The organism is Pseudomonas sp. PvP025, from assembly GCF_017832155.1.
In the GTDB taxonomy this organism is placed as follows: domain Bacteria; phylum Pseudomonadota; class Gammaproteobacteria; order Pseudomonadales; family Pseudomonadaceae; genus Aquipseudomonas.
Genome location: NZ_JAFIBJ010000001.1, coordinates 4,419,737 through 4,535,079, shown reverse-complemented (window position 1 = coordinate 4,535,079; position 115,343 = coordinate 4,419,737). Strand labels below are relative to the sequence as shown.

Below are 115,343 nucleotides of genomic sequence, written 5' to 3'. Positions count from 1 at the left end.
GCCATCACCACGCCAAGGGCGTCAATGGTGTAGCCCGCTGCCGTGACCTTCAACTGAATGAGCAAGTCTTCCAGGGGGATCAGCGGGTCGAAGCCACCGACCTCCTCCAGCACATGCCGGCGAATCAGCATGGTCGGCGCCGGCGGGAACGGCTTGCGATCCATGAACATGTCATCGAAATCCAGGCTGCGAAACGGTACGTCGCGGCGCTGTTTTTTCTCCGGGTGCAGGTTGCCGTCGCCATCGATCAGCTCGATATTGCCGGCGCAGATGCCCACCTTCGGTTTGTCTTCCATATACGCCACCTGGGTGGCAATACGGTCCGCCAGCATAATGTCGTCGGAGCCGAACGGTGCAATCAGGCTGCCCTTGGCCCGCGCAATCGCCCCGTTTAGGGTCGCGGTGAGACCCTGGTTCTGCTGCACCTGGAAGTCAAAGCCATGCTCGGCCTGCAGACGCCGGATGCGCTCGACGCTGTCATCCTTAGAGCCGTCGTCCACCACCAGCAGTTCGATATTCGGGTACGTCTGACCGAGCACGCTGAGGATGCTCTGCTCGATGTACCGGCCGTGGTTGTAGGACGCGATAATCACCGAGACCAGGGGTTGTTGCGTTGTCATGCTCTACCTACTTGTTTCAAACCGGTGTCGATAAGGTCCAGGTACTTCTGCTGGAATTCTGCCAGGGCGTGATGCTCTTCGAGATAGCGAAACACCTGCTCGCCCTTGGCGCGCAGCTGTTCGTCACTCATGGCCAGGTAAGTGTCCAGGGCCGCGCTGAGTTGCTCGACATTGCCCGGCTCGTGGAACAGGCCACCCGCCCCTTCCACCAGCGGCAGCATGGCCGGGACGTTGGAGGCGATCACCGGCAGGTGCCCGCTCATGCCTTCGAGCAACGCCAGGCCGAGGCCTTCCTGCAGCGACGGCATGGTCCAGATATCGAAGGCGCGCACGTACTGGAGACCGTCCTCGCGAAAGCCCAGCAGGTGCGCGCGGCCGGTGAGCCCAAGGCGTTCGATGTCGGCGCGCAGGTCAGCTTCCGCGCGACCGGAGCCAATGATGCCGAGCTGCGCGTGGGGGTATTTGTCCTTGAGCCGTGCGAACGCCTGCAACAGGTGCGTATGACCCTTGATCGGCACCAGTCGCCCCAACGCGCCAATGATCCGCGCGTCGGGCGCCAGCCCGAGCGCCTGGCGCGCCTGCTCGCGCGGCAACTGCAGGGCTTCGGCCTGCGGAATGTCGATGGCATTGGTGACGAAGGTGGTGTTCTCGCGGGTAAAGCCGCAGCCCAGGCCCACCAGATAATCACGCACTGCCGCCGAAACCCCGACAAACCGCCACGCCGGGCTGACCAGACGGCGCGTCTGGCGCCGGCGATAAGCACGCTCATATTCGCCAAAGCCATGGGAAATGCCGATGCACAACGGGATCTTCAGCCAGCGATTGAGCGACAGCATCATGTTCACCGACTTGAAGCGGTTGCAGATGACCACGTCGAACTGCTGCTCACGGCAATACTTGTAGATTTCCCACATCGCGCCCAGACGAATGCCCTTCAGGGCTTTCTCGGGAAATTGAAAATACTTGGAGTGATCGGCGACGCTCAACGGCTGGCCCGGTTGCGGGTGCCCGCTGAGGAATGCCGAGGTAACCTCGAAACGCTCAGGCGGCAACGACTTGACGATTTGCTCACCGAGGTCGGCAAAATCGTTGAGCTTGACGTTGTAGTCCGGCTGTAATTGCAAAACCTTGAAACGAGGCTTCATAACACTCCATGGGGCAATCGGGCCGCTGCAAGCCGCCCGACGATAAAGTCAATTTCAGTCCTGCTTCAGCACCCAAAGCAGTTCGTGACGGCGCACGGCCTTGCGGAAAAACTCGTTCTCGCCGTAGGGCGATGGACCACGATCCGCCAGCAGTTGTTGCAACAGGCGTCGGACGCGGCGCTTGAACGGCGCGCTCGGTTGCAGGTCATGCATCATGCCCAGCGCCATGGCCTTGTCCACTTGCTGGCTGTGGCTGAGCACGCGGCAATACGGCTGCAGCACCCGGTCGGCATCGAACTGCGGCGGCAACGCCACACCGGCGCCCGAATCGCCCATGGGCCAGCGGTCGTTATCGTGCAAATGGTTGGCGTAGCCCAGCAATGTGCTCGGCTGCCACTCAAGGCCCTGCAAAGCCTCGATGACGGCGTTGTAGGCACAGATGTGATCCGGGTGCGGATCGAGCAGCGGCGTCGGCAACACGATCACCTCGGGACGTGCCTTGAGCAACAGCGCGCGCAGGTCGGCGAGCAGGTTGTGCCAGGTCGGCAAACCGTCCGCATCGCTGGGCAACGCAAGCCTGTTGAACTGGCGAAACAGCCGCGTATCGGCGCATTGCGCCTCGCGCGAAGCCTGGGGCTGATCCGGCGCGGCCTGCATGGCCGGCAGTTGCAGGCAGAAGTAGCCCAGTTGCACGCACTGCGCCTCGGGCACCCCGGCCCAGCGCGGCACGGCAATGCTGTCCCAGGCGCGCAGGCGCCCTTTCAGACGCGCGGCATCGGCCTGCGGCAGGCCCATCTGTTGATAATATTCGGCTTCGATCTCACCGGCGGTGAGGGTCACGATCCAGCTTTCATCCGCCTGGGCATACAGGCCGAACGCAGCCAGCTCGGCATCGTCGGCATGGGGCGCGATCACCATCACGCGTTGGCGCGCCGGGTCCGGCTGGCGGAACACCCAAAGCGTCGGCTGACCGACAATGCGACAGAATCGCCCACGCACGCGAACCTCACCCGCAGCCAGGGCCGCCGCTGCACCGGTGAGGTTGAGGTAACGCGTGCCAGCAACACCGCGCTCGAAGGCCTGGCGATCACCCGCCAGCTCAACCGCAGGGTCCAGGAAACGTCCGAGCCAGCTGCTTTCAAGCTGCACCTGGACGATCAGGGTTTCATCACCCGCAAGTTCCAGCGGTGTGTCCGAGAGCAAACGCCCAGCCTCCAGGCGCAGGTCGCCGTGACGGCTGTGCGGGGCAAAGCGGTACTGGTAGTCATCCTTGGGCGAGTAGAACAGATGGTCGGCAAACCAGGCTTCGTGGGCCACCCACAGCAGCACTGCGAGGATCAACGGCAGCCACCAGGCCACCAGCACACCCACCGCGATCAACAGCAACAAGCCCACCAGCAAGGCGATGCGTTTGTTGCGCCGATGGCGCTTGAGCAGTTGCTGTTTGCGGCTCATAGGCTGAACACCGGCACCGGGTTGCACCAGCGCTCTTTATATTCGCGGTCGGCGCGCCCAAAAGAGAAACGCAGTGGCTTGTTGAGCGTGCGAGCCTGCTCCCAGGCACTTTGGGTGTTGAGAAAGCTCAACACGCTGCCGGGGCTGAACGCACGGGTTTCGGGGTCGACGCCGCCGTTGACGTATTCGATGCTGACCCATTCGGGCGCCTCGACGCGGTACACCAACTGCACGGCAATTGGCGCATCGTTGAGAAACAGCACCGAACCCACCAGAAACTCCTGGAGCAATGCCAGCACTTCGGCCAGGCGTTCGGCGCCGGTGGCGGCAAAGCCCCAGCGACGCTGGAACAGGTCGCGATAAATCGCCGCCAGCTCCGCACTGGAAAACTCACTCACCGCCCGCACCACGCCGCCCGCCTCTTCCAGCAGGCGCAGTTCGCGGCGCTGGTTGTAGCGAAACTTCTTTGACAGGTCTTCCGGGGTGCGCGCCATGGCCAGTTGCTCGGCCTGGGGCTTGAGGGTACTCACGCGCCCTTCGTTCAAGGCCGACAGGTAGCGCCCGCGATGGCGCACCGGCAACTGCGCATCGGCGGCAATCGGCAGGATGATCTCGGCATTACCGAGGTCAAACAGGCCCTTCTTGCCGTGGCGCTTGAGCACGTCCTTGGACAGCGCCAGGTCGCGCCCCCAGGTGGCAATTGCGCCCTTGAGTTCGCCGTCCTGCTCCCAGCCCAGGTAACGCACCGGAATCTGCGCCAGGCCGGCCAAACGCTCGACGACCCGAGGATGGGTCGCCACGCTGCCACCAAATCGCTGCCAGGCTTGAGCGTAAGCCTCGGCCTCGACAGGCACCCAGCCTCGCTCACGCCAACCCTGGAAGCGGTTCAGCATTTAGACCACGGCGTCATAAGGGTCCACACCGTCCTTGACCACGAGGATGTCTTCCATGATCAGGTACTGCAGGTCGGAGCCGAAGAACATGTCCAGCGCGTCCTTGGGCGAGCAGATCATCGCTTCGCCACGGCGGTTGAGCGAGGTGTTCAGGGACACGCCATTGCCCGTCAGCACTTCGAGCTCTTTCATCATGTCGTAGTAGCGCGGGTTGTATTCGCGCTTGAGCACCTGGGCGCGGGAGGTGCCGTCTTCGTGCACCACTTCCGGTACGCGGGTTTTCCATTCTTCCGACACTTCAAAGGTGAAGGTCATGAACGGCGCCGGGTGGTCGACCTTGATCATCTGCGGGGCCACGGTGTCGAGCATCGACGGGCAGAAAGGCCTCCAGCGCTCGCGGAACTTGATCTGGTGGTTGATGCGGTCGGCCACGCCGGTTGCACTTGGGCAACCGATGATCGAACGACCGCCCAACGCACGCGGGCCAAACTCCATACGGCCCTGGAACCAGGCCACCGGGTTGCCGTCGACCATGATCTTGGCGATGCGCTTGGGCATGTTTTCGATCTTGCGCCACACCGGCTTGCTCTCGTGTTTGGCGCAGGCAGCGATCACGTCTTCGTTGCTGTAGGACGGGCCGAGGTAGACGTGTTCCATCTTCTCCACCGGCACGCCACGGGCGTGGGACACGTAAGCAGCAGCACCAACGGCAGTGCCGGCATCACCGGAGGCCGGCTGTACGAACAGCTCTTTCACGTCGTCACGGGCGATGATCTTCTGGTTCAGCTTGACGTTCAGCGCGCAACCGCCCGCGAAGGCCAGCTTGCCAGTGTCCTTGAGGATGTCGCCCAGGTAATGGTCGATCATCTGCAAGGCCAGCTTCTCGAACAACGCCTGCATGCTGGCCGCGTAGTGAATGTAAGGCTCGTCGGCAATATCGCCTTCGCGCTTTGGCCCCAGCCACTCGATCAGTTTTGGCGAGAAGTAGAAGCCTTTGCCCTTCTCCTTGTAGCGGCGCAGGCCGATGACGTTGGCGTAGTCGGTGTTGATCACCAGCTCGCCGTTTTCAAAGGAGGCCAGGCGCGAGAAATCGTACTTGCTGGCATCGCCGTATGGCGCCATGCCCATGACCTTGAACTCACCGTCGAGCATCTCGAAACCGAGGAACTCGGTGATCGCGCCATACAGGCCGCCGAGGGAGTCAGGGTCGTAGAATTCCTTGATCTTGTGGATCTTGCCGTTCTCGCCATAGCCAAAGAACGTGGTGGCGTACTCGCCCTTGCCGTCGATGCCGAGGATTGCGGTTTTTTCCTGGAAGCCCGAGCAGTGGTAGGCGCTGGAGGCGTGGGCCAGGTGGTGTTCAACCGGCTCGATCCTGATTTTCTTCGGATCGAAGCCCAGTTGCTCCAGGCACCAGACGATCTTGTTGCGATAACGCTTGTAGCGACGGTTGCCCATCAGGATCGCATCGAGGGCGCGGTCCGGGGCGTACCAGTAACGCTTGGCATAGTGCCAGCGCGCCTCGCCGAACAGGCTGATCGGCGCGAACGGGATCGCCACCACATCAACGTCGCAAGGCTTGATGCCAGCCTGTTCCAGGCAGAACTTCGCCGACTCGTAGGGCATGCGGTTCTTTGCATGTTTGTCGCGTACGAAGCGCTCTTCTTCGGCGGCCGCGATCAGCTTGCCGTCGATATACAGGGCTGCGGAAGGATCATGGCTAAGGGCGCCGGACAGGCCAAGAATCGTCAATGCCACAGGGGTCTAGCCTCTTTTAGTCTGCATGCAGGCGGGTTGCGCCTGAAAAAAGTGTGCTTCCCGCCTGGGCAGGAAACAGCTAAAGGGCGGGATTATAGCTTAAAAGCAGTGGGGAGCTGTTAGCGGCAAGCGGCAAGGCAAAAGCGGGCGGTGTAGAGCCCATCACTGGGGCCTACCTGAGTTCGATACTGCCGTCGGTGCTTTGCCGGTAGACCGTGTAGGGCAGGACGAGGGTATCCAACACGCCGGAGGCCACTACATCGATGAAAATCAGCGGCACGAAATTCACCCACACACCGGTGGTGGCCGACGGGGGAGCGTGCAGTTGACACAGGTCATAGGCGACCCCGCTGTAGACGCGGGAGATGGACTGGCAATAGGTTTTCTGCTTTTTGAGCGCCTGCACGGCGACGTGGTCTTCGCGCATGACTGTGTTGACGGTGCCGCAGCCGAGCAGGCTGAGTGCTGATGCCGCCAACAGAATTTTGAGTGCAGTGTTCATTCGGTGACCTCCGGTAGGTCACGCACGCTAGCATTACGGCCCTGTGCGATATAGACGGAATAAGGGCATGCAAGCGTGGGAATTTTCCGATGCCGATGCGGTGCTGAGCGTGTTTGGTTGTGTACATATCCATTGTTTCGGTAACGGCTGCTTGGGGTTCCGCTCTTACAGCGGCTCACTTTTGAAAAGCGCAAAAGTAAGCAAAACGCTCTTGCCCCACCCGGCAAAAGCAGTGTGATACCCATCAAACAAATGGGGACCCAAATGTGGGCATCAGGCTCGCTCGACCAGCCGCCGGCTGGCAAAACTGAACGTCAACACCACAAAAATCAACACCCCCGTCGCCACCTGCTGCCAATAAAAATTCCAGCCAATCAACAACAACCCATTGGCAATCACGTTGATAAACAGCACCCCCAGCAACGTCCCACACACATTCGCCCGGCCCTGTCGACTCAACGTCGTGCCCATAAACACCGCCCCAATCGCATTCAGCAAAAACGCATTCCCCGACAACGGCACATACGCGCTCACCGTCGCCGCGAGTAGCACCCCGGCTACCCCGCACGCCAAGGCCGTGGCCAGCGCCACCACGGTCACGATCCGTCGCACCGACAACCCCGAGTAATACGCCAGCAACGGCTGCGAGCCCTGCGCCAGCAATTCCCGCCCCAGGCGCCCTCGCGCCAGTAAAAGACCGTAAAACAACGCCAATCCCAGCACGATCAGCAACGGCGTGAGTCCCGCCACCCCCGGTTTCAATCCCTGGGCTATGTAGATCGGCTGCCCTCCGTCCGAGAGCAGCTGCTGCGCACTGGTGCCGATAAACAAGGTGCCGAGGGTGGCCAGGAACGGGCTGATGCGCAGCCCGCCAATCAGCACAGCATTCACCAGCCCCACCAGTAATGCCGCGGCCAATGCGCCCGCAGTCGCCACGGCCCAGCCATGCCCGCCGTTGAGCAGCACCACACAGCTGAAACTGGCGAAGTCCAGCGCCGTCCCCACCGACAGGTCGATGCCGCCCGCCGCCACTGCGTAGGTCATGCCGATGGACACAATCGCCAGCAGCACAAAATTGTTCAGCACCAGGCTTTTGAGGTTGCCGGCGCTGAGGAACCCCGGCGCCTGCACGGCAAACACCAGCACAATCACCACGAATACCAGCGGCAAGGTCAGTGGCAACAAGGCACGCAGCTTCATGGGCGGCTCCCTCGACTCAACGCGCTGGACGCGGCCACCACCAGCAGGATCAACACTCCCTGCACGCCGTTGACCCAGAAACTCGATACGTTGAGCAGTTGAAAACCATTGATCAGAAAGCCGATCAACAACGCCGCGAACAGCGTGCCGGGGATACTTGCCACCAGCCGCCGCGAAAACACCACGCCCAGAAACGCAATCGCCACCACCGACAGCAGCATGTCGCCGGACCCGGTGGTGCTGCCGCTGAAAAACGCCGCCGAACACAACGCAGCAACAGCGGCGCACAGCCCCGCCAGCAGATAACTCGACAACATATAGCGCGCATTGCGCAGCCCCGCGGCCTCGGCGGCCTGCGGGTATTCGCCCACTGCATGCAAACGCAGCCCGTAGGGCGAGTGCTGGATCAGCAAGGTCAGCAGCCCCGCTGTCACCAGCAATACCCAGGCCAGCGCCGGCACCCCCAGCCAGGCGCCGCCGCTGAGCAGGTCCAGCAGCGGCGAGTCGGTAGACACCACGGTATTTTCGGTCAGCACCAGCTCGAGTCCGGCCAGCACATTCATGCTCGCCAGGGTCGCCAGCAGCGGCGGCAGGCGCAATAGCACCACCGCCAGGCCATTGACCAGGCCGACCACAACGCCGCACGCCAGGGTCAGCGACACCGTCAGCCAAAGCTCCAGCCCGGCGTTGTTGAGGCGGCTGAACCCCGCCGCACACAGCCCCAGGTTGGCCGCCAATGACAGGTCCAGCCCACCGGCGAGCACATTCGAGCCGCCGCCGATGATCACGCAGGTCAGCCCGAACGCCAGCACGCCGAGGATCGCCGACTGACTGAACACATTGGCCAGATTGCCCACCGAGAGAAAATTCGGCGCGGCCACGGCAAACCCCAGCAGGATCGCCAGGAACACGCCGACCGAACCGCGTCGCAGCAGCGCCTCAAGCATGCTCGACCTCCCGCGTCCGCAACGCTGCGGCGGGCACCGCTCCGGTGGCACACGCCAGCAACCGATCGCTGTCGGCCTCGCCGGCACGAAACTCACCGGCGATTTCACCGCGATGCAGTACCAGAATGCGGTCGCTGATCCCCAGCAGTTCGGGTAAATCCGATGACAGCACCAGCACCGCCGCGCCCTCCTGCACCAAGCGCCCGATCAAGCGATAGATCTCGACCTTGGCGCCCACGTCCACCCCCACGCACGGCTCGTCGAGCAGGTACACGGCCGAGCGGCGGCTCAGCCATTTGCCCAGTGCAACCTTCTGCTGGTTGCCACCACTGAGCTGGCTGACCGCCGCGTGAGGCCCCGGCGCCTTGATCGCCAGCTCATCGATCAGCCGCGCCGTTTCCGCCTGCTCCCTGGCGCGGCTCAACAGGCCCCAGCGACTGAACCTGCCCAGCCCGGCCAGCGTCAGGTTTTCCAGCACCGACAATACCGGCGCAATGCCCTGGCTGCGCCGCTCTTCCGGCACCAGCGCGATCCCGGCAGCAATCGCCTGGCCCGGTGAACGCAGGCGCAGCAGGCGACCTTGCAGATGAATACTGCCGCTGTCGGCCTGCTCGATGCCAAACAGCGTCTTGAACAATTCCTTGGCCCCGGACCCTACCAACCCGGTGAGGCCGACGATTTCTCCGCGCCGCACCTGCAAGTCGATGTGACGATAACGCCGCGCCAGGCTCAGCGACTTCACCTGCAGCAACGGCTCGCCCACTGCCACACGGACTTTGGGGTACATCTCCTGCACCTCCCGATTGACCATCAGCCGCGCGATCTCGGCACTCGAGGTATGCCGAGGCTCGACCACCGCTACATCGCGCCCATTGCGCAGCACCGTGACCTCATCGCACAGGCTGTCGATTTCCTGCAGGTAATGGGAGATGTACAGAATCGACAGCCCCTGATCGCGCAGGCGCCTGACGATGTGCAACAGCTGGTCGACCTCGCGCTTGACCAGCGCCACGCTGGGCTCGTCGAACACCAGAATCTTCGGCTGGCGAATCAGCGCACGGGTGATCTGCAACACCTGGCGCTCGGCGCTGTTCAGCTCGCTCACCAAGGCGCCAGCCGGCAATTGCAGGTCGAAATAGTCCGCCAGCAAACGCTGCGCCTCTCGTTGCTGGCGGCGCCGATCCACAAACGGCCCACGGCGCAGCTCATGCCCGAAAAACAGCGCCTCGCCCACAGTGAAACTGGCCGGCAAGAGCCGCTCCTGATGGATGAACTGCACGCCCAGCGCGTCCACCTGACGCGGCGACAGCCTGTCGTACGACTGCCCGTCGATGCTCACCTGCCCTGCGTCGGCGGTGTGGATACCGGCCAGGATCTTGATCAGGGTCGACTTGCCCGCGCCGTTCTCGCCTACCAGCCCGTGGACCGTACCGCGCTCGACCTTGAGGCTCGCGCCATCCAGCGCCAGGGTGGCGCCAAAGCGTTTGTGCATATGCTGCAGGTGTAGGGCCGGCATCAGTCACCTCGCAATTGTTGGACCTGTGGCAGGTTTGCGGCGGTGGTCAGCAGCGTCGCCACATGGGTCTCCCTGGGCAAGTCACGCTGCCCGGCGAGGTAGCGCGCCACGTTCTGCACGGCGGTCTTGCCGATCAGCGCCGGCTGCTGCGCCACCACCGCGCCCACTGGCGAATGGTCCTGGCCGAGCAGCGCCAGCACTTCCGGTGTCCCATCGACGCCGTAGGTCTTGATCTCGGTGCGCCCGGCGTCGATCAATGCCTTGCTGGCGCCCAACTGCGGAATATCCCACGCCGACCAGATCGCCGAGAGGCTGCCCTTGGGGTATTTGTTGAGCAGCGCAGACACTTGGGAATAGGCGTCCTGCACGGTGTTGGGAATCACATCGCGCAACTCGGGCTGGATGATTTCCAGCTGTGGATAATCCTTGAGTGCCAGCTTCAACTGGTCATAACGAATCGCGCACACCGGCACGCCGTAGAAGCCGTTGAACACCAGAATTTTGCCCTTGCCGCCGGCGTCCTTGATCAACTGATCGGCCAGGGCCTTGCCGGTGGCGACGTTATCGGAGGTGGTGTTGTTGAGGCTGTACTGCGACGGCGCATCAATGGTGAACAGCGGGATGCCGGCCTTGCTGATGCGCTTGAGCCAGGGGTCGATCACGCTGAGGGTGCCCAGGGTCTGGATCACCGCATCGGGCTTCTGGGTGACCACGGTTTGCAGCTGGGTCACCAGGTTCCTGTCATTGCGCCCGGCGTCCAGGGTGATCGGCGTACCGCCCAGGCGCTTGATCTCATCGACCTGTGCCTGGAATGCCTTGATATCGAAATAATGACTTGTGCCGGTCATGCTCACGGCGATGCGCTTGCCGGCAAGCGACGGCACCTCATCATCGGCGTGAGCCGTGCACACCTGGCCCAGCAACAGCGCAGCGCCAAGGCAGATCAAACGGGAAAGCGAGGAAAGGCTGGTGGGCATACAGGGCTCCGCTGAGGCGACCGGTGAATGGGTTCACCGATTGGCATTGCAGAGTGCGTGCCAGGATTTTTATCTATCTAAATCAATGAAATAAAGGAAAAAAGCAAACGCCGACTGTTCTTGCGCAACACCAACTGCCCCATTGCTGTTGCCCAGGCAACATATAAATGGATCCATCTGACATGAATCATTCCAGTCAAGGAGCCTGCTAAAAATCTTCGACTTGGTGCTGCCGCGCAGCAAACCGCAGCCTCTGTGGCGAGCGGGCTTGCCCCGCGTTGGGGTGCGAAGCGCCCCCAATCGAGCAAAACGCGGTGTACCTGATACGGCTCAGCGCCTGGCTTTGGGGCTGCTGCGCAGCCCAACGCAGGACAAGCCTGCTCGCCACAGGGAATCTGCGCTTAACTGAACGGCATTAGGGCAAGCCCGTTCGCCACAGGAATGTGCTTGCCTGGAACTTCAGGCTTTAAATTACACGTTGTCTTTGTGCTTAATAAAAAGGGGCCTCGCTCCCGATAGCGGCGGGCAGTCAACTCAGGTACCGACTGACACATCCTCATCGGGAGCAAGCCACCTCTCACCCTGGATCTCATGCGACCGTGCGAGTGGGTAAGCGCTGATCAATCAGTTGATGCAAGGCACTTTCCGCCGGCCAGTTGCGCATGAACCGCGCGCGGTCCCTGGCAAACGCCGGCGCAAAGCTGGCATCGGAGGCGTGTTGGCACATCGCATCCAGGTCGATCAGCGACCACCGATCCCCGGCCCAGAACAGGTTGTGGCCTTTGAAATCCCCATGGCTGATGCGCTCGCGGATCAGTTCGGCAAACAGTTGGTCCAGCGCCTGCAACTCGGCTTCGGGGGCGTCGCCCTTTTCCACGTAAGGCGCAAAGCGCTCGATGATGTCCGGGCCTGGCAGGTACTCCGTCACAAGATACGCTCGGCTGCGCAGCCAGAAAAAGCGTTTTTCCAATACCGCCAACGGCTTGGGCGTGGCGATGCCGAGGAATGCCAGGCGGTTGCCCTCGCGCCAGGAATGCCAGGCGCGGCTCGGGCGCCAGAAGCGCTTGAGCCAATGGGCGAAGCCCTTGATGTTGTAGCGCTTGATCACCAGCGGCCGGCCGGCCACTTCGACCCTGGCCACGCTGGCCGCGCCGCCGGTCTTGTACAGGTGGCCCCCGTCCAGCAGTGCATCGGCCTGCTCCAACACGGGCAACATTGCCGCTTCTTCTTCGCGACGAATCGCGCGCAAGCCAAAGGCGCCGCGTTGCACGCTGAACAGCGTGCACTCGCGGCCCACTTTGCCGAGGAAGTCCTTCAGGCGCCAGGCGCTGACCTTGCGCACCTGCTTTTCCAGCGCCTGCAGCGGCAATGCGTGCTCGCCGTTGCTCAGCAGGTAATACACCAGCAACTCTTCGGTAAACGGCTCGAGGTTCTTCGGCAGTTGGGCAAAAAACACCCCGAGGTTCTCCAGCACGCGGTTGCGCGACAACGGCTTGCCCGCCTCTTCAACCCGCACACCGGCACCGTCGATCAGGTACAGCGTGTCACCCTGGCGCAGCAGATTGTCCAGGTGCAGGTCTTGCTGCCACACGCCTTTGGCGTGCATCTGCGCAATCGCGCCCAGGGCTTGGGCCAGCACCGCCGTCTGCTCGTCGGCCAACGGCGGCAAGCCTTCGACCGCGCGCCAGGCGTCGGCCAGGCTTTGGGCGCCCTCGATAAATTCGAACAACAGCCAGCCGCCCTCGCCTTCCTGCAAGCCATCGGCGAGCAGCAGCGGCGTGGTCAGCCCTTGCTCGGCCAGCAGGCGCACACCGCTCAACTCACGCTGAAAGTGCCGCGCGGCCTTGCTGCCCACCAGCAACTTGGCCAGCACCGGGCGCCCGCGCCAGACTGCCGCGCCCACGTAGCGCTCGCCCGGCAACACGCGTAACAGGCTCAGCAGTTGCAACTGGCCGGTGCCGGCCGCATCCGCCAGTTCGATGGTCAGCGGCAGGCTTGGGCGGCGCCCGGCCTGTTTGAGTTCGGACAAACGCATCAGCGGTTCTCCTTATGGCTGCGCCGCGCAGTGAGGCGCTGGTACCAGGTGTCGACCAGCGCGCTGTCCTGCGGCTGCTCGAGATACGCCGCCAGCAGTTGCCGCACCTGGGCCTGCGACCACTGCGGTGCGCGGCGCAACAGCGGTTCCAGATCCTTGACCCGGTCACGCCAGCCGAACAGCAACGGCCTGGTTTTCTCCAGGTCGATCAACTGCGCGGCGTAGCCGTCGCCGGTCGCCTGCAAAAAAATATGCTTGGGGTAAAAGCAGCCGTGTACCTGGCCCACGCTGTGCAGCTGACGCGCCAGCAGGCCGCAGGCCAGCAGGATCGCGTGGTGCTGGGCGTCGCTCAGTGACGACCATTGCTCCAGCAACGAATCCAGGTCGTTCCAGCCATCCAGCGCGCGGGTCAGCAGCATCGCACGGCGTTCGCCCGCGACCTTGCGCTCACCAAAAAACGCCGCTTGCAGTGCCGGAATGCCCAGCGTTCGATAGCGGCTGATATTGCGAAACTCGCGGGCAAAGCTCGGCTCGCCCAGCGGGCTGTGCAGAGTGCGCGTCAGGTAATTGCTCTGGCGCTTGAGGTAGTAACCGTGGCCGTCGAGCTCCAGGCGAAACACGCTGCTCCAGCCGCCACGGCTGGTGTTCGGCTCATCCACCGCGTCCAATTGCTTGGCCCACAGGGCGTCGAAAGTGGCCAGGCCATTGCGCTCAAGCAGAGCGCGGTCCTCGGCCGCCAGGAAGTCACTCATTCGCGTCCCTCGAAAAACTTCACCACGTGGCGAATCCGCAGTTTGTCCGACACCGTCAGGTGCGTGCGTTGGCGATATTGCATGTAAAAGCGCAGGCGTTGGGTGGCCGACAGGTGATACTTGGCCACTTTGTCAAGGCATGCCAGGTCCTTGGTGATGCGGTACTTGAGCCAGAAGCCGCGCCAGAAATCACCATTGGGGCAGTCGATCAGGTACAGCGTGGCCTGGTCGTCCACCAGCAGGTTGCGCCACTTCAAATCGTTATGGGTAAACCGGTGCTCGTGCATCGTCCGCGTGTATTCGGCGAGCTGGCGGCTGACCGCATTGACCCAGCGGGGGTCCTTGAGGCGCGCGTCCTTGTGCTCGGCCAGCGCCGACAGGTCTTCGGTCCTGGGCAGCTCACGGGTGATCATCGCCCCACGGTCGTAGGCAAGGCCGTTACGCTCCAGGCCCCAGGCAACCACGTCGGCGGTGGGAATGCCCCACTTGGCGAAACGCTTGAGGTTCTGCCACTCGGACTTCACCCGGGGCTTGCCCAGGTAGCGACGCAAGCCCTTACCGGCACCCACGTAGCGCTTGACGTAGTAATTGACCCCACCGCGCTCCACACGGATTACTTCCGACAGCGGGTCGCGGGTCAGCCGTTCGCCCTGCAAGTCGAACACCGCCTCCAGGCTGCCGAAGTCCTCCGCGAGGTTGGCGTACGCAGGTTCCAGGTTCCAACCCGCCATCAGAGCGCATCCCCGTAGCGCTGCTTGCGGGCATACAACTTGTCGGCCTTGCCCTGCAGCCACTGCAGCAGGGCGCTTTCTTCGGCCAGGATGCGGCGCAGCGGCTGCTGGAAGTAGCCCTTGAGGAAGCGCAATTTGTCGCGGCGGGTAAGGCCGATGTCCAGCGCCGAGAAGTACAGCGCGGCCAGGTCCTTGTTGCGCCAGCGATGGCTGATTCTGGCGCGGGTCTGCGCGCGGTGCAGGTCGATCACCGACAGCTTGAAATGCTCGGCGGTCACCGGCGTGTCGGTGTGCAGCAGGAAGTGGCAGATGTAGCAATCGCGATGGTTGACGCCGCCGCGATGCATCATGCCGGTCATGCGCGCCACTTCGGCGATCAGTGCGCGCTTCAGACGCGGCTCGGGCGGCTGCCTGACCCAGTCGATGCTGAAATCTTCAAGGCTGATGGTCGGCGCCAGTTCCTCGGTGATGATGAACGAGTGCTGGTCGGCAGGGTTGCTGCCACGCTCGCCGTAGGCGACGGCGGTCATGGTTGGCACGCCGACTTCCTGCAGGCGCTGGATCGCCAGCCACTCCTGGCCCGCGCCGAGCACCGGCAGCTTGACGGTGACAAGGTTCTTGACGATCTCGCCCCAGCCGATGCCCCGGTGAATCTTCACGAAATAACCACGCCCCGCGACCTCGGTGCGCAGCGTGCGACGAGCTTCGAGTTCGCGGTACACCTCGCCCTCCAGACGCTCCACTTCGGCGAACGCATCGCGCCCGGCCCAGAGGGTCTTGAACGGTTCGGCAAGCATCAACTTCATGGTTTTGGCTCCGCCAGAATCACATCCGCCGCGTGCTGCGGCATGCTGTAGAGGTCGGCCGTCTCGGCGTAGGCCAGCCCATTGCGGCCCCAGGCCGCGCGCTGTGCAGAGTCGGTCAACATGCGAGCCAGGTACGCGTTGAGCTGGATTTGTTCAAACGGCTCATCGAGCACCAGGCCGCTGTCGGCCTCGGCAATGTAATGGGCGTAGCCACACACCGCCGACACCAGCACCGGCAGACCGGCCACCAGTGCCTCAAGCAATACGGTACCGGTGTTTTCGTTGTACGCCGGGTGGATCAACAGGTCGGCGCCCAGCAGGAAACGCGGGATATCGCTGCGCCCCTTGAGAAACTGCACATTGTCGCCCAGGCCCAGGGTGGCGCTCTGCAATTGGAATACTTTGGGGTCGTCCTGGCCGATTACAAACAGGCGCGTGCGTTTTTTCAGTTCGGCGGGCAATGCGGCCACAGCCTTGAGGCTGCGGTCGACACCCTTGGTCTTGAAGCCCGAACCAATCTGCACCAGCAGCAGGTCGTCATCGCCGAGGTTGAATTCCCGGCGAAACCCCTCGCGAATCTCGGCCGCGTTCGGCGGTGCCCGGCGGTCCTGGGCAATGCCCGGCGGCAGCAGGTGGAAACGCTCAAGCGGGGTGTCGTAGTGTTTGATGAACAGCGGCTGCTGAACTTCGGAGATCATCAGCACTTCGGTCCTGGCGTCCCTGGCGAACACGGCGCGCTCATAGTCGGCAAAGTGCTTGTAGCGCCCGAAATAGCGGTACAGCGAATGACGCAGGTTTTGCGCCTTGTCTTCAAAGCAGCCGTCGGCGGCGTAGTACACGTCCAGGCCGGGCATCTTGTTGAAGCCGATCAAGCGGTCCACCGGACGTTTGGCCAGATCGGCTTCCATCCAGGCGCTGAGCTTTTCATTGCGCCGATGGTTGAGGAACGCCTTGACCGGCGCCACCAGCACTTCGAAGCCCGGCGGGATATCGCCCTCCCAGATCAGCGTGTAGACCCGAATCCGATGGCCGCGCTGCTGGCACTCCAGGGCGATGCGCATGAAGTCGCGCTGCAGGCCACCGAAGGGGAAATATTTGTACAGAACAAATGCCAGTTGCATCAGTGCAGCTCCTCAGCCAGTAACAACGTGCTCAGTCGGCTTGCCACACGCTCAGGGTTCAGGCGCGTGAAGCACAGGGGCGACTCGCGCTGGAGGTCGAACCGACGCAGGTCGTCGGCCGTCGGTTGATAGGTACAGTGTTTTTGCAGGCAGGGCGCGCACGGCCAGTCGCTGGCCAGGTGAATCTGGCCCTTGCCGTAGGCACCGGTCAGGCCCGGGTTGGTGGGCCCGAACAGGGAAATGGTCGGCACATCCAGCGCGGCGGCGAGGTGACCGAGGCCGGTGTCGACCGCCACGCACGCGCGGGCGCCGGCCAATACGCGGGCGACGCCGGCCAGATTGAGTTTGGGCAGCACCTGGGCGTTGCTCAAGCCTTGGGCCAGGCGTTCGGCGCGGGCCTTTTCGTCGGCATTGCCCCACGGCAGTTTCACGTCGACGCCGAGGCGACCCATGCGCTCGGCCAGCTCGCGCCAATAGGCTTCGGGCCAGTGCTTGGTGTCCCAGGTGGTGCCGTGCAGCAGCAGCACAAAGGGCTTTTCCGGCGGCAGGCCAAGCAGTTTTTCCACACTCAGGCCGTAATCGCCCAGGCCTTTGGGCAGGTCATAGCCCAGGGCCACGGCGAACAGCTGGCGCAGCCGCTCCACCGCATGCTGCCCACGGGCCACGGCCAGGCGCCGCGAATAGAAACGCGCCGCCATGGGTTCGCGGGCCGAGCTTTTGTCGAACCCGGCTACGGGCGCACGCACGTAGCGGGTCAGCCAGGCGCTTTTGAGCAGGCCCTGGGCGTCGATCACCAGATCGTATTTGGTCGACTGGATGCTCTGCTTGAAGCGCCGCCACTCGCCACTCTTGATAGTTTGCCAGATATTCTTGCGCCAGCGGCGAATAGCCACTGCAATCACCTTGTCGACCGCCGGGTGCCAGGTGGGGATTTCGGCAAAGCCTTCTTCCACCACCCAATCGAACCGGATGCCGGGGATGGCCCGCGCCGCATCGGTGAGTGCCGGCAACGCATGGATCACGTCGCCCAGGGATGAGGTCTTGATCACCAGTACCCGCAACTCAGTGAACCTCGACCGTGTCGCCCTGCAACCGCTGCAACGCATCGGTCACCGGCTGCGGCAGCAATTGGCGCAGGCAATTGTAGTGGCCGAACCGGCAGGTGCGCTCAAAACACGGGCTGCACTCCAGCCCCAGGCGCACCACTTCGACCTGGTCGGCCAACGGTGGCGTAAAGCCCGGCGAGGTAGAGCCGTACACCGCCACCAGCGGACGGTTCAGCGCGGCGGCCACGTGCATCAGGCCGGAATCGTTGGACACCACCGAATCGGCGCAGGAGAGCAGGTCGATCGCCTCGGCCAGCGAGGTCTCGCCACTCAGGTTCACCGCTTCTTCACGCAGGCCGGGAATCAGGCGCTGGCGAATGTCTTCGCCTACCGAATGATCGTTTTTCGAACCGAACAGCCACACCTGCCAGCCTTCGCGAATCTTCGTTTCGGCGACCTTGGCGTAATGCTCCGACGGCCAGCGCTTGGACTCGCCAAACTCCGCGCCTGGGCACAGCGCCAGCACCGGCCGATCCAACTGCAGGCCAAACTTGCTCAGCGCGGCATCGCGGGTCAACGGGTCGATTTGCAGGCTCGGCCGTGGATACCGCGTGGGCAGCTCGGCACCCGGCGCATAGGCCAGGGCCATGAAGCGCTCGATCATCAGCGGGTAGCGCGCCTTGTCGAGGGTGCGCACGTCGTTGAGCAGCACGTAGCGAAACTCGCCGCGCCAGCCGGTGCGCTTGGGGATGCCGGCAAAATAGGGCACCAGCGCCGACTTGAGCGAGTTGGGCAGCAGGATCGCCTGGTCGTACTGGCCGGCCAGCGACTTGCCGATGCGCCGGCGCGTCGCAAGCTCAAGCGCGCCGTGGCCAAGCGGGAAGCTCAAGGCCTGGCGCACTTCGGGCATACGCTCAAGGATCGGCCGGCTCCACTCGGGGGCGAGCACGTCGATCTGGCAGTCTGGATGGCGCTGGCGCAGGCACTGGAACAGTGTCTGTGCCATCACCATGTCACCGACCCAACTGGGCCCAACGATCAGAATATTCATGTAGTTTCCACAAACGATGCGGGGAGGCTTATGCCTCCCCGCATCGACAATTACCCTAGGTTGCGGTAGCCACGGAACCGCTTTGTGTGGGAGCGGGCTTGCTCGCGAAAGCATCACCGCTGTCCGCCAGACAGATCGCAGCGCCTGCTTCGCGAGCAAGCCCGCTCCCACATAAAGCCGGTTTCCACATTAAATTGGCATCGCTCAATTAATCGAGTATCAGCTTAAACCCAGCTCACGCCAGATTCGCATCACCTGCCGCCGCTCGTCGGCAAACTGCTCCCCGCTCACGGTGCCGGCCTCGTTCTGCAAGGCCTGGCGATGTGCCGCAGAACGGTAGGCCTTGTACACCTCGCGCAGCAAATGGGCATCGGCGGCGGGCATCAGCCCGACCTGCTCCAGGCCCTCCAGAATGCGGATATTGTCGGTAAAGCGCAGCAACGCAGGATGTTGCGCAGACCACGCCAAAGCCGCGTATTGCACCATAAATTCAATATCGACGATACCTCCGGCGTCCTGCTTGAGGTCGAACACGGCCGTGGCCTCGAAGGCATTGGCAGCGGTCCCGGCTGTCGTGGCCCTGGTGCCCAGGTTGTCACGCATCTTGGCGCGCATCTCACTGACCTCCTGGCGCAGCTTCGCCAGGTCGCGTTCACGCCCCAGCACCTTGGCCCGGACCTGCTCGAATGCCTGCCCCACATCCTGGCTGCCCACCAGCACGCGCGCGCGGATCAGGGCCTGATGCTCCCAGGTCCATGCTTCATTTTGTTGATAGCGGTCGAATGCCCCCAGCGAACTGACCAATAGCCCGGACGCGCCGGAAGGTCGCAGGCGCATGTCCACTTCGTACAACTGACCGGAGTTGGTCTGGGTGGTCAGCAGGTGAATGATGCGCTGGCCCAGGCGGGTAAAGAACTGCGCGCCGTCGATCGGCTTGGCGCCGTCGGTTTCGGCATGGGGGTCGCCATCGTGGATAAACACCAGGTCCAGGTCCGAGCCATGGCCCAGTTCGATACCGCCGACCTTGCCGTACCCGACGATGATGAACCCCGGATTGCACAGGCTGCCGTCCAGCCGCTGCGGCGAGCCGTGACGCGCGACGGTCTGGCGCCAGGCCAGGGCCAGCACTTGTTCGAGAATGGCTTCGGCGAGCCAGGTGAGGTAGTCGCTGACTTTCATTAACGGCAGGCTGCCGACGATTTCCGAGGCAGCCACACGCAGGCGGTGAGCCAGTTTGAAGTGGCGCAGGGCTTCCATCTGCTGTTCGAGGTCGTCCTCGGGGATACGCGTGAGGCGCTCGCGCAGCTCGGCGGCCAATTCCGGCGCCAATGGCGGCTTGAACAGGCGGCCTTCGTTGAGCAACTCATCCAGCAGCAGCGGGAAGCGCGTGATTTGCTCGGCGATCCACGGACTGGCGGCGCACAGGGTCAGCAGGCGGCGCAGGGCGTCGGGGTTTTCGGTGAGCAGCACCAGGTAGGCCGAACGGCGGGCGACGGCTTCCACCAGCGGCAATACCCGCTCCATCACCAGGTCCGGGTTGGCGTGCTCTACGGCCTGCGCCAGCAGGCGCGGAATAAACGCATCCAGGCGCTCACGCCCCAGACGCTGCATGGCCCGCAATTGCGGGCTGCTGCGCAGGCCGGCCAGGGCCTTGAGCGCCTTGGGCGCATCGGTGAAACCGCCTTCGGCCAGTTGGCGGCAGGCCGCGTCGTCATCCTGGGACTCTTCCCACAATGGCAGCCACTCACCGCCCACGACCAACTCGCTTTCTTCACCCTCCTCCTCATCCGGATCGGCAATCACCTGGCGGAAGTGCCAGTCCACGCGGCCACGCCAGTGCATCAGGCGCTCATGGAACGCCGTCCAGTCGGCAAACCCGAGCATAAAGGCAATGCGCGCCTGGTCTTCCGGGCTGTCGGGGAGCATCTGCGTCTGGCGGTCGGCAATCGCCTGGATCGCGTGTTCGGTGTAGCGCAGGAATTCGTAACCATTGCGCAACTCGGCGATTACCGCCGACGGCAGGTAGCCCTGGCCTTCGAGGGTGCCCAGCACGTTGAGCAGCGGCCGTTGTTGCAGGCTCAGGTCGCGGCCACCGTGGATGAGCTGGAACGCCTGGGCGATAAATTCCACTTCGCGAATGCCGCCCGAGCCCAGTTTGATGTTTTCGGCCATGCCCTTGCGCCGCACTTCCTGCTGGATCAACTGCTTCATGGTGCGCAGCGCTTCGATGGCCGAAAAATCCAGGTAACGGCGGTAGACGAACGGTCGCAGCATATCCAGCAGCACCGTGCCGGCCACCTGATCGCCCGCCACCACCCGCGCCTTGATCATCGCGTAGCGTTCCCAGTCGCGGCCCTGATCCTGGTAATACTGCTCCAGCGCGTTGAAGCTGAGCACCAGCGCGCCGGCAGAACCATAGGGGCGCAGGCGCATGTCGACGCGAAAGACAAAACCATCGACGGTCATCGGGTCCAGCGCCTTGATCAACTTCTGACCCAGGCGAATGAAAAATTCCTGATTGTCCAGGGAGCGCTTCACCCCCACCGTCTCGCCGCCTTCGGGGTAGGCGAAGATCAGGTCGATATCCGACGAAAGGTTGAGCTCCACCGCACCAAGCTTGCCCATGCCGAGGATGACCATGTGCTGGGCTTCGCCGCTGCGCCGACCGGTGGGCGTGCCGAACTGCACGCAGTGGCGCTGGTACAGCCATTGATAGGCCTGGTCGATGCAGGCGTCGGCCATGTCGGAGAGGTCGCGGCAGGTTTGCACCAGGTCGGCCTGGCGGGTCAGGTCGCGCCAGATGATGCGCACTTGCTGGCGCGTGCGCTGGCGCCGCAAGAGACGACCCAGTTCATCTTCCGTTTGCGCCTGTTGCACGGCACCGGCGATCTGGCTGCACAGCTCGCCCGGTGCAAAGCCGCGATCCAGCTCGCCCCAGGCCACCAGCTCAAGCAACATCAAAGGGTCACGAACGCTTTGTTCAATGACAAAATCACTGGCGGCGCATACACGGGTAAACTCTGCCCACCGTTGCGGCGTCCAGGCACACAGTCCATTATCGTCGTCCAGCGCGGCGACGGCGTCACGAAATGACTGCTCGGCCCGCTGGGCAAATGGCAAGAGAATGGCAGGCAGTTCGGCCAGCGTTGGAAGGCTCATGGTCTATCCTTGATCGGCGTGTAAATGGCCTGTAGAGGTGAACGCGAGAACCGCGCTCGGTGAAGAACTGTCGAACAAAAGTTAGAAATAGCTGAAATTAAATTAATCTTGGCAGGTAACATCAAACTTGAACCTTTTCTTGTTCGCAAAAGATCAACATTAACGATTATGCTCACCAGCCAGACCGAGCCATACGCTCGGTCTTGTGTAGTTTTACTACTCGTATATACATTCGAAAGGCTGAAATGGCCGACGATTTGTAGTAAAACTACAGGACGCCGAAGCAACCTTCGGCCATCCAAGAATTTATGTCGTCTGCCCACAAGGCCAGTCGCAAACTTCAGGCAACCGATTCTGGTAGCCTTTCCGCCCTGGAGCAAGCCATGCAAGACCTCGATCCCGTCGAAACCCAGGAATGGCTGGACGCCCTGGAATCGGTTCTCGACAAAGAAGGCGAAGACCGTGCTCATTACCTGATGACCCGTATGGGCGAACTCGCGACCCGCAGCGGCTCGCAGTTGCCTTACGCCATCACCACGCCATACCGCAACACCATCCCCGTTACCCACGAAGCACGCATGCCTGGCGACCTGTTCATGGAACGCCGCATTCGCTCGCTGGTACGTTGGAACGCCATGGCGATGGTAATGCGCACGAACTTGAAAGATTCGGACCTGGGCGGTCACATCTCCAGCTTCGCTTCCAGCGCAACCCTGTATGACATCGGCTTCAACTACTTCTTCCAGGCCCCGACCGACGAACACGGCGGCGACCTGATCTACTTCCAGGGCCACACCTCCCCAGGCGTTTACGCCCGTGCGTTCATGGAAGGCCGCATCAGCGAAGAACAAATGAACAACTTCCGCCAGGAAGTCGACGGTCAGGGCCTGTCGTCCTACCCGCACCCTTGGCTGATGCCCGATTTCTGGCAGTTCCCAACCGTTTCCATGGGTCTGGGCCCGATCCAGGCGATCTACCAGGCACGCTTCATGAAGTACCTGGAAGCCCGTGGTTTCATCCCGGAAGGCAAGCAGAAAGTCTGGTGCTTCCTGGGCGACGGCGAGTGCGACGAGCCGGAATCCCTGGGCGCCATCTCCCTGGCCGGCCGCGAAAAGCTCGACAACCTGATCTTCGTCATCAACTGCAACCTGCAGCGCCTCGACGGCCCGGTTCGCGGCAACGCCAAGATCATCCAGGAACTCGAAGGCGTGTTCCGTGGCGCTCACTGGAACGTCACCAAGGTCATCTGGGGCCGTTTCTGGGACCCGCTGCTGGCCAAGGACGTCGACGGTATCCTGCAACGTCGCATGGACGAAGTCATCGACGGCGAGTACCAGAACTACAAGGCCAAAGACGGCGCGTTCGTGCGTGAACATTTCTTCAACACGCCTGAGCTCAAGGCGATGGTTGCAGACCTGTCCGACGACGAGATCTGGAAACTCAACCGTGGCGGCCACGACCCGTACAAGGTCTACGCGGCGTACCACCAGGCGGTCAACCACAAAGAGCAGCCGACCGTTATCCTGGCCAAGACCATCAAGGGTTATGGCACCGGTGCCGGCGAAGCGAAGAACACCGCGCACAACACCAAGAAAGTCGACGTCGACAGCCTGAAGCTGTTCCGCGACCGTTTCGACATTCCGGTCAAGGACGAAGAGCTGGAGAACCTGCCGTTCTTCAAGCCAGAGCCAAACAGCGCCGAAGCCCGCTACCTCAGCGAGCGTCGCACCGCACTGGGCGGTTTCGTACCGCAGCGCCGCGCCAAGTCGTTCGATATTCCTACGCCGCCACTCGATACCCTCAAGGCGATCCTGGACGGTTCGGGCGACCGTGAAATTTCCACCACCATGGCCTTCGTGCGCATCCTCGCGCAACTGGTCAAGGACAAGGAAATCGGTTCGCGCATTGTGCCGATCATCCCGGACGAAGCGCGTACCTTCGGTATGGAAGGCATGTTCCGTCAGTTGGGCATCTACTCCTCGGTCGGCCAGCTCTACGAGCCAGTCGATAAAGACCAGGTGATGTTCTACAAGGAAGACAAGAAAGGCCAGATCCTCGAAGAAGGCATCAACGAAGCGGGCGCCATGAGCTCCTTCATCGCTGCCGGCACCTCGTACTCCAGCCACAACCAGCCAATGCTGCCGTTCTACATCTTCTACTCGATGTTCGGCTTCCAGCGTATCGGCGACCTGGCGTGGGCAGCGGGCGACAGCCGTACCCGTGGCTTCCTGATCGGCGGCACCGCCGGCCGCACCACGCTGAACGGCGAAGGCCTGCAACACGAAGACGGTCACAGCCACATCCTGGCGGCCACCATCCCGAACTGCCGCACCTTTGATCCAACCTACGGCTACGAGCTGGCGGTGATCATCCAGGACGGCATGAAGAAGATGACCGAGCAGCAGCAGGACGTTTTCTACTACATCACCGTGATGAACGAGTCCTACCAACAGCCAGCCATGCCGGCCGGTGTCGAGGAAGGCATCATCAAGGGCATGTACCTGCTCGAAGAAGACACCAAGGAAGCAGCGCACCACGTGCAACTGATGGGCTCCGGCACCATCCTGCGCGAAGTGCGTGAAGCGGCGAAGATCCTGCGTGACGAATTCAACGTCGGCGCCGACGTGTGGAGCGTTACCAGCTTCAACGAACTGCGTCGCGACGGCCTGGCCGTGGAACGCAACAACCGCCTGCACCCAGGCCAGAAGCCGCAACTGAGCTATGTCGAAGAATGCCTGAACGGCCGTAAAGGTCCGGTCATTGCTTCCACCGACTACATGAAGCTGTTTGCTGAACAGATTCGCCAGTGGGTCCCGTCCAAGGAATTCAAAGTCCTGGGCACCGACGGTTTCGGCCGCAGTGACAGCCGCAAGAAGCTGCGTCACTTCTTCGAAGTTGACCGTCACTTCGTGGTGTTGGCAGCCCTGGAAGCCTTGGCTGACCGTGGTGAGATCGAACCCAAGGTGGTGGCTGACGCCATCGTCAAGTTCGGGATCAACCCGGAAAAACGCAACCCACTGGACTGCTGAGGAGATTTTTTGTGAGCGAACTCATTCGCGTACCTGACATCGGCAGCGGTGAAGGTGAAGTAATCGAGCTGTTTGTGAAGGTCGGCGACACCGTCGAAGCCGACCAGAGCATCCTGACCCTCGAGTCGGACAAGGCGAGCATGGAAATCCCTGCGCCCAAGGCCGGTGTGGTCAAGAGCCTGAAAGTGAAGCTGGGCGATCGCCTGAAAGAAGGCGACGAACTGCTGGAGCTGGAAATCGAAGGTGCTGCCGATGCAGCCCCTGCCGCCAAGGCTGAATCGGCCGCCGCCCCCGCGCCGGCCGCTGAAAAACCTGCCGCTGCCGAGGCCCCTGCGGCCCCGGCTGCTGCACCCGCAGAAGCCACGGTCCAGGACATTCACGTCCCGGACATCGGTTCGTCGGGCAAGGCCAAGATCATCGAGCTGCTGGTCAAGGTGGGCGACACCGTCGAAGCCGACCAGTCGCTGATCACCCTGGAGTCCGACAAGGCCTCCATGGAAATCCCGTCGCCGGCTGCCGGCGTAGTGGAAAGCATCGCGGTCAAGCTGGAAGACGAAGTCGGCACTGGCGACTTCATCCTCAAGCTGAAAGTACAAGGCGCTGCACCGGCTGCCGCTCCAGCACCCGCCGCCGCTCCGGCTGCTGCAAAGGCTGAAGCTGCTCCGGCCGCTGCCGCCCCGGCACCGGCTGCAAAAGCCGAGGCCGCACCGGCCCCGGCTGCTGCCGCACCTGCGCCAAGCGGTGCCAAGGTTCACGCCGGTCCTGCGGTTCGCCAACTGGCCCGTGAATTCGGTGTCGAGCTGAACGCTGTGTCGGCCACTGGCCCGCATGGTCGCGTGCTGAAGGAAGACGTGCAGGTTTACGTCAAATCCATGATGCAGAAGGCCAAGGAAGCTCCGGCTGCCGGCGCTGCCACCGGTGGTTCGGGCATTCCGCCGATCCCGGTCGTGGATTTCAGCCGTTTCGGCGAGACCGAAGAAGTGCCGATGACTCGCCTGATGCAAATCGGCGCGTCAAGCCTGCACCGCAGTTGGCTGAACATCCCGCACGTGACCCAGTTCGACCAGGCCGATATCACCGACCTCGAAGCTTTCCGCGTTGCGCAGAAAGCCGTGGCCGAGAAGGCCGGCGTCAAGCTGACCGTGCTGCCACTGCTGCTCAAGGCCTGCGCGCACCTGCTCAAGGAGCTGCCGGACTTCAACAGTTCGCTGGCGCCAAGCGGCAAGGCGATCATTCGCAAGAAGTATGTAAACGTCGGTTTTGCGGTTGATACCCCGGACGGCCTGCTGGTGCCTGTGATCAAGAACGTTGATCAGAAGAGCCTGCTGCAACTGGCTGCCGAAGCGGCTGCACTGGCTGCCAAGGCCCGTGACAAGAAGCTCACCGCCGACGACATGCAAGGCGCCTGCTTCACCATTTCCAGCCTCGGTCACATTGGCGGCACTGGCTTCACGCCAATCGTCAACGCGCCGGAAGTGGCGATCCTGGGTGTATCCAAGGCGACTATCCAACCAGTGTGGGACGGTAAAGCGTTCCAGCCGAAACTGATGCTGCCGCTGTCGCTGTCCTACGATCACCGCGTGATCAATGGTGCCGCGGCTGCGCGCTTCACCCAGCGTCTGAGCCAGTTGCTGAACGACATCCGCACCATCCTGCTGTAAGCATCACCCGGCCTCTCCCTCATCGGGGAGGCCGGGATTGCACCGATTTTCGAGCGCCACGCTCGTACCTCAACCCCGCCACATGGCGGGGCTTTTTTTGCGCGTACGCCGCACAGGCAATGGCTTTGCGAACAGGTTTGTACACCTTTGATCAACCCGACTGCAGAAATCCCCCAGCCGGCCGATAACAGCCTTATAGCACTTAGCCTTCATCCTCTCTTGTCAGCCTGTGCTGCATGATGCAACCTTGCCACAAGCAACAGTCAAGAGGGCGTGAGCCCGGCGCCAAGTGCGTTATTTCAAGTGAGCTTCCCCATGAAAAGCCAGCCCGATGCCGCCCGTATGGCGGCCGAGGTAGTGACGCAATTACCCGTGCCTTCGCGCCTGGGTATGCTGCGTTTCGAGCGGCTGAATGAGGCAAGCTGGGCCCTGCTGTACCTGGACCCCAATTGCGAACGCCAATTCGGCCTGTCGGCGGTGGAACTGTGTGCCCTGCTCGGCACGCCCTACGCCAGCCTGATGGAGCCACAGGCGCGCTATCAACTGCACGATGCCATCCAGCAACAGCTGAGCCAGAGCCCTCACTACCTGGTGCGCTATACCCTGCACACCAACGACGGCCCGCTGAATCTGCTGGAAATGGGCGAGGCCTACAAACAGCACAACCGCCACCTGCTGCGCGGCTACCTGATGGTCGTGGACGGCCTGCTCAACGAGCTGCCCTCCACCGCCCCGACTGTCGACCTGGAAAGCCAGAACAGCCGCCTGCAGATCGCCCTGGAACTCAACCAGCGCGCGCAACAGGAACAGCTGCAACATCTTGAGCGGGTGCGCGCCCAGCAGGAGCTGATCCTGCTGCTGGCCCGTCAGCGCTACACCACCCCCAATTCGCTGCAGGAAGCCGCCGAGCTGATCACCCGCAGCGCCTGCGATATCTACCAGATCGATTTCGCCAGTATCTGGAACCTCGAAGGCCAGCGCCTGGTGCCGATCTCGGCGTACAACCATGCCGAAGGGCGCCACCACCTGCCCGATCCAATTGACGCCAGCGGCTTCCCCGACTACCTGGAGGCCCTGCATACCAGTCGCGCCATCGACGCCAACAACGCCATGCGCGACCCGCGCACCCGGGAAATGGCCGAGACCCTGCGCGCCAATGACACCTACGCCATGCTCGACGCGAGCATTCGCGTGGACGGCCAGGTGGTCGGCGTGCTGTGCCTGGAACAGGGCGGCAGCCCGCGCGCCTGGCAGTCCGATGAAATCGCGTTTGCCGGCGAGCTGGCGGACCAGTTCGCCCAGGTCATCAACAACCACAACCGGCGCACCGCCACCAGCGCGCTGCACCTGTTCCAGCGTGCGGTGGAGCAAAGCGCGAATGCCTTCCTGCTGGTCAATTGCGACGGCGTGGTGGAGTACGTCAACCCCAGTTTTACCGCGATCACCCAGTACAGCACCGAAGAGGTCCACGGCCACCGCCTGGCGCAGTTGCCGGCCCTGGAAAACCTCAGTGAGCTGCTGTTCGACGCGCCCTCGGCCCTGGCCAAGAGCAACAGCTGGCAGGGCGAGTTCAAGAGCCGGCGCAAGAACCTGGAACCCTACTGGGGCCAGCTGTCGATTTCCAAGGTGTACGGCGACAACCGTGAGCTGACCCATTACATCGGCATCTACGAAGACATCACCCAGACCAAGCTGGCCCAGCAGCGTATCGAGCGCCTGGCGTACACCGACAACCTGACCAACCTGGGCAACCGTCCGGCGTTCATCCGCAACCTCGATGAGCGCTTTGCCCGCGACAGCGACAGCCCGATCAGCCTGCTGCTGGTGGACATCGACAACTTCAAGCGCATCAACGACAGCCTCGGCCACCAGACCGGCGACAAGCTGCTGATCAGCCTCGCCCGGCGCCTGCGCAACAGCCTGAGCAGCAGCGGCAGCCTGGCGCGCTTTGCCAGTAACGAATTTGCGGTGCTGCTCGACGACACCGACCTCGAGAGCGGCCAGCAGGTCGCCAGCCAACTGCTGGCCACGCTCGACAAGCCGATGTTCGTCGACAACCAGTTGATCAGCGTCACCGGCTCCGTGGGCCTGGCCTGCGCGCCGTTGCATGGCCGCGACCCGCAGACGCTGATGCGCAACGCAGGCCTGGCCTTGCACAAGGCCAAGGCCAACGGTAAACATCAGGTACAGGTGTTCACCGAGGCGTTGAATGCCGAGGCCAGCTACAAGCTGTTCGTGGAAAACAACCTGCGCCGCGCGCTGACGCAAAACGAGCTGGACGTGTTCTATCAGCCCAAGCTGTGCCTGCGCAGCGGCCGCCTGCTGGGCATGGAAGCGCTGCTGCGCTGGAACCACCCGGAAAAGGGCATGATCCGCCCCGACCAGTTCATCAGCGTGGCCGAAGAAACCGGCTTGATCATCCCTATCGGCAAATGGATCGCGCGCCAGGCCTGCCGCATGAGCAAGCGACTGAGCGCCGCCGGCATGGGCAACCTGCAGGTGGCGATCAACCTGTCGCCCAAGCAGTTCTCCGACCCGGACCTGGTGGCCTCCATCGCCAGCATCCTCAAGGAAGAAGAACTGCCGGCCAATCTGCTGGAGCTGGAACTCACCGAAGGCCTGCTGCTGGAGGCCACCGAAGACACGCGCCAGCAACTGGACCAGTTGAAAAGCTTCGGCCTGACCCTGGCCATGGACGACTTCGGCACCGGTTATTCGTCGCTGAGCTACCTGAAAAAATTCCCCATCGACATCATCAAGATCGACCGCAGCTTTATCCATGAAATCCCGGACAACCAGGACGACATGGAAATCACCTCGGCGGTGATCGCCATGGCCCACAACCTGAAACTCAAGGTGGTGGCCGAAGGCATCGAGACCGCCGAGCAGTTGGCGTTCCTGCGCCGGCATCGTTGCGATGTGGGGCAGGGCTACCTGTTCGACCGGCCGATCCCGGGCTCCGAGCTGCTCGAAAAGCTCAAGCGCTACCCACGCGGGCCAATCGCCTGACAGCGCTGTAACACTCGGGCACACTGGCGGTCCGATTCTTACCCAACTCAATCTGACTGAGAGGACTGATCATGGTCTTGCGCTCGGAAATTCTGGTGAACAAAAACGTGCTGCCGACTCAAGAACAAGCATTGCCTGGCCGTGAAACGCCAATGACCCTGCCGGAAACGCACTTCGTCAACGGCAACCCGCTGCTGGGCCCGTTCGTCGACGACGTTGGTTTTGCGATCTTCGGCCTCGGTTGTTTCTGGGGCGCAGAGCGCAAGTTCTGGGAACGCGACGGCGTGGTCAGCACCGTGGTGGGTTACGCCGGCGGCTACACGCCCAACCCGACCTACGAAGAAGTGTGCTCGGGCCTCACCGGCCACAGCGAAGTGGTGCTGGTGGTGTATGACCAGGCCAAAGTGACCTACGAAGATTTGCTGAAGATGTTCTGGGAATTGCACAACCCGACCCAGGGCATGCGCCAGGGCAACGACATCGGCACCCAGTATCGCTCGGTCATCTACGCCACCACACCGGAACAACTGGCGGCGGCGCACGCCAGTGCGCAGGCGTATCAGCAGGAACTGACCAAGGCCGGGCTGGGCGAGATCACCACGGAAATTGCAGAGGCGCCGACGGTGTATTTCGCCGAGACGTATCACCAGCAGTATCTGGCGAAGAATCCGCAGGGCTATTGCGGCATCGGCGGCACTGGCGTGACTTGCCCGATCTAAGACGTGCGCAACTCAAATGTAGGAGCGGGCTTGACCACGAATGCGGTGTATCAGTCGACCTATCCGTTAACTGACACCCTGCTTTCGCGAGCAAGCCCGCGCTTATCAAACACAAAATAACTTTTCGATTTAAAAACTGAAATTTCAGGAAGCCACAGTCCTGTGGCGAGCAGGCTTGTCCTGCGTTGGGCTGCGCAGCAGCCCCAAAACCTTGCTCCGGGCAGTGTCAGGTACACCGCATTTCCCTTGACCGGGGGCGCTGCGCGCGCCAACGCGGGGCAAGCCCGCTTGCCGTTCAGTTAAGCCAACGTGATGCTCGAAGCAACGAGCGGTGCGACTTTTCGGTGTACCTATCCGTTTCTGCGGTAACGACGACTTAGGGTTCCGCCCTTACGGCGGCTCACTTTTGAAAAGCGCAAAAGTAAGCAAAACGCTCTTGCCCCAACACTCGGCACCTCGCCTGGGCTCGGTGTGCCCTCACGCAGGCTTTGGAGCGTGGGCCGCCGCGATGGGCCATCCTTGGCCCAGCGCGGCTAACCCGGCGTCCTGCCGGGTTACCCACGCTCCAAAACCTGCGTTCGGCCAGCGTGTTTGACGGGGCGCTCCAGATCAAAAGCAAAAGCAAAAGCGTGGCGGCCTGAGAGCCGACCGAAATGGTCTACCGAACGCTGTACAAAATGTGGGAGGGGGCTTGCTCCCGATGGCGTCGGCCCAGCAAACATTGACGTTGACTGACCCACCGCTTTCGCGGGCAAGTCGAATCGTCGCACCGCAGCTCCCACAGGGGAGCTGCGCTTAACTGACTGGCATTAGGGCAAGCCCGCTTGCCACAGAGCCTCCAGTTTGCTGCGCGACAGCGCTAAGTCGAAGACTGGGCAGAGCCGCACATTTGGTTTGGTGCCTGGCTTGAGCGCCAATTATTCAGCGATGAGCCAATCCATCTGCCAGCCACCCTGGGTCTGGCCGAGCTTTTTGGACAGCCACGGCAGCAGCTCACGCAACTCCTCTTCCAAACCCCACGGCGGGTTGGCAATCGCCAGGCCCGAGCCGGTCAGGGTGTTGGGCGTGTCCAGCGGATGCACCAGCAATTCCACGCGCAGCAACTTCGGCGCGCCGGTGCCGGCCAGGTCCTGATAGAAGCGGCGCAACATGCGCTGATCCTTCACCGGGTACCAGATCGCCGCGACCGTCTGGCGCATGCGACCGATTGCTTCCTTGAGGGATGCGGCGCAACGCTGCATTTCATCGAGCTGTTCAAACGGCGGATCGATCAGCATCAACGCACGTTTTTCCGGTACCGGCAGCAGGGCACGCGGCACATGCCAGCCTTCGCCCAGGTGCACTTTGACCCGGCGATCGCCCTTCATGTTGTCCTTGAGCAACACCCCGTCTTCCGGGTGTTTTTCGTTGAGCAGTACGCGGTCCTGCGCTCGCGTGAGGCGGCGGGCCAGCTCGGGCGAGCCCGGGTAGTAACGCAACTGGCCATCGGGGTTCATCTCATGCAGCACGCGCATGTAGTCGGCGGTCAGTGGTGGCAGGTCGCTGGCGCCCCACAAGCGGGCGATGCCTTCGAGGTACTCACCCGTGCGGTTGGCCTGATCACCTTGCAGGTCGTACAGGCCGATGCCGGCATGGGTGTCGAGGTAGGCGAACGGCTGCTCCTTGCGCGACATCAGGGCGATGAGGCGGGTCAGAGTCAGGTGTTTGAAGACATCGGCGTGGTTGCCGGCGTGAAAGGCGTGACGATAATTCATGGTTGCTCCTGCGCAGGGGGCGAAGTTTACCTTCTGCGCGGGCAAAGGTGCAGGGCCGTGTGCCGGGCGGTGCTCAGGGCGTCAGTTCCGTACTGAGGTAGTCGATCAGTGCCGCAACGTCCAACTGCGGCCCGCGCACGAAGTACGACAGCTTGTGTTGCAGGGTCGTCGGGGTAAATGCGCCGTACAGGTCCGGGCGCTGTTCTTCCAGCCATTGCAGCAGGTTGTCGATCAGGGTCTGGGGTGACTGCGCGGCCAGATGCTCAAGCAGCGCCGGCGGTAGCTGCCACCAGGGACTGGTTTTGGCGGCGGTCACCGCACCCGTCATCACCGTAAGCGGGCAGCCATTGATCAGGTAACTCTTAAACACCGGCAATACCTTCGCGGCGCCATCGCCCAGGTGTTGCAGCAGCGGCAGAAACCGGGCGCCGTCCCAGTAGCGCAGAAACACAGCCTGCCCCTCGGGCAGCAGCACCTTGGTCAGGCCCTGCAAATGGGCGATCACGGCGTCCAGCGGGCTGCACGACACCGCCAGCCATCCCCAATCCGTCGATTCGCTGGCGGCGATCCAATCGAGAAAGGCGCTGCCCGGCTCGACAATAGCCACGTAAGGCATGACCTCACCCCACTGCGCGTAGGCCGTCCCTGCCCATACCGCATGAGGCGCAGGCCCGGCAGCCCTGGCTTGCCAGACGGCAAGCGGCCTGGCCTCGCTGGCATTGCCCAGCACCGCATAGAGGGTTTCACCAGCCTGCAAAGGCCACTGCGCCAGCCAGGCACTGGGCGTCAAAGGGATAGGCATCAGGGGAGTTTCCTGTCGACGTTGGCATGTTCGGCGATGTCACACTGCCCGTTTTTGCAGCGCTCGCACTCTTCACAAAACGGCGCGCTGCGCTTCAGGCTCGCCACTTGCACGGGGCTTAGCGGTAACAGCATGACGGCCTGCAGTTTTTCCTTTAAGCCAGGCAGTAACGGTGCCGCACCTGGCGCAGGTCCACCACCGATCTGAATCGGCACACTGCTGAAAATCCCGGCGGCAGACAGCGTGATCGACTGACCTGCGGCCTGAATCGTGACCGTGGCACCGGCATCGATGACCACGCTTTGCCCTGCGCCAATGCGGATGGTGACCCCAGCCTGCATCTGCTGCGAACCGCCGACCACCAGGTGATCATCCTGCTTGAGTTCGGTGAGCCGGTTGCCGTGGGTGATGCGTTGTTCTTCGCCCTGCAACTCGTGGTGCGACTCGCCGCCCACCTTCACCCGCCGATGATTGTCGACCTGCACCTGCTGGTCATTGAGCACATGCTGGGTCCAGTCACGCTGGGCACGCAGGTAGATTTCCTCGGCGCCCTTGCGGTCCTCGATGCGCAGTTCGTTGTAACCACCGCCCCCGGGGCTGCTCTGGCTGCGGAAAATGCTGCGGGTCTTGTCGGCCGGCAGGTCGAGGGGCACGGGTGTGGCGGCATTGGGCAGGCAGCCCATGACGACCGGCATATCACTATCGCCATTGACGAAGCCCACCAGCACTTCCATGCCAACCCGAGGAATCAGCACCGCCCCATAACGATCATGGGCCCAGCCGCTGGCAACCCTCAGCCAGCAACTGGAATGCTCGTTATGCTGGCCATCGCGATCCCAGGCCATCTGCACCTTGACCCGGCCGTATTCATCGCAATGAATCTCGCTGTCGACGGGCCCGGTGACCACTGCATTCTGGAAGCCGGATATGTGCGGCCGCGGCATAATCAGCGGTGTTCGAAACATCACCTCCCACGGTGTTACAACGAAGTCGTTACGGTAACCCTGAGAGGATTCGTCGCCATAGTCATCAGGCGCAGCCTCCTCCAGCACTTGCGGCTGATGCCCTTCATGGTGCAACTGGGTGATCAGCCACAGATCATTCCATTCCTCACGCGGATGCCCGGCCATCTTCAGGAACTGCCCGCAGACCAAGGCCGGCTGGTCGCTCAACCCCCTGGCCTGGCGATAATCACTGCGATGACGCTCCAACAGGCGTCGCGCCAGATAGTTGCCGTGATCGCGATCCATAAAATGCCCAGGATAGGCCTGCTCGTTCAGGTCGGGGCGCTGCTCTCCCGAAGCTGCGCTTTCCAGTACCAGGCTCGGCTTCCGGAAATCGTAGTCCCGCAGGTTCACACCCGTGGTGCGCGTCTCCATCTGCAGGATGAAGCGCTTGATTGCAGGCGTGTCGGCCACCATTCCGGAACCCGGCGAGTACGGGGTGGTTTGATCCGGCTGGGCGAACACGCTTTGATCATCGCCAAACACCAACAAATGGCGCTCGGGGCTGTGCTGAAAGTGATAGTGGATACCCGACTCGACGCACAAGCGCTGGATGAACTGCAGGTCGGTTTCATCGAACTGAACACAGTACTCACGCTCGGGATACTTCCCGCTCAGCTGGAATACGAAGTTATCAGCCTGGATGGCCTGGGCCTCCAGCACCAGCGCAATGATCTGCGGCACGGTTTTTTTGTGGAACATACGCTGGTGGGTGCTGTGCTCCAGATAAGCCAACTGCGGCACCAGGGTTATCTGATAGCGGGTCATACGCCTGCCCGAATCACCTTGTGCCACTCGATATACCTGGCCGTGAACGCCTCGGCCCTGGGGGTCAAACGCCAGGAAGGCCTGCCGGTGCAGCAGGCTTTCAATGTCCAGATCAGGTTGTTCGCAGACCAGTTCGAGGTCGAAGCGAAAAGGCAGGCTGATAAATTCATCTCCCGAAAACCCCTGAACCTTGAGTTCACTGGGCTCTCCGTCGAGGGTCAGGGTAAATGCACTTTGATTGGCGAGAGCGAACATCCGGTGTTTCTCTGCGAGGGAGTAGGCGAGCGATTCTGCACCACTGCCCTGCCCCACCGAACACGTGCCAGGCAAATCAGTAAAAGCCTACGTGGGCACGTATGAATTTTCGCCAACCCCAGGTAAACCGCACATAAAAAAGCCCGCCATCCAGAGGATGCGGGCCTTTGTGCTAACTCAACGGACGCTTAACGCCCGGCGAATTACTTGTTGAGATTGTAGTCTTTTTCCGCAGCATCAAAACGCTCGACCATCGCAGCGGTCGGCGCGCCCATCTTGCTCACGAAGTAGATCGCCAGGCTGGCGAAAATAAAGCCTGGGATGATTTCGTACAGCCCCAGCAACTCGAAGTGCTTCCACACGATCACGGTGATCGCGCCCACCAGGATACCGGCCAGTGCGCCGTTGCGGGTCATGCCTTTCCAGATCACCGAGATCAGCACCACCGGGCCGAACGCAGCACCGAAACCGGCCCAGGCGTAGCTCACCAGCCCGAGTACACGGTTTTCCGGGTTGGCGGCCATGGCGATGGCGATCAACGCCACCACCAGCACCATGATCCGGCCGACCCACACCAGCTCAAGCTGGGAAGCGCCCTTGCGCAGGAACGCTTTGTAGAAGTCTTCGGTCAGGGCGCTGGAACACACCAGCAGCTGGCAGCTCAGGGTGCTCATCACCGCGGCTAGGATGGCCGACAGCAGGACACCGGCGATCCACGGGTTGAACAGCAGCTTGGCCAGCTCGATGAACACACGCTCAGGGTTTTCGGTCACGGGAGCGGCCACTTCCGGATGCGCCGAGAAATAGGCAATGCCGAAGAAGCCCACCGCCACAGTGCCGCCCAGGCACAGGATCATCCAGGTCATGGAGATGCGACGTGCGTTGGCGATCGACTTCACCGAATCCGCCGCCATGAAGCGCGCCAGGATATGCGGTTGGCCGAAGTAACCCAGGCCCCAGCCCATCAGCGAGATGATGCCGATGAAGGTGGTGTTTTTGAGCATGTCGAAGTTGGTCGGGTCCTGGGCTTCAATCGCCAGGAATGTAGTGTCGACACCGCCGGTGGCCAGCAGCACGATGATCGGTGTGAGGATCAACGCGAAGATCATCAGAGTGGCCTGCACGGTATCGGTCCAGCTCACCGCCAGGAAACCACCGATAAAGGTGTAGGCAATCGTCGCCGCCGCACCGGCCCACAACGCCGTCTCGTAGGACATGCCGAAGGTGCTTTCGAACAGGCGGGCACCGGCCACGATGCCGGAGGCGCAGTAAATGGTGAAGAACACCAGGATCACCACCGCAGAGATGATGCGCAGCAGGCCGCTGTTGTCTTCGAAGCGGCTGGAGAAGTAGTCCGGCAGGGTCAGGGCATCGCCGTTGTGCTCGGTCTGAACCCGCAGGCGACCGGCCACGAACAGCCAGTTGAGGTAGGCACCGACGATCAGGCCGATGGCGATCCAGCTTTCCGACAGGCCGGACATGTAGATCGCGCCCGGCAGGCCCATCAACAACCAGCCGCTCATATCGGAAGCACCGGCCGACAAGGCGGTTACCACGCTACCGAGGCTGCGGCCGCCAAGGATGTAATCGGAAAGGTTGTTGGTGGAGCGATAGGCCATCAGGCCGATCAGCACCATTGCTGCGATGTAGATCACGAACGTGATCAGGGTAGGATTGCTAACGCTCATAAGAGTGACGCCCTGGCATTGTTTTTATGTAGCGACGGTTTCGCACGCTACCCACTGTGTAGCGGATAGACGAACCTGCGTGCCGCGCATTTATGACTGGCGTTTCCCCAGGAAAGCCGCCAGCCGATGAACCGAACCTCGAAGGTGGTTGCACCTTGGCCGCGAATGCTATTCAACAAAGTAAATAAGGTGCAACCAGTTTCTTGAGAATAAGTTGCACCTCGATGTGTTTCAGCTGCAAAGCCGGTTTTTTTGCTCCTTTTCGGAGCAAGCAATGCGTACCTCAGAAGCAAAATGCACCAGCAAGAAACACCGGCGACCCTTTCAGATGAACCGTCGAATGTTTCATGCATAAAAAGGGTTGCACCCGGTTGCACCTTCGCCTGCGCTAACGCTAATCTTGCCGCCAGCAGATGCCACTCGGTTAGTGGCACCCATGAGGATAAGAAAATGGCTACGACCACCCTTGGGGTCAAACTCGACGACCCGACCCGCGAACGCCTCAAGGCTGCCGCGACCTCCATTGATCGGACCCCGCACTGGCTGATCAAGCAGGCGATTTTCAATTACCTGGAGAAACTGGAGGGTGGTGCAACCCTGACCGAACTCAACGGTTTGAGCAGTAAGGACGCCGATGAAGCGGGCGAGGTCCAGGCCGACCACGCGCACCAGTGCTTCCTCGAGTTCGCCGAAAGCATCCTGCCACAGTCCGTGCTGCGCGCCTCGATCACCGCTGCTTACCGCCGCCCGGAGCCGGAAGTGGTGCCGATGCTGATCGAACAGGCACGCCTGCCGGCGTCGATGGCCGAGGCCACCAATAAGCTGGCCGCTTCGATTGCCGAGAAGCTGCGCAATCAGAAAAGCGCCGGCGGTCGTGCCGGGATTGTTCAGGGACTGCTGCAGGAGTTTTCCCTGTCGTCTCAGGAAGGCGTGGCGCTGATGTGCCTGGCCGAAGCGTTGTTGCGCATCCCGGACAAGGGCACCCGCGACGCGCTGATCCGCGACAAGATCAGCACCGGAAACTGGCACCCGCACCTGGGCAACAGCCCGTCGCTGTTCGTCAATGCTGCCACCTGGGGCCTGCTGCTGACCGGTAAGCTGGTCGCCACCCATAACGAAGCGGGTTTGACCTCGTCCCTGAGCCGCATCATCGGCAAGAGCGGCGAGCCGATGATCCGCAAGGGCGTCGACATGGCCATGCGCCTGATGGGCGAACAGTTCGTCACCGGCGAAACCATCGCCGAAGCCCTGGCCAATGCCAGCAAGTTCGAAGCCAAGGGCTTCCGCTATTCCTACGACATGCTCGGTGAAGCCGCACTCACCGAACACGATGCGCAGAAGTACCTCGCGTCGTACGAGCAAGCCATTCACTCCATCGGCAAAGCGTCCCACGGCCGTGGGATTTATGAAGGCCCGGGCATCTCCATCAAGCTCTCCGCCCTGCACCCGCGCTACAGCCGTGCGCAGTACGAGCGCGTGATGGACGAGTTGTACCCGCGCCTGCTCTCGCTGACGCTGCTGGCCAAGCAGTACGACATCGGCCTGAACATCGACGCCGAAGAAGCCGACCGTCTGGAGCTGTCCCTGGACCTGCTCGAACGCCTGTGCTTCGAGCCGCAACTGACCGGCTGGAACGGCATCGGCTTTGTGATCCAGGCCTATCAGAAGCGTTGCCCGTACGTGATCGACTACGTCATCGACCTGGCGCGCCGCAGCCGCCATCGCCTGATGATCCGCCTGGTCAAAGGTGCGTACTGGGACAGCGAGATCAAGCGCGCCCAGGTCGAAGGCCTCGAAGGCTACCCGGTGTATACCCGCAAGGTGTACACCGACGTGTCCTACATTGCCTGCGCCCGCAAACTGCTGTCGGTACCGGAAGCCATCTACCCGCAGTTCGCCACGCACAACGCCCACACCCTGTCGGCCATCTACCATATCGCCGGTCAGAACTATTACCCCGGCCAGTACGAGTTCCAGTGCCTGCACGGCATGGGCGAGCCTTTGTACGAGCAAGTGGTGGGCAAGGTTTCCGAGGGCAAGCTGAACCGTCCGTGCCGCGTGTACGCCCCGGTCGGCACCCACGAAACGTTGCTGGCCTACCTGGTGCGCCGCCTGCTGGAAAACGGCGCCAACACCTCGTTCGTCAACCGCATTGCCGACCAGTCCATCTCCATTCAGGAGCTGGTGGCCGACCCGGTGGCCAGCATCGAGCAAATGGCCACGCTGGAAGGCGGCTTCGGCCTGCCGCACCCGCGTATCCCGTTGCCGCGCGACCTGTACGGCAGCGATCGCGCCAACTCGGCCGGTATCGACCTGGCCAACGAACACCGGCTGGCGTCGCTGTCCTGCGCCCTGCTCGCCACGGCCCACAACGACTGGAAAGCCGCGCCGATGCTCGGTTGCGCCTCCAGCGATCAGGCGGCGGCGCCGGTGCTCAACCCGTCCGACCTGCGTGACATCGTCGGCCATGTGCAGGAAGCCACCGTCGAAGACGTCGACAATGCAATCCAGTGCGCCATCAGCGCCGGCCCGATCTGGCAGGCTACCCCGCCCGCCGAACGTGCTGCGATCCTGGAACGCGCCGCCGACCTGATGGAAGGCGAAATCCAGCCGCTGATGGGGCTGCTGGCCCGCGAAGCCGGCAAGACCTTCGCCAATGCCATCGCCGAAGTGCGCGAAGCCGTGGACTTCCTGCGTTATTACGCGGTGCAGGCGCGCAACGATTTCACCAACGACGCCCATCGCCCCCTTGGCCCGGTGGTGTGCATCAGCCCGTGGAACTTCCCGCTGGCGATCTTCAGCGGTCAAGTCGCTGCCGCACTGGCCGCCGGCAACCCGGTATTGGCCAAGCCAGCCGAGCAGACGCCGCTGGTCGCCGCCCAAGCCGTGCGCATCCTGCTCGAAGCCGGCATACCTGAAGGCGTGCTGCAACTGCTGCCGGGCCAGGGCGAAAGCGTGGGTGCCCGTCTGGTGGGCGATGAGCGCGTCAAAGGGGTGATGTTCACCGGTTCCACCGAGGTCGCACGCTTGCTGCAACGCAATGTCGCCGGTCGCCTCGATGCCCAGGGCCGCCCGATCCCGCTGATCGCCGAAACCGGCGGCCAGAACGCGATGATCGTTGACTCTTCGGCGCTCACCGAACAAGTGGTGATCGACGTGGTGTCCTCGGCCTTCGACAGCGCCGGCCAGCGTTGCTCGGCCCTGCGTGTGCTGTGCCTGCAGGAAGATTCGGCAGACCGTGTCATCGAAATGCTCAAGGGCGCCATGGCTGAATGCCGCCTGGGCAACCCGGAACGCCTGTCGGTGGACATCGGCCCGGTGATCGACGCCGAAGCCAAGGCCGGCATCGAGGAACACATCCAGGCCATGCGTGACAAAGGCCGCAACGTGTATCAGGTGGCGATTGCCGACGGCGAAGAGATCAAGCGCGGCACCTTCGTGATGCCCACCCTGATCGAGCTGGAAAGCTTCGACGAACTGCAACGGGAGATCTTCGGCCCGGTGCTGCACGTGGTGCGCTACAAACGCAAAGAGATCGACCAGCTCATCGGCCAGATCAATGCGTCCGGCTATGGCCTGACCCTGGGCGTGCACACCCGCATCGACGAGACCATCGCCAAGGTGATCGACAACGTCAATGCCGGTAACGTCTACGTCAACCGCAACATTGTGGGTGCCGTGGTCGGCGTGCAGCCGTTCGGCGGCGAAGGCTTGTCGGGCACTGGTCCGAAAGCCGGTGGACCGCTGTACCTGTACCGCCTGCTGTCGACCCGTCCTACGGATGCCATCGAGCAATCCTTCGTGCGCGGCGACAACCTGGCCGCCCCGGACGTGCGTCTGCGCGATGCCATGAGCCAGCCACTGAACGCCCTGAAAAGCTGGGCCGACAGCCACACCTTCAGCGAACTGAGCGCTCTGTGCACCCAGTTCGCCGCGCAATCGCAAAGCGGTATCACCCGCCAACTGGCTGGCCCGACCGGCGAACGCAACAGCTACGCCATCCTGCCCCGCGAGCACGTGCTGTGCCTGGCGCAAATAGAGGGCGACCTGTTGACCCAACTGGCGGCGGTATTGGCGGTAGGCGGCTCGGCGGTATGGCCGGAAACCGACCTGACCAAGGCCTTGTTCCCACGCCTGCCGAAGGAGATTCAGGCAAAGATCAAGCGCGTGGCCGACTGGACCAAAGACGAGGTGGTGTTCGACGCGGTCCTGCACCATGGCGACTCCGACCAACTGCGCGCGGTGTGCCAGCAAGTGGCGCAGCGTGGCGGGGCGATTGTCGGAGTGCATGGTTTGTCACAGGGCGAAACGTCGATTGCCCTGGAACGCCTGGTCATCGAGCGCGCGTTGAGCGTGAACACCGCCGCGGCAGGCGGTAACGCCAGCCTGATGACCATCGGCTAACTGACGAAAGGCGCTAAAAATGTGGGAGGGGGCTTGCTCCCGATGGCAGCGTGTCAGTCACCCTTATGAGACTGACACGCCGCCATCGGGAGCAAGCCCCCTCCCACATTGGGTCTCGCTTCATATTTAAATCTAAATTGGCAAAGGAAAATTAGCTGCACAATAAAATGCTATGGACAGTGCAACGGGAATTAGAATGACTGCCCTTATTGCCTGAGGAATTGTGTGCCGCTTGATTTTCTCAAAGCCTATAATCAGCAACCGTGCGGCTCCCACTACAACTAGGCCCCAACAAAAAACATTAAAGAACTCTTCAAATGAAAAACCATCCATAAAGCCTCTCAAGCCAATACGAAACATCAGGTAATTAATAAAAGTTTCAGCTCGCGCCATGACCGCGAAGGGTCACTCACCTGCCAATATCAGGCGGCGCTGTTTGGACCAGTAAATCTAGTGACATACCCTCCAGCTAGCCCTGCGTAAAGGCTGCTCATAGCAACGCCTAAAGACTGGGCTGTCGTGGTCGGCGTATAAAAACCTGCGACTGCACCCGTTGTCATTGCCGCAATAGCACCACTCAAATTCGCAGACTGGCCGGCACCAGCCTGGCTTCCTACATATGCCAGCCCTCCCGCTACAGCTCCTGCAGCGCCCCCCCACGGCCCAACCGCTCCTGTGACTTTTTCAATTTCATCAGATGTCAATTTACGCATTCGCTTACCCCATAAAAATTAGAAGCCTCATGCTGGCTCGGCCTGAGTGAGACCGACCGCACGCAATGGCTTGAGTTATCTGCCACTATCGTCTGATTTAGCGTGCAAAGATCGTTAGTATTTACCGTCGCACGATAGCAAAGAATAAAGTTCTGCATGCACCGCTGACACCCTACAGTTGCAGGGGGCAGGGAACTATCACCGCAGGAAAATGCCGGTTTGTTGGCGAGCCAATTCAAGTGCGGGTTACACAGCCAATACGGTATAAGCCTGCTCGCCACAAAATTCGCTCGCCTCGAAAGCTCATTGACGCTCAAGACCTGAACGTGAAATGTTAATCCTTAAAAATCAGAAGTTGTTTCGATAATTGACGAGAGCTGGAGTGATCTCAACTACCCTGTGGCGTTCTGCCCCTCTATCACCCAAATCAATCTTGCTATCCAGCCTCTATTTACGCACTTAGACTCGGCCTATTCCCACACAGGTAAGCCGCCATGTCCGAGACGCTGCTCAGTTCCCGCAATCTGGCTTTCGAGCTGTATGAAGTCCTCGATGCCGAGGGCCTGACCCAGCGCGAGCGGTTTGCCGAGCACAACCGCGAAACCTTCGACGCGGCCATCAGCACCGCGCGCTCCATCGCCGAAAAGTACTTCGCGCCGCACAACCGCAAAAACGACGAAAACGAACCGCGCTACGAAGACGGCAAGGCCATCCTGATTCCGGAAGTGAAACCGGCGGTGGATGCGTTCCTCGAAGCCGGCTTTCTCAACGCAGCACGCAGTTTCGAAGCGGGCGGCATGCAACTGCCCACCCTGCTGTCGCAAGCCTGTTTCGCGCATTTCCAGTCGGCCAACGCTGCGTCCACCTCCTACCCGTTCCTGACCATGGGCGCCGCCAACCTGATCGAGAGTTTCGGCACTGAGGAGCAGAAGCAGCGCTTCCTGCAGCCGATGATCGACGGGCGTTTCTTCGGCACCATGGCCCTCACCGAACCCCACGCCGGTTCGTCCCTGTCGGATCTTCGTACGCGCGCCGAGCCTGCGGCTGACGGCAGCTACCGCCTCAAGGGCAACAAGATCTTCATCTCCGGCGGCGACCACCCGCTGTCGGAAAACATCGTGCACATGGTGCTGGCCAAGCTGCCGGATGCGCCGGCCGGGGTGAAGGGCATTTCGCTGTTTATCGTGCCCAAATTCCTGGTCAACGACGACGGCAGCCTGGGCGAGCGCAACGATGTGCTGCTGGCCGGGCTGTTTCACAAGATGGGCTGGCGCGGCACTACATCAACCGCGCTCAACTTCGGCGATAACGGGAACTGCGTCGGTTATCTGGTGGGCAAACCGCACCAGGGCCTGAGCTGTATGTTTCAGATGATGAACGAAGCGCGGATCGGCGTGGGCATGGGCGCCGTGATGCTCGGTTACGCCGGTTATCTGTATTCCCTGGACTACGCGCGCGAGCGCCCGCAAGGTCGTCTGCCGGACAGCAAAGACCCGGGCACCGCGCCGGTGTCGATCATCCAGCACGCCGATATCAAGCGCATGCTGCTCACCCAGAAAGCCTACGTCGAAGGCGCCTTCGACCTGGGCCTGTATGCTGCGCGGCTGTTCGATGACACCACCACGCTGGCCACCGACACCGAGCGCAAACAGGCCCATGAGCTGCTGGACCTGCTCACCCCCATCGTCAAATCCTGGCCGTCGGAGTTTTGCCTCAAGGCCAACGAACTGGCGATCCAGATCCTCGGCGGCCACGGTTATACCCGCGAATACCCGGTGGAGCAGTACTACCGCGACAACCGCCTGAACCCGATCCACGAGGGCACCCACGGTATTCAGTCGCTGGACTTGCTGGGGCGCAAGCTCGCGCAGAATGGCGGCGCAGGCCTCAAGCAGCTGATTCGATTGATCGCCGAGACGGGCGCACGGGCCCAGGAACATTCGTCACTGACCGCGCTGCGTGAACCGCTGGAACAGTTGGTCACCCGTCTGCAAGGCGTAACGCTTGGACTGCTCACCGACCTCGGCCAGGGCAAGGTCAACAGCAGCCTGGCGAACTCGGCGCTGTACCTGAAAGTGTTCGGGCACACGGTGATCGGCTGGCGCTGGCTGGAACAGGCGATTCGCGCCGAGGAAGGGCTGGCCAAAGGCAATGCCGCGGACGCAGCCTTCTATAAAGGCAAGCTTCAGGCCGCCCGGTATTTCCTGACCTGGGAAGTACCGGGTTGCCATCACGAACTGGACATTCTGGAGGCGCGCGATGACACGTGCCTGGGGATGCAGGATGAGTGGTTCTAGGACTGGATCGCCTTGGAAATCACCTCGACCGTGGCGCTGACTTGCTCTTGGTAACGGTCGAGTTCCTGCTGGTGACGCTGCTGCATCTCGATCTGCTCGGCGCACAGATTGAGCGCGGCCAGTACCAATAACTTGTCACCGATCAGGGTCGGGTACTTTTTCTTGGTGGTGGCCAGGGATGCCTTGAGCATCGTCACGGCGTGCAACAGGGTCTGGTCTTCCCCGGCCGGCGCCTTGATCGAGTAATCCTCACCGAGAATCGAAACGACCTTTATCCCATCGTTCATGCGCTGACAGGCCCTGCGCTTACACGCTCAACGAGTGCCTGGATGCGCGCGGCGGTAGCGCCGTGCTTTTCTTCCTGCTCCATCAGGCTCAGTTGCAGGCTGTCGTTTTCATCCCTGGCGCTGGCCAGTTCGGCCTTGAGGGATTCGTTGTTGCTCAGCAGCTCTTGATTGTGCTGTACCAGGTCGCTGACCAGTTGTTCCAGTTGGCTGAGGGATGCTTCTAACATTTTGATTTCTCGAGCTTTTTAAGAGGGCGGTGACGATAAAGAAAATTCACCTCGGATGCCAGGGTTATCCCCCGGCGCGCAGCCCGATATTCCGGGGCCGGGCCGCGCTTTCGAGCCTTAGTGACTGCAATTACCCCATCTGGTTCCTGAATCGGTCAGCGCCCTGACCAACTGCGACAAAAGCGCACGCCCGCTTCAGACTTCGGCCACTGCGCCGATAGCGCATGCACACCCCGTCTCATGGCCGCATGGATCGCGCTTCACCCCAGGACTCCAGCATGTCTCTTCGTAATATGAATATCGCGCCGCGCGCCTTTTTGGGCTTTGCGCTGATTGGTGCACTCATGTTGTTTCTCGGCGTGTTCGCCCTGAACCAGATGAGCAAGATCCGCGCGGCCACCGAAGACATCACCCTGGCCAGCGTGCCCAGCATTCGCGCCCTGGATGACTTCACCCAATTGACCCTGCGCCTGCGGGTGCTGTCGTACCGCCTGCTGACCAACCGCGAGCCGGACGTGCAGCAGAAAACCCTGGAAGCCTTCGAACTGCGTAACCAGCAGATCCGCTCGGCCCAGGGCATTTACGAAAAGCTGATCGAAGGCCAGGAAGAACGCGCCGCCTACGACGAATACGTGCGCTTGCTCGGCCAGTACCGCCAGATCGAAGAACGCATGAAGAGCCTGTCCCGGGCCAACCAGACCGATGAGCTGCGCGTGCTGCTCAACACCGAGCTGCTGAGCAACTCCGAGCAGGTCAACGCGGTATTGGCGCGCTTGCTCGACCTCAATAACAAGATGGCCCTGGCCACCAATCAGGAGGCTGCGGACCAGTATAGCTCGGCCTTCAATCTGGTGGTGGGCCTGCTGGCGATCACCACCCTGATGACCGTGTTGTTCGCCTGGCTACTGACCCGCAGCATCACCTCGCCGATCTCCCAGGCCCTGGATGCCGCCGAAGAAATCGCCGAAGGCAACCTCACGCGTCCAATCAAGGTCGACGGCAACGACGAAGCCGGTCGCCTGCTGGCGGCCATGGCCAAAATGCAGGAAAAACTGCGCGACACGCTGCAACGCATTTCCGGCTCCGCCACCCAGCTTGCGTCGGCAGCCGAGGAGCTGAACGTCGTGACCGACGAAAGCGCCCGTGGCCTGACCCGGCAGAACAACGAAATCGAACAGGCCGCCACCGCCGTCAACGAGATGACCAGCGCCGTGGAGGAAGTCGCGCGCAATGCCGTCAGCACCTCCGAAGCGTCGCGCAACGCCACGGCCTCCGCCGGTGACGGCCGTGATCTGGTGCAGGAAACCGTCAGCGCCATCGAGCGCATGAGCGGTGATGTGCAAGCCACCGCCACCTTGATCGGCGAGCTGGCCAATGAATCGCGCGATATCGGCAAGGTGCTCGACGTGATCCGTGGCCTGGCCGACCAGACCAACCTGCTGGCGCTGAACGCGGCGATTGAAGCGGCGCGTGCCGGCGAAGCCGGGCGTGGCTTTGCCGTGGTGGCCGACGAGGTGCGCGCGCTGGCCCACCGCACCCAGCAATCGACCAGCGAAATCGAACGCATGATCGGCAGCATTCAGGCCGGCACCGAGCACGCGGTGGATTCGATGCGCAACAGCACCGAACGCGCCGAATCGACCTTGAGCATCGCCAAGGGCGCGGGGCTGTCGCTCGATACCATCAACACGGCGATTGTGGAAATCAACGAACGCAACCTGGTGATCGCCAGCGCCGCCGAAGAACAGGCGCAGGTGGCGCGGGAAGTGGACCGCAACCTGGTGAATATCCGTGACCTGTCGGTGCAATCGGCGACCGGCGCCAGCCAGACCAGCGCGGCAAGCAGCGAGCTGTCGCGCCTGGCGGTGGATTTGAACGGGATGGTCGGCCGCTTCCGCCTCTGACTGACTGCACCGGTTCAAAAATGTGGGACCCTCAAAATCTTCGAACGGTGGCGAGCGGGCTTGCCCTAATGCCGTTCAGTCAAGCGCAGATTCCCTGTGGCGAGCAGGCTTGTCCTGCGTTGGGCTGCGCAGCAGCCCCAAAACCAGACGCTGAGCCGTATCAGGTACACCGCGTTTTGCTTGATTGGGGGCGCTTCGCAGCCCAACGCAGGGCAAGCCTGCTCGCCACAGGGATATGGGTTTCCTGAAATAGTTAGTCGGTAGATTTGATACCGACACACCGCTATCGAGAGAAAGACCCTCCCACATTTGATCTGTGCAAATCAGAAAAAGCTTTTTGACAGCGCAGCAATTCAACAGGTTAGAATCCCTGGCACGCAGACTGCATGGTCAGTTTGCGCCTTGTCCTTTTTGCTCACGGAGTAACTGCCTTTGAATGCGACAACCATCAACAGCCTGTTCTTGATCGGCGCGTTGCTGGTGAGTGCGAGCATTCTGGTGAGTTCTCTTTCGTCCCGCCTGGGCATCCCGATCCTGGTGATCATCCTGGCCGTGGGCATGGTCGCCGGCGTCGACGGCGGCGGCATCATCTTCGATAACTACCCGACCGCCTACCTGGTGGGCAACCTCGCCCTCGCCGTGATCCTCCTCGACGGCGGCCTGCGCACGCGGGTGGCGAGCTTTCGCGTGGCGCTGTGGCCGGCATTGTCGCTGGCCACCGTGGGAGTGCTGATCACCACCGGCCTTACCGGCATGGCGGCGGCCTGGCTGTTCGACCTCAATATCATTCAAGGCTTGCTGATCGGCGCGATTGTCGGCTCCACCGACGCCGCCGCGGTGTTTTCGCTGCTGGGCGGCAAGGGCCTGAACGAGCGGGTCACCGCCAGCCTGGAAATCGAATCCGGCAGCAACGACCCGATGGCGGTGTTTCTCACCGTCACCCTGATCGACATGCTCGCCAGCGGCCAGACCGGCCTGCACTGGAGCCTGCTGACACACCTGGTGCGCGAGTTCGGCATCGGCGGCATCATCGGCCTGGGCGGCGGCTGGCTGATGCTGCAGATGGTCAACCGCATCAACCTGGCGGCGGCCCTGTACCCGATCCTGGTAATCGCCGGCGGCCTGTTCGTGTTCGCCCTGACCAACGCCCTGCACGGCAGCGGCTTCCTCGCGGTGTACCTGTGCGGCCTGGTGATCGGCAACCGGCCGGTGCGCAGCCGTCATGGCATTTTGCATATGCTCGACGGCATGGCCTGGCTGGCGCAGATCGGCATGTTCCTGGTGCTGGGCCTGCTGGTCACCCCCCACGACCTGCTGCCGATCGCCCTGCCCGCCCTCGGCCTGGCGCTGTGGATGATCCTGTTTGCGCGGCCGCTGTCAGTGATGGTCGGCCTGCTGCCGTTCAAGGCCTTCCACGGTCGCGAAAAAGCCTTTATCGCCTGGGTCGGCCTGCGTGGCGCGGTGCCCATCATCCTCGCGGTGTTCCCGCTGATGGCCGGCTTGCCCCATGCGCAGCTGTATTTCAACCTGGCGTTCTTTATCGTGCTGGTGTCGCTGCTGGTGCAGGGCACCAGCCTGCCGTGGGTGGCCAAGCTGCTCAAAGTCACCGTTCCGCCAGACCCCGCGCCTATCTCCCGTGCCGCCCTGGAAGTACACGTCACCAGCGAGTGGGAGCTGTTCGTCTACCGCCTGGGCGCGGAAAAATGGTGCATCGGCGCAGCCCTGCGCGAGCTGAAAATGCCCGAGGGCACGCGGATTGCCGCGCTGTTCAGAGGCCAGCAACTGCTCCATCCGTCGGGTAGTACGGTGCTGGAAGTCGGCGATCTGCTCTGCGTAATCGGCCATGAGCACAACCTGCCGGCCCTCGGCAAGCTGTTCAGCCAGGCGCCGCAACGGGGCCTCGACCTGCGCTTCTTCGGCGACTTCGTCCTCGAAGGCGACGCCCAGCTGGGCGCGGTCTCGGCGCTGTACGGGCTCAAGCTCGACGGCATCGACCCGGACATGCCGCTCAGCCGCTTCATCACGCAAAAGGTCGGCGGCGCGCCGGTGGTGGGCGACCAGGTGGAGTGGAACAACACCCTGTGGACAGTCGCGGCCATGGACGGGAACAGAATCGGAAAAGTCGGCGTCAAATTCCCCGAAGGAAGTCGCCCGGGTCCCGGACTCTTCCTCTAAACTGCGGGGCCACGACGCCCCCCGATTTTTCACCTAGCACGACCGGTCTCTATGCCAACCCTGCGCACTTTTTTTGCCTCTGCCCTGCTCGGCCTGACCCTTTGTGTCGGCACCGTCAACGCTGCCGAACCGCCCAGCGCCGACGCCATCCAGCAAACCCTGGACAAGCTGCCCGACCGCAAGCTGCCCGACGCCGACATGAAGGCGTTGCAGGGCATCCTGCAACAGACCCTGACCTACCTGGGCAACCAGCAGGATTACGAGCAGCGCCTCGCCGACCTCAAGCGCCAGCTGGCCGAAGCGCCGCGCGAGACCATCGACAATCAGCGCGAGCTGGCGCGCCTCAAGGCCACCAAGCCGATCCCCGTTGCCCAACGCTACGCCAACCAGCCCGTGTCGCAGCTGGAGCAACTGCTGGTGCAACGCACCACGCAGCAAGGCGATCTGCAAAAGGCCCTGGCCGACGCCAACAGCCTGACCATCGCCGCCCAGACCCGCCCGGAACGCGCCCAGACCGAGATCAGCAGCAGCCAGACGCGCATCCTGCAGATCAATTCGATCCTCAAGACCGGCAAGGACAACGGCAAGGCGATCAACGCCGACCAGCGCAACCAGCTGAACGCCGAACTCGCCGCGCTGAATGCGCTGATCCCCCTGCGCCGCCAGGAGCTGGCCGGCAACAGCCAACTGCAGGACCTGGGCAACAGCCGGCACGACCTGATCCAGGAAAAAACCGCACGCCTGGAACAGGAAATCCAGGACCTGCAAACCCTGATCAACCAGAAACGCCTGGCCCAGTCGCAGCAGACGGTGACCCAACAGTCCATCGAAGCGCAGAAAGCCGGTGGCAGCAGCATCCTCGCGACCGAAAGCGCCGAGAACCTGAAGCTCTCCGACTACCTGCTCAAAAGTACCGACCGCCTCAACGACCTGACCCAGAAAAACCTGCAGACCAAGCAGCAACTGGACACCGTCACCCAAAGCGATTCGGCGCTGGACGAGCAGATCAATGTGCTCAAGGGCAGCCTGCTGCTCTCCAAGATTCTCTATAAACAGAAGCAGGCCCTGCCCCACCTCACCGTGGACCGCGACCTGGCCGACGACATCGCCAACATTCGCCTGTACCAGTTTGAGGTCAACCAGCAGCGCGAGCTGATCAGTTCGCCCACTGCCTATGTGGATAACCTGCTGGCCAACCAGCCACCGGATGATGTCACCCCGCAACTGCGGCGCACCCTGCTGGAACTGGCGGTGACCCGTAGCGACCTGCTCGAACGCCTGAGCCGCGAGCTGAGCGCCCTGCTCAATGAATCCATCACCCTGCAACTGAACCAGAAACAACTGCTGAGCACCGCCACCACCCTGCGTGCCACCCTCGATGAGCAGATGTTCTGGATCCCCAGCAACAAGCCGCTGGACGCCGAGTGGCTGGAAACCGTGCCGGCACACCTGAGCAAGCAGGTCACCACGCTGCCATGGGCCTCCAGCGTCAGCGAACTGTACGACGGCCTGACCCAGCGCCCGCTGCTGTTTCTGCCATTGCTGCTGTTGATCGGCGCGCTGTTGTGGCGGCGCAAGGCGCTGTACCACCGCTTGAACCGGGTCCACCTGGACATCGGCCACTTCAAGCGCGACAGCCAGTGGCACACGCCGCAGGCCATCCTGATCAATATCCTGCTGGCGATGCCGGTGTCCCTGGGCCTGGCGCTGTGCGGCTATGCGCTGCAGATCGACGCCCGTGGGCAAAACGCCAACCTCGGCTCGGCCCTGCTGCAGCTCGCCCAGGCGTGGCTGGTGTTCTACACCGCCTATCGCATCCTCGCGCCGGGCGGCGTGGCCGAACTGCACTTTCGTTGGGAGAAACCCCAGGTTCAATTCCTGCAAGGCTGGGTACGCAAGCTCGGGCTGGTGGTGCTGGCGCTGGTGGCGGTGGTGGCGATTGCCGAACACCAACCGGCGGCGCTGGCCGACGACGTGCTGGGCATCGGCGTGGTGCTCACCTGCTACGCCTTGATGGCCTGGCTGCTCAGCCGCCTGCTGCTCAACAGCCCGACCCATGAGAAAGCCTCTCTGTTTCGCAAGGTCGCGGGCATTCTGTTTACCGCCCTGCCCGTCGCGCTGTTTGTCGCGGTGTGCTTCGGCTATTACTACACCGCGCTCAAGCTCAGCGACCGCCTGATCAACACCCTGTACCTGCTGATGTTGTGGCTGGTGATCGAAGCCACGTTCGTGCGCTGGCTCAGCGTGGCCGCGCGGCGCCTTGCCTACGCGCGGGCCCTGGCCAAACGCCAGGCCGCCAAGGAAGCCGGTGAAGGCGAAGCGGTGGTTGAAGAGCCGACCCTGGACATCGAGAAGGTCAACGAACAGTCCTTGCGCCTGATTCGCCTGGCCCTGCTGGGTGGCTTTATCGCCGCGCTGTACTGGGTGTGGTCGGACCTGATCTCGGTATTTTCCTACCTGGACAACGTCACACTTTACGAATACACCAGCGGCACCGGCGCCAACATCAGCATGGTGCCCATCAGCATCGGCGACCTGCTCGGCGCGCTGATCATCGTCGGCATCACCTTCGCCCTGGCGCGCAACCTGCCCGGCCTGCTGGAAGTGCTGGTGCTGTCCAAGCTGGAGCTGGCCCAGGGCAGCGCCTACGCCATCACCACGTTGCTGTCCTACGTGATTGCCGGCTTCGGTATTGTGTCCACCCTCGCCACCCTCGGCGTGAGCTGGGACAAGTTGCAGTGGCTGGTCGCGGCGCTGTCACTGGGTATCGGTTTCGGGATGCAGGAAATCTTCGCCAACTTCATCTCCGGCATCATGATCCTGTTCGAGCGTCCGGTGCGCATTGGCGACACCATCACCATCGGCAACCTGTCGGGCACGGTGAGCAAGATCCGCATCCGCGCCACCACCATCACCGACTTCGACCGCAAGGACATCATCGTCCCGAACAAAACCTTCATCACCGGGCAACTGATCAACTGGTCGCTGACCGACACCATCACCCGCGTCACCTTGAAGCTGGGCGTGGACTACGGCTCCGATCTGGACCTGGTGAAGGAATTGCTGCTCAAGGCCGCGCGGGAAAACCCACGGGTGTTGAAAGACCCGGAACCTCATGTGTACTTCCTCAACTTCGGCGAAAGCACCCTCGACCACGAGCTGCGCATGCACGTGCGCGACCTGGGCGACCGCAACCCGGTGCTGGACGAGGTCAACCGCTACATCAACAGCGAATTCAAAAAGCAGCACATCAACATCTCGTTCCGCCAGATGGAGGTGTACCTGAAAAACATGCACGGTCAGGAATACAAACTGGTGCCCGTGGAAGACGAGCGCAAGACCCTTGTCGGCCCGGTTCCGGAGCCTGAAGTACCCGAGCCGCCTGCCGCCAACGTGGTGGACGCACCGGAACCGCCGCCGAGCAAACTCGACTAAACCGCCCTTCCCCAGCAGAATGCTCGGACATTCTGCTGGAGATGGCCGGTGAAAGCCCTCGACGAACTGACCTTCGACAACCGCTTCGCACGCCTGGGCGATGCATTCTCAACCCACGTGCTGCCAGACCCTCTCGACGAGCCGTGCCTTGTGGTGGCGAGCGATGCCGCCATGGCGTTGCTCGACCTCGACCCGGCCGTGGCCCAAACGCCGGTATTTGCCGAACTGTTCAGCGGCCATAAATTGTGGGAGGCCGCAGAACCGCGGGCGATGGTTTATTCCGGGCATCAGTTCGGCGGCTACAGCCCGCAACTGGGCGATGGGCGCGGACTGCTGCTGGGCGAGGTGTATAACGCGGCGGGCGAGCACTGGGACCTGCACTTGAAGGGCGCCGGCATGACGCCTTACTCGCGCATGGGCGATGGTCGCGCCGTGCTGCGCTCCTCGATTCGCGAATTCCTTGCCTCCGAAGCCCTGCATGCCCTGGGCATCCCCAGCAGCCGCGCGCTGTGCGTGATCGGCTCCAGCACGCCGGTGTGGCGCGAAAAACAGGAACGCGGCGCGATGGTCCTGCGCCTGGCCCCGAGCCATATCCGCTTCGGCCATTTCGAATACTTCTACTACACCAAAAAGCCCGAGCAGCAGGCCGAACTGGCCGAACATGTGCTCAACCTGCACTACCCCGAATGCCGCGAGCAGCCCGAGCCGTACCTGGCCATGTTCCGCGAAATCGTCGAACGCAACGCCGAGATGATCGCCAAGTGGCAGGCCTACGGCTTCTGCCATGGCGTAATGAACACCGACAACATGTCGATCCTCGGCATCACCTTCGACTTTGGCCCGTTCGCGTTTCTTGACGACTTTGATGCGCACTTCATCTGCAACCACTCCGATCACGAAGGGCGCTACTCCTTCAGCAATCAGGTGCCCATCGGCCAATGGAACCTCAGCGCACTGGCCCAGGCACTCACGCCATTTATCAGCGTGGATGCCTTGAAAGAGGCGCTGGGCGTGTACCTGCCGCTGTACCAGGCCCACTATCTGGACCTGATGCGCCGCCGACTGGGGCTCACGACCGCCGAAGAGGATGATCAGAAACTGGTGGAGCGGCTGCTCGCGCTGATGCAGAACAGCGGCGTGGATTACACGCTGTTCTTCCGCCGCTTGGGCGATGAGTCGGCCGCACTGGCCGTGGCGCGGTTGCGCGATGATTTTGTCGACCTGGCCGGGTTTGATGCCTGGGCCGAGCTGTACAAGGCACGCGTTGCGCGCGATGGCGAGTACAGCCAGGCGCAACGCCGTGAGCGGATGCACGCGGTCAACCCGCTGTATATCTTGCGCAACTATTTGGCCCAGAACGCCATCGCCGCCGCCGAGTCAGGCGATTACAGCGAGGTGCGCAGGCTGCATGACGTGTTGAGCCGGCCTTTTGAAGAGCAGGCCGGGATGGAGCAATACGCACAGCGCCCGCCGGATTGGGGTAAGCATTTGGAGATTAGTTGTTCGTCGTAAGGAGACGGATGGTGAGATTTTCCGACATACCAGCAGCACTGTTACGCAGCACCCATTTACAGCTTGCCGCGCCGACAATCGCCAAAGCAGAGCAGATGCACCGGCTGATCCAGGACTTCACCCAACCCCACACCGACTTTCTGGTGTGGGCAAACGGCCGCAATAGCCTGGAAGATGCCCGCGCCAACCTGCAAACGGCTGTGGATAACTTCAACGCCGATCAGCACGAATACAAGTTCCTGATTATCGAAAACAGCTCCGACGCGCTGGTCGGCTGCATCAGCCTGTTTATCCGCGACCTGCGCATCCCGCACCTGGAAATCGGCTACTGGATCGGCACCGACAGCATGGGCAAAGGCTACGCCAGCGAAGCCTGCGCCCTGGTGCGCGACCTTGCCGCTGAGTTCTTCAACGCCAAACGAATCGACCTCACCACCGCCCGCCGCAATACCCGCAGCATCAACGTGGCAGAGCGATGCGGGTTCGAATGCGAGGCGGTGCTGTCCAATGCGCGGATCGACAATGCAGGGGTGGTGGACGACACCTGTGTGTATGTGTTCAAAGGCGCGTCTAGATAAAAGTTTCCACCGACACGCCAAAACGATCCGCCAGCCAGCGGATCTGCCGCAGGTTGAGCTGGCGTTTGCCGCTCAGTACTTCAGAGACCACTGATTGGGCGCCAACACCCGGCAAGTCGCTCTGAGTGAGGTTGTGCTCGCGCATCATATAGCGCAGAACATCGACGCCACTGGCCACAGGCATAGGACGATGCTCTTGATCGTAGGCCTCGATCCAATCGCTGAGGATGTCCACCAGGCTCATCAGCGGACTGTCCCCATCCTCGCCGATCAGACTCAATAACTCGTCTAATCCGCACACCAGAGCGTCGTAGTCCGCCTCGTTTTCCGGCTTTCGCAGCACGGGTGAGACAAATTGCCAGTGGTCGGCAGCGACCCGCATAAGCGCACTCATCTGATTTTTTCCTTCCATTTATCTTTCTCATAATCGCGATGATCAAGCAGGTGCTTGATGTAAACGCGTTGCACCCGATAGTCCACACAAGCAATCAATCTCAGCTTGTTGCCCCACTATCAAACACATGAAAATCGCCGACCTTGTCAGTGGCGGGAAACATGGTCTTCATTGCTGCAAAGTCCTTGGGGTGGTTTCGCTTCATAACCCGATACCACTGATCCAAAGCTGTTGCTGAACGGGGCCACTGTTCCTTTGCTTCCCAGATCCTTTTCTCGCTGATCACTCGCATGCAACATCCCTATCGCATCTTGCTATGGAGATTAAGCCCGAACGCAGACTATCGCAATTTGCGATAACGCCAAACGGACCAATGGTGCTGTTTCGAACAAGCACTCCTAGCCTAGATAGGCCAGCGAGGATCAACACGGACGATTCTGTGAGCATATGCTTCACCGCAGCCGTGCTTGATAAAGTCCACGCCTGACGCCAAATAGAAGGATTGGCCACACTCAAGGAGCCCACCATGTCCGAACCGCTTGTAATCCCCTGCCCTCATTGCAATGGCCTCAACCGCATCCCCGGTGAACGCCTGAGCGATGCCCCAAAATGCGGGCGCTGCAAACAGCCAGTGTTGCTGAAAAAGCCCTTTGAGCTGAAACAGGGCGATTACGCCAGCCAGATCAAGGGCGACTTGCCGTTGCTGGTGGATGTGTGGGCCGAGTGGTGTGGGCCGTGCAAGTCGTTTGCGCCGGTGTTCGAGCAGGCGGCCGGGCAGCTCGAGGGCAAATGCCGGCTGGCCAAGCTGGACAGTGAAGCGAACCAGCAACTGTCGGCGCAGTTGGGGATTCGATCGATTCCGAGTTTGATCCTGTTCAGGAATGGCCGGGAAGTGGCGCGCCAGAGTGGAGCGTTTCCATTGCCGCAGTTGATGAGCTGGCTGCGAAGCCAAGGGGTGTAACCCGCCCTTGAAACCGGCGCAGGCCAATGTGGGAGGGGGCTTGCTCCCGATGACGGTGGGTCAGTCAGCACACCGGTAGCTGATCCACCGCCATCGGGAGCAAGCCCCCTCCCACATTTTGACTGCGTTTTCAGCTTGCGGATATCGGGGCTTCACGGCTCATTATCTGGCCGACCAGCAATACGCCCAGCTCGCTTAATTGGTGGATAGCCAGGGCCACGTCGCGGTGTTCGCCCGTGAGGTCGTTGGACAGGTTGAGCAGTAGCGTGCGAACGGAGGAGAGGGTTTCGTAGCTGTTGAGGACTAGCGTTTCGGTGGGGAGGTTGGGTGTGATGCTGTAAAGATTGCTAGCTGTCATGGTCATTCCCGGATTGGGCTGCCCTCACCTCGCTACTAAACAAGGGGCGGCAGCTGTACGCAGGTTAGTAGACCGGGGGAACGACGCAAAGCCGGCGCACCCGAAGGTGCCCTACGCACAGCCACCATCAAGCACAGACAGAATCTGCTGGATGAAGCTTGTGCACTTTACGCCGCTCTTCGGGCTACTAAACCCGATCGCTGAACATTCAGCGACCGGCAAACCTTAGAGACGCCCATTCAGACGCACAAGCCGGCGGATTCTGGCGTAGTTGTAGGTAACGAGACAAGACTTGCCCGCTATTGCCAGAGCCGTCCTACAGCCTTTGTGAGAAAAATTCCCGAACGCAAAGGCGAGCCTAAAGAGCGTGGGGCTCTGCGGGCCTTTAATTTGGCGGAAAACTGTGAATAAACACGAATCTTCTCTAAAAAAATTCTCCACGTATGCACCGTGCCGTACGCAGGAACGCGCTTAACTTGATCACTCACGAAGTGACAGTCGGCGTGAGGTATGCTTGAGGAATCTTTGCTAGATTCCAAATGCGCCGTACAAAGTAAACACTCGTTAAGTTATTCGCATACTCAATCGACAGGACTAGGAATATTTAAATCATTGACCCAGGGCATATGTAACATCTTATTGGTTGGTTGCCTGCTCTACCTGAGCGCAAGCTGGCTAATTTCTCCCTCACAAGCAAACTTAGACGAGATTGTATATAAACAATCGCTCGGAAACGGTAACTCAATCTACGGGGCCCGCGACAATCGCGGGGGAGCAACAGTAGCCTTTTCTTATCGCTATTATATTTCGAAGGAAGTTGAGGATGATGAACAAGCGTTGAAAGCATTAAAAGAAATCAACCCTTTTTTGATAACCAAAAATCCAGACGTTTCTGCACAAATAGTAGATGGCACATTGCATCTATCCACTCGCGGAAGAATTTATGAATTCAGTAGTTATGCTCTTGAGAATGTTCAGGGCGCGAGTGCTATTAAAGTAATCATGACATTGTAAAAATCAATGTGAGAGGGGCTTGCTCCCTCCCACAGTTTTTTTGAGCTGAACTTTGCCTCAAGTGCTCTCAAGCAAGTTATGCAACTGCACAAACTGCTGCGTCAGCTTGTGCCGTGGGTCCAGGTGAATCAGCGGCTTGCTCTCCTGGTGCGACTCGCGCATGCGCACCGAGCTGGCCAGGTACACGGGCAACACCGGCAACCCTTCGGCAATCAACTCGTCCAGCATCTGCTGCGGCAGGCTCGCCCGGGCCTGGAACTGGTTGACCACGATGCCTTCCACTTCGAGGCTTTCATTGTGGTCCTCCTTCAATTCTTCGATTTCCGCCAGCAGGCCGTAGAGGGCCTGGCGCGAAAAGCTGTCGCAGTCGAAGGGGATCAACACACGGTCGGCAGCGATCAGCGCCGAGACCGCATAGAAGTTCAGGGCCGGCGGCGTGTCGAGGTAAATGCGGTCGTAATCTTCGCTCAGTTCGTCCAGCAACTTTCGCAGTTTGTTGATCTTGTGCTTGGCCTCGAGCTTGGGTTGCAGGTCGGCCAGCTCCGGCGTTGCGGTAATCACATGCAGGTTGTCGAACGGCGTTTCGTAGATATCTACCTTGTTCTTCTTGGAAAACGGTCCGGAAGACAGGGTTTGCTTGAAAAAATCGGCGATTCCCATGGGGATATCGTTGCCGGTCAGCCCGGTGAGGTACTGGGTGGAGTTGGCTTGTGCATCGAGGTCCACCAACAGGGTTCGATAGCCTTCGCTGGCGCTGACCGCCGCCAGGTTGCAGGCGATGCTGGACTTGCCGACCCCACCTTTTTGATTGAACACCACACGCCGCATGGGGAAACCTCCGGGTATCAATGAATGCCCGAGTGTAGAGGGCAAAAGCGCCTGTTAGCTACCTCGCTGATCAATGCAGTGCAAGCCGGCTCCCTATGAGCAAATAAGAAAGGTCCGACGATCCCATTGAGTCGGCGGTCAAGCACAATCCGTAACCCTTCCCATGCAAAATTCAATCAACCGTGAACAATTATTTACCAATGTTTGCTAGAACCCCGCAGCACCGGGATAATGCGCGCCATTCGGCCCTGCGCTGTCCCGGAAAACCGGGGCATCGGTGGCACATGGAAGCCCGCAGGGGCGGGATAACTTCTCAGTGATCAACTTCAGCATCGCCCAATGGCGCGCCTGGGCTCCGGGCCTCGACAGCGCGGACGACTGGCACGCCTGGTGTCGGGCCCCGGTGTTGCTGCCCGCCAGCGAAGCTTGCCCTGACGTGTCATTTTTACCGGCCATGCAGCGCCGGCGCCTCAGCCGCCTGGCGCGCATGGCGTTCAGCGTGGGTTGGCCGCTGGCAGAGGGCCTGCAGGACCTGCCGCTGGTGTTCATTTCCCGGCATGGCGAAACCCCGCGCACCCTCGACATCCTCAGCGACCTGGCCAATGACGAACCCCTGTCACCCACCCAGTTCAGCCTGTCGGTGCACAACGCGGTGGTAGGGCTGTGGTCGATCCTGCGCAATGAGACCAGCGAAATGACCGCCCTCGCCGCCGCCGGCGACGGTCTCGAACACGGTGTACTCGAAGCCGCCGCACTGCTCAACGAAGGCGCGCCGGCGGTGTTGCTGGTGATCACCGAAGAACAGCCGCCCGCCGCCTACGCCGGCTGGATCCACGACGTACCGTTCCCCTATGCCCTCGGCCTGCTGCTGACCCCGGGCGACGAGTGGCAGCTGGAACTCACCGACAGCACTGTCCAACCCTCGACCGCCGCCCAGTGGCCCCACGCGCTGAACCTGCTGCGCACCCTGCTCACCGAACAGGGGGCCTGCCAACATGCCTGGAAGAACCGAGTATGGAATTGGCAACGCAAGCTGTGACCGACAAACCCCGGGACGCCTACTACTGGCGCCTGTTCGCCACCGCCGCGAGCTTTTTCCTGTTCGGCCTGGGCGGCTTGTGCCTGCGCCTGCTGGTGTTTCCGCTGCTCAGCTGCCTGCCCGGCGGCGCGACGAAGCATCAGCGCCGCGCCCGCCACACCATCAGCCGGCTGTTCTGGTTCTTCATTCGCCTGATGCAGCGTGTCGGGGTGCTGACCTACAGCGTCGAAGGCGCAGAAAGACTCGGACGCCCCGGCCAGATGATCGTCGCCAACCACCCGTCGCTGATCGATGTGGTGTTCCTGATTGGCCTGATGCGCCAGACCAACTGCGTGATCAAACGCAGCCTGTTTCAAAATCCGTTCACCCGCGGCCCGGTGCGCGATGCCGGCTACCTGAGCAACGACGGCAGCGCCGACATGCTCGATGCCGCCGCCGACGCCCTGCGCGCCGGCCAGACCCTGATCATCTTTCCCGAAGGCACCCGCACCACGCCGGGCGCGCCGCCGGCCTTTCATCGCGGCGCCGCCGCCATCGCGCTGCGGGGCGCATCGGTCATCACGCCCGTGGTGATCAAGGTCAGCCCCACCACCCTGACCAAGGCCGAACCCTGGTATCGCATTCCCAAACGTCGATTTCACTTCAGTTTGCGCGTGGGTGCCGATATAGAACCACAGGCGTTCGCCTCACTGGGGCCCGCGCCCCAGGCCTCGCGCAAGCTCAACGATTACCTGCACCACTATTTCATTAAGGAGCTCGCCGAAGATGAGCGACCAACAACGCCTTGAGCGCGACATAAAGATGCTGATCATCGAGGCCCTGGGCCTGGAAGACATCAGCGTCGACGACATTGGCAGCGAACAGACCCTGTTCGGCGAAGGCCTGGGCCTGGATTCGGTCGACGCCCTGGAACTGGGCCTGGCGATCCAGAAAAAGTACGGCATCAAGATCGATGCCGACGCCAAGGACACCCGTAACCACTTCACCAATGTGGCCTGCCTTGCGGCGTTCGTCACAGCCAGACAGGCAGCTTGAGACCGGACCATGCAAACTCGTGACGATATTTTCAACACCCTGCGCGATGCCCTGGTGGAGCTGTTTGAACTGCCGCCGGAGCGCGTCACCCTCGACGCCAACCTGTATCAGGACCTGGAAATCGACAGCATCGATGCCGTGGACCTGATCGACCATATCAAGCGCCAGACCGGCAAGAAGATCGCCGCCGAGGAATTCAAGGCGGTGCGCACCGTCAACGACGTGGTTGAGGCGGTGCACCGCCTGGTCCAGCCCGCCGCATGAGCCGGTTGATCGGCCTTGGCCTGTTGCTGGCGGGGCTGCTGTACCCGTTTGCGGTGTACTACGGCACCGAGCACTTTGCCCCGTGGCAGTTCGGCCTGCTGCTGGGCAGCCTGTGGCTGTTGCGCGCCGTTACCGGTGCGCGACGCCCCGGCAGCCGCTGGATGGCAGTGGCGGTGATCCTGTTCTGCCTGTTGCTGGCGTGGTTCGACAATCCGTACCTGCTGCGCTGGTACCCAAGCCTGGTCAGCGCGTTCATGCTGGCGCTGTTCGGCCTGAGCCTCAAATACGGCCCGCCGATGGTCGAGCGCATTGCGCGCATCACCGAGCCTGTGCTGGCGCCCAAAGTGGTTGCGTACACGCGCCAGGTCACCGTGGTGTGGAGCGTGTTTTTTCTGTGTAATGGCCTGCTCGCCGCTGCCCTCACCCTGTGGGCGCCGCTGAGCTGGTGGACGTTGTACAACGGCCTCATCGCCTACGGGCTGATGGGACTGTTGTTTGCCGTGGAATGGCTGATACGACAAAGGGTTCGAGGCCGCGTATGAAAGGTTTGAAACTTGAGCACCTGCTGCTTGAGCCACTGGAGCAGCGCCTGGTCACCACCGAGCCTGCGATGCACCATGCCCAACTGCGGGCGCACGCCTTGAGCCTGGCGGCAGGCCTGCAGGCGCGCGGTATCCGCCGCCTGGCGGTGCACCTGGAAGACGCCGGCGTGCTGGCGATTGCCCTGCTGGGCGCCTGGCGCGCCGGCGTGAGCGTGCTGCTGCCCGCCGACCTGCAACCGCACACGCGCCAACGCTGGGACGCATCCGTTGATGCCTGGCTGACCCAGGCTTCGGACCTCGACGCGTTGTACCAGGCGCCCCTGCCCGGCGGCGCCCTCGACCTGGACGCCTGTCAACTGAGCCTGTGCACGTCCGGCTCCAGCGGTGAACCCAAGCGCATCGACAAGACCCTGCGCCAGTTGGCCAACGAAGTCGACGCGCTGGAAACCCTGTGGGGCGCCGACCTCAAGGACGCCTGCATTATCGGCAGCGTTGCCACTCAACATATTTACGGCTTGCTGTTCCGCGTACTGTGGCCGCTGTGCGCCGGGCGCAGCTTTGGTCGCACCCAACTGGCGTTTTCCGAAGACTTGCAGCGCGCCAGCCGCGAACATTCCCGGTTCGCCTGGGTCGCCAGCCCCGCGCTGCTCAAGCGCATGGGCGACAACCTCGACTGGCCGGCGCTGAGCCACGTGTCGCGGGTGTTTTCCTCCGGCGGCGCATTGCCCGTCGAGGCCGCCGGCAGCCTGTACGATCGCCTGGGGCAATGGCCGACGGAAATCCTCGGCAGTTCGGAAACCGGCGGCATCGCCTGGCGCCAGGGCGCACAACCCTGGCAGCCCTTTGCAGGCGTTGAGCTGAGCCAGGATGCCGACGGCGCGCTGCGTATCGCCTCGCCTTATTTGCCTGCCGGGCATATCGAACACACCGCCGACGCCGCACGCATCCATGCCGATGGCCGTTTCGAACTGCTGGGGCGACTGGACCGCATCGTCAAGCTGGAAGAAAAACGCATCTCCCTGCCGATGCTCGAACAGGCCCTGATGGCTCACCCCTGGGTCAGCGAAAACCGCTTGGGCGTGGTCCAGGAAAACCGTGCTTCCCTGGGCGCCCTGGTGGTACTGAGCGCCGAAGGCCTGCATGCCCTGCGCAATCAGGGCCGACGCGCGGTGACTCAAACCCTGCGCCAGCATTTAAGCCTGCATTGCGAAGCCCTCGCCTTGCCACGCCGTTGGCGCCTGCTGCGTCAGCTGCCGCTCAACAGCCAGGGCAAGCTGCCCCAGGCCGAGATAGACGCGCTGTTACTGGCGCCCCGGCCCAAAGCGCCCGACGTACTGGAGCAGGTCGACGCCGACGGCGAATGGACCCTGCAACTGAGCATCCCGCCGGACCTCGCCTATTTCAGCGGTCACTTCCCGGTCACACCGGTGTTGCCGGGCGTGGTGCAGGTAGAGTGGGCATTCAACCTGAGCCAACAACTGATGGACGTGCCGACCCGGTTTGCCGGCATGGAAGTGCTCAAGTTCCAGCAACTGGTGCGCCCTGGCGATTCCATCGAACTGCACCTGCGCTTTGACGCGCAACGCAGCAAGCTGTATTTCGCCTATCGCAATGCCGACACCGCCTGCTCCAGCGGCAGGATCCAGTTGGAGATGGCGAATGATTAACCTGTCGCAGCTGTTATGGCTAAAGGGCTTGTTGTGGCGAGCGGGCTTGCCCCGCGTTGGGCTGCGTAGCAGCCCCAAAACAGGCGACGGAGCTCTGCCTGATACACCTCGGCAGCCTTATGGGGGCTGCTACGCAGCCCAACGCGGGGCAAGCCCGCTCGCCACAATAAGCCCGCTCGCCACAGGGCATTTGCCCGCACGGTGGGAGCCCCATGCATAACCCCTGCGCCCTGATCCCCGTCTATAACCATGAAGCCGTCGTGCCCGCCGTGGTGCGCAGCCTGCTCGCCAGCGGCCTGCCCTGCCTGCTGGTGGACGACGGCAGCAGCCCGGCCTGCGCGGCGGTGCTGGTGCAATTGGCGACCCTGGAACACGTCACCCTGATCACCCTGCCCCACAACCTCGGCAAGGGCGGCGCCGTCATGGCCGGCTTCCGCGAGGCCGCACGCCTGGGCTACAGCCATGCGCTGCAAGTCGACGCCGACGGCCAGCATGATCTGCGTGAAGTCGAAACCTTTATCGACACCTCGCGCCGGCACCCCGACGCAATCATCTGCGGCTACCCCGAATACGACGACAGCGTGCCCAAGGGCCGCCTCTACGCGCGCTACCTCACCCACGTATGGGTATGGATCAACACCCTCTCGCTGCAGATCCGCGATTCGATGTGCGGTTTTCGCGTGTACCCGCTGGCACCGGTGCTGGCGCTGATGGACTCGGCCTACATCGGCACGCGCATGGATTTCGATTCGGACATCCTCGTACGCCTGGCCTGGCGCAACCAGCCGATGCGCTGGCTGCCGACCCAGGTGCATTACCCCGCCGACGGCCTGTCGCACTTTCGCCTGTTCCACGACAACCTGCGCATCAGCGCCATGCACACCCGGCTGTTTTTCGGCATGCTGGTGCGCGCGCCGATGATCCTGTGGCGACGGTGGCAGGCATGACCGACAACACCAAACACTGGGCCGACCGCGAAGAACGCGGCAGCTTCTGGCTGATGAAATTCACCGCCGTCGCCGCCCGGGTGCTCGGCAGACGCCTGCTGAGCCCATTGCTGTACAGCATCGTGTTCTACTTTTTTCTGTTCGGCCGCACCGCGCGCCAGAGCGCCTGGCAATACCAGCAGCGCCTGGCGCAGTGGAGCGGGCGCGATGAGCTGCGCCCCACCCGGCGCAAGGTATTCGGCCAGTTCATGGCCTTCGCCGACTCCCTGCTCGACAAGCTCGACGTGTGGAACGGCAAACTGCGTCTGGAACAAATCGAAATCAACGACCCGGCGCAACTGCGCGGGCAATTGCGCGGCGAGCGCGGGCAGATGCTGGTGGGCGCACACCTGGGCAACCTCGAGGTGTGCCGCGCGCTGGCGGAGATCGGCGAACAGGTGACCATGAACGTGCTGGTGCACACCAAGCACGCCGAGCGCTTCAACCGCCTGCTGGGCGAGGCCGGTGCCACCCACCTGCGCCTGATCCAGGTCAGCGAGCTGGACCCCGCCACCATGCTGCTGCTCAGCCAGCGCCTGGACGATGGCGAATGGCTGGCGATTGCCGGCGACCGTGTACCGCTGCATGGCGGGCGCACGGTGCGCGTGGACTTTCTCGGGCATGCCGCCGCGTTCCCCCAAGGCCCGTGGCTGCTGGCCGGCCTGCTCCAATGCCGGGTCAACCTGCTGATGTGCCTCAAGCACCAGGGCCGCTACCGCCTGACCATCGAGCCCTTCGCGCAACTGATCGAATGGAAGCGCAGCACCCGCGAACAGGTAATCGCCCTGTGGACCGCGCGTTACGCCGCACGCCTGGGCGAGTTCTGTCTGCAGGCGCCCCAACAATGGTTCAACTTTTACCCCTTCTGGAAGACCCATGATCCCGCATCCTGAGCCGGTCACCTTTGGCGAACGCCCCCTGCGCATCGAAGACGTGCTGGCCCTGGCCAACCGTCAGGTGCACACGCAGTTGCAGGAAGACGCAGCCTATCGCCAGCGCATTGCCAAGGGCGCGCAGTTCCTCGACTCGCTGCTGGACAAGGAAGGCGTGATCTACGGCGTGACCACCGGCTACGGCGACTCCTGCGTGGTGGCGGTGCCGTTGCAGCACGTCGAAGCGCTGCCGCGTCACCTATACACCTTCCACGGTTGCGGCCTGGGCAAGCTGCTCGACGCCCAGGCCACGCGCGCGGTGCTGGCGGCCAGGTTGCAATCGTTGTGTCACGGCGTGTCCGGGGTACGCGTGGAGCTGCTCGAGCGCCTGCATGCCTTCCTCGAACACGATGTGCTGCCGCTGATCCCCGAGGAAGGCTCGGTGGGCGCCAGCGGTGACCTGACGCCGCTGTCCTACGTGGCGGCCACCTTGTCCGGTGAGCGCGACGTGCTGTTCCACGGCGAACGGCGCCCGGCCGCCGACGTGCACCGCGAGCTGGGTTGGGCGCCACTGGTGTTGCGTCCCAAGGAAGCCCTGGCCTTGATGAACGGCACTGCGGTGATGACCGGCCTCGCCTGCCTGGCCTTCGCCCGCGCCGATTACCTGCTGCAACTGGCCACGCGCATCACCGCACTCAATGTGGTGGCCCTGCAAGGCAACCCGGAACACTTCGACGAACGCCTGTTCGCCGCCAAGCCACACCCGGGGCAGATGCAGGTCGCCGCGTGGCTGCGCAAGGATTTGGCGATCGACGCGCCCACCGCGCCGCTGCACCGCCTGCAGGACCGCTACTCGCTGCGCTGCGCGCCCCATGTTCTCGGCGTATTGGCCGACAGCCTGAACTGGCTGCGCTCATTCATCGAGATTGAGCTGAACAGCGCCAACGACAACCCGATCATCGACGCCGAGCAGGAACGCGTGCTGCACGGCGGGCACTTCTACGGCGGGCATATCGCCTTCGCCATGGACAGCCTCAAGACCCTGGTGGCCAACGTCGCCGACCTGCTCGACCGGCAGCTCGCGTTGCTGGTGGACGTGCGTTACAACCACGGCCTGCCGAGCAACCTGTCCGGCGCACCGGCCGACCGCGCGATGATCAACCACGGCTTCAAGGCCGTGCAGATCGGCACCAGTGCCTGGACCGCCGAAGCCCTGAAAAACACCATGCCGGCCAGCGTGTTCTCGCGTTCCACCGAGTGCCATAACCAGGACAAGGTGAGCATGGGCACCATCGCCGCCCGCGATGCGATCCGCGTGCTGGAGCTGACCGAACAAGTGGCCGCCGCCGCCCTGCTGGCCGCCAATCAAGGGGTGTGGCTGCGCGCCCGGGCCGAGGCTGCGCGCCCGCTGCCACCGGCCCTGGCCGCCATGCACGTCGAGCTGGGCAAAGACTTTCCGCCCGTGATCGAAGACCGTGCCCTGGAAGGCGAATTGCGCCTGTGCCTGCAACGCATCGCCGCGCAGCACTGGAGGCTGCATGCGTAGCCCCGGCGTGTTGCACTGCAACACTGAAATCCTCGTGCCGTTTTTCGACGTCGACACTATGCATGTGGTGTGGCACGGCCATTACGTCAAATACCTGGAAGTCGCACGCTGCGCCTTGCTCGACAGGATCGGCCACAACTACAGCGCCATGCGCGAGGCGGGCTACGCCTGGCCGGTGATCGACATGCAATTGCGCTACGTGCGCGGCGCGGTGTTCGGCCAGACGATCAACGTACGCGCCAGCCTGGTGGAGTGGGAGAACCGCTTGAAGATCAACTACCTGATCACCGACCTCGCCAGCGGCGAGCGCCTGACCCGCGCCAGCACCGTGCAAGTGGCGGTGGAAATCGCCAGCCGCGAGATGCAGCTGGCCTCCCCCACAATCTTCACCGACGCCGTCGAGAGGGCCTTGAAATGAGATGTCCTGTGGGAGCGGGCCTGCCCGCGAAAATCGCCAACGTTAATGCGATCCGCCATGCACTGCGCAGCGTCCTCAGGTTTTTCGTGGGCAAACCCGCTCCCACATTGATCGGGCTGTTGCTGAGCTTCAGCGCCCACGCTTTCGACCTGCAACAACTCAGCGATCAACTGGCCAAACCCTCCGTGATCCACGGCAGCTTCACCCAGGAAAAACACCTGCGCGCCCTGCCCCAGCCCCTGGTCAGCAAGGGCACCTTCGTGCTTGCCAAGGACCACGGCCTGCTCTGGTTGCTGAAAACCCCGTTGCAACAGGACTACCGCATCAGCGCCCAGGGCATCGCCCGGCGTGAAGGCAATGGCTGGCAATGGCTGCCGAACAAGAGTGCCGGAGCTGAGCAGAACCGTCTGTTTCTCGCCGTGCTGCAGGGCGACAGCAGCGGCTTGCAGCGTGATTTCGAGCTGCACCTGCAAGGTGAGTCCACGCAGTGGAAGCTGACCCTGATTCCGCGTTCGCTGCTGCTCAAGCAGGTGTTCAACCAAATCAATATCGACGGCGGCGCGCTGGTGCACACCATCGAACTGCAGGAGACCCAGGGCGACAGCACCGTGCTGCGCATGCAGGACAGCACCGCGAGCCTGCCCCTGACCGACGCGGAGCAACATGACTTTGCCCAGTGAGCGCCTGCTGCCGCGCCTGTTCCTGATCCTGCTGGTGGCCGTGCTGGCCTTGGCCGGCTGGCAATGGCGCCAGGGTGCGCCGCTGTCGGCCAACCTGATGGAGCTGGTGCCGGGCAGTGCGCCGGATGCGCTGGAACAGCAAGCCGAACAACGCATGCAGGAGCCGCTCAACCGCGAGATGCTGGTGCTGGTGGGGCATGCCGACCGTCAGCAGGCGGTGGCCGTGGCGCAACAGCTGGGCGCGCGCTGGCAGGCCAGCGGGCTGTTTGAAACGGTGCAGTGGAACCTGCAGGCCGACCTGCCGGCACTGCGCGAGCAACTGCTGCGCGGGCGACTGGCGATGCTCGCGGCCAAGGACCGCGAGCAACTCATCGAGCATCCCGAGGCGTTTATCCAGCAGCGCGTGCAATCGCTGTTCGACCCCTTTACCGGCTTCAGTCTGGTGCCGAGCCAGGATGACTGGCTGGGCCTCACCGGGCGCATCCAGAACAGCCAGCCACAGCATGGCTCGGTGCAACTGGATATCGGCAGCGGCGCGCTGATCGCCGATGCCGACGGCAAAAGCTGGGTGCTGCTGCGCGCGCGCACCACCGGCAATGCCTTCGATATGCACCTGCCGCTGCAAGTGGCGGACCTGCTCCAGGCCAGCCGCGCAGAGGCCGCCGAGCACGGCGCGCAACTGCTCGCGGCCAGCGGCCTGCTCTACGCGGCCAATGGGCAGCAGCAAGCCACGCGGGAAATCACCTGGGTCGGCGGCGGCGCGACCGTCGGCATTTTGCTGTTGCTGCTTCTGGCCTTCCGCCGCTGGCGCGTATTGCTCGCCTTCGTGCCGGTGGTCACAGGCATGCTGTTCGGTGCGGTGGCTTGTGTGGCGCTGTTCGGCCATGTGCATGTGATGACCCTGGTGCTGGGCTCCAGCCTGATCGGCGTGGCGGTGGATTACCCGCTGCATTACCTGTCCAAAAGCTGGAGCCTGAAGCCGTGGCAAAGCTGGCCGGCGTTGCGCCTGACCTTGCCGGGGCTGAGCCTGAGCCTGGCGACCAGTTGCATCGGTTATCTGGCGCTGGCCTGGACACCGTTTCCGGCACTGACGCAGATTGCCGTGTTTTCCGCCGCTGGGCTGGTGGGCGCCTACCTGTGCGCCGTATGCCTGCTGCCGGCGCTGCTCAAGGGCATTGAATTGCGCCCGGCGCAGTGGCCGCTGCGGATTGCCGAGGGCCTGTGGCGGCTGCGCGAATCGTTGCTGCAGCGCGTGCCGAGCCCGCTGTTGCTGGCGCTGGTGCTGCTGTTCTGCGCCGGCGGTGTATGGCACCTGAACAGCAAAAACGACATTCGCCAGTGGATCGGCGCACCGCCCCACTTGCTGCAGGAAGCCCAGGCCGTGGCACGGATTACCGGCTTTCAGCCCACCAGCCAGTTCTTCCTGGTGCGCGCAGACAACCAGCAACAGTTGCTGGAGCGTCAGGCCGCGCTGGGCCAGCGCCTGGAGCAACTGGTGAATATGGACAAGCTGCAGGGTTACCTGGCGCTCAACCAACTGGTCAGCTTGCCGGCCGAGCAACAGCAACTGCGCGATGCGCTGGGCAACCTGGCGCAACACTGGCAGCCGCTGGTGGACCTCGGTGTGCCGGCCAGCGCCCTGCAAGCCGAAGTGGCGCAGTTGCAGGCGCTGCCCACCGAAGATATCGACGCCGCCCTCAAAGGTCCGCTGGCCGAACCCTGGCGCACGCTATGGCTGGGCCCGGTCAACGGCGGCGTGGCAGCAATGGTCAGCCTGCAGGGCCTGAACAATCCGGCGCTGCTGCGGGTGCAGGCCGTGGACTTGCCTGGTGTGCAACTGGTGGATCGCCTGGGCGACCTGAACCGCGTGTTCGCCGCCACACAGATCAGCGCCGCCGAACTCAAGTTACTGTCGTGTGTGCTGATCGTGTTGCTGCTGATGGTGCCGTTCGGCTTCGGCGGGGCCTTGCGCATCGTCGCGCTGCCGTTGCTGGCCGCGCTGTGCAGCCTGGCCAGCCTGGGCTGGCTGGGCCAGCCGCTGACCCTGTTCAGCCTGTTCGGCCTGTTGCTGGTCACGGCCATCAGCGTCGACTATGCGATCCTGATGCGCGAGCAGATCGGCGGCCCGGCGGTCAGCCTGCTGGGCACGTTGCTGGCGGCGTTGACGACCTGGCTGTCGTTCGGTCTGCTGGCGGTATCGAGTACGCCAGCGGTGAGTAATTTCGGCCTGTCGGTCAGCCTCGGCCTGGCATTCAGCTTTATGCTGGCGCCCTGGGCCGGGCCGCGCAGACCCGCCCTATGAATGTGATTATCGCCCATGCGGCAAGGAGCCTCAGTGCCCACAGTTGAAATGGAACGTCGCCAGGTGGTGGTGATCGGTGCCGGTCCGTCCGGTGCCATCGCCGCCGCGTTGCTCAAGCGCAAGGGCCATGACGTCGTGATCATCGAGCGCGAGCATTTCCCGCGCTTCTCGATTGGCGAAAGCCTGCTGTCGCACTGCATCGATTTTATCGAAGAAGCGGGCATGCTCGAGGCGGTGCAGGCAGCCGGGTTCCAGGTGAAGACCGGCGCCGCGTTCGCCTGGGGCGAGCGCTACAGCGCGTTCGATTTTGGCGACACGTTCAGCAACGGCAAGCCGACCACCTACCAGGTGCAGCGCGGCGAGTTCGACAAGCTGCTGGCCGATCAGGCGGCGCTGCAGGGCGTAGACATTCGCTATGGCCAAACCATCGTCGGCGCGGATTTCAGCGGCGAATGCCGTTACCTGCATGTGCGCCGGCAAAACGGCAGCGAGTATCACCTCAAGGCCAGATTCGTGCTCGACGCCAGCGGTTACGGCCGCGTGCTGTCGCGCCTGCTCGACCTGGAGGCGCCGTCGAATTTCCCGCTGCGCCGGGCGGTGTTCACCCATGTTGAAGATCGCATCGAACACCCAGGTTTCGACCGTAGCAAAATCCTCATTACCACCCACCCTGTAAAGCGCGACATCTGGTTCTGGACCATCCCGTTCAGCAACGGCCGCTGTTCGGTGGGCGTGGTGGCGGCGCAGACGCATTTCGACGGCCGCGACAGCGACCTCGATGCCTGCCTGCGCGGTTTTATCGCTGAAACCCCAAGCCTGTCCGGCGTGCTGCAAAACGCGGTGTGGGATACCCCGGCGCGCAGCATCGGCGGCTACTCGGCCAACGTCAAAACCCTGCACGGCCCCGGTTTTGCATTGCTGGGCAATGCGGCGGAATTTCTCGACCCGGTGTTTTCGTCCGGCGTGACCATCGCCATGCGTTCGGCGAGCATGGCCGCCGGCGTGCTGCATCGTCAGCTCACGGGCGAACCCGTCGACTGGCAAACCGAATTCGCCGAACCGCTCAAGCGCGGCGTCGACACCTTTCGCTGCTACGTGGAGGGCTGGTACGCCGGGACCTTCCAGGATGTCATTTTCCACCCGGGCAGTTCGCCGGAGATTCGCCGCATGATCAGCGCGATCCTCGCCGGTTATGCCTGGGACGAGCGCAACCCGTTTGTCAGCGAGCCCAAGCGACGCTTGCGGATGTTGTCGGAAATTTGTGCGAGTGATCCGGTATGAGCAGCCAGTACCTGAGTAAACATTACGTCGAAGAAACCCGCTTCGGCCTTTGGTTTCTGCGCAGCCGCACCTGGCAACACTATGTGTTGCGCGTGGCCATCGACGACCTGCGCAGCCTGTTCAGCGAGCCTGTGCCGCACGCCCCGGTGTTGCTGGACGCCGGCTGCGGCCAGGGCAAATCCTTTGCGTACCTGCAACAGGTGTTCGCCCCGGAACGGCTGATCGGCCTGGATGCCGACCCCCACAGCCTCGACCAGAGCCAGGCCGAAGCGGCGCGCCAGGGCCTGGCCATCGAGCTGATCGGCAGCGACTGCGCCACCCTGCAAGTGCCGGACGACAGTGTCGATATTCTGTTCTGCCACCAGACGTTCCACCATCTGGTGGAGCAGCATCGCGCCCTTGCAGAGTTCTATCGCGTGCTCAAGCCCGGCGGCTACCTGCTGTTTGCCGAGTCCACCGAAGCCTATATCGACACCTGGGTGATTCGCTGGCTGTTCCGCCACCCCATGCAAGTGCAGAAAAGCGCCGAGGCGTACCTGGCGATGATCCGCGAGCAGGGCTTTGAATTTGGCCCGCAGAACGTTTCCTACCCCTATCTGTGGTGGAGCCGTGCCACGGATTTCGGCCTGCTGGAGCGTCTGGGCCTGCGCAAGGCGCCGCCGGTGGGCCAGCGTGAAGAAACCCTGGTCAATTGCGTGGCGCGCAAGCCGCTGGCGAGCAGTGCACCATGATGCGCCTGCTGCTGATCGGCTGTCTGTTGCTGCTGAGCGCGTGCGCCAGCCAGGCGCCCTTGCCGGAAAAAATCCCGGTCCTGAATTTGCCGCTGCAATTGCATGTGCAGCGCATGGAAGGCAATCAGCGCCAGGACTGGCTGCTGGTGATTCAGCGCGAGGGCGCCGCCATTCGCTGGTCGATGATGGACCCGCTGGGCATTCCCCAGGCGCGGCAAAAGTTGCTCGATGGCGCGTGGCAGGCCGACGGCTTGCTGCCGCCCAATCCGCAGGCACGCGAGCTGTTCGCCGCCCTGCTGTTTGCGCTGGCCTCGGCGGACGACCTGCGCGCCCTGTACCCGGGCGCCCAGGCCAGGGACCTGACGCGCACCCTGCCAGGGCATTGGCAAATCGTTTATCAGTCCTCCGAGGTGTTCAGCGTGAACATGACGGGCCAGCCGCTGAGCTATCGCATCACGCCGCTTGGGGTTGAGCGATGACCGCCTATCTCAATGCCCTGGGCGTGATCTGTGCCCTCGGCCGTGGGCAGGCCGAGGTCGCGCGCAGCCTGTTTGCCGGCGACTGCGCCGGCATGCGCGCCGAGAGTGGCTGGGTGCCGGAGCGTGTACTGCCGGTGGGCGCCGTGCACGGTGAACTGGCGCCGATCCCGCTGCAACTGGGCCAGCAAAGCAGCCGTAACAATCAGCTGCTGCTGGAGGCTGCACTGCAAATAGAGAACGAGATGCGCCAGGCGATCCAGACCTATGGCGCCTCGCGGGTGGGGGTTGTGCTGGGCACCAGCACCTCGGGCATCGACGAAGCCAGCCGTGGTATTGCCCAGTACCTGCGCGACCGGCAGTTCCCCGGCAATTACGACTACCAGCAACAGGAACTCAGCGCGCCGGCCAACTTTCTCGCCGACTGGCTGCACCTGAGCGGCCCCGCCTATGTGATTTCCACCGCGTGCACCTCGAGTGCCCGGGCGCTGATGAGCGCCCGGCGCCTGCTCGACCTGGGCGTGTGCGATGCGGTGATCTGCGGTGGCGTCGACAGCCTGTGCAAGCTGACCCTCAATGGCTTTACCTCGCTGGAAGCGGTGTCGGGCGAGCGCTGCAATCCGTTTTCGGTGAACCGCAACGGCATCAATATCGGCGAAGCGGCGGTGCTGTTCCTGATGACGCGCGAGCGAGGGCCCATTGCCCTGCTGGGCAGCGGCGCGAGCAGCGACGCGCACCATATTTCCGCGCCGGAACCCACCGGCAAAGGCGCGTTGCAAGCCATGCGCAAGGCCTTGAGCAGTGCCGCATTGAACCCCGAACAGATCGGCTACCTGAACCTGCACGGCACCGCCACCCAGCATAACGATGCCATGGAAAGCCTGGCCGTCGCTCAGCTGTTCCCGCACGGCGTGGCGTGTTCGTCGACCAAGCCCATGAGCGGTCACACCCTCGGTGCAGCCGGTGCATTGGAGGCGGCGTTCTGCTGGCTGAGCCTGGCTCACGGTGTGGTGCCGCCGCACGTGTGGGATGGCCAGGCCGACCCGGCACTGCCCGCGTTGCAGTGGGCACGCGGCGGTGACGCCCTGCAACACCCCCGCCTGATGAGCAACTCGTTTGCCTTCGGCGGCAACAATGTCAGCCTGATTATCGGAGAGGCCCCATGATTGATTGGCCACTCGCCGAACTGCTGCCCCACGCGGGCGACATGATCCTGATCGACCAGGTGCTGTCGTTCGATGAAGAGCAGATTCATACCTGTCTCACCGTAAAGCCCGGCGGCCTGTTCAACCGCGCGGACGGCAGCCTGCCGGCGTGGGTCGGCATCGAACTGATGGCGCAGAGCGTCGCCGCCTATGCCGGTTGCCGCGCACGCAAGAACGGCGAAGCGGTGGAACTGGGCTTCCTGCTCGGCACACGCAAGTTCGAGTGCAACGTGGATGGTTTCCCGGCCGGCGCTGAGCTGACCATCCACGGCCGGCGCTCGCTGGAAGACGACAACGGCATGGGCGTGTTCGAATGCCACCTGACCGGCGACGGCATCCAGGCCAGCGCGCGCCTGAACGTATTTCGACCGCCCCAGGCGGCCAATTATTTAGCTGAATCGAAGGACGCAACGTCATGACTCAATCCGTACTGGTCACCGGCTCCAGCCGAGGCATCGGCCGCGCCATCGCCCTGCGCCTGGCCCAGGCCGGGCATGACATCGTGCTGCACTGCCGCAGCGGGCGCGCCGAAGCCGATGCGGTGCAGGTCGAGATCCAGGCGTTGGGACGCAGTGCCCGCGTGCTGCAATTCGACGTCGCCGACCGCGCCGCGTGCCGCGAAATACTCGAAGCCGACGTAGAGCAACACGGCGCCTATTACGGCGTGGTGCTCAACGCCGGACTGACCCGTGACGGTGCGTTCCCGGCCCTCTCGGAAGACGATTGGGACGTGGTGCTGCGCACCAACCTCGACGGTTTCTACAACGTGCTGCACCCGGTGATGATGCCAATGATTCGGCGCCGCGCGCCCGGGCGTATCGTCTGCATCACTTCCGTTTCAGGACTGATCGGCAACCGTGGGCAGGTTAATTACAGCGCGTCCAAGGCCGGGCTGATCGGTGCGGCCAAGGCGCTGGCCATCGAGCTGGGCAAGCGCAAGATCACCGTCAACTGCGTCGCCCCCGGTTTGATCGACACCGCCATGCTCGATGAAAACGTGCCGGTGGAAGAACTGATGAAGATGATCCCGGCGCAGCGCATGGGCACCCCGGAGGAAGTCGCCGGCGCCGTGAACTTTCTGATGTCGGCCGAAGCCGGCTACATCACGCGCCAGGTATTGGCCGTGAACGGAGGCCTGTGCTGATGAAGCGCGTCGTTGTCACCGGCATGGCTGGCATGACCTCCCTGGGTTACGACTGGGAGACCATCGCGGCCAACTTTCGCGCCAACCGCAGCGGCATCCGGCGCATGGATGAGTGGGACCGTTTTATAGAGCTGAACACGCGCCTGGCCGGGCCGATCGATGATTTCGTAGTGCCCGCGCACTGGACGCGCAAGCAATTGCGCAGCATGGGCCGCGTCTCGCGCCTGGCGGTGTGGGCGGCGGAGCAGGCGCTGCAGGACGCCGGGCTGCTGGGCGATCCCTCCATCAAGGACGGGCGCATGGGCGTGGCCTGCGGCTCGTCTACCGGCAGCACCGATGAGATCAAGGCGTTCGGCAATATGCTGCTGAACTCGGTGGCCGAGGGGCTCAACGCCAACTCCTACGTGCGCATGATGCCGCACACCACGGCGGCGAATATCAGCATCTTCTTTGGCCTCACCGGGCGGCTGATCCCGACCTCCAGCGCCTGCACCAGCGGCAGCCAGGGCATCGGGTATGCCTACGAGGCAATCAAGTTCGGCCGCCTGCCGTTGATGCTCGCCGGCGGCGCCGAAGAGCTGTGCCCCACCGAGGCCATGGTGTTCGACGCCCTCTACGCCACCAGCTTGAAGAATGACGCCCCACAGACCAGCCCACGCCCCTACGACAGCGGCCGTGACGGCCTGGTGATCGGCGAAGGCGGCGGCATGCTGGTGCTGGAGGAGCTGGAACACGCCCTGGCGCGCGGTGCGCATATCCATGCCGAACTGGTCGGCTTCGGCAGCAATGCCGACGGTCAGCACACCACCCGCCCGGAACAGAAAACCATGCGCCGCGCCATGGAACTGGCCCTGGAAGACGCAGGGCTCGCGCCGTCCGCCATCGGCTACGTGAATGGTCACGGCACCGCCACCGACCAGGGCGACATCGCCGAAACCCTGGCCACCAGCAGCCTGTTCGGCAGCCGCATGCCCATCAGCTCACAGAAGAGTTTCCTCGGCCATACCCTGGGCGCGTGCGGCGCGCTGGAATCATGGTTCAGCATCGAGATGATGAACCGCGACCAGTACGTGCACACCTTCAACCTGGACACCGTCGACCCGCAATGCGGCGAGTTGGATTACCTGCAAGGAGGCTTTCGCGAGATGCACCACGACTACGTGATGAACAACAACTTTGCCTTCGGCGGGGTGAACACCTCGCTGATCTTTCGGCGCTGGTGCTAGCCGTCAAAAAACACGATTTTCAGAGTCAATGAGATCCAAATGTGGGAGGGGGCTTGCTCCCGATAGCGGTATGTCAGTCATGCAGCTGTCGACTGTCACTCCGCCATCGGGAGCAAGCCCCCTCCCACATGGGTTATTGCGTTGTCCTGAGGGTGAGCAACGCCACAAACGCCTTCGCCATCGGCGACTGCACACCCTTGCGTTGCACCAGCCATACCGCTGACACCGCGGCAGGGTCCAGCAAGGTGCGATACACCACCCCATCGATGCGGATGCGCTGGTACGACGCTGGCAATACCGACACCCCCAGCCCCGCCGCCACCAGGCCGATGATGGTCATCGCTTCGCCAGCCTCCTGGGCAAAGCGCGGGCTGAAGCCGGCGTCGCGGGCCAGGTCGAGCAGTTGGGCGTACAGGCCGCTGCCGTAGCTGCGCGGGAAAAACACGAACGGTTCCTCGGCCAGTTGCGCCAGGTGCAAGCCGTGTTCACTGCCTGCCGTCAACGGATGGCCGGTGTTCAACACGGCCACGAGCGGCTCACGCATCAGCTCGACGGCACTCAGGGAATCGGGCAACGGCAACGGCCGCATCAAGCCGACCTGGATCGATTCGTCCACCAAAGCCTCGGCCACCTGGGTACTGCTCATTTCCCGCAGCGTCAGGTGAACGGCCGGGAACGCCTGGCGAAAGCCATAGATCGCCTGGGGAATGCTGGCGTTGATCGGCGCCGAGGAGGTAAAGCCGATCTTCAGCTCACCCAGCTCCCCCATGTGCGCACGCCGCGCTACATCCGCCGCCTTGTCAACCTGCGCCAGCACCAGGCGCGCCTCGTGCAGGAACAAGCGCCCCGCTTCGCTCAGCTCAACGCGCCGGTTGGTACGCTCAAATAAACGCGCGCCCACTTGCTGTTCCAGCGCCTGAATCTGCTGGCTCAGCGGCGGTTGCGAGATGCCCAGTACCTGCGCGGCGCGACCGAAGTGCAGTTCCTCGGCGACGGCAATGAAGTAGCGCAAATGACGTAATTCCATCCCTTCACCATTAAGTCGCAGAAGCTATCAAACAGGTCGAACAATATATTGGAAAGAATCATTAGCCAGCTATATTCTTTTTTGCATTGCTGGCCATGGCAGTCTTGCCCACCGAGGTCCCCGTGAAATCTGCTGTCGCTCCGTTCGCCCAGGAAGTCCCGACCACTGCTTTGGATGAGGTGGCAGCCGAACTCACTGAGGCGTTCATCGAAAAAGGCACGCCGATGTTCATGCGCACGGTGCTGGCGCTGTTCTGCGGTGGCTTCGCCACGTTTGCCTTGTTGTATTGCGTGCAGCCGATGATGCCGGCGTTGTCCCATGAATTCGCCATCAATGCCGCGCAGAGCAGCCTGATCCTGTCGGTGTCCACGGGAATGCTCGCGTTCGGCCTGTTGATCACCGGGCCGATATCCGACCGGCTGGGGCGCAAACCGGTGATGGTGGCGGCGTTGTTTTGCGCGGCCCTGGCGACGTTTGCCAGCGGCCTGATGCCGAGCTGGGAGGGCATCCTGCTGATGCGTGCGCTGGTGGGCCTGTCCCTCAGCGGCCTGGCCGCCGTGGCGATGACTTACCTCAGTGAAGAGATTCACCCGCAGCACATCGGCCTGGCGATGGGCCTGTACATTGCCGGCAACGCGATTGGCGGCATGAGTGGGCGTCTGATCATCGGCGTGTTGATCGACTTCGTCAGTTGGCACACCGCGATGCTGATCATCGGTGCCCTGGCACTGATCGCGGCAACCGTGTTCTGGAAGATCCTCCCCGAGTCGCGCAACTTCCGCGCCAGCAGCCTCAAGCCGCGCAGCCTGATGAATGGCTTTGTCATGCACTTCAGGGACGCCGGCCTGCCGTGGCTGTTCCTTGAGGCCTTTCTGCTGATGGGCGCCTTCGTGACGCTGTTCAACTACATCGGCTACCGCCTGCTGGCCGATCCCTACGACTTGAGCCAGGCGGTGGTCGGTCTGCTGTCACTGGTGTACCTCTCGGGCATCTACAGCTCGGCGAAAATCGGCTCCCTGGCCGACCGCCTCGGCCGCCGCCGCGTGCTGTGGGCCACTATCGTATTGATGCTGGCCGGCTTCGTCCTGACCCTGTTCAGCCCGCTGTGGCTGATCGTGCCCGGCATGCTGATCTTCACCTTCGGCTTCTTCGCTGCCCACTCGGTCGCCAGCAGCTGGATCGGCCGGCGCGCCGTCAAGGCCAAGGGGCAGGCCTCGTCGCTGTATCTGTTCAGCTATTACGCGGGATCGAGCATTGCCGGGACGGCAGGTGGGTTCTTCTGGCACCTGGGCGGCTGGAACGGGATCGGCGGGTTTATCGTGGCGTTGTTGATCGGTGCGCTGCTGGTGGCGTTAAAGCTGGCGAAGTTGCCGCCGTTGGGGGAGGTCTGAAGGTTTCTGGCTTTTAATGTGGGAGGGGGCAAGCCCCCTCCCACATTTTTGCTCTGTATTTTATTCGTGATACTGCGCCGACAGTTCATGCACCGCGCGCAGGAACGCGCCGGCGTGCTCAGGGTTCACTTCCGGCGTAATGCCATGGCCCAGGTTGAACACATGCCCGGTGCCCTTGCCGTAGCTGGCCAGGATGCGGCCGACTTCGTTGCGGATCGCTTCGGGGTTGGCGTACAGCACGGTCGGGTCCATGTTGCCTTGCAGCGCCACGCGGTTACCCACGCGCTGGCGCGCTTCGCCGATATCGCAGGTCCAGTCCAGGCCCAGGGCGTCGGCACCCGCGTCGGCGATGCTTTCCAGCCACAGGCCGCCGCCCTTGGTGAACAGTATGACCGGCACTTTGCGGCCTTCGTGTTCGCGGATCAGGCCGCTGACGATCTTGCGCATGTAGGCCAGGGAGAACTCCTGGTACGCCGCCGCCGACAGGTTGCCGCCCCAGGTGTCGAAAATCTGTACAGCCTGGGCACCGGCCATGATCTGGCCGTTGAGGTACGCCGTGACCGACTGCGCCAGCTTGTCCAGCAGCAGGTGCATGGCCTGCGGATTGTCGTAGAGCATGGCCTTGGTCTTGCGGAAGTCTTTCGACGAACCGCCTTCGACCATGTAGGTAGCCAGGGTCCAAGGGCTGCCGGAGAAGCCGATCAGCGGGACGCGACCATTGAGTTCGCGGCGGATGGTGCTGACGGCATCCATCACATAGCCGAGATCCTTGTGCGGATCGGGAATCGGCAGGGCCTCGATGTCGGCCAGGGTACTGACGACTTTCCTGAAGCGCGGGCCTTCGCCGGTCTCGAAATACAGGCCCTGGCCCATGGCGTCGGGGATGGTAAGGATGTCGGAGAAAAGGATGGCCGCGTCCAGTTGCGGGTAGCGATCCAGCGGCTGCATCGTGACTTCGCAGGCGAATTGCGGGTTCATGCACAGGCTCATGAAGTCGCCGGCATGGGCGCGACTGGCCCGGTATTCCGGCAGGTAACGACCGGCTTGACGCATCATCCACACGGGCGTGACGTCTACGGGCTGCTTGAGCAGGGCACGAAGGAAACGGTCGTTCTTGAGGGCAGTCATGTCGGCATCCGCAAAAAAAGTGCGGGCATTTTCTCAGAGCACGACGCAAAAGGCACGGAATGCACCGTGCCTTTTGTCTATCGGGTCAATTTGTCGCGGTAGCTTGAATACACCGCAAGACAAATGTGGGAGGGGGCTTGCTCCCGATTGCGGTGTATCAGTCACCAAACTCATTGGCTGACACACTGCCATCGGGAGCAAGCCCCCTCCCACATTTTGATCCCGTTTCAATTTGGGATCAGGAGTCAGACCTGCAGGTAGTCCAGGATCCCTTCGGCGGCGTTGCGGCCTTCGAAGATCGCCGTCACCACTAGGTCAGAGCCGCGCACCATATCGCCACCGGCAAAGATTTTCGGGTTGCTGGTCTGGTGCTTGTATTGACCTTGTTCCGGGGCCACCACGCGGCCCTGGCTGTCGGTCTGGATGGTGAACTGCTCGAACCACGGCGCCGGGCTTGGGCGGAAACCGAAGGCGATGACCACCGCGTCGGCCGGGATGATCTCTTCGGAACCCGGGATCGGCTCGGGGCTGCGACGGCCACGGGCGTCCGGTTCGCCGAGACGGGTCTCGACCACCTTCACGCCTTCGACACGGTCTTCACCGACGATGGCAATCGGCTGGCGGTTGTAGAGGAATTTCACACCTTCTTCCTTGGCGTTCTTCACCTCTTTGCGCGAGCCCGGCATGTTGGCTTCGTCACGGCGATAGGCGCAGGTCACCGACTTGGCGCCCTGACGGATCGAGGTGCGGTTGCAGTCCATCGCGGTGTCGCCACCGCCGAGTACCACGACCTTCTTGCCCTTCATGTCGACGAAATCTTCCGGCGCCTTTTCAAAGCCCAGGTTGCGGTTGACGTTGGCGATCAGGAAGTCGAGCGCGTCATACACGCCCGGCAGGTCCTCACCGGCAAAACCGCCCTTCATGTAGGTGTAGGTGCCCATGCCCATGAACACAGCGTCGTATTCGGCGAGCAACTGCTCCATGGTGATGTCCTTGCCGATCTCGGTATTGAGACGGAACTCGATACCCATGCCGGTGAACACTTCACGACGGTGGCTCAGTACGGTCTTTTCCAGCTTGAATTCGGGAATGCCGAACGTCAGCAGCCCGCCGATTTCCGGGTTCTTGTCGAACACCACCGGGGTCACGCCACCACGTACCAGCACGTCGGCACAGCCCAGGCCAGCTGGGCCGGCGCCGATGATCGCGACGCGCTTGCCGGTGGGCTTGACCTTGGACATGTCCGGGCGCCAGCCCATGGCGAACGCGGTGTCGGTGATGTACTTCTCGACCGAACCGATGGTCACCGCACCGAAGCCGTCGTTGAGGGTGCAGGCACCTTCACACAGACGGTCCTGCGGGCACACCCGGCCGCAGACTTCCGGCAGGGTGTTGGTCTGGTGCGACAGCTCGGCGGCGGCGAGGATGTTGCCCTCGGCCACCAATTTCAGCCAGTTGGGAATGAAGTTGTGCACCGGGCACTTCCATTCGCAATACGGGTTACCGCAGCCCAGGCAGCGGTGGGCCTGGTCGGCCGAGTGCTGGGGCTTGAAGGGTTCGTAGATTTCCACGAACTCTTTCTTGCGTTGACGCAACAGTTTCTTCTTCGGATCCTTGCGCCCGACATCGATGAACTGGAAGTCGTTATTCAGACGTTCAGCCATGTTAAAACCTCATCAAACTCTTCAGGCGCATATCACTGCGGGTTGGCACGGATGCTGGAAAGCAACGATTTCAGGTTGGCAGCCTTGGGCTTGACCAGCCAGAAACGACGCAGGTAATCATCGAGGTTTTCGGCGAGGTTACGCCCCCATTCGCTGCCGGTCTCTTCGACGTACTCGTCCAGCACATGCTGCAAGTGGTTACGGTAGGACTCCATGGCTTCGCCGCTGATGCGCTGGATCTCGACCAACTCGTGGTTGACCTTATCAACGAAGGTGTTGTCCTGGTCGAGCACGTAGGCGAAACCGCCGGTCATGCCCGAACCGAAGTTGTAACCGGTCTTGCCCAGTACCGCGACAAAGCCCCCGGTCATGTATTCGCAGCAGTGATCGCCAGTGCCTTCCACCACGGTGTGGGCACCGGAGTTACGCACGGCGAAACGCTCACCCGCAGTACCGGCGGCGAACAGCTTGCCACCGGTAGCGCCGTACAGGCAGGTGTTGCCGATGATTGCACTGTCCTGGCTCTTGTACACGCTGCCCGCAGGCGGAACGATCACCAGCTTGCCGCCGGTCATGCCCTTGCCCACGTAATCGTTGGCGTCGCCTTCGAGGTACATGTGCAAACCGCCGGCATTCCACACGCCGAAGCTCTGGCCTGCGGTGCCCTTGAAGCGGAAGGTGATCGGCGCTTTCGCCATGCCCTGATTGCCGTGCCTGCGCGCGATTTCGCCGGAGACGCGGGCGCCGATGGAACGGTCGCAGTTACAGATGTCCAGAGCGAATTCGCCACCGCTGGCGTCATTGATCGAGGAGCCGGCCATATCGACCATCTTCTCGGCCAACAGGCCCTTGTCGAACGGCGGGTTACGCTCCACGCCGCAGAACTGCGGTTTGTCGGCCGGGATGTGATCGCTGCCCAACAGCGGCGTGAGGTCCAGGTGCTGTTGCTTGGCGGTCTGACCCTGAAGGATTTCCAGCAGATCGGTGCGCCCGATCAGTTCTTCCAGCGAGCGCACGCCCAGCTTGGCCAGCCACTCACGGGTCTCTTCGGCGACGTAGGTGAAGAAATTCACCACCATGTCGACGGTGCCGATGTAGTGGTCCTTGCGCAGTTTTTCGTTCTGCGTGGCGACGCCAGTGGCGCAGTTGTTCAGGTGGCAGATGCGCAGGTATTTGCAGCCCAGGGCGATCATCGGCGCGGTGCCGAAGCCGAAGCTCTCGGCGCCGAGGATCGCGGCCTTGATCACGTCGAGGCCGGTTTTCAGGCCGCCGTCGGTCTGTACCCGCACCTTGCCGCGCAGGTCGTTGCCGCGCAGGGTCTGGTGGGTTTCAGCCAGGCCCAGCTCCCACGGTGCACCGGCGTACTTGATGGAGGTCAGCGGCGATGCGCCAGTGCCGCCGTCGTAGCCGGAGATGGTGATCAGGTCGGCATAGGCCTTGGCCACGCCGGCGGCAATGGTACCCACGCCGGCTTCCGCCACCAGTTTCACCGAGACCAGCGCCTGCGGGTTGACTTGCTTGAGGTCGAAAATCAGCTGCGACAAGTCTTCGATCGAATAGATGTCGTGGTGCGGCGGCGGCGAAATCAGGGTCACGCCGGGCACTGCGTAGCGCAGCTTGGCGATCAGGCCGTTGACCTTGCCGCCCGGCAGTTGCCCGCCCTCACCCGGCTTGGCGCCCTGGGCCACCTTGATCTGCAGCACTTCGGCGTTGACCAGGTATTCCGGGGTAACGCCGAATCGGCCGGTCGCCACCTGCTTGATCTTCGAGCTTTTCAGCGTGCCGTAGCGCGCCGGGTCTTCGCCGCCTTCGCCGGAGTTGGAACGCGCACCCAGGCGGTTCATGGCTTCGGCCAGGGCTTCGTGGGCCTCGGGCGACAGGGCGCCCAGGGAAATACCGGCGGAGTCGAAGCGCTTGAGGATCGATTCCAGCGGTTCGACTTCACTGATGTCCATCGGCGTGTCCAGGGTCTTCACCTTGAACAGGTCGCGGATCATCGACACCGGGCGGTTATCCACCAGGCTCGTGTACTGCTTGAACTTGGCGTAGTCGCCCTGCTGCACGGCGGCTTGCAGGGTGCTGACCACGTCCGGGTTGTAGGCGTGGTATTCACCACCGTGCACGAACTTGAGCAGGCCGCCTTGCTGGATCGGCTTGCGCGCGCTCCAGGCTTCGGCTGCCAGGGCTTTCTGTTCAGCTTCGATGTCGACGAAGCGTGCCCCCTTGATGCGGCTCGGCACACCACGGAAGCTCAACTCGCAGACTTCTTCGGACAGGCCAATGGCTTCGAACAACTGCGCGCCGCGATAGGACGTGACGGTGGAGATGCCCATCTTCGACAGGATCTTCAGCAGGCCTTTGGTGATGCCTTTACGGTAGTTCTTGAACACCTCATAGAGGTCGCCCAGCACTTCACCGGTACGGATCAGGTCGCCCAGCACTTCGTAGGCCAGGAACGGGTACACCGCCGAAGCGCCGAAGCCGATCAGCACCGCAAAGTGATGCGGGTCACGGGCGGTGGCGGTTTCGACGAGGATGTTGGAGTCGCAACGCAGGCCTTTTTCGGTCAGGCGGTGGTGCACCGCACCCGTGGCGAGCGAGGCGTGGATCGGCAGCTTGCCCGGCGCGATATGACGGTCGGTCAGCACGATCTGGGTACGCCCGGCACGCACGGCTTCTTCGGCCTGATCGGCGACGTTGCGCACGGCGGCTTCCAGGCCAACACTCTCGTCGTAGTTCAGGTCGATGATCTGGCGGTCGAAGCCCGGACGCTCCAGGGTCATCAGCGAGCGCCACTTGGCCGGGGAAATCACCGGCGAGCTGAGGATCACGCGGGAGGCGTGCTCAGGCGATTCCTGGAAGATGTTGCGCTCGGCACCGAGGCACACTTCCAGGGACATCACGATGGCTTCGCGCAGCGGGTCGATCGGCGGGTTGGTCACCTGGGCGAACTGCTGGCGGAAATAGTCGTACGGCGTGCGCACACGCTGGGACAGCACGGCCATTGGCGTGTCATCGCCCATGGAGCCGACTGCCTCATAGCCTTGCTCGCCGAGCGGGCGCAGCACCTGATCGCGCTCCTCGAACGTGACCTGATACATCTTCATGTATTGCTTGAGTTGGTCTACGTCGTAGAAAGCCGAGCCGTGGTCGTTGTCTTCCATGGTCGCCTGGATGCGCAGGGCGTTCTTGCGCAGCCATTGCTTGTAGGGGTGACGCGACTTCAAGCGGTTGTCGATGGCGTCAGTGTCGAGGATCTGCCCGGTTTCGGTGTCCACGGCCAGGATCTGGCCAGGGCCCACGCGGCCTTTGGCGATGACGTCTTCAGGCTTGTAGTCCCACACGCCGATTTCCGAGGCCAGGGTGATAAAGCCGTTGGTGGTGGTGACCCAACGCGCCGGGCGCAGACCGTTACGGTCGAGCAGGCACACCGCGTAGCGGCCGTCGGTCATGACCACGCCGGCCGGGCCGTCCCACGGTTCCATGTGCATCGAGTTGTACTCGTAGAATGCACGAAGGTCCGGGTCCATGGTTTCGACGTTCTGCCACGCAGGCGGAATGATCATGCGCACGCCACGGAACAGGTCGATGCCGCCGGTGACCATCAGTTCGAGCATGTTGTCCATGCTGGAAGAGTCGGAACCCACGCGGTTGACCAGCGGGCCGAGCTCTTCGAGGTCCATCAGATCGTTGGCGAACTTGGTGCGACGGGCCACGGCCCAGTTGCGGTTGCCGGTGATGGTGTTGATCTCGCCGTTGTGGGCGAGGAAGCGGAATGGCTGAGCCAGCGGCCATTTTGGCAGGGTGTTGGTGGAGAAGCGCTGGTGGAACACGCAGATTGCGGTTTGCAGGCGCTCATCGCTCAGGTCCGGATAGAAGGCGGTGAGGTCCGCCGGCATCATCAGGCCTTTGTAAATGATGGTCTTGTGGGAAAAGCTGCAGATGTAGTGATCGGTGTCGGCGGCGTTGAGCACCGACGAACGACGACGCGAGGTGAACAGTTTGATCGCCATGTCCTGGTCGCTCAGACCGTCGCCTGCGATGAACACCTGTTCGATCTGCGGCAGGCGCTCGTTGGCCAGGCGGCCGAGCACGCTGGTGTCGATCGGCACTTTGCGCCAGCCGATCAGTTGCAGGCCGGCGGCGACGATCTCGCGGTTCATGTTTTCGCGAGCGGCTTCGGCTTTGACCGGGTCCTGGTTGAAAAACACCATGCCCACCGCGTATTGCTTGGGCAGGTCGACCGAAAAATGCTGTTTGGCCACAGCGCGCAGGAACAGGTCGGGCTTTTGAATCAGCAAGCCGCAACCGTCACCGGTCTTGCCGTCGGCGTTGATCCCACCGCGGTGGGTCATGCAGGTCAGGGCCTCGATGGCCGTTTGCAAAAGGGTATGACTGGGCTCGCCCTGCATGTGGGCTATCAGGCCGAAACCGCAGTTATCCTTGAATTCATCGGGATGGTACAGACCTGCTTTCATAGACACTTTCTCACCAGGCTGCCTCTTATACCGAGGCAAATTTCTTTTCAATTCAACCGGTTACCTTCCACGCCGAACGTACGCCGGCTTAGCGGGGGCAAAAGGGAGGTCATTGTACACACCGACACGAACGCTCACAAATTTAGCGACGAAATTTCGCAAATCTATGTCGCACTTATGAAAGGTTTAAAGCGATATGCTGTGCTAGTCAAAACTTTTTTAATTTTGACTGCCACGACTCAAAAGCTACCGTGACGCAGACACCACAAAGCGCGCGGCCTTCAGGGCTGCACGCTGTTGTAGTTTTTTTGAGGTGCCGGGAGGGCGGCCTGGGTAAGGCCGCCGGATCTTCAGCGAGCAGTTGCCAGTTCTTGTTGAACGCTGGCAACGGTGCGAGGCCAAGGTTTACCAGCCTGAACCTTCGCTGGCAAGGTTTTGATCGCGGAATCAGCCGCGGCACGGCTGGTGAAGTTGCCGTAAGTGATCACGTAGAGAGGCTTGCCGTTGAGCACTTTCTTGAAATAACGGTACTCGCCGCCCTGCTCTTTCACGAACGCCTGGGCATTGGCTTCGGAGCTGGTGCCCAGGATCTGCACCACGAAATTGCCGGTAGGCTGGCTGGCGTACCAGCCGCTGCCGGCGGCGCCGGCCTTGGCGACAGTGGCTGGCTTCTCGGCCGGCTTGGCGGCGGTGGTCGGCGCAGGCTTGGCGGCAGGTGCAGGCGTGACCGGCTTGGTCACCGGCGCGGGCTTGGCGGTGGCGACCGTCGGTGCCGGAGTCGGGGTTGCGGCAGGTGCCGGTGCAGGCTTGCCCGCCGGTACGCCGGCTGGCGGTGCGGTGGTGGTGACGGTCGGCGGAGTGGCGCTGGAGCCTTCCACCGGCACGCCGTCGTCACCTTCGGAGATGCCACCGGCTTCTTCGGCGAGCGGACCGCGCATCACCGGCTGGCCGACCATCGGCAGGTTGGTCGGTTGACCGGAGTTGGCGAACTCGACGTTCGGTGTGGGCTTGCCCAGTGGCAACTGCGCCTGTTCCGTTGGCGCGCCGGCCGTGGTCGGCGCCTTGCTGCGGCCCGGGATCAACCAGGCGGCGGCAACGGCGACCACGACAACAGCGGAAATGGCCAATACGTGCTTCTTAGGCATAGTGAACCCCATCTTTGGACGCTTGACCGCGGAGCGGCTGGCAATCATGGCTTCGATCATCGCATCGCGGGCAACCTGATTGATGTTTCCAGGCCAGCCATCGGAGCTTTCGTGAATATCAGAGATCTGATTTGCCGTGAAAAGTTCGATACCCGCCCCGGCGCCTTCGAGGCGCTGGGCCAGGTATTCGCGGGTTTCTTCTTCTTCGTAGGGCTGCAACTCGATAACGTGGAACAGCTCCTGTTCGCCGCTGATCTGCTCCAGATCGGCGATCAACGACGACTCACCAAACAGGAACACGTGCGGGCGGCCTTCCGGCGTACCGGCGGCCAGCGCCAGCAGCGCCTCAAGGGCGGACTCGTCGAGCTGCTCGGCGTCGTCCACCAGCAGGTAGACTTCCTGACCGGTCAGGCCCAACTGCACCACCTGCTTGAGAATGGCATTGGGCTCGGCGTTGGCCACGTCCAGCGCCTGGGCGACCTGACGCAACACACCCGCCGCATCGCCGGCACCACGGGCCGACACCACCACACTCTGCACCGACTGTTTGTTGGTGCTGGCAACCAGCGCCTGGCGCAGCAAGGTCTTGCCGCTGCCCAGCGGGCCCGTCACCACCAGCAGTAGCTGGCTGTAGCGCGCAAGGTGATGCAACTGACCCAGCACCGGCTTGCGCTGGGCCGGGAAGAATTTGAAACCAGGCACCCGTGGAGCGAAGGGGTCGTGGCTCAACTGGTAGTGGCCGAGGAACGCCTCGTCGGCATGCAAACTAGTCATCGCGATCTTATTAACCTTTAAGCTGGGCCAGGGCGCGGTAATCCGCTCCCAGCGTGGCCTGTAAAATCTCTTTCGGATAATCGTCGGTCACCACCGCTTCGCCCATGCGGCGCAGCAGCACCAGTCGAAGTCGACCGTCGATCACTTTCTTATCTACCGCCATATGTTCGAGGAAGTCCGCCTCGGTCATCTGCGCGGGTGGAATCACCGGCAAACCGGTACGCTGCAACAGACGGATACCGCGATCACGCTCCTGGGCGCTGATCCAGCCCAGGCGCTGGGACATCTCCAGTGCCATTACGGTGCCAGCCGCGACAGCCTCTCCATGCAACCACACACCATAGCCCATGTGCGTTTCGATCGCATGGCCGAATGTGTGGCCCAGATTGAGGGTGGCGCGCACGCCGGACTCTCGTTCATCGGCATTGACCACCAGCGCCTTGGCCGCGCAGGAGCGCGAAATGGCTTCGGTGAGCGCCACTTGATCGAGGGCGCGCAGAGCGTCCACATGCTCCTCCAGCCAGGTGAGGAACGGTTCGTCGCAGATCAGCCCGTATTTGATGACTTCCGCCAGCCCCGCCGACAGCTCGCGCGGCGGCAAGGTGTTGAGCGTCGTGGTGTCGATCAGTACGGCCTGCGGCTGGTAGAACGCGCCGACCATGTTCTTGCCCAGCGGGTGGTTGATGCCCGTCTTGCCGCCCACCGACGAATCGACCTGGGACAGCAAGGTGGTCGGCACCTGAATGAAATCCACGCCGCGCTGGTAGCAGGCGGCCGCGAAGCCGGCCATGTCGCCGATCACGCCGCCGCCCAAGGCGACCACGGTGGTGCGGCGGTCATGCCGCGCGGACAGCAGGCCATCAAAGATGAGCTGCAGGGTTTCCCAGTTCTTGTGGGCTTCGCCGTCGGGCAGCACCACGGAAATTACCGAGTACGCCGAAAGGCTGCGGCTCAGACGTTCAAGGTACAGCGGCGCGACCGTTTCATTGGAGATGATCGCCACCTGCCGCCCGGCAATGTGCGGCGTGAGCAAGTCAGGCTGGTCCAGCAGGCCTTCACCAATATGGATCGGGTAGCTGCGCTCGCCTAAATCGACCTTAAGTGTCTGCATGTGTCCCCGCGTGAGAGATGGATTGACGACCGGCAACGTCCGCTGCCTGATGGCTCCACGCCACACCTCAAGGTGATGACGCGCCGCCGAGAATAGCGCATTTCGGGCCAGGCTTTAACGGGGTGGCAGCCGATGCAGGCGTTCAAGAATCTCGACCACCACCATCCGCGGCGGCCGTTCATCGGTTTGCACCACCAGATCGGCTATTTCCCGGTACAGCGGATCACGCAGGGCAAGCAAATCCCGCAGGGTTTTTTCCGGGTTGGCCGTGCGCAACAACGGGCGATTACGGTCGCGGGCGGTGCGGCCCACTTGCTGCTCGACCGACGCATGCAGATACACAACCCGACCACCGGCATGCAGTGCTCGACGATTCTCATCACGCATCACCGCGCCACCACCGGTTGCCAATACCACGCCGTCGCAATCGCACAGCTCGGCAATCATCGCCTGCTCGCGGTCGCGAAAGCCCAGTTCGCCTTCCTTGTCGAAGATCCATGGGATATTGGCGCCCGTGCGCAATTCAATTTCCTTGTCGGAATCTTTGAACGGCAGGCGCAGCTCTTTGGCCAGCAAACGGCCGATGGTGCTTTTTCCAGCGCCCATCGGCCCTACAAGAATCAAATTTCGCACAGAATCAACGACTCACAGCAATCGCCTGGTTATTCATGATACGCGGAGTCAGGAATACCAGCAGCTCGGATTTTTTCTCCGCCAGCACATCACGCCGGAAAAGGCGGCCAAGATACGGCACATCGCCCAAAAATGGCACTTTATCTACCACTTTGCTCTGGGTATTGGAGAAAACCCCACCGATGACGATGGTCTCGCCGTCCCGAACCAGCACCTTGGCGTTGACCTCGTTTTTCTTGATCGGCGGTACGTCATTGAGTTTGTTCAAATAGTCGGGCTCATCCTTGGTGACTTTCACTTCCATGATCACATGGTCGTCGGGGGTGATCTGCGGGGTGACTTCCAGCGACAGCGAAGCCTCCTTGAACGACACCGAGGTGGCACCGCTGGAACTGGACTCCTGATAGGGAATCTCGGTGCCCTTGAGAATGCGCGCAGTCTCCTTGTCGGAGGTGACCACCTTGGGCTGTGAAACGATTTCGCCATTGCCGGTTTTTTCCATGGCGCTCAGTTCCAGGTCCAGCAGGAAGTTATCGGTGATGAAGGCGATGCCCAGCCCGGACGCGCCGGCGAGCGAGCCAAGGTCGACGAAGGGTGAGGCGGATGGGCTTTCCGGCGGCTTCGCGCCCTCGGCCAAGGATTTCGGGATACCGCCGGCGCCCCAGTTGCCGCGACTGAGCCGCCCGCCCCAACGCACGCCCAGGCTTTTGTCATAGTCGACATTGGCCTCGACAATCCGCGCCTCGATCATCACCTGGCGCACCGGAATGTCCAACTGCGCCACGATGCGCCGCAGCTCTTCGAGCCGTTCACCGGTCTGGTAGGCAATGATGTTGTTGGTGCGATCATCCACCGCCACCGAGCCGCGTTCGTCGGGGGTGCCTTCGAGGCCGTTCACCGACTGGAACAGCTTGGCCAGGTCGGCCGCCTTGGCGTAGTTGACCTGCAACAGCTCGCGGCGCAACGGCGCCAGGTCGGCCATCTGCCTTCGCGCCTCCAGGGTCAGCAGTTCGCGCGCGGCCAGTTCGTCGGCGGGCGCCACCAGCAACACGCCGGCTTTCATCCGCTTGTCCAGGCCCTTGCTTTGCAGCACCAGGTCCAGCGCCTGGTCCCAGGGTACATTCTTCAGGCGCAGGGTGACCGAGCCTTGCACCTCGTCACTGGCAACCAGATTGAGACCCGCCACGTCGGCGATCTGCTGCAACGCGGCGCGCAGGTCGATGTTCTGGAAATTGAGGTTCAGTGTGTCGCCGGTATAGGCGCCCGACGCTGCGCCACCGGGTGGCGGCAACTGGATCAGGTCTACACGATTGGGCACAGCAGCAGCCATCGGTGCCGTGAACGCTATCCATAGCGCCACACCGAAGGACGAGAAAGTCCTTTTCATTGTTCGATTCCGTTATGAGTTGACGTTCAACACAAGGGTTCGTGAGCGCTGCAGCCAGGCGCCCTGTTCATCGGGAAACAACTCGGCCAGCTCGACGTGGCCGTCATGGATGGCCGTGACGCGGCCGTGGTTCGGCCCCAGGTAGTCGCCGACCGCCAGGCGGTGCACGCTGGAGGCCGCGCGCAACAGGACGAAACGTTGAACACCGCGGGACAGCGTGCCGACCATTTCGAACTGGTCGACAGCCAGGCTTTCCAGCACGCCGCGCGGCCGTGAAAGGTCCGGCGCGGACGCAGGTTTGCCGGGCGCATGCTCGACCTGCATAGCCGAGGACTGGAACGGGTCACGCAGGGCCGCAGCGCTGTAGGCAAAGCGCGGCCCCCACTGCGTGACCGGCCCAGGCTCGCCGTGGGGCGACAGACTGCGGTAGGTCTTTGCCAACAGCTCCAGACGCAGCAAGGCCCCGTCAGACGCAAGCGCAAGATCATGCACGGTGACGATCCGCGCCAACCCGCCCAGGCCGCTCACAAAGGTCGCCAGGTCATGGTAGGTGCCAAGCATGCCAACCTGCACCGGCGCTTCGATATAAAACGGCCGAGGCTGTTCGTCCAACACCTTTACGCCTTCGACCAGCAGGCCATTACCGGCGGCCAGCCGGGCGATGTCTTCGAGCAGGCCGGGCATATCGGACTCAGCGGATAATTGCCGGAACAGCCCGCCAACCCGCGCCTGCATCGCCTGGGCCTCATCGCTGCGACGCTCAAGGTTTGCGGCAAGATCGGTGTTTTGCGCGAGCGCCTGTTGCAAGGCCACTTCCTGCGTCTGGAGCACCTGCAGCCGCTCGCGGGACGGCGCCAGGACCACACTGTTGCCCACCGCCAGCACCAGCCCGGCCAGCGCGCAGCCAAGCAAAACCTTGCCGGGCAAGGGCCATTTGGCAGCGTGGTGAGTGAGTGCAGAAAGATCGAGCCTGGGCAGGCTCATGGCTGGGCCTCGGTGGATGCCCCCTGGCGCACCATCAGTTGAAATTCATTGCGGCCATCCGCGCCTTCCGCCCGCACATGCTGCAGCCGGGTCGCGTGGGCACCCGCGGAAGCCTCCAGGCTGCGCATCAACTGGGCAATATCCTGGCTGGATTCGGCGCTGCCGCTGATGCTCACGCTATCGCCCCGGGCAACCACCTCGTGCAGATGCACACCCTCGGGCACGGCGCGGGCCAACTGGTCCAGCAACTGCGTGCCGGCGGAACGGGATTGGTGCAGGTCCTGCACGACCTTCATGCGCTCGGCCAGTTGCTGGCTCTGCTCCTGCAGGTCGTCGATGGTCTTGATCCGTGCATCCTGGGCGGCCACGTCCTTGCCCACATGGCTGTTGCGCGTTACCTGGCGGTCGATGGCCTGGTCGATGACCTGATCCGCCAGCCACACTGCCGCCAGCGCCACACAGGCGAACGCCAGCAAAAATACCAGGAAGTACTTGCGCCGACGCTGCGCCAGCGCCTGGCGCCAGGGCAAAAGATTGATTCGTGTCATCCAGCGAAACTCCTCAGGGCCAATCCGCAAGCCACTCCCATCCCGTGGGCATCCGCAGCCCATTGTGCGCCATCGACACGACGGCCCGGCGTGAAGCTGGCGAAATCCTGACTGCATGCGCGCTCCAATGCAAACCCTTCGACATCCACCACCCTCGGCACCAGCCCCGCCAGGGCCAAAACTGCCTCGCGGGTTTCGACCTGTTCCTTCAGGCACGCCGCCAGTAATACCTGCACCCGCTCGGGGTTGTCGGCACAAGGGCCGCGCACTTGAAAGTCGATGGCGACGTCGTCCAGCGGGTAAGGAATGTACTGGTCGGCTTCTAACTGGATCTGCCGGGCCATTTCCTGCTCGCTGAGCCGTGCCTGCAGGTCGATTACCCGCGTTATAACCGAGGAGCTCGCCACCGCCACCGCCGCCTGCCGGGCCGAGGTGCGCAGGCGCGGCAGAGCCTGGTGCAGGGCCCGGCCGATCAGTTCAAGGTCGAGCAGGCTGCCATCGACCACCGCCCGGCTCGGCAGCGATTGCGTGGCATAGCCTTCGACGGTATAGCCGCTGGCCGAACGGCTCAGTTCAATCAGTTTGATCCCGCTGTCATTGATGTCGACGCCGAGCACGGTGTCGACTTTTCGCCTGAAAAATCCCTTTCCCATAAAACTCCCTAAACCTTTGCCTGTCTTACCGCCTGATTGGCGCCGGGCACCGTGCATTCGGTCGACTTGTTGAACCGGCACGAATGACGCCCCAAGTCGAAAAATGCTTTAATGCCCAGCGTTTTTTTCCGCTTTTATCTGCTGCCCGGGTCGATCCATCGTTTGTCATGCATGCCCCGGCGCCTAACTCATTCTTTTCTCTGGAAATCCAAAAGCCTTGATTCGTCTGCTGAAGTTTTTCGGGTACTCCATTGTCGCCATCGTTTGCGGGCTCCTGCTCGTCCTCAGCGGGGCCTATCTCTACCTTAGTCCGGGTTTGCCCTCCGTAGAGGCACTCAGAAGTATCCAGTTGCAGATTCCTTTGCGGGTCTACAGCAGCGATGAAAAACTGATCGCGGAGTTCGGCGAAATGCGCCGGACACCGATCCGTTTCGCCGACATTCCGCCCAATTTCATTAGCGCACTGTTGTCGGCAGAAGATGATAATTTCGCCAATCACTACGGCGTGGACCCCAGCAGCCTGGTGCGCGCCGCCACACAGCTGGTAAAAAGCGGACACATTCAATCCGGTGGCAGCACCATCACCATGCAGGTGGCGAAGAACTTCTTCCTCACCAGCGAGCGCAGTTTTTCGCGCAAGGCCACCGAGATCCTGCTGGCCTTGCAGATCGAGCGTCAGTTGACCAAGGACGAGATCCTCGAGCTGTACGTCAACAAGATCTACCTGGGCAACCGCGCCTACGGCATCGAAGCCGCGTCGCAGGTGTACTACGGCAAGTCGATTCGTGACGCCAGCCTGGCGCAGATGGCGATGATTGCCGGCCTGCCCAAAGCCCCTTCGCGCTTCAACCCCCTGGCCAATCCGGCGCGCAGCAAAGAGCGCCGCGACTGGATCCTGGGGCGCATGTACAAACTGGGCAAGATCGACCAGGCCGCTTACGAAAGCGCGGTGGCCGAGCCGCTGAACGCGAGCTACCACGTGCCGACGCCGGAAGTGAACGCGCCGTATATCGCCGAAATGGCCCGCGCCGAAATGGTCGGCCGGTATGGCAGCGAGGCGTACACCGAAGGCTTCCGCGTGACCACTACCGTGCCGAGCGACCTGCAGGACATCGCCAATGAGGCGGTGCACTCCGGCCTGATCGCCTACGACCAGCGCCATGGCTACCGCGGCCCCGAATCGCGCCTGCCGGGCAAGACCCTCAGTGCCTGGACCACCGAGCTTGGCAAGCAGCGCACGATCAGCGGCCTGGAGCCAGCCATTGTCACCCAGGTGAAGAAAGACGGCGTGCAGGTGCTGACCCGCACCGGTGAAGCACACGTGGCCTGGGACAGCATGAAGTGGGCGCGACCGTTCCTGAACACCAACAGCATGGGCGCGCTGCCCAAGCAGCCGTCGGACGTGGCGCAGGTGGGTGACCTGATCCGCGTGCAACGCCAGAAGGACGACAGCCTCAAATTCAGCCAGGTACCGGTCGCACAGGGCGCCCTGGTGTCCCTGGACCCGCAGAACGGCGCGATTCGCGCGCTGGTCGGCGGCTTTGCCTTCGAGCAGAGCAACTACAACCGCGCCACCCAGGCCAAGCGTCAGCCCGGCTCAAGCTTCAAGCCGTTCATCTACAGCGCCGCGCTGGATAACGGCTACACCGCCGCCAGCCTGGTCAACGATGCACCGATCGTGTTTGTCGACGAGTACCTGGACAAAGTCTGGCGCCCGAAGAACGACACCAACACCTTCCTCGGCCCGATCCGCATCCGCGAGGCGCTGTACAAGTCGCGCAACCTGGTGTCGATCCGACTGCTGCAGGCAATGGGCGTGGGCAAGACCATCGATTACATGACGCGCTTCGGCTTTGCCAAGTCGGACCTGCCGCCCAACCTGTCCCTGGCCCTGGGCACCGCGACCCTCACGCCGATGGAAATCGCCACCGGCTGGAGCACCTTTGCCAACGGCGGTTACAAGATCGCGCCGTACCTGATCGACAAGATCGAGAGCCGCAATGGCGATACGCTGTTCACCGCCAACCCGCCACGCGTGCCGGGTGACGTGGTCAATGGCGTGGCTGCCACCGATGGCCTGGCCGCGCCGAGCAACGGCGGCATCACCATCGAGCCGACGCCGGGCGCAGCACCGGCCACGAATGCCGGCAACCCGGCCGAACCCCAGGCACCTGCGGTGGCCGAGCGCATTGTCGATGGCCGTACCACCTATATCCTCAACAGCATCCTGGAAGACGTGATCAAGAAAGGCACCGGCCGCCGCGCGCTGGCCCTGGGCCGCGCGGATATCGCGGGCAAGACCGGCACCACCAACGAATCCAAGGACGCCTGGTTCTCCGGCTACAACGGCGACTACGTGACCACCGTGTGGACCGGCTACGACCAGCCGGAAAGCCTGGGTCGCCGCGAGTTCGGCGGCACCGTCGCGCTGCCGATCTGGATGAGCTACATGGGCGCCGCGCTGAAGGACAAGCCTTTGCACACCCAGCCGGAACCGGAAGGCATCCTCAGCCTGCGGATCGACCCGGTGAGTGGCCGCGCCGCATCCCCGAGCACGCCGAATGCGTACTTTGAACTGTTCAAGAGCGAAGACACGCCGCCGTCGGTCAACGAACTGGGTAACGGCGTCGCACCGGGCAGCCCGCTGCCGGCGGATGAGGCAGCACCGATCGACTTGTTCTAACCCGATCTGCGGCCTGATACAGATCCAATGTGGGGGCTTGCTCCCGATGGCAGCGTGACAGTCACTGGATGTATTGACTGATCCACCGCTATCGGGAGCAAGCCCCCTCCCACACTTGGGTCTTCACAGGCCTCAAGTTGATCGCCAAGTCACAAAAAAGCCCCGACTCATCCGAGCCGGGGCTTTTTGTTGGTGCGCTACAACGGCTTAGCCGTTGAACACATCATCCACGCTTTGCAGCGGGTAGTGCTTCGGATACGGCAGGGTTGCCACACCGGTCTCGATGGCGGCCTTGGCCACGGCGTCGGAGATCAGGGTGATCAGACGCTTGTCCATCGGTTTCGGAATGATGTACTCACGACCGAACGCCAGCGGAGCACCACCGTAGGCGTCGCAGACGTCCTGAGGCACCGGCAGCTTGGCCAGTTCGCGCAGGGCATTGGCGGCGGCGACTTTCATTTCTTCGTTGATGCGCTTGGCACGAACGTCCAGGGCGCCACGGAAGATGAACGGGAAGCCCAGTACGTTGTTGACCTGGTTCGGGTAGTCCGAACGACCGGTGGCCATGATCACGTCGCTGCGGGTGGCGTGGGCCAGCTCAGGCGAGATCTCGGGGTCCGGGTTGGAGCAAGCGAACACGATCGGGTTCGGCGCCATGGACTTGAGGCCTTCAGCGCTCAGCAGGTTCGGGCCAGACAGGCCAACGAACACGTCGGCACCGTTGAGCGCGTCAGCCAGGGTGCGCTTGGAGGACGGGTGGGCAAACATCGCCTTGTACTGGTTCAGGTCGGTACGCTCGGACTGGATCACGCCCTTGCTGTCGACCATGTAGATGTTTTCGAGCCTGGCGCCCATGCTGATGATCAGCTTCATGCAGGAAATGGCGGCGGCACCGGCGCCCAGGCAGACGATTTTCGCCTCAGCCAGGGTTTTGCCGGCGATTTCCAGAGCGTTGATCATGCCGGCTGCGGTAACAATCGCAGTGCCGTGCTGGTCATCGTGGAATACCGGAATGTCGCACTGTTCGATCAACGCCTTTTCGATCTCGAAGCACTCAGGTGCCTTGATGTCTTCCAGGTTGATGCCACCGAAGGTGATGGAAATGCGCTTGACCGTGTCGATGAACGCCTGCGGGCTCTCGGAGTCGACTTCGATGTCGAACACGTCGATGCCGGCAAAGCGCTTGAACAGCACGCCCTTGCCTTCCATGACGGGCTTGGACGCCAGCGGGCCGAGGTTACCCAGGCCAAGAATCGCGGTGCCATCGGAAATCACTGCAACCAGGTTGCCTTTGCCGGTGTACTTGTACGCCAGCTCAGGATCGCGGGCGATTTCACGTACGGGCTCGGCAACACCAGGGCTGTAGGCCAGCGACAGGTCGCGAGCAGTGGCAGTGGCTTTGGTGAGCTCTACACTCAGCTTTCCTGGACGAGGATGGGCATGATATTCGAGAGCGGCAGTTTTCAAATCAGACATATCGGCATTCCGCTTTTACTGTTGGTCGACGGACCGCCGAGGATACGCGCGAAGCAATTTCCCTACAAGACTGGGCAGTCACGGGCCTCTAGTCCCCGCAATCAAGCACTTTAGGCGCAGCCCACGGGATACAAGGGCGCAACTGTTCACAATCGCACCTTTTAAATGTCTACAATTTTTATCAGTGAGACGACTTGAGCATGGCCGGATCGCTCAACGGCAGCAGCCAGCGCGCCTGGCCGTTTTCAAGACGGCCACGTCGAGCGCGATCCTGCACCCAGCCACGCGCTTCGACAGTCTGGCCTTGCAGACCACTGAGCGTGGCTGCGTCGAACTTCCCGGCCACATTCGGCGCAATGCGCACTACCAGCGAACCCGGCAGTTGAATCCAGATGCCACCGCGATTGCGTTCGACCTTTTTCACCCGGCCGCTGATCAGGGCAAACCCTGCGCGCCTGACCTGCGCCACGCTGCGCACGGGCGATGTGCGCCACAGCCCCAGGCGATGCTGGCGCGCGACGTTTTCAGCCGCCTGCTGGCACGCGATGAGATCGACATTGGGTGCAACGCCCACCTGAAACCCCAGGCCCTCGGCGAGCAACTGCGCTTCCAGATTGTTGCCATCGGCGCCGTACAGATGGGCCAGGGTCCGGCCGTAGTGGTCCTTGCGCTCGCGCCCCGGCACCAGCCCCACGCGACCGCCACTGGCGCGCACCAAGGCTTGCAAACGCTGACGGGCAGCGACGGCATAGGGCTCGTCAGGGCGACCTTTCCTGGCGGCTTCCGGTGCATTGAGACCGATCATGCGCACGCTGCGGCCATCCGTAAGGCGCACCGTGTCGCCATCCACCACGCGCTTGACCTGCACCTGGGCCACGGAGGCCGGCGCCGGACAGAACACCTCGGCCTGGGCGGCGGACAGCCAAATTCCGGGCACAAAAAAGGCGCCCACAAGGGACGCCTTTTTCAACAGCTGGCAAAAGCCCATAAGGCTTTTGAACCTTACTCTGCCGGAGTGGCAGCAGCAGGTTTCTTGCCGAAAGCACCAAAGCGATCTGCGAAGCGCTGTACACGGCCGCCGGTGTCCAGAGTTTTCTGCTTACCGGTGTAGAACGGGTGGCACTCGTTGCATACGTCAGTACCCAGTGGCTTGCACAGGTTCGAACGGGTTTCGAACTTGTTGCCGCAGCTGCAGGTGACTTCGATAGTTTCGTACGCTGGATGGATATCGGCTTTCATGGCACTTCCTCGGGCTAGCGTGCCGCCACTCGACACTATTGTCGAATACCGCACGTAATTAGGCCGCGGATTCTAACAGACCTTTCAAATCGCGCAAGCGGCGCTGACAACCCAGAACTGCCCTTTCATCAGAAAACTGTCGGCTACCCCAAGCCTCCCCCTGTCTGCTAGGCTCGCGCCCCTGCATCACCGCCTGCCTTTAGATGAGACCTCTCGCGTGCCCGACGCCATTTTGCGCCTAGCCCTGCCCTCACCCCTGCGCCGCCTGTTCGATTACCGCGCGCCGGCCGGTGTGCTGCGGGCGCAGTTGCAGCCGGGCATGCGCGTGCGCGTGCCGTTCGGTCGCCGGGAAATGATCGGTATCCTGGTGGAAATTGCCGACCACAGCGAAGTCCCGGCCGAAAAGCTCAAGCCCGCAGTGGCGATCATCGACGCCACCGCGCCACTGCCACCGGCGCTGTTCAAGCTGTGCCTGTGGACCGCCCAGTATTACCAGCACAGCCTTGGCGACACGTTGAGCTGGGCGCTGCCGGTACTGCTGCGCCAGGGCGAACTGGCCGAAGCGCGCCAGGAACGCTTTTGGTCCACGGTGCCCGGCGCGCGCCTCGACGACCCGCGCATCGCCCGCGCCCCGCGCCAGCGTGAGGCTCTTGCCACCCTGGCGCAGCACCCCCATGGCGTGGCGCATCAGCTGTTAAGCAAGCTGATGCTGAGCAAGGACAGCCTCGACCTGCTGCTCGCCAAAGGGCTGGTGCAGGTCGAAATCCGCAAACATGCGCCCGACCCACGCCATGAACACTGGCTGGCCCAGCCGGAGCTGCCGCTGAACCCCGAGCAACGCGCCGCCTATGAAGCGATCCGCGCAGGCTTCGACAGCTTTCACGCGTTCCTGCTGGCCGGCGTCACCGGCAGCGGCAAGACCGAAGTCTACTTGCAGTTGATCCGCGAGACCCTGCAGGCCGGCAAACAGGCGCTGGTGCTGATCCCCGAGATCAACCTGGGCCCGCAGACCCTGGCGCGCTTCGAGCAGCGCTTCAATGCGCGCATCGCTCTGGTGCACTCGGCGGTCAACGACCGTGAGCGCCTGGAGTCGTGGCTGGCGGCGCGGGACGGCGAGGCCGACATTATTATCGGCACCCGTTCGGCGCTGTTTACGCCGATGAAAAACCCCGGGCTGATCATCATCGACGAGGAGCACGACGGCTCCTATAAACAGCAGGAAGGCCTGCGTTATCACGCCCGCGACCTCGCGCTGGTGCGCGCGCGCCAAGAGGACATTCCGATTGTGCTGGGTTCGGCCACGCCGTCCCTGGAGAGCCTGCACAACGCCTACACCGGCCGCTATGGCCTGCTGCGCCTGAACGAGCGCGCCGGCGGCGCCAAACAGCCACGCTTCCTGCGTCTGGACGTAAAAAGCCGTCCGCTGGACAGCGGCATTTCCGGGCCGATGCAACAGGCCATCGGCCAGACCCTCGCCGCCGGCCAGCAGGTGCTGGTGTTTCTCAATCGACGCGGCTTCGCACCAACGCTGTTGTGCCACGACTGTGGCTGGATGTCCGAATGTGAGCGTTGCGATGCGCGCATGACCGTGCACCAGCGCCACGGCGAGCTGCGCTGCCATCATTGCGGCCATGTGGAGCGGGTACCGCGCCACTGCCCGCAGTGTGGCAAGGTCGACCTGCGCCCCGTCGGCGCGGGCACCGAGCGCGCCGAAGAGCGCCTGGGCATCCTGTTTCCGGATTACCCGGTGCTGCGGGTCGACCGCGACAGCACCTCGCGCAAAGACGCCATGAATCAGCTGTTTGCCACCATCCAGAAAGGCCAACCGTGCATCCTGGTGGGCACGCAGATGCTCGCCAAAGGGCATCACTTCCCACGGGTCACCCTGGTGTCGATCCTCGATGCGGACGGTGGCCTGTTCTCCGGGGATTTTCGCGCCAGCGAGCGCATGGCGCAGTTGATCGTGCAGGTCGCCGGCCGCGCCGGGCGCGCCGAAGAGCCGGGCCGGGTGATTATCCAGACACACCTGGCCGACCACCCGCTGCTGATCCAGCTGACCGAACAGGGCTACTTCGCCTTCGCCGAACAGGCCCTGAGCGAACGCCGCTCCGCCGGCCTGCCGCCGTTTGCCCACCTCGCCCTGCTGCGCGCCGAAGCCCATAAACCGGGGCAGGCCGAAAGCTTTCTCGATGAGGCCTGCAGCGCCGCTGAACGTTTGCTGACAGAGCTGGGTCTGAGCGGCATCGAGCTGCTCGGCCCGGTGCCCGCCCCCATGGAGCGCCGCGCCGGGCGTTATCGCGCCCAATTGCTGTTGCAGGCGACCTCCCGCGCACCGTTGCACCGGCTGTTGAGCAGCTGGTTGCTGGCCCTGGAGCAAATGCCCGGCGGCCGGCAGGTGCGCTGGTCGCTGGATGTGGATCCGGTGGATTTGTATTGATAGCCAGATCGCTATCGCAGCCAAGCCAGCGCCCACAGTTGAAATGTGAATACCTTTAAATACAGGAACGGGCTTGCCCGCGATGAGGCCCGCAGGTCCGCCATACGGTCTGAACGGTTGGCAAGCTCGCCCTCGCCACGGATAATGCCCAGTTTTTCCACCTGCGCATCGCGCGCCGCCGCTTGCGGTTGAAAGAGAACACCATGAAAGACACCATTCGCCAGCTGATCCAGCAAGCCCTCACCCAACTCGTCAACGAAGGTGTGTTGCCTGAAGGCCTGTCGCCGGCGATCCAGGTGGAAAACACCCGCGACAAGACCCACGGCGACTTCGCCAGCAACATCGCGATGATGTTGTCCAAGCCGGCCGGCATGAAGCCGCGCGACCTGGCAGAAAAAATCATCGCCGCGCTGCCCGCCGACGCCAGCGTCACCAAGGCCGAAATCGCCGGCCCGGGCTTTATCAACTTCTTCCAGAACACCCAGGCCCTGGCCTCGCGCCTGGATGCAGCCCTGGCCGACGCCCGCATTGGTGCACGCAAAGCGGGCGACAGCCAGCGCGTGGTCGTCGACCTGTCGGCGCCCAACCTCGCCAAGGAGATGCACGTCGGGCACCTGCGCTCGACCATCATCGGCGACGGCGTGGCGCGGGTGCTGGAGTTTCTCGGCGACACCGTGATCCGGCAGAACCACGTAGGCGACTGGGGCACCCAGTTCGGCATGCTGATGGCCTACCTGCAAGAGAACCCGATCACCAGCAACGAGCTGGCCGACCTCGAGAACTTCTACCGCGCGGCCAAAAAACGCTTCGACGAGTCCGAGGCGTTTGCCGACCGCGCCCGTGGCCTGGTGGTCAAGCTGCAAGCCGGCGACGCTGAATGCCTGGCACTGTGGAACCGTTTCCGTGAAATTTCCCTGTCCCACTGCCAGGACATCTACGAGCTGCTCAACGTCAAACTGACCATGGCCGACGTAATGGGCGAGAGCGCCTACAACGACGACCTGATCAACGTGGTCAACGACCTCAAGGCCGCCGGCCTCCTGGTGGAGAGCAACGGCGCGCAGTGCGTGTTCCTCGAAGAATTCAAGACCGCCGACGGCGAGCCGCTGCCGGTGATCATCGTCAAGGCCGACGGCGGCTACCTCTACGCCACCACCGACCTCGCCGCCGTGCGCTATCGCAGCGGCGTGCTCAAGGCCGATCGCGCCTTGTACTTCGTCGACCAGCGCCAGGCCCTGCACTTCCAGCAGGTGTTCGAAGTGGCCCGCCGTGCAGGTTTCGTCACCCACCCGATGCACATGGAGCACATGGGCTTTGGCACCATGAACGGCGCCGATGGTCGCCCGTTCAAGACCCGCGACGGCGGCACCGTGAAGCTGATCGACCTGCTGACCGAAGCCCAGGAACGTGCCTACACCCTGGTGAAGGAAAAGAACCCGGAGCTGGCCGAGGCCGACCTGCGCAACATCGCCCGCGTGGTGGGCATTGGCGCGGTGAAGTACGCCGACCTGTCCAAGCACCGCACCAGCGATTACAGCTTCAACTTCGAGCTGATGCTCAACTTCGAAGGCAACACCGCGCCTTACCTTCTCTACGCCTACACCCGCGTGGCCGGCGTGTTCCGCAAACTGGGCAAGGATTTCAGCGAAGTTCAGGGCCAGATCAATCTTCAGGCCCCCCAGGAACACGAACTGGCGGCCAAACTGGCGCAGTTCGGCGAAGTGCTGAACAGCGTCGGCGAAAAAGGTACGCCGCACATCCTGTGCACCTATCTGTACGAAGTGGCCGGGTTGTTCTCCAGCTTCTACGAGAACTGCCCGATCCTCACCGCCGCCGACGACGCCCAGAAGCACAGTCGCCTGCGCCTCGCCGCACTGGCTGGACGGACCCTCAAGCAAGGCCTGGAACTGTTAGGCCTGGAAACCCTGGAGCGTATGTAAGTTGGCTGCCAAGAAGAAACCAGCACCCAAGCGCGGCGCGAGCCGCTATCAGGCCCCGGCAAAGAAGCCGATTCCGGGCTGGCTGTGGATGGCGATCGGCCTTACGGTCGGCGCGTTTGTAGTGTTCCTGATGAAGCTGGACCCGGGCCAGGGCGACGACGTCAAACGCGTCAAGCAGGAACAGCAGAAGGCCAGCAAGATGGCCGAAGCCAACAAGACCGCGCCCAGTCCGACCGCACCGGTGAAGCCGAAATACGACTTCTACACGCTGCTGCCCGAGTCGGAAGTGATCGTGCCGCCTGATGCCGTGCCGGAAAAAACCCTGCCGACGCCGCAGGTGCCGACCACCCCGGTGACCCCGGCGGAAGCTGCAAAAATCGACACCGCCCGCGCCCAGGCGGCGCTGGCCGGGATCACTCCGCCGCCGGCACCGCCAGTTGCCGAAACCAAGGCAGCACCGGTGACCAAGTTCTTCCTGCAGGCGGGCTCGTTCCCGAAACAGGCGGATGCGGAGCGCGTTCGCGCGCAGATCATCCTGTTGGGCCAGACCGTTTCGGTGGAGTCCGGCACGGTGAAGGAAGCGACCTGGTATCGCGTGCTGGTGGGGCCGTTCAGCAACCGTGAGCAACTAACCGTGGCGCAGAAGCAACTGGCTGGTGCGGGCTTTAGCAACCTGCTGTTACAACAACGCCAGAGCCGCTGATCCAGACGTAACGCTAATCAAAATGTGGGAGGCTTGCTCCCGATGGCAGTGTTTCAGTCAAGCATTCAGTGACTGATGCACCGCCATCGGGAGCAAGCCCCCTCCCACATTGGATTTTCATTGATCGTCAGAATGAGTCCGACACTGCCGCTTGTCCGCACAAAGCCCTTATAGTTGAAATCCCCACCACCACCCCCATATCAGTTTCCATCAGGGCATTTTCGCCCCGCTGCGTGGAGACTCTCCCCTTGACCACCATCGTTTCAGTACGTCGCCACGGCAAAGTCGTCATGGGCGGCGATGGCCAGGTTTCCCTGGGTAATACCGTGATGAAAGGCAACGCCAAGAAAGTGCGTCGCCTGTACCACGGCCAGGTGCTTGCCGGTTTCGCCGGCGCCACCGCCGACGCCTTCACCCTCTTCGAGCGTTTCGAAGGCCAGCTGGAAAAACACCAGGGCCACCTCGTGCGCGCTGCGGTCGAGCTTGCCAAAGAATGGCGCACCGACCGCTCCCTCAGCCGCCTCGAAGCCATGCTGGCGGTCGCCAACAAGGACGCGTCCCTGATCATCACCGGCAACGGCGATGTGGTTGAGCCTGAACACGGCCTGATCGCCATGGGTTCCGGCGGTGGCTACGCCCAGGCGGCGGCCAGTGCACTGCTGAAGAAGACCGACCTGTCGGCCCGCGAAGTCGTCGAGACCGCGCTGGGTATCGCCGGCGATATCTGCGTGTTCACCAACCACAACTTCACCATTGAGGAGCAGGACCTCGCCGAGTAAGCCGTAGGCTTATTTGCGCTTGAGGCCGCCAAACACTATGTCCATGACTCCCCGCGAAATCGTCCATGAACTCAACCGCCATATCATCGGCCAGGACGACGCCAAGCGCGCCGTCGCCATCGCCCTGCGTAACCGCTGGCGCCGAATGCAACTGCCCGAAGAACTGCGCGCTGAAGTAACGCCCAAAAACATCCTGATGATCGGGCCTACCGGCGTGGGTAAAACCGAAATCGCCCGGCGCCTGGCCAAGCTGGCCAACGCACCGTTCATCAAGGTCGAAGCGACCAAGTTCACCGAGGTGGGCTATGTGGGCCGCGATGTCGAGTCGATCATCCGTGACCTGGCCGACGCTGCCCTGAAGATGCTGCGCGAACAGGAAGTGACCAAGGTCAGCCATCGCGCCGCAGATGCCGCCGAAGAACGCATCCTTGACGCCCTGCTGCCTCCGGCACGCATGGGTTTCAACGAAGACTCGGCGCAGTCGACCGATTCCAACACGCGCCAGCTGTTCCGCAAGCGTCTGCGTGAAGGGCAACTGGACGACAAGGAAATCGAGATCGAAGTCGCCGAAGTTTCTGGCGTCGACATCTCCGCACCGCCTGGCATGGAAGAAATGACCAGCCAGTTGCAGAACCTGTTCGCCAACATGGGCAAGGGCAAGAAGAAAAGCCGCAAGCTCAAGGTCAAGGACGCGCTCAAACTGGTGCGCGACGAAGAAGCCGGGCGCCTGGTCAATGAGGAAGAACTCAAGGCCAAGGCCCTGGAAGCGGTCGAGCAGAACGGCATTGTGTTCATCGACGAGATCGACAAGGTGGCCAAGCGCGGCAACTCCGGTGGCGTCGATGTGTCCCGCGAAGGCGTGCAGCGCGACCTGCTGCCGCTGATCGAAGGCTGCACCGTGAACACCAAGCTGGGCATGGTCAAGACCGACCATATCCTGTTTATCGCCTCCGGCGCGTTCCACCTGAGCAAACCGAGCGACCTGGTGCCGGAGCTGCAAGGCCGCCTGCCGATTCGCGTGGAGCTCAAGGCGCTGACGCCGAGTGACTTCGAGCGCATCCTCAGCGAACCGCACGCTTCGCTCACCGAGCAGTACCGTGAACTGCTGAAAACCGAGGGCCTGGGCATAGAGTTTCAGCCGGACGGTATCAAGCGCCTGGCCGAAATTGCCTGGCAGGTCAACGAGAAGACCGAGAACATCGGAGCCCGTCGCCTGCACACATTGCTTGAGCGTTTGCTGGAGGAAGTCTCGTTCAGTGCCGGCGACCTGGCCGGTGCGCAAAATGGCGAAGTGATCAAGATCGATCCGGATTACGTCAACAGTCACTTGGGCGAACTGGCGCAGAACGAAGATTTGTCGCGCTACATCCTGTGACCGCCCTGCTCTAAGTGTGGGAGGGGGCTTGCTCCCGATAGCAGTGTGTCAGTATCCGATAAGCTGACGGACACACCGCTATCGGGAGCAAGCCCCCTCCCACATTTTGGAATATCGCCAATGTCTAAATTCCCTACCGCTGTAAACCTGCACAAAACCTCCAACACTCTCGGCCTCACCTACGGGCCGGATGAAACCTACCAGCTGCCCGCCGAACTCCTGCGGGTGCACTCGCCTTCCGCCGAGGTCCAGGGCCACGGCAAACCGATCCTGCAATTCGGCAAGCTCCACGTTAAGTTGATCAAGGTGGAACCGGCCGGCCAGTACGCACTGAAATTGACCTTTGACGACGGCCATGACAGCGGACTGTTCACCTGGGATTACCTCTACCAACTGGCCGTGCGTCAGGAAAAGCTGTGGGCCGACTACCTGGCCGAACTCAAGGCCGCCGGCAAAACCCGCGACCCAAGCGAGTCGGTCGTGCGGCTGATGCTCTAGCTCAGGCTTCCTGCGCTTTAGAGGGCATTTTCTAATTTCATCTGCTTGAATGCTCTGTTGCGTGGTCAATGATTGGCCCGCTTGCGGAAAAAATTAAACTCGGGTAACCAATGGAACTGGCAAGTTCCCTGCATTTGACGATGCGGTATCAACGGTCACCCAAGTTGCAGTACCTGGTTTGTGCCGTGTATCGAAACTGGACGCTCGGGCATGACTGGTACTCGTCTTTCGGACAATGGAGCGTCGTAGATGAGTGACAAGAACAACGATGACTTGAAACGCCAGGCCTCGGAAAACACCCTGGGGCTGAACCCGATCATCGCGTTACGCAAAAAGGACTTACTCGCCTCGGCGAAGATGGTGCTGACCCAGGCCATCAGGCAACCGCTGCACAGCGTCAAACATGCCGCCCACCTTGGGCTCGAGTTGAAGAACGTGATGTTCGGCCAATCCGCGCTGGTGCCGGAGCACGACGACCGTCGCTTCAGCGACCCGGCCTGGAGCCAGAACCCGCTCTATAAACGCTATCTTCAAACCTACCTGGCGTGGCGCAAGGAACTGCACGACTGGATCGACGACAGCAGCCTGTCGCCCCAGGACATCAGCCGCGGTCACTTCGTGATCAACCTGATGACCGAAGCCATGGCCCCCACCAACAGCGTGGCCAACCCGGCGGCGGTCAAACGTTTCTTCGAGACCGGCGGCAAAAGCCTGCTCGACGGCCTGTCCCACCTGGCCAAGGACATGGTGCACAACGGCGGCATGCCCAGCCAGGTCAACATGGGCGCCTTCGAAGTGGGCAAGACCCTGGGCACCACCGAAGGCGCGGTGGTGTTTCGCAATGACGTGCTGGAGCTGATCCAGTACAAGCCGATCACCGACCAGGTGCACGAGCGCCCGCTGCTGGTGGTACCGCCGCAGATCAATAAATTCTACGTATTCGACCTGAGCCCGGAAAAAAGCCTCGCGCGCTTCTGCCTGCGCAATAGCCAGCAGACCTTTATCGTCAGTTGGCGCAACCCGACCAAGGCCCAGCGCGAGTGGGGCCTGTCCACCTACATCGAAGCGCTCAAGGAAGCGGTGGACGTGGTCAGCGCGATCACCGGCAGCAAGGACATCAACATGCTCGGCGCCTGCTCCGGCGGCATCACCTGCACTGCGCTGCTGGGCCACTACGCGGCGCTGGGCGAGAACAAGGTCAACGCGCTGACCCTGCTGGTGAGCGTGCTGGACACCACCCTGGATACCCAGGTGGCGCTGTTCGTCGACGAACAGACCCTGGAAGCGGCCAAGCGCCATTCCTACCAGGCCGGGGTGCTCGAAGGCCGCGACATGGCCAAGGTGTTTGCGTGGATGCGCCCCAACGACCTGATCTGGAACTACTGGGTCAACAACTACCTGCTGGGCAATGAGCCGCCGGTGTTCGATATCCTGTTCTGGAACAACGACACCACGCGCCTGCCGGCTGCATTCCACGGCGACCTGATCGAGCTGTTCAAGAACAACCCTCTGGTGCGCGCCAATGCCCTGGAAGTGTGCGGCACGCCCATCGATCTCAAGCAGATCACCGCCGATATCTACTCCCTGGCCGGCACCAACGACCACATCACGCCGTGGCAGTCCTGCTACAAGTCAGCGCAGTTGTTTGGCGGCAAGGTGGAGTTCGTGCTGTCGAGCAGCGGACATATCCAGAGCATCCTCAACCCGCCGGGCAACCCCAAGGCGCGCTATCAGACCAGCGACGGCCTGGCGGGCAAGCCGCTGGAGTGGCAGGAGAATGCGACCAAGCACACCGATTCGTGGTGGCTGCACTGGCAGGCGTGGCAGGCAGAGCGCGCCGGAAAACTGAAGAAAGCCCCCGCGAAACTGGGCAATAAAGCCTACGCCGCAGCCGAAGCGGCGCCTGGAACCTATGTGCATGAACGCTAAGCCACACAGGTTGTTTAGATTGAAATGAGATCCAAATGTGGGAGCGGGCTTGCCCGCTCCCACACTGATCTCCCTCCGGCTGTAAGACTTCACAGGGCTTGAGCATGTCGCAACCGTTCATCTTCCGCACCATCGACCTGGGCGGCCAGACCCTGCGCACGGCGGTGCGCCCGGGCAAGCCGCACATGACGCCGCTGCTGATCTTCAATGGCATCGGCGCCAACCTGGAGCTGGTGTTTCCGTTCGTGCAGGCCCTGGACCCGGACCTGGAAGTGATTGCCTTCGATGTGCCCGGCGTCGGCGGCTCTTCGACGCCCAACCGGCCCTACCGCTTCCCGGGCCTGGCCAGGCTCACCGCGCGCATGCTCGATTATCTGGACTACGGCCAGGTCAACGCAGTAGGCGTGTCCTGGGGCGGCGCGCTGGCGCAGCAGTTCGCCCATGACTACCCGGAACGCTGCAAGAAACTGATCCTGGCGGCCACGGCGGCGGGTGCGGTGATGGTACCGGGCAAACCCAGGGTGCTGTGGCTGATGGCAAGCCCGCGCCGCTATATCCAGCCGTCCCACGTGGTGCGTATTGCGCCGATGATCTACGGCGGCTCGTTCCGCCGCGATGCCAGACTGGCTGCCGAGCACGCGAGCAAAGTGCGCTCGGCGGGCAAGCTGGGGTATTACTGGCAGCTGTTCGCGGGGCTGGGCTGGACCAGCATCCACTGGCTGCACAAGATCCGCCAGCCGACCCTGGTGCTGGCCGGCGACGACGACCCGCTGATCCCGCTGATCAACATGCGCCTGCTGGCCTGGCGCATTCCCAATGCGCAGTTGCACATCATCGATGACGGCCATCTGTTCCTGATCACCCGGGCCGAAGCCGTGGCGCCGATCATCATGAAATTTCTGCAGGAGGAGCGCCTGCGCGCCGTGATTCACCCGCGACCTGCTGTGTAAGCACGCACTGCCGGCCACCTGCGTGCGCCTGCGCTCTACTCAACGATCAACCCAAGAAGACCGGATGAAGACCCGCGACCGTATCCTTGAATGTGCCCTGCAGTTGTTCAACCACAAGGGCGAACCCAACGTGTCGACCATGGAGGTGGCCAACGAAATGGGGATCAGCCCCGGCAACCTCTACTACCACTTCCATGGCAAGGAGCCGCTGGTGCTCGGGCTGTTCGAGCGTTTTCAGGCCGAACTGGCGCCGCTGCTCGATCCGCCCGCCGACGCGCACCTGGAGCCCCAGGATTACTGGCTGTTCCTGCACCTGATTGTCGAGCGCATGGCGCATTACCGGTTTCTGTTCCAGGACCTGTCCAACCTGGCCGGACGCCTGCCCAAGCTGGCCAAGGGCATCCGCCACCTGCTCACTGCTCTCAAGCGCACCCTCGCTTCGCTGCTGGCGCGGCTCAAGGCCGACGGGCAACTGGTAAGCGATACCCAGGCGCTGGGGCAACTGGTAGAGCAGATCACCCTGACCCTGCTGTTTTCACTGGACTATCAGCGCGTTCTCGGCCGAGTCGGTGAGGTGCAGGTGGTGGTCTACCAGATCATGATGCTGGTGGCGCCGCACCTGTTGCCGCCGGCACGCCAGGCCACCGAACGGCTGGCAATGCGTTACCTGCAAGACCCGGTTTAACGGGCACTTATTCAAGCGCTGTGTTTCGAACACAAAAAAACGCCCGACCTTCGCAGGCCGGGCGTTTTTGCGTGCCCCAAAAAAATCAGGACTGACTGGTTGGCGTCGGGGTGACCGGCGTCGCCGTCGAGGTTGCCGCCGGTGCAGAGACCGAGTTGGCTGCGGAGGCGGTTGATGCCGAGGTTGCCGGCTTGGCAGCGGCGGGTTTCTTCGCAGCGGCTGGTTTCCTGGCGGCAGGTTTCGCAGCAGGTTTGGCGGCAGCAGGTTTTGCAGCAGCGGTTTTTGCAGCAGGTTTTGCAGCGGCCTTCGTCGCGGGCTTCGCAGCGGTCTTCGCTGCCGGCTTGGCCGCTGCTTTGGCCACCACCGGTTTGGCCGCTGGCTTGGTTACTGGCTTGGCTGCTGCGGTTTTTGCAGCAGGCTTGGCAGCCACCTTGGCCGGGGCCTTGGCGACAGGCTTGGCCGCGCTTTTCGCAGCAGGTTTGGCGGCGGCCGTTTTAGCAGTCGCCGGCTTGGCAGCAGGCTTGGCCGCCGTCGTTTTCACGGGAGCCGCCTTGGCGCCAGTGAGTTTTTCAATCTGCCGGGTCAAGGTATCGACCTTGCTGTGCAGGGTCTTGAGTTCTGCCTTGCTCGGCACGCCCAGACGCGAAATGGCACTGTTAAGGCGCTTGTCGAAAGTCTCTTCCAACTTGCTCCACGTGTCGGAAATGCTCGACTTGGCGGAGCCGGCGCTGGCCTTGGCCGCGTCGACTTTTTTACCCACCGTGGTCTTGGTCAACTTCTCGGCTTTTTCGCCGTCCTTGACCAGGGTCTCGAAGTATTTGCCGCCGTCACTGCTAACCTTCGAATACACGCCTAAACCAGCAAGCCAGATCTTGCGGGAATATTTTTCAACTTCCCCGACCCACGAGCTGCTTTCTTTCTGAGTAGTCTTTTTAACAGCCATTCCGGTGTCTCCTTAGTGTTTACGCGCGACACGTTCGAGCAATGCCGTCAGCGCTTCGAGCTTAGCAGAGAGTGTCTCAACATCATGTTTAGACGCAATGCCGATTCGATTCAAGGCACTTGCAACACGCGAGTCAAAAGCGTGTTCAACTTTATCCAGTTGAACTTCAACCAGGCCTTTGATGCTTGAGAGATGACCCTTGACTTGATCAATTTGACTGTTAGCCGCAGCCACTTGTTCAACGGCAACTTTTTTACTTTTACTTTCAATATGTTGACCGCTCTTGACGAGTTCATTGAAGTACTCGCTGCCCTCGCCGCCGACCTTGGCATAGACACCAAGACCTGCCAGCCAGATCGTGCGGGCGTAGCGTTTAACGTCACTGAAGACAGCCGGCTGAACATCGATTTTTTTTCGCAGCATAACGTTGGCCATGGTGCACCTCACATCAATCAGGGCGGGAATCGGCCCGCAGGAGTTGAGGGCTTGAGCACAAAGTAGGCTGGAAAATTAGAATCGGCACCCTAAGTACAATCGATCAGGCCAGCGCCTTGTCCAGTGCCTTTTCGATCTCGGTTTTAAGCGTGCCGCTCATGGCCGACATCAACAGTCCCAGTTCCACGTCAATACGCAGCAAGTCTTCATCCACCCGAACCGTGCCCTTAACCCCCGAGCGTTTGAGGTTCAAGGTATCGCCAGACCAGACCGACGCCACGCCGTACTTGTCCTGGAGTTTCTGCGCCAGCGTGTCGGCCTTCGCCCGCGCCCCTTCCTTACCCAGGGAATGCTCACGCTCAACGGTTATACGGGCCATGCCAATGACTCCTTTCAAGAGGGGCTGAGAAACCTTCAATGCGGCAAAAGGTCTCGATAAGCACCTATCTTACCTGCAGCCTTGCCAAGACAAAGCAGGCCTTGGGGATTATCATGTGCCGCATTCTCTTTTGGTGACAGCGATATGACTGATCAGCGCAAAGGCAGCGATGCCGAACCCACCACTCACTTCGGCTTCAAGAACGTCCCGCAAAGCCAGAAAGCGGAAAAGGTCGCTGAGGTGTTCCACTCCGTGGCGGCCAAGTACGACCTGATGAACGACGTGCTGTCGGGCGGCATGCACCGTCTGTGGAAGCGCTTCACCATCGAGTTGTCGGGCGTACGCACCGGCAACCGCGTGCTGGACATTGCCGGCGGTACCGGCGATCTGGCGGCCAAGTTTTCCAGGCTGGTCGGCCCCACCGGCCAGGTGGTGCTGGCGGACATCAACGGCTCGATGCTCAAGGTCGGCCGTGATCGCCTGCTGGACAAGGGCGTGGCCGACAACATCAAGTTCGTCCAGGCCGACGCGGAAAAACTGCCGTTCCCGGACAACCATTTCGACTGCGTGACCATCGCCTTCGGCCTTCGCAACGTGACCCGCAAGGAAGACGCGATCCGCTCGATGCTGCGCGTGCTCAAGCCCGGCGGTCGCCTGCTGGTGCTGGAGTTCTCCAAGCCGACCAACGCGCTGATGTCCAAGGTCTACGACACCTACTCGTTCGCCTTCATGCCGCTGATGGGCAAGCTGATCACCAACGATGCCGAGAGCTATCGCTACCTGGCCGAATCGATCCGCATGCACCCCGATCAGGAAACCCTCAAGTCGATGATGGTGGAAGCCGGTTTCGACCGTGTCACCTACCACAACATGACCTCAGGCATTGTCGCCCTGCACCGCGGCATCAAACCCTGATGCTGCTCGCGGGCCTTCTTGCCGGCGTCGAACACGGCCTCAACCGTGTACTGCGCCTGGACAGTACCGCCCTGGCGCGGCTGGGGCACTTGAACGGCAAGGTGATTGCCGTCGATTGCACCCGCCCGGCCCTGCAGCTGTTCATCCTGCCCAGCGATGAAGGCCTGCTGCTCGCCACACAATGGGCGGCCGACGCCGATTGCACCCTGCACGCGCCGGCCTCCAGCCTGTTGCACCTGGCGCTGAGCCGCAACAAGACCGCCATCCTGCACAGCCCGCAGGTGCACCTGGAAGGCGAAAGCGCGGTGCTGATGGACCTGGCCGCCGTGTTGCAGGACCTGGAGCTGGACTGGGAATACGAGCTGTCGCGCTGGCTTGGTCCAGTGGCCACCCCATTGATCAGCGGGCACCTGCGCAGCCGCGCGCAGTGGTATCAGCAGGGGTTTGCCAGCCTCAACCAGAACCTCGCCGAATACCTGAGCGAAGAAGCGCGCACCCTGGTCGGGGAGCGAGAAGCGCAGGCGCGCTTTCGTGAACTCGACAAGGCCAAAATCGACCTGGAACGCCTTGAGGCCCGCTTCGAGCGCCTGAGCCGTTCCCTTGATCCAAGCGATAACGCATGAAGCTGCTCGCCGTCCGCCGTTTGTTTCGTATCCAGCGCGTGGTCATGCGCTACCGCCTCGATGACCTGCTGTTCGCCTTGCCGCTGCCTTGGTTGTTGCTGGCGGTGCGCTATGTGCTGCCGTGGCGCTGGCTGCCGCGCAAAAAGCTCGAGCTGAGCCGTGGCGCGCGCCTGCGTCTGGCATTACAGGACCTGGGACCGATCTTCATCAAGTTCGGGCAGATCCTCTCTACCCGCCGCGACCTGCTGCCCGAAGACATCGCCGACGAACTGATGCTGTTGCAGGACCGCGTACCGCCGTTCGACTCACAGCAGTCGATGGCGCTGATCGAAGCCCAGCTGGGCAAGAAGATCAGCGAAGTGTTCCGGCGTTTCGACGTCGAGCCGCTGGCCTCGGCCTCGGTCGCGCAAGTGCACGCCGCGCAGCTCAAGACCGGCGAAGAAGTGGTGGTGAAAGTGATTCGCCCGGGCCTCAAGCCGATCATCGGCCAGGACCTGGCATGGTTGTTCGTCCTCGCCCGCGCCGCCGAACGCTTCTCTGCCGATGCGCGCCTGCTGCACCCGGTGGATGTGGTCGCCGACTACGAAAAAACCATCTACGACGAGCTCGACCTGCTGCGCGAAGCGGCCAACGCCAGCCAGCTGCGACGCAATTTCGAAGGCTCGCAGTTGCTGTATGTGCCGCAAGTGTATTGGGACTGGTGCCGCCCCAAGGTGCTGGTGATGGAGCGCATCTACGGCCTGCAGGTCACCGACCTCGCTGCCCTGGCCGACCAGCGCACCGACATGAAAATGCTCGCCGAGCGCGGCGTGGAGATCTTCTTCACCCAGGTATTTCGCGACAGTTTCTTCCATGCCGACATGCACCCCGGCAATATCTTCGTCAGCACCGTCACCCCATGGAGCCCGCAGTACATTGCGATCGACTGCGGCATCGTCGGCAGCCTCACCCCGGAAGACCAGGACTACCTGGCGCGCAACCTGTTCGCCTTCTTCAAGCGCGACTACCGCCGCGTGGCGCAGTTGCACATCGACTCGGGCTGGGTGCCGGCGGAAACCAAGCTCAACGAATTCGAAGCGGCGATTCGCACGGTGTGCGAGCCGATCTTTGAAAAACCGTTAAAAGATATTTCCTTCGGTCAGGTGCTGATGCGCCTGTTCCAGACCGCGCGGCGCTTCAATATGGAAGTGCAGCCGCAGTTGGTCTTGCTGCAAAAAACCCTGCTCAACATCGAAGGCCTGGGCCGCCAGCTGTACCCGGACCTGGACCTGTGGAACACCGCCCAACCGTTCCTGGAACGCTGGATGCGCGAGCGCATGAGTCCGAAAACCATGATCGGCAACATGTACAGCCAGATGGAGCAACTGCCCCATCTGGCCAACATGACGCGTGACCTGCTGGAGCGCATGTCCCAGCCCCATGCCAAGGACCCGGAGCCGCCATGGCGCAAGCGCAAGGACGACTGGTTCCTGCGCCTGCTCGGTGCCGCGCACCTGGTGGGGGGCGTGATGCTCGCCATCGGCGGGCCGTTGAACGAGCTGGGCTTCTGGCCGGCCGGGGTCATGGTGGCCGTGGGTATCTATCTGATCGTGCGTCGATAGCCAATCCGGTTATACACTGTCGCAAATTGCCGGAGCCGAACATGAAAGACTGGCTGGACGAGATCAAGTGGGACAGTGACGGCCTGGTGCCGGCCATTGCCCAGGACTACAAGACCGGGCGCGTATTGATGATGGCCTGGATGAACCGCGAGGCCCTGAGCCTGACTGCCGCCGAGCAGCGCGCCATTTACTGGTCACGCTCGCGTGGCAAACTGTGGCGCAAGGGCGAAGAGTCCGGGCATGTGCAAACCCTGCACGAGCTGCGCCTGGACTGCGACGGCGACGTGGTGATCCTCAAGGTCGAGCAGATCGGCGGCATCGCCTGCCACACCGGGCGTCACAGCTGCTTCTACCGCGTGTTCGAGAACGGCGAGTGGAAAGTGGTGGAGCCGGTGCTCAAAGACCCGCACGCCATCTACTCGGCAGGACACTGAACATGAGCGATACCCTCAACCGTGTGGCCCAGGTGCTGGAAGCGCGCAAAGGCGCGGACGCCGACAGTTCCTATGTTGCCAGCCTCTATCACAAAGGCCTGAACAAGATTCTGGAGAAGCTCGGCGAAGAGTCCGTCGAGACGATCATTGCCGCCAAGGATGCGCAGATCAGCGGTGATTGCAGCGATGTCATCTATGAAACCGCAGACCTGTGGTTCCATAGCCTGGTGATGCTCGCCCAATTGGGGCAGCATCCACAGGCCGTGCTGGATGAACTGGACCGCCGCTTCGGCTTGTCCGGGCACGCCGAAAAGGCCTCGCGCCCGTCCGCTTGAATAACTAAGACTGGAGGATTTGCAGCATGGGCATTTTTGACTGGAAACACTGGATCGTCATTCTTGTGGTGGTGGTGTTGGTATTCGGTACCAAAAAACTCAAAAACCTCGGCACCGATGTCGGCGAGTCGATCAAGGGCTTTCGCAAGGCCATGAACGACGATGAAAAGCCCGCCGACCCTGTGGTCAATCCTGTGCCGCCGGCCCAACCCGTGCACCCGCAGGCCACCCAGCCGATCACCGAGCGTCGCACCTTCGACGTGCAGGCAGAGAAAGTCGAAGAGCCGACCCGCAAAGACCTGTGAGTACTGACTAATGTTTGGTATCAGCTTCTCTGAACTGCTCCTCGTCGGCCTGGTTGCCCTGCTGGTGCTGGGGCCGGAACGGCTGCCCGGTGCAGCACGCACGGCGGGCCTGTGGATCGGTCGCCTGAAACGCAGTTTCAATGCGATCAAACAGGAAGTTGAGCGGGAAATCGGCGCTGATGAAATCCGCCGCCAGTTGCACAACGAACACATCCTGTCGCTGGAGCAGGAGGCGCGCAAGATTCTGACGCCGGTGCAGGAGCCCGCCAAACCGGCGGAGCCTGCGGCCAACAGCATCGCACCGGTGGTTGAAACCCCGCCCGCGCCGCCGACCGTTCCCACAGAACCCGCGCCGGCGCCTGTTGCAGCGCCCGCTCCCCATGACCCTACATTGCCGCCGCGAGCCCCATGAGCGCTGATAAACCGGAAACCGACCAGCACATGCCGCTGGTCTCGCACCTCACCGAGCTGCGTACCCGCCTGCTGCGTTGCGTGGCGGCGATCTTCATCATCTTTGCCGGGCTGTTCGCCTTCACCCAGCAGATCTACACCTTCGTCTCCACGCCTCTGCGCCAGTACCTGCCGGTGGGCGCGACAATGATCGCCACCGATGTGTCGTCGCCGTTCCTCACGCCGTTGAAGCTGACCATGATGGTCTCGCTGTTCCTCGCGATCCCGGTCATCCTGCATCAGATCTGGGGCTTTATCGCGCCGGGCCTGTACAAGCACGAGAAGCGCATTGCGGTGCCGTTGCTGGTGTCGAGCATCCTGCTGTTCTACACCGGCATGGCGTTTGCGTACTTTCTGGTGTTCCCGCTGATCTTCAAGTTCTTCGCCGCCGCCACTCCGGCC

The 115,343-nt window shown here is 62.4% G+C and carries 96 protein-coding genes and 1 pseudogene (2 of these 97 running past the window's edge); 52 read left to right on the top strand and 45 right to left on the bottom strand.

Features of this window, described 5'->3' with window-relative positions:
* The 6 genes from JOE32_RS19670 to JOE32_RS19645 form a co-directional block, all read right to left on the bottom strand.
* Nucleotides 1-620 carry the 5' portion of a glycosyltransferase gene (locus tag JOE32_RS19670; RefSeq protein ID WP_209987808.1) on the bottom strand. The gene continues 262 nt to the left of window position 1, outside the view, so the window shows 620 of its 882 coding nt (coding positions 1-620); its start codon is at nt 618-620; its stop codon lies beyond the left edge, outside the window.
* Nucleotides 617-1,765, bottom strand: coding sequence for a glycosyltransferase (locus JOE32_RS19665; RefSeq protein ID WP_209987805.1), 1,149 nt, complete (start codon nt 1,763-1,765; stop codon nt 617-619). The genes JOE32_RS19670 and JOE32_RS19665 overlap by 4 nt, the downstream gene beginning before the upstream one ends.
* A gap of 54 nt (nt 1,766-1,819) precedes the next feature.
* A complete protein-coding gene (locus JOE32_RS19660) occupies nt 1,820-3,220 on the bottom strand; it encodes a PIG-L family deacetylase (RefSeq protein ID WP_209987802.1) in 1,401 nt (466 codons plus the stop codon).
* On the bottom strand, nt 3,217-4,113 hold the full coding sequence (locus JOE32_RS19655) for an antimicrobial resistance protein Mig-14 (protein ID WP_209987799.1): 897 nt from the start codon (nt 4,111-4,113) through the stop codon (nt 3,217-3,219). The genes JOE32_RS19660 and JOE32_RS19655 overlap by 4 nt, the downstream gene beginning before the upstream one ends.
* Nucleotides 4,114-5,871, bottom strand: coding sequence for a carbamoyltransferase (locus JOE32_RS19650; protein WP_209987796.1), 1,758 nt, complete (start codon nt 5,869-5,871; stop codon nt 4,114-4,116).
* Between the two features lie 172 nt (nt 5,872-6,043).
* Nucleotides 6,044-6,373, bottom strand: coding sequence for a YceK/YidQ family lipoprotein (locus JOE32_RS19645; protein WP_209987791.1), 330 nt, complete (start codon nt 6,371-6,373; stop codon nt 6,044-6,046).
* Nucleotides 6,374-6,440: 67 nt separating this feature from the next.
* Between JOE32_RS19645 and JOE32_RS19640 the strand changes: the two genes are divergently transcribed.
* On the top strand, nt 6,441-6,611 hold the full coding sequence (locus JOE32_RS19640; RefSeq protein WP_209987788.1) for a hypothetical protein: 171 nt from the start codon (nt 6,441-6,443) through the stop codon (nt 6,609-6,611).
* Between the two features lie 35 nt (nt 6,612-6,646).
* Here the strand turns inward: JOE32_RS19640 and JOE32_RS19635 are convergent, their stop codons facing one another.
* From JOE32_RS19635 to glnE, 12 genes are all read right to left on the bottom strand, one after another.
* Nucleotides 6,647-7,573: an ABC transporter permease gene (locus tag JOE32_RS19635; protein ID WP_209987786.1), complete on the bottom strand. Its 927-nt coding sequence runs from the start codon at nt 7,571-7,573 to the stop codon at nt 6,647-6,649.
* Complete coding sequence (locus tag JOE32_RS19630) at nt 7,570-8,520, bottom strand: ABC transporter permease (RefSeq protein WP_209987783.1); 951 nt, start codon at nt 8,518-8,520, stop codon at nt 7,570-7,572. Before JOE32_RS19630 ends, JOE32_RS19635 begins: the two co-directional genes overlap by 4 nt.
* Nucleotides 8,513-10,036 carry a sugar ABC transporter ATP-binding protein gene (locus JOE32_RS19625; protein ID WP_209987780.1) on the bottom strand — a complete coding sequence of 508 codons (1,524 nt, stop codon included), beginning with the start codon at nt 10,034-10,036 and terminating at the stop codon, nt 8,513-8,515. The genes JOE32_RS19630 and JOE32_RS19625 overlap by 8 nt, the downstream gene beginning before the upstream one ends.
* Nucleotides 10,036-11,013 (bottom strand): sugar ABC transporter substrate-binding protein, encoded by a 978-nt coding sequence (locus JOE32_RS19620; RefSeq protein WP_209987775.1) that lies wholly within the window; start codon nt 11,011-11,013, stop codon nt 10,036-10,038. The genes JOE32_RS19625 and JOE32_RS19620 overlap by 1 nt, the downstream gene beginning before the upstream one ends.
* 589 nt (nt 11,014-11,602) lie before the next feature.
* A complete protein-coding gene (locus tag JOE32_RS19615; protein WP_209987773.1) occupies nt 11,603-13,048 on the bottom strand; it encodes a lipopolysaccharide kinase InaA family protein in 1,446 nt (481 codons plus the stop codon).
* Nucleotides 13,048-13,800: a lipopolysaccharide kinase InaA family protein gene (locus JOE32_RS19610; protein ID WP_209987770.1), complete on the bottom strand. Its 753-nt coding sequence runs from the start codon at nt 13,798-13,800 to the stop codon at nt 13,048-13,050. Before JOE32_RS19610 ends, JOE32_RS19615 begins: the two co-directional genes overlap by 1 nt.
* On the bottom strand, nt 13,797-14,531 hold the full coding sequence (locus tag JOE32_RS19605) for a lipopolysaccharide kinase InaA family protein (RefSeq protein ID WP_209987765.1): 735 nt from the start codon (nt 14,529-14,531) through the stop codon (nt 13,797-13,799). Before JOE32_RS19605 ends, JOE32_RS19610 begins: the two co-directional genes overlap by 4 nt.
* Nucleotides 14,531-15,337, bottom strand: coding sequence for a lipopolysaccharide core heptose(I) kinase RfaP (rfaP, locus tag JOE32_RS19600; RefSeq protein WP_209987762.1), 807 nt, complete (start codon nt 15,335-15,337; stop codon nt 14,531-14,533). The genes JOE32_RS19605 and rfaP overlap by 1 nt, the downstream gene beginning before the upstream one ends.
* Nucleotides 15,334-16,458 carry a glycosyltransferase family 4 protein gene (locus tag JOE32_RS19595; RefSeq protein WP_209987759.1) on the bottom strand — a complete coding sequence of 375 codons (1,125 nt, stop codon included), beginning with the start codon at nt 16,456-16,458 and terminating at the stop codon, nt 15,334-15,336. The genes rfaP and JOE32_RS19595 overlap by 4 nt, the downstream gene beginning before the upstream one ends.
* Entirely contained in the window at nt 16,458-17,519 is a 1,062-nt protein-coding gene (waaC, locus tag JOE32_RS19590; RefSeq protein WP_209987756.1) for a lipopolysaccharide heptosyltransferase I, read from the bottom strand. The genes JOE32_RS19595 and waaC overlap by 1 nt, the downstream gene beginning before the upstream one ends.
* Before the next feature lies 1 nt (nt 17,520).
* Nucleotides 17,521-18,555 (bottom strand): lipopolysaccharide heptosyltransferase II, encoded by a 1,035-nt coding sequence (waaF, locus tag JOE32_RS19585; protein ID WP_209987752.1) that lies wholly within the window; start codon nt 18,553-18,555, stop codon nt 17,521-17,523.
* Between the two features lie 219 nt (nt 18,556-18,774).
* Nucleotides 18,775-21,714, bottom strand: coding sequence for a bifunctional [glutamate--ammonia ligase]-adenylyl-L-tyrosine phosphorylase/[glutamate--ammonia-ligase] adenylyltransferase (gene glnE / locus JOE32_RS19580; RefSeq protein WP_209987749.1), 2,940 nt, complete (start codon nt 21,712-21,714; stop codon nt 18,775-18,777).
* A gap of 383 nt (nt 21,715-22,097) precedes the next feature.
* Between glnE and aceE the strand changes: the two genes are divergently transcribed.
* From aceE to msrA, 4 genes are all read left to right on the top strand, one after another.
* Entirely contained in the window at nt 22,098-24,743 is a 2,646-nt protein-coding gene (aceE, locus tag JOE32_RS19575; protein ID WP_209987747.1) for a pyruvate dehydrogenase (acetyl-transferring), homodimeric type, read from the top strand.
* An 11-nt stretch (nt 24,744-24,754) separates the two neighbouring features.
* Nucleotides 24,755-26,404, top strand: coding sequence for a dihydrolipoyllysine-residue acetyltransferase (gene aceF, locus JOE32_RS19570; protein WP_209987743.1), 1,650 nt, complete (start codon nt 24,755-24,757; stop codon nt 26,402-26,404).
* A gap of 315 nt (nt 26,405-26,719) precedes the next feature.
* Nucleotides 26,720-29,413, top strand: coding sequence for a GGDEF and EAL domain-containing protein (locus tag JOE32_RS19565; RefSeq protein WP_209987740.1), 2,694 nt, complete (start codon nt 26,720-26,722; stop codon nt 29,411-29,413).
* Nucleotides 29,414-29,484: 71 nt separating this feature from the next.
* Complete coding sequence (msrA, locus tag JOE32_RS19560) at nt 29,485-30,132, top strand: peptide-methionine (S)-S-oxide reductase MsrA (protein WP_209987737.1); 648 nt, start codon at nt 29,485-29,487, stop codon at nt 30,130-30,132.
* A gap of 917 nt (nt 30,133-31,049) precedes the next feature.
* On the opposite strand, the gene rlmJ is transcribed toward msrA, so the two are convergent.
* The 4 genes from rlmJ to putP form a co-directional block, all read right to left on the bottom strand.
* Entirely contained in the window at nt 31,050-31,886 is an 837-nt protein-coding gene (rlmJ, locus tag JOE32_RS19555) for a 23S rRNA (adenine(2030)-N(6))-methyltransferase RlmJ (protein WP_209987732.1), read from the bottom strand.
* 73 nt (nt 31,887-31,959) lie between these two features.
* Entirely contained in the window at nt 31,960-32,688 is a 729-nt protein-coding gene (locus JOE32_RS19550; RefSeq protein ID WP_209987729.1) for a DUF4123 domain-containing protein, read from the bottom strand.
* A complete protein-coding gene (locus tag JOE32_RS19545; protein WP_209987726.1) occupies nt 32,688-34,715 on the bottom strand; it encodes a type VI secretion system tip protein VgrG in 2,028 nt (675 codons plus the stop codon). Before JOE32_RS19545 ends, JOE32_RS19550 begins: the two co-directional genes overlap by 1 nt.
* 203 nt (nt 34,716-34,918) lie before the next feature.
* Nucleotides 34,919-36,403, bottom strand: a complete 1,485-nt coding sequence (gene putP, locus JOE32_RS19540) for a sodium/proline symporter PutP (protein ID WP_209987724.1) — start codon at nt 36,401-36,403, stop codon at nt 34,919-34,921.
* 450 nt (nt 36,404-36,853) lie between these two features.
* Between putP and putA the strand changes: the two genes are divergently transcribed.
* Together putA and JOE32_RS19530 are read left to right on the top strand one after the other, a co-directional pair.
* Nucleotides 36,854-40,807 (top strand): trifunctional transcriptional regulator/proline dehydrogenase/L-glutamate gamma-semialdehyde dehydrogenase, encoded by a 3,954-nt coding sequence (gene putA / locus JOE32_RS19535; protein ID WP_209987716.1) that lies wholly within the window; start codon nt 36,854-36,856, stop codon nt 40,805-40,807.
* Between the two features lie 1,207 nt (nt 40,808-42,014).
* On the top strand, nt 42,015-43,817 hold the full coding sequence (locus JOE32_RS19530; protein WP_209987714.1) for an acyl-CoA dehydrogenase: 1,803 nt from the start codon (nt 42,015-42,017) through the stop codon (nt 43,815-43,817).
* Here the strand turns inward: JOE32_RS19530 and JOE32_RS19525 are convergent.
* Both JOE32_RS19525 and JOE32_RS19520 read right to left on the bottom strand, forming a co-directional pair.
* Nucleotides 43,814-44,104 (bottom strand): cell division protein ZapA, encoded by a 291-nt coding sequence (locus JOE32_RS19525; protein WP_057008469.1) that lies wholly within the window; start codon nt 44,102-44,104, stop codon nt 43,814-43,816. The two genes, JOE32_RS19530 and JOE32_RS19525, sit on opposite strands and share 4 nt — an antisense overlap.
* Nucleotides 44,101-44,331, bottom strand: coding sequence for a hypothetical protein (locus tag JOE32_RS19520; protein ID WP_209987708.1), 231 nt, complete (start codon nt 44,329-44,331; stop codon nt 44,101-44,103). Before JOE32_RS19520 ends, JOE32_RS19525 begins: the two co-directional genes overlap by 4 nt.
* Before the next feature lie 278 nt (nt 44,332-44,609).
* On the opposite strand from JOE32_RS19520, the gene JOE32_RS19515 reads away from it, so the two are divergent.
* The 5 genes from JOE32_RS19515 (at nt 44,610) to JOE32_RS19495 (ending at nt 53,935) form a co-directional block, all read left to right on the top strand.
* A complete protein-coding gene (locus tag JOE32_RS19515; RefSeq protein WP_209987705.1) occupies nt 44,610-46,235 on the top strand; it encodes a methyl-accepting chemotaxis protein in 1,626 nt (541 codons plus the stop codon).
* A gap of 432 nt (nt 46,236-46,667) precedes the next feature.
* Complete coding sequence (locus tag JOE32_RS19510) at nt 46,668-48,410, top strand: potassium/proton antiporter (RefSeq protein ID WP_209987700.1); 1,743 nt, start codon at nt 46,668-46,670, stop codon at nt 48,408-48,410.
* Nucleotides 48,411-48,461: 51 nt separating this feature from the next.
* Nucleotides 48,462-51,845 (top strand): mechanosensitive channel MscK, encoded by a 3,384-nt coding sequence (gene mscK / locus JOE32_RS19505; protein WP_209987698.1) that lies wholly within the window; start codon nt 48,462-48,464, stop codon nt 51,843-51,845.
* A gap of 48 nt (nt 51,846-51,893) precedes the next feature.
* Nucleotides 51,894-53,357 carry a protein adenylyltransferase SelO gene (gene selO, locus JOE32_RS19500; RefSeq protein WP_209987695.1) on the top strand — a complete coding sequence of 488 codons (1,464 nt, stop codon included), beginning with the start codon at nt 51,894-51,896 and terminating at the stop codon, nt 53,355-53,357.
* Nucleotides 53,358-53,452: 95 nt separating this feature from the next.
* On the top strand, nt 53,453-53,935 hold the full coding sequence (locus tag JOE32_RS19495) for a GNAT family N-acetyltransferase (protein ID WP_209987692.1): 483 nt from the start codon (nt 53,453-53,455) through the stop codon (nt 53,933-53,935).
* On the opposite strand, the gene JOE32_RS19490 is transcribed toward JOE32_RS19495, so the two are convergent.
* Entirely contained in the window at nt 53,928-54,329 is a 402-nt protein-coding gene (locus JOE32_RS19490; protein WP_209987689.1) for a transcriptional regulator, read from the bottom strand. The genes JOE32_RS19495 and JOE32_RS19490 overlap by 8 nt on opposite strands.
* Nucleotides 54,326-54,621 (bottom strand): annotated as a pseudogene (locus tag JOE32_RS19485) (type II toxin-antitoxin system HigB family toxin). Before JOE32_RS19485 ends, JOE32_RS19490 begins: the two are co-directional and overlap by 4 nt.
* 234 nt (nt 54,622-54,855) lie before the next feature.
* On the opposite strand from JOE32_RS19485, the gene trxC reads away from it, so the two are divergent.
* Nucleotides 54,856-55,290 carry a thioredoxin TrxC gene (gene trxC, locus JOE32_RS19480; protein WP_015373594.1) on the top strand — a complete coding sequence of 145 codons (435 nt, stop codon included), beginning with the start codon at nt 54,856-54,858 and terminating at the stop codon, nt 55,288-55,290.
* A 130-nt stretch (nt 55,291-55,420) separates the two neighbouring features.
* On the opposite strand, the gene JOE32_RS19475 is transcribed toward trxC, so the two are convergent.
* Nucleotides 55,421-55,648 (bottom strand): DUF6124 family protein, encoded by a 228-nt coding sequence (locus JOE32_RS19475; RefSeq protein WP_209987686.1) that lies wholly within the window; start codon nt 55,646-55,648, stop codon nt 55,421-55,423.
* A 510-nt stretch (nt 55,649-56,158) separates the two neighbouring features.
* Here JOE32_RS19475 and JOE32_RS19470 point away from each other — a divergent pair.
* Nucleotides 56,159-56,662: a hypothetical protein gene (locus JOE32_RS19470; RefSeq protein WP_245229076.1), complete on the top strand. Its 504-nt coding sequence runs from the start codon at nt 56,159-56,161 to the stop codon at nt 56,660-56,662.
* Nucleotides 56,663-56,719: 57 nt separating this feature from the next.
* Here JOE32_RS19470 and JOE32_RS19465 read toward each other — a convergent pair whose 3' ends face one another.
* Nucleotides 56,720-57,490: a ParA family protein gene (locus tag JOE32_RS19465; RefSeq protein ID WP_003237260.1), complete on the bottom strand. Its 771-nt coding sequence runs from the start codon at nt 57,488-57,490 to the stop codon at nt 56,720-56,722.
* A 316-nt stretch (nt 57,491-57,806) separates the two neighbouring features.
* On the opposite strand from JOE32_RS19465, the gene JOE32_RS19460 reads away from it, so the two are divergent.
* From JOE32_RS19460 to JOE32_RS19370, 19 genes are all read left to right on the top strand, one after another.
* Nucleotides 57,807-58,529 (top strand): beta-ketoacyl synthase chain length factor, encoded by a 723-nt coding sequence (locus JOE32_RS19460; protein WP_209987682.1) that lies wholly within the window; start codon nt 57,807-57,809, stop codon nt 58,527-58,529.
* Nucleotides 58,505-59,317, top strand: a complete 813-nt coding sequence (locus tag JOE32_RS19455) for a lysophospholipid acyltransferase family protein (protein ID WP_209987679.1) — start codon at nt 58,505-58,507, stop codon at nt 59,315-59,317. The genes JOE32_RS19460 and JOE32_RS19455 overlap by 25 nt, the downstream gene beginning before the upstream one ends.
* Entirely contained in the window at nt 59,295-59,564 is a 270-nt protein-coding gene (locus JOE32_RS19450; protein WP_057008480.1) for a phosphopantetheine-binding protein, read from the top strand. Before JOE32_RS19455 ends, JOE32_RS19450 begins: the two co-directional genes overlap by 23 nt.
* Nucleotides 59,565-59,573: 9 nt before the next feature.
* The gene (locus JOE32_RS19445) at nt 59,574-59,828 is read left to right on the top strand and encodes an acyl carrier protein (protein WP_209987676.1); all 255 of its coding nucleotides are present in this window, start codon (nt 59,574-59,576) and stop codon (nt 59,826-59,828) included.
* Nucleotides 59,825-60,370 carry a hypothetical protein gene (locus JOE32_RS19440; RefSeq protein WP_209987673.1) on the top strand — a complete coding sequence of 182 codons (546 nt, stop codon included), beginning with the start codon at nt 59,825-59,827 and terminating at the stop codon, nt 60,368-60,370. Before JOE32_RS19445 ends, JOE32_RS19440 begins: the two co-directional genes overlap by 4 nt.
* Nucleotides 60,367-62,037: an acyl-CoA synthetase family protein gene (locus JOE32_RS19435; protein ID WP_209987670.1), complete on the top strand. Its 1,671-nt coding sequence runs from the start codon at nt 60,367-60,369 to the stop codon at nt 62,035-62,037. The genes JOE32_RS19440 and JOE32_RS19435 overlap by 4 nt, the downstream gene beginning before the upstream one ends.
* A gap of 212 nt (nt 62,038-62,249) precedes the next feature.
* Nucleotides 62,250-62,984 (top strand): glycosyltransferase family 2 protein, encoded by a 735-nt coding sequence (locus tag JOE32_RS19430; protein WP_209987668.1) that lies wholly within the window; start codon nt 62,250-62,252, stop codon nt 62,982-62,984.
* Nucleotides 62,981-63,916 (top strand): glycosyl transferase, encoded by a 936-nt coding sequence (locus JOE32_RS19425; RefSeq protein WP_209987666.1) that lies wholly within the window; start codon nt 62,981-62,983, stop codon nt 63,914-63,916. The genes JOE32_RS19430 and JOE32_RS19425 overlap by 4 nt, the downstream gene beginning before the upstream one ends.
* Nucleotides 63,900-65,441, top strand: a complete 1,542-nt coding sequence (locus tag JOE32_RS19420; RefSeq protein ID WP_209987664.1) for an aromatic amino acid ammonia-lyase — start codon at nt 63,900-63,902, stop codon at nt 65,439-65,441. Before JOE32_RS19425 ends, JOE32_RS19420 begins: the two co-directional genes overlap by 17 nt.
* A complete protein-coding gene (locus tag JOE32_RS19415; RefSeq protein ID WP_209987661.1) occupies nt 65,434-65,859 on the top strand; it encodes an acyl-CoA thioesterase in 426 nt (141 codons plus the stop codon). The genes JOE32_RS19420 and JOE32_RS19415 overlap by 8 nt, the downstream gene beginning before the upstream one ends.
* On the top strand, nt 65,856-66,539 hold the full coding sequence (locus tag JOE32_RS19410; RefSeq protein ID WP_209987659.1) for an outer membrane lipoprotein carrier protein LolA: 684 nt from the start codon (nt 65,856-65,858) through the stop codon (nt 66,537-66,539). Before JOE32_RS19415 ends, JOE32_RS19410 begins: the two co-directional genes overlap by 4 nt.
* On the top strand, nt 66,523-68,841 hold the full coding sequence (locus JOE32_RS19405) for an MMPL family transporter (RefSeq protein WP_245229074.1): 2,319 nt from the start codon (nt 66,523-66,525) through the stop codon (nt 68,839-68,841). Before JOE32_RS19410 ends, JOE32_RS19405 begins: the two co-directional genes overlap by 17 nt.
* A 33-nt stretch (nt 68,842-68,874) precedes the next feature.
* Nucleotides 68,875-70,122 (top strand): NAD(P)/FAD-dependent oxidoreductase, encoded by a 1,248-nt coding sequence (locus JOE32_RS19400; RefSeq protein ID WP_209987655.1) that lies wholly within the window; start codon nt 68,875-68,877, stop codon nt 70,120-70,122.
* Complete coding sequence (locus JOE32_RS19395; RefSeq protein WP_209987652.1) at nt 70,119-70,853, top strand: class I SAM-dependent methyltransferase; 735 nt, start codon at nt 70,119-70,121, stop codon at nt 70,851-70,853. Before JOE32_RS19400 ends, JOE32_RS19395 begins: the two co-directional genes overlap by 4 nt.
* Nucleotides 70,850-71,332: a hypothetical protein gene (locus tag JOE32_RS19390; RefSeq protein ID WP_209987650.1), complete on the top strand. Its 483-nt coding sequence runs from the start codon at nt 70,850-70,852 to the stop codon at nt 71,330-71,332. The genes JOE32_RS19395 and JOE32_RS19390 overlap by 4 nt, the downstream gene beginning before the upstream one ends.
* Nucleotides 71,329-72,495, top strand: a complete 1,167-nt coding sequence (locus JOE32_RS19385) for a beta-ketoacyl-[acyl-carrier-protein] synthase family protein (protein WP_209987647.1) — start codon at nt 71,329-71,331, stop codon at nt 72,493-72,495. Before JOE32_RS19390 ends, JOE32_RS19385 begins: the two co-directional genes overlap by 4 nt.
* Entirely contained in the window at nt 72,492-72,953 is a 462-nt protein-coding gene (locus tag JOE32_RS19380) for a hotdog family protein (protein WP_209987644.1), read from the top strand. The genes JOE32_RS19385 and JOE32_RS19380 overlap by 4 nt, the downstream gene beginning before the upstream one ends.
* Nucleotides 72,950-73,678, top strand: a complete 729-nt coding sequence (locus JOE32_RS19375) for a 3-ketoacyl-ACP reductase FabG2 (protein ID WP_209987641.1) — start codon at nt 72,950-72,952, stop codon at nt 73,676-73,678. Before JOE32_RS19380 ends, JOE32_RS19375 begins: the two co-directional genes overlap by 4 nt.
* A complete protein-coding gene (locus JOE32_RS19370) occupies nt 73,678-74,904 on the top strand; it encodes a beta-ketoacyl-ACP synthase (RefSeq protein WP_209987638.1) in 1,227 nt (408 codons plus the stop codon). The genes JOE32_RS19375 and JOE32_RS19370 overlap by 1 nt, the downstream gene beginning before the upstream one ends.
* A gap of 133 nt (nt 74,905-75,037) precedes the next feature.
* Here JOE32_RS19370 and JOE32_RS19365 read toward each other — a convergent pair whose 3' ends face one another.
* The gene (locus JOE32_RS19365) at nt 75,038-75,931 is read right to left on the bottom strand and encodes a LysR family transcriptional regulator (protein WP_209987635.1); all 894 of its coding nucleotides are present in this window, start codon (nt 75,929-75,931) and stop codon (nt 75,038-75,040) included.
* A gap of 122 nt (nt 75,932-76,053) precedes the next feature.
* On the opposite strand from JOE32_RS19365, the gene JOE32_RS19360 reads away from it, so the two are divergent.
* On the top strand, nt 76,054-77,322 hold the full coding sequence (locus JOE32_RS19360; RefSeq protein ID WP_209987632.1) for an MFS transporter: 1,269 nt from the start codon (nt 76,054-76,056) through the stop codon (nt 77,320-77,322).
* Between the two features lie 60 nt (nt 77,323-77,382).
* Here the strand turns inward: JOE32_RS19360 and hemE are convergent, their stop codons facing one another.
* From hemE to pilM, 10 genes are all read right to left on the bottom strand, one after another.
* A complete protein-coding gene (gene hemE / locus JOE32_RS19355; protein ID WP_209987629.1) occupies nt 77,383-78,450 on the bottom strand; it encodes a uroporphyrinogen decarboxylase in 1,068 nt (355 codons plus the stop codon).
* A gap of 245 nt (nt 78,451-78,695) precedes the next feature.
* Nucleotides 78,696-80,114, bottom strand: coding sequence for an FAD-dependent oxidoreductase (locus tag JOE32_RS19350; RefSeq protein WP_209987626.1), 1,419 nt, complete (start codon nt 80,112-80,114; stop codon nt 78,696-78,698).
* Between the two features lie 32 nt (nt 80,115-80,146).
* A complete protein-coding gene (gene gltB / locus JOE32_RS19345) occupies nt 80,147-84,592 on the bottom strand; it encodes a glutamate synthase large subunit (RefSeq protein WP_209987624.1) in 4,446 nt (1,481 codons plus the stop codon).
* A 350-nt stretch (nt 84,593-84,942) separates the two neighbouring features.
* Complete coding sequence (locus JOE32_RS19340) at nt 84,943-86,511, bottom strand: AAA family ATPase (RefSeq protein ID WP_057008501.1); 1,569 nt, start codon at nt 86,509-86,511, stop codon at nt 84,943-84,945.
* A gap of 10 nt (nt 86,512-86,521) precedes the next feature.
* Nucleotides 86,522-87,622, bottom strand: a complete 1,101-nt coding sequence (gene aroB, locus JOE32_RS19335) for a 3-dehydroquinate synthase (RefSeq protein ID WP_209987621.1) — start codon at nt 87,620-87,622, stop codon at nt 86,522-86,524.
* Nucleotides 87,623-87,736: 114 nt separating this feature from the next.
* Nucleotides 87,737-88,255 carry a shikimate kinase AroK gene (gene aroK / locus JOE32_RS19330; protein ID WP_209987618.1) on the bottom strand — a complete coding sequence of 173 codons (519 nt, stop codon included), beginning with the start codon at nt 88,253-88,255 and terminating at the stop codon, nt 87,737-87,739.
* A 4-nt stretch (nt 88,256-88,259) separates the two neighbouring features.
* Complete coding sequence (locus JOE32_RS19325) at nt 88,260-89,585, bottom strand: type IV pilus secretin PilQ family protein (RefSeq protein WP_209990625.1); 1,326 nt, start codon at nt 89,583-89,585, stop codon at nt 88,260-88,262.
* 69 nt (nt 89,586-89,654) lie between these two features.
* Nucleotides 89,655-90,626, bottom strand: coding sequence for a pilus assembly protein PilP (locus tag JOE32_RS19320; RefSeq protein WP_209987603.1), 972 nt, complete (start codon nt 90,624-90,626; stop codon nt 89,655-89,657).
* Nucleotides 90,623-91,174: a PilN domain-containing protein gene (locus JOE32_RS19315; RefSeq protein ID WP_209987600.1), complete on the bottom strand. Its 552-nt coding sequence runs from the start codon at nt 91,172-91,174 to the stop codon at nt 90,623-90,625. Before JOE32_RS19315 ends, JOE32_RS19320 begins: the two co-directional genes overlap by 4 nt.
* Entirely contained in the window at nt 91,171-91,827 is a 657-nt protein-coding gene (pilM, locus tag JOE32_RS19310; RefSeq protein ID WP_209987597.1) for a type IV pilus assembly protein PilM, read from the bottom strand. The genes JOE32_RS19315 and pilM overlap by 4 nt, the downstream gene beginning before the upstream one ends.
* 217 nt (nt 91,828-92,044) lie before the next feature.
* Between pilM and JOE32_RS19305 the strand changes: the two genes are divergently transcribed.
* Complete coding sequence (locus JOE32_RS19305; RefSeq protein ID WP_209987594.1) at nt 92,045-94,510, top strand: penicillin-binding protein 1A; 2,466 nt, start codon at nt 92,045-92,047, stop codon at nt 94,508-94,510.
* Between the two features lie 207 nt (nt 94,511-94,717).
* On the opposite strand, the gene JOE32_RS19300 is transcribed toward JOE32_RS19305, so the two are convergent.
* The 3 genes from JOE32_RS19300 to rpmE all read right to left on the bottom strand — a co-directional run bounded on the left by JOE32_RS19300 (nt 94,718) and on the right by rpmE (nt 97,225).
* On the bottom strand, nt 94,718-95,986 hold the full coding sequence (locus tag JOE32_RS19300) for a malic enzyme-like NAD(P)-binding protein (protein ID WP_057008508.1): 1,269 nt from the start codon (nt 95,984-95,986) through the stop codon (nt 94,718-94,720).
* Between the two features lie 181 nt (nt 95,987-96,167).
* Nucleotides 96,168-96,974, bottom strand: a complete 807-nt coding sequence (locus JOE32_RS19295) for a thermonuclease family protein (RefSeq protein WP_209987591.1) — start codon at nt 96,972-96,974, stop codon at nt 96,168-96,170.
* Nucleotides 96,975-96,988: 14 nt separating this feature from the next.
* A complete protein-coding gene (gene rpmE / locus JOE32_RS19290; RefSeq protein ID WP_003237330.1) occupies nt 96,989-97,225 on the bottom strand; it encodes a 50S ribosomal protein L31 in 237 nt (78 codons plus the stop codon).
* A 217-nt stretch (nt 97,226-97,442) separates the two neighbouring features.
* Between rpmE and JOE32_RS19285 the strand changes: the two genes are divergently transcribed.
* From JOE32_RS19285 to JOE32_RS19245, 9 genes are all read left to right on the top strand, one after another.
* On the top strand, nt 97,443-99,662 hold the full coding sequence (locus JOE32_RS19285; protein ID WP_209987588.1) for a primosomal protein N': 2,220 nt from the start codon (nt 97,443-97,445) through the stop codon (nt 99,660-99,662).
* Between the two features lie 203 nt (nt 99,663-99,865).
* Nucleotides 99,866-101,602, top strand: coding sequence for an arginine--tRNA ligase (gene argS / locus JOE32_RS19280; protein ID WP_209987585.1), 1,737 nt, complete (start codon nt 99,866-99,868; stop codon nt 101,600-101,602).
* Between the two features lies 1 nt (nt 101,603).
* A complete protein-coding gene (locus JOE32_RS19275; protein ID WP_209987582.1) occupies nt 101,604-102,305 on the top strand; it encodes an SPOR domain-containing protein in 702 nt (233 codons plus the stop codon).
* A gap of 248 nt (nt 102,306-102,553) precedes the next feature.
* On the top strand, nt 102,554-103,084 hold the full coding sequence (gene hslV, locus JOE32_RS19270) for an ATP-dependent protease subunit HslV (RefSeq protein WP_003237338.1): 531 nt from the start codon (nt 102,554-102,556) through the stop codon (nt 103,082-103,084).
* 37 nt (nt 103,085-103,121) lie between these two features.
* Nucleotides 103,122-104,459: an ATP-dependent protease ATPase subunit HslU gene (hslU, locus tag JOE32_RS19265; RefSeq protein WP_209987579.1), complete on the top strand. Its 1,338-nt coding sequence runs from the start codon at nt 103,122-103,124 to the stop codon at nt 104,457-104,459.
* 120 nt (nt 104,460-104,579) lie between these two features.
* Complete coding sequence (locus JOE32_RS19260) at nt 104,580-104,957, top strand: DUF971 domain-containing protein (RefSeq protein WP_209987577.1); 378 nt, start codon at nt 104,580-104,582, stop codon at nt 104,955-104,957.
* 249 nt (nt 104,958-105,206) lie between these two features.
* Nucleotides 105,207-106,886: a class II poly(R)-hydroxyalkanoic acid synthase gene (gene phaC, locus JOE32_RS19255; protein ID WP_209987573.1), complete on the top strand. Its 1,680-nt coding sequence runs from the start codon at nt 105,207-105,209 to the stop codon at nt 106,884-106,886.
* 104 nt (nt 106,887-106,990) lie between these two features.
* On the top strand, nt 106,991-107,836 hold the full coding sequence (gene phaZ, locus JOE32_RS19250) for a poly(3-hydroxyalkanoate) depolymerase (protein WP_209987571.1): 846 nt from the start codon (nt 106,991-106,993) through the stop codon (nt 107,834-107,836).
* 64 nt (nt 107,837-107,900) lie between these two features.
* The gene (locus JOE32_RS19245) at nt 107,901-108,521 is read left to right on the top strand and encodes a TetR/AcrR family transcriptional regulator (protein WP_209987568.1); all 621 of its coding nucleotides are present in this window, start codon (nt 107,901-107,903) and stop codon (nt 108,519-108,521) included.
* Nucleotides 108,522-108,606: 85 nt separating this feature from the next.
* Here JOE32_RS19245 and JOE32_RS19240 read toward each other — a convergent pair whose 3' ends face one another.
* The 3 genes from JOE32_RS19240 to JOE32_RS19230 form a co-directional block, all read right to left on the bottom strand.
* Nucleotides 108,607-109,464: a phasin family protein gene (locus tag JOE32_RS19240; protein ID WP_209987566.1), complete on the bottom strand. Its 858-nt coding sequence runs from the start codon at nt 109,462-109,464 to the stop codon at nt 108,607-108,609.
* Nucleotides 109,465-109,476: 12 nt separating this feature from the next.
* Complete coding sequence (locus JOE32_RS19235) at nt 109,477-109,899, bottom strand: phasin family protein (RefSeq protein WP_209987563.1); 423 nt, start codon at nt 109,897-109,899, stop codon at nt 109,477-109,479.
* A 103-nt stretch (nt 109,900-110,002) separates the two neighbouring features.
* On the bottom strand, nt 110,003-110,278 hold the full coding sequence (locus tag JOE32_RS19230) for a polyhydroxyalkanoic acid system family protein (RefSeq protein ID WP_209987560.1): 276 nt from the start codon (nt 110,276-110,278) through the stop codon (nt 110,003-110,005).
* Nucleotides 110,279-110,422: 144 nt separating this feature from the next.
* Here JOE32_RS19230 and ubiE point away from each other — a divergent pair, with 144 nt between their 5' ends.
* The 8 genes in view from ubiE to tatC are tightly spaced (at most 41 nt apart) and all read left to right on the top strand, a layout consistent with a single transcriptional unit that may run on beyond the window.
* The gene (gene ubiE / locus JOE32_RS19225) at nt 110,423-111,193 is read left to right on the top strand and encodes a bifunctional demethylmenaquinone methyltransferase/2-methoxy-6-polyprenyl-1,4-benzoquinol methylase UbiE (protein WP_209987558.1); all 771 of its coding nucleotides are present in this window, start codon (nt 110,423-110,425) and stop codon (nt 111,191-111,193) included.
* Nucleotides 111,193-111,816 carry an SCP2 sterol-binding domain-containing protein gene (locus tag JOE32_RS19220; protein WP_209987555.1) on the top strand — a complete coding sequence of 208 codons (624 nt, stop codon included), beginning with the start codon at nt 111,193-111,195 and terminating at the stop codon, nt 111,814-111,816. Before ubiE ends, JOE32_RS19220 begins: the two co-directional genes overlap by 1 nt.
* Nucleotides 111,813-113,417 carry a ubiquinone biosynthesis regulatory protein kinase UbiB gene (gene ubiB, locus JOE32_RS19215; RefSeq protein WP_209987551.1) on the top strand — a complete coding sequence of 535 codons (1,605 nt, stop codon included), beginning with the start codon at nt 111,813-111,815 and terminating at the stop codon, nt 113,415-113,417. The genes JOE32_RS19220 and ubiB overlap by 4 nt, the downstream gene beginning before the upstream one ends.
* Before the next feature lie 41 nt (nt 113,418-113,458).
* Nucleotides 113,459-113,851: a phosphoribosyl-AMP cyclohydrolase gene (gene hisI / locus JOE32_RS19210; RefSeq protein ID WP_057008528.1), complete on the top strand. Its 393-nt coding sequence runs from the start codon at nt 113,459-113,461 to the stop codon at nt 113,849-113,851.
* 2 nt (nt 113,852-113,853) lie between these two features.
* Complete coding sequence (locus JOE32_RS19205; protein ID WP_209987548.1) at nt 113,854-114,186, top strand: phosphoribosyl-ATP diphosphatase; 333 nt, start codon at nt 113,854-113,856, stop codon at nt 114,184-114,186.
* Nucleotides 114,187-114,212: 26 nt separating this feature from the next.
* Complete coding sequence (locus JOE32_RS19200) at nt 114,213-114,491, top strand: twin-arginine translocase TatA/TatE family subunit (RefSeq protein ID WP_003237389.1); 279 nt, start codon at nt 114,213-114,215, stop codon at nt 114,489-114,491.
* A 10-nt stretch (nt 114,492-114,501) separates the two neighbouring features.
* Nucleotides 114,502-114,903, top strand: coding sequence for a Sec-independent protein translocase protein TatB (gene tatB / locus JOE32_RS19195; RefSeq protein ID WP_057008529.1), 402 nt, complete (start codon nt 114,502-114,504; stop codon nt 114,901-114,903).
* A protein-coding gene (gene tatC / locus JOE32_RS19190; protein ID WP_209987545.1) for a twin-arginine translocase subunit TatC crosses the window boundary here: on the top strand, nt 114,900-115,343 show its 5' portion. The gene runs 345 nt beyond the window's last position; the window shows 444 of its 789 coding nt (coding positions 1-444); the start codon lies at nt 114,900-114,902; its stop codon lies off the right edge, out of view. Before tatB ends, tatC begins: the two co-directional genes overlap by 4 nt.

What these genes read in the sequence shown, in the direction of transcription:
- phaZ (WP_209987571.1), top strand. Translation starts at nt 106,991, where the DNA reads ATGTCGCAACCGTTCATCTTCCGCACCATCGACCTGGGCGGCCAGACC.
- JOE32_RS19235 (WP_209987563.1), bottom strand. Translation starts at nt 109,899, where the DNA reads ATGGCCAACGTTATGCTGCGAAAAAAAATCGATGTTCAGCCGGCTGTC.
- JOE32_RS19525 (WP_057008469.1), bottom strand. Translation starts at nt 44,104, where the DNA reads ATGAACGATGGGATAAAGGTCGTTTCGATTCTCGGTGAGGATTACTCG.
- JOE32_RS19615 (WP_209987773.1), bottom strand. Translation starts at nt 13,048, where the DNA reads ATGCGTTTGTCCGAACTCAAACAGGCCGGGCGCCGCCCAAGCCTGCCG.
- JOE32_RS19550 (WP_209987729.1), bottom strand. Translation starts at nt 32,688, where the DNA reads ATGCCTATCCCTTTGACGCCCAGTGCCTGGCTGGCGCAGTGGCCTTTG.
- JOE32_RS19645 (WP_209987791.1), bottom strand. Translation starts at nt 6,373, where the DNA reads ATGAACACTGCACTCAAAATTCTGTTGGCGGCATCAGCACTCAGCCTG.
- hisI (WP_057008528.1), top strand. Translation starts at nt 113,459, where the DNA reads ATGAAAGACTGGCTGGACGAGATCAAGTGGGACAGTGACGGCCTGGTG.
- JOE32_RS19260 (WP_209987577.1), top strand. Translation starts at nt 104,580, where the DNA reads ATGTCTAAATTCCCTACCGCTGTAAACCTGCACAAAACCTCCAACACT.
- rfaP (WP_209987762.1), bottom strand. Translation starts at nt 15,337, where the DNA reads ATGAAGTTGATGCTTGCCGAACCGTTCAAGACCCTCTGGGCCGGGCGC.
- JOE32_RS19390 (WP_209987650.1), top strand. Translation starts at nt 70,850, where the DNA reads ATGATGCGCCTGCTGCTGATCGGCTGTCTGTTGCTGCTGAGCGCGTGC.
- hslU (WP_209987579.1), top strand. Translation starts at nt 103,122, where the DNA reads ATGTCCATGACTCCCCGCGAAATCGTCCATGAACTCAACCGCCATATC.
- JOE32_RS19520 (WP_209987708.1), bottom strand. Translation starts at nt 44,331, where the DNA reads ATGTTAGAAGCATCCCTCAGCCAACTGGAACAACTGGTCAGCGACCTG.
- aroB (WP_209987621.1), bottom strand. Translation starts at nt 87,622, where the DNA reads ATGCAGACACTTAAGGTCGATTTAGGCGAGCGCAGCTACCCGATCCAT.
- aceE (WP_209987747.1), top strand. Translation starts at nt 22,098, where the DNA reads ATGCAAGACCTCGATCCCGTCGAAACCCAGGAATGGCTGGACGCCCTG.
- JOE32_RS19430 (WP_209987668.1), top strand. Translation starts at nt 62,250, where the DNA reads ATGCATAACCCCTGCGCCCTGATCCCCGTCTATAACCATGAAGCCGTC.
- JOE32_RS19660 (WP_209987802.1), bottom strand. Translation starts at nt 3,220, where the DNA reads ATGAGCCGCAAACAGCAACTGCTCAAGCGCCATCGGCGCAACAAACGC.
- JOE32_RS19470 (WP_245229076.1), top strand. Translation starts at nt 56,159, where the DNA reads ATGCTTGAGGAATCTTTGCTAGATTCCAAATGCGCCGTACAAAGTAAA.
- JOE32_RS19375 (WP_209987641.1), top strand. Translation starts at nt 72,950, where the DNA reads ATGACTCAATCCGTACTGGTCACCGGCTCCAGCCGAGGCATCGGCCGC.
- JOE32_RS19440 (WP_209987673.1), top strand. Translation starts at nt 59,825, where the DNA reads ATGAGCCGGTTGATCGGCCTTGGCCTGTTGCTGGCGGGGCTGCTGTAC.
- JOE32_RS19320 (WP_209987603.1), bottom strand. Translation starts at nt 90,626, where the DNA reads ATGAGCCTGCCCAGGCTCGATCTTTCTGCACTCACTCACCACGCTGCC.
- JOE32_RS19350 (WP_209987626.1), bottom strand. Translation starts at nt 80,114, where the DNA reads ATGGCTGAACGTCTGAATAACGACTTCCAGTTCATCGATGTCGGGCGC.
- JOE32_RS19385 (WP_209987647.1), top strand. Translation starts at nt 71,329, where the DNA reads ATGACCGCCTATCTCAATGCCCTGGGCGTGATCTGTGCCCTCGGCCGT.
- JOE32_RS19490 (WP_209987689.1), bottom strand. Translation starts at nt 54,329, where the DNA reads ATGAGTGCGCTTATGCGGGTCGCTGCCGACCACTGGCAATTTGTCTCA.
- putP (WP_209987724.1), bottom strand. Translation starts at nt 36,403, where the DNA reads ATGAGCGTTAGCAATCCTACCCTGATCACGTTCGTGATCTACATCGCA.
- pilM (WP_209987597.1), bottom strand. Translation starts at nt 91,827, where the DNA reads ATGGGAAAGGGATTTTTCAGGCGAAAAGTCGACACCGTGCTCGGCGTC.
- ubiE (WP_209987558.1), top strand. Translation starts at nt 110,423, where the DNA reads ATGACTGATCAGCGCAAAGGCAGCGATGCCGAACCCACCACTCACTTC.
- JOE32_RS19325 (WP_209990625.1), bottom strand. Translation starts at nt 89,585, where the DNA reads ATGGCTGCTGCTGTGCCCAATCGTGTAGACCTGATCCAGTTGCCGCCA.
- JOE32_RS19370 (WP_209987638.1), top strand. Translation starts at nt 73,678, where the DNA reads ATGAAGCGCGTCGTTGTCACCGGCATGGCTGGCATGACCTCCCTGGGT.
- JOE32_RS19655 (WP_209987799.1), bottom strand. Translation starts at nt 4,113, where the DNA reads ATGCTGAACCGCTTCCAGGGTTGGCGTGAGCGAGGCTGGGTGCCTGTC.
- JOE32_RS19340 (WP_057008501.1), bottom strand. Translation starts at nt 86,511, where the DNA reads ATGACTAGTTTGCATGCCGACGAGGCGTTCCTCGGCCACTACCAGTTG.
- JOE32_RS19635 (WP_209987786.1), bottom strand. Translation starts at nt 7,573, where the DNA reads ATGAAGCTGCGTGCCTTGTTGCCACTGACCTTGCCGCTGGTATTCGTG.
- JOE32_RS19365 (WP_209987635.1), bottom strand. Translation starts at nt 75,931, where the DNA reads ATGGAATTACGTCATTTGCGCTACTTCATTGCCGTCGCCGAGGAACTG.
- JOE32_RS19410 (WP_209987659.1), top strand. Translation starts at nt 65,856, where the DNA reads ATGAGATGTCCTGTGGGAGCGGGCCTGCCCGCGAAAATCGCCAACGTT.
- JOE32_RS19665 (WP_209987805.1), bottom strand. Translation starts at nt 1,765, where the DNA reads ATGAAGCCTCGTTTCAAGGTTTTGCAATTACAGCCGGACTACAACGTC.
- msrA (WP_209987737.1), top strand. Translation starts at nt 29,485, where the DNA reads ATGGTCTTGCGCTCGGAAATTCTGGTGAACAAAAACGTGCTGCCGACT.
- JOE32_RS19530 (WP_209987714.1), top strand. Translation starts at nt 42,015, where the DNA reads ATGTCCGAGACGCTGCTCAGTTCCCGCAATCTGGCTTTCGAGCTGTAT.
- JOE32_RS19595 (WP_209987759.1), bottom strand. Translation starts at nt 16,458, where the DNA reads ATGCAACTGGCATTTGTTCTGTACAAATATTTCCCCTTCGGTGGCCTG.
- JOE32_RS19425 (WP_209987666.1), top strand. Translation starts at nt 62,981, where the DNA reads ATGACCGACAACACCAAACACTGGGCCGACCGCGAAGAACGCGGCAGC.
- JOE32_RS19220 (WP_209987555.1), top strand. Translation starts at nt 111,193, where the DNA reads ATGCTGCTCGCGGGCCTTCTTGCCGGCGTCGAACACGGCCTCAACCGT.
- JOE32_RS19630 (WP_209987783.1), bottom strand. Translation starts at nt 8,520, where the DNA reads ATGCTTGAGGCGCTGCTGCGACGCGGTTCGGTCGGCGTGTTCCTGGCG.
- glnE (WP_209987749.1), bottom strand. Translation starts at nt 21,714, where the DNA reads ATGAGCCTTCCAACGCTGGCCGAACTGCCTGCCATTCTCTTGCCATTT.
- JOE32_RS19515 (WP_209987705.1), top strand. Translation starts at nt 44,610, where the DNA reads ATGTCTCTTCGTAATATGAATATCGCGCCGCGCGCCTTTTTGGGCTTT.
- phaC (WP_209987573.1), top strand. Translation starts at nt 105,207, where the DNA reads ATGAGTGACAAGAACAACGATGACTTGAAACGCCAGGCCTCGGAAAAC.
- JOE32_RS19300 (WP_057008508.1), bottom strand. Translation starts at nt 95,986, where the DNA reads ATGTCTGATTTGAAAACTGCCGCTCTCGAATATCATGCCCATCCTCGT.
- putA (WP_209987716.1), top strand. Translation starts at nt 36,854, where the DNA reads ATGGCTACGACCACCCTTGGGGTCAAACTCGACGACCCGACCCGCGAA.
- JOE32_RS19380 (WP_209987644.1), top strand. Translation starts at nt 72,492, where the DNA reads ATGATTGATTGGCCACTCGCCGAACTGCTGCCCCACGCGGGCGACATG.
- rpmE (WP_003237330.1), bottom strand. Translation starts at nt 97,225, where the DNA reads ATGAAAGCCGATATCCATCCAGCGTACGAAACTATCGAAGTCACCTGC.
- JOE32_RS19450 (WP_057008480.1), top strand. Translation starts at nt 59,295, where the DNA reads ATGAGCGACCAACAACGCCTTGAGCGCGACATAAAGATGCTGATCATC.
- JOE32_RS19420 (WP_209987664.1), top strand. Translation starts at nt 63,900, where the DNA reads ATGATCCCGCATCCTGAGCCGGTCACCTTTGGCGAACGCCCCCTGCGC.
- JOE32_RS19545 (WP_209987726.1), bottom strand. Translation starts at nt 34,715, where the DNA reads ATGTTCGCTCTCGCCAATCAAAGTGCATTTACCCTGACCCTCGACGGA.
- JOE32_RS19245 (WP_209987568.1), top strand. Translation starts at nt 107,901, where the DNA reads ATGAAGACCCGCGACCGTATCCTTGAATGTGCCCTGCAGTTGTTCAAC.
- gltB (WP_209987624.1), bottom strand. Translation starts at nt 84,592, where the DNA reads ATGAAAGCAGGTCTGTACCATCCCGATGAATTCAAGGATAACTGCGGT.
- JOE32_RS19315 (WP_209987600.1), bottom strand. Translation starts at nt 91,174, where the DNA reads ATGACACGAATCAATCTTTTGCCCTGGCGCCAGGCGCTGGCGCAGCGT.
- rlmJ (WP_209987732.1), bottom strand. Translation starts at nt 31,886, where the DNA reads ATGAATTATCGTCACGCCTTTCACGCCGGCAACCACGCCGATGTCTTC.
- JOE32_RS19435 (WP_209987670.1), top strand. Translation starts at nt 60,367, where the DNA reads ATGAAAGGTTTGAAACTTGAGCACCTGCTGCTTGAGCCACTGGAGCAG.
- JOE32_RS19565 (WP_209987740.1), top strand. Translation starts at nt 26,720, where the DNA reads ATGAAAAGCCAGCCCGATGCCGCCCGTATGGCGGCCGAGGTAGTGACG.
- JOE32_RS19230 (WP_209987560.1), bottom strand. Translation starts at nt 110,278, where the DNA reads ATGGCCCGTATAACCGTTGAGCGTGAGCATTCCCTGGGTAAGGAAGGG.
- trxC (WP_015373594.1), top strand. Translation starts at nt 54,856, where the DNA reads ATGTCCGAACCGCTTGTAATCCCCTGCCCTCATTGCAATGGCCTCAAC.
- tatB (WP_057008529.1), top strand. Translation starts at nt 114,502, where the DNA reads ATGTTTGGTATCAGCTTCTCTGAACTGCTCCTCGTCGGCCTGGTTGCC.
- JOE32_RS19200 (WP_003237389.1), top strand. Translation starts at nt 114,213, where the DNA reads ATGGGCATTTTTGACTGGAAACACTGGATCGTCATTCTTGTGGTGGTG.
- JOE32_RS19620 (WP_209987775.1), bottom strand. Translation starts at nt 11,013, where the DNA reads ATGCCCACCAGCCTTTCCTCGCTTTCCCGTTTGATCTGCCTTGGCGCT.
- JOE32_RS19205 (WP_209987548.1), top strand. Translation starts at nt 113,854, where the DNA reads ATGAGCGATACCCTCAACCGTGTGGCCCAGGTGCTGGAAGCGCGCAAA.
- hemE (WP_209987629.1), bottom strand. Translation starts at nt 78,450, where the DNA reads ATGACTGCCCTCAAGAACGACCGTTTCCTTCGTGCCCTGCTCAAGCAG.
- JOE32_RS19395 (WP_209987652.1), top strand. Translation starts at nt 70,119, where the DNA reads ATGAGCAGCCAGTACCTGAGTAAACATTACGTCGAAGAAACCCGCTTC.
- JOE32_RS19640 (WP_209987788.1), top strand. Translation starts at nt 6,441, where the DNA reads ATGCAAGCGTGGGAATTTTCCGATGCCGATGCGGTGCTGAGCGTGTTT.
- JOE32_RS19240 (WP_209987566.1), bottom strand. Translation starts at nt 109,464, where the DNA reads ATGGCTGTTAAAAAGACTACTCAGAAAGAAAGCAGCTCGTGGGTCGGG.
- JOE32_RS19475 (WP_209987686.1), bottom strand. Translation starts at nt 55,648, where the DNA reads ATGACAGCTAGCAATCTTTACAGCATCACACCCAACCTCCCCACCGAA.
- JOE32_RS19625 (WP_209987780.1), bottom strand. Translation starts at nt 10,036, where the DNA reads ATGCCGGCCCTACACCTGCAGCATATGCACAAACGCTTTGGCGCCACC.
- JOE32_RS19405 (WP_245229074.1), top strand. Translation starts at nt 66,523, where the DNA reads ATGACTTTGCCCAGTGAGCGCCTGCTGCCGCGCCTGTTCCTGATCCTG.
- JOE32_RS19295 (WP_209987591.1), bottom strand. Translation starts at nt 96,974, where the DNA reads ATGGGCTTTTGCCAGCTGTTGAAAAAGGCGTCCCTTGTGGGCGCCTTT.
- JOE32_RS19465 (WP_003237260.1), bottom strand. Translation starts at nt 57,490, where the DNA reads ATGCGGCGTGTGGTGTTCAATCAAAAAGGTGGGGTCGGCAAGTCCAGC.
- JOE32_RS19455 (WP_209987679.1), top strand. Translation starts at nt 58,505, where the DNA reads ATGGAATTGGCAACGCAAGCTGTGACCGACAAACCCCGGGACGCCTAC.
- JOE32_RS19605 (WP_209987765.1), bottom strand. Translation starts at nt 14,531, where the DNA reads ATGGCGGGTTGGAACCTGGAACCTGCGTACGCCAACCTCGCGGAGGAC.
- JOE32_RS19415 (WP_209987661.1), top strand. Translation starts at nt 65,434, where the DNA reads ATGCGTAGCCCCGGCGTGTTGCACTGCAACACTGAAATCCTCGTGCCG.
- waaF (WP_209987752.1), bottom strand. Translation starts at nt 18,555, where the DNA reads ATGAATATTCTGATCGTTGGGCCCAGTTGGGTCGGTGACATGGTGATG.
- JOE32_RS19610 (WP_209987770.1), bottom strand. Translation starts at nt 13,800, where the DNA reads ATGAGTGACTTCCTGGCGGCCGAGGACCGCGCTCTGCTTGAGCGCAAT.
- JOE32_RS19445 (WP_209987676.1), top strand. Translation starts at nt 59,574, where the DNA reads ATGCAAACTCGTGACGATATTTTCAACACCCTGCGCGATGCCCTGGTG.
- mscK (WP_209987698.1), top strand. Translation starts at nt 48,462, where the DNA reads ATGCCAACCCTGCGCACTTTTTTTGCCTCTGCCCTGCTCGGCCTGACC.
- JOE32_RS19495 (WP_209987692.1), top strand. Translation starts at nt 53,453, where the DNA reads ATGCACCGGCTGATCCAGGACTTCACCCAACCCCACACCGACTTTCTG.
- ubiB (WP_209987551.1), top strand. Translation starts at nt 111,813, where the DNA reads ATGAAGCTGCTCGCCGTCCGCCGTTTGTTTCGTATCCAGCGCGTGGTC.
- argS (WP_209987585.1), top strand. Translation starts at nt 99,866, where the DNA reads ATGAAAGACACCATTCGCCAGCTGATCCAGCAAGCCCTCACCCAACTC.